Source organism: Colwellia sp. MB3u-41 (genome assembly GCF_014076845.1).
Lineage (GTDB): Bacteria > Pseudomonadota > Gammaproteobacteria > Enterobacterales > Alteromonadaceae > Colwellia_A.
The window spans coordinates 1-115,343 of the sequence record NZ_JACGUT010000084.1; the positions used below are offsets into that span (position 1 = coordinate 1).

Genomic DNA, 115,343 nt, shown 5'->3' on the forward strand with positions numbered 1-115,343 from the left:
GCACATCGTACCCATCAACACACATATAACTATCAGCACACATTTAACCATCACGCCACATATAACCATCTCGCCACATATAACCACTTTCAGAGGCGTAACCACCATCCCAGGTATACTCATTAGTGCCTTCAATGTAGTAGTTACCCGCTTGGTCGCGTCGAGCTGGCCCAGCATAATGCTGCTCTCCTTGAATATCCATCTCAATATCAAGCATACTATTTGCACAATCTGTTTTGGTACTATAGGCAGCTTCATAAGCATTAATCATTCCTGCCCCTTGTTGAAATATACTATAGGCTAACTTTCCTTCAGATGATAACGCAGGTTGTGCTGTTGCCATTAATTTACATTTAATCATGTCCGGTGTTAATGAGGGATCTTGTTGTAATATTAACGCAATAGCACCTGTTACTACTGCTGTTGCTTGCGAAGTGCCTGACATCGCAAAATGATTTTTACTAGAAAAGAAATCGTCATGCGCTTTACCTATTACTGTTTCTTCTTTCATTAAGCCTAATAAACGAGAACCTGGCGCAACAATCTCTGGTTTAACAAACCCCTCAATGGTTGGCCCTGATGAAGAAAATCCGGTAAGAATATCATCAGTGATCAAGCTGGTTTTATTATTGCTCATTGCCCCAACCGTGATGATATAAGGTACATTACCAGGCACGCCGATTGTCATGGCTTCTGGCCCTCTATTTCCAGCAGAAGCAACAACCACAATACCTGACTGCCATGCAACCATCACGGCTTGGTTAATTGGATCGTCCCAATACAATGATTGTGGTTCTGCACTAAATGATAAATTTAATACACGAATATTGTGAGTATCCTTATTGCTAACTACCCAGTCTAATGCTCTAATCACATCTAAATAACGACCTTTACCTTGATCATCAAATGCTTTTACACTGACAATATTGGCATTTGGTGCTATCCCTGTGTAGTTTTCTTCATCTTTTTGCCGCTCGCTGCTAGTAGCAATACTCGCCACATGACTACCATGGCCACTTTGATCAGATGAAGCATTATCTACCTCGTTTTTGATCGCATCAAATTGCACTAATAATCGTATATCTGAGGTGATATTTTCTGCTATATTTTTTAACTTTTTATCAATCCCCGTATCAATAAATGCAATCGTAATTCCACTGCCATTGATATTGCTGTCATGAAGGCGATCTGCTTCAACTCTTGCGGCATAATTTAAATCAGGATTTAAATCGCCAGAATCATCTCCTTTCAAATCATCATTTTCAATGGTGCGATTTTGATAGATAGCGCGAATATTAGCATAGCCTTGTAAGGTTTTTCTTTGTTGCTTTGTAAGATTGACTCCAATAGCTTTGATGATAGGTAATGTATGAGTAATTTGGCCACCGACACGTTCAATTAAACGGGTAACTGATTGGATATCTTTCCCTTGAACGATAAAACTTTGTGTTGGCGCTTTAGCTGTCATCCACAAAACGGTTGTAAAGATAAGAGATAAAATCCCTATTAATAATATTGCTTGTTTTCTGCTAAATGTCATAAATACCATCCTAGTTACTGACCATGTTTTATTTGAGGAAATGTACCAAAGAAAATGCACATTACTTGTTAAAAGATTTATAAACAGCAATGATTGCGCCAATTTATTTTAAATCAATATTATCATATGGTTAAGGTTTTGCAGTAATAATACTTACAACGTGGTGCGCCATAATTTAATTATAAACAAAAAAAATGGCGCACAAAAATTAAATATTCGGCGCGCCATAATTTTAATGATTATTACTTTTTTGCTTTAATTGATATTTGCTAGCTTGAGACTAACTTTCGTAACGTAGGTTCACTTACCGCCATAAGCTGGGCTGTTAAACTAACATTATCAGGGATTCTGAGTTTTATTTGACTCAGTAATTGTATCTTACTCTTTTTAATCATATCGATATCAAGTTTAATAAGTTGCGTCAGTAAAGATGTGAGTTCAGACCAATTTTTTGGACGAGGCGCTAAGCCTGCTTGCTTTTTATTTTCTGCTTTTTGTAATTTCCGACGAAAAGTACTTTCAGGGATACTAAGTAATGATGCCGCTTGGCGCGAAATATGATTAGAAACTTGATACGCGATAAGAATCAGATCATCATTCAGCCAGCTACCTAGCGGAATTGGCACTATAGGAGTATTTTCAGTAATGGCACTTATTTGCTGCGAGAGCTGCTGCTCAAGTTGCTGCCATAGCGTATGAATTGAAATTGTATCACTCAATTGCTCTGTCATTATATTACCTTTTTCACTGCTGACTTTAATATGAGAAGTATCCATATTTTGATCAATCATAGTATTCACATAATTATGATGAGTTTTTGGGGGATTAATGCCGTCAATATCTAACGCTAAGTTATGTGGAGATAGTATATTTCCTTCACTGAAAATTACTGCCTGCATGACTTTATGCTGTAATTCTCGTACATTTCCAGGCCAATGATAAGATAATGCCGCTGTGGCGGCTGACGGGCTCAATTGCAACTTTTCTTTATGATATTGTACACTGAACTTAGTCATAAAATGTTTGATCAAGTATAAAATATCTTGCGATCTTTCTCGCAATGGTGGCACGTGAATCTCAACAGCATTGAGTCGATAATACAGATCGGCTCTAAATCGACCTGCACTAACCTCTTTAGCTAAATTACGATTGGTCGCGGCTATAATTCTGACATCAAGGACTTGGGTCTTACCTCCACCAATAGGGGTTATTTGCTTTTCCTGAACGAAGCGCAATAACTTACTTTGAACATCTAGTGGTATTTCCCCGATTTCATCAAGCACTAAGGTACCGCCAATGGCATCTATAATACGCCCTAAATTCCGCTGTTCCGCACCTGTAAACGCTCCCTTTACATGACCGAACAACTCACTTTCAATTAAAGCATCAGGAATCGCCCCACAATCTATCAACACAAAAGGTTTGTCGGCTCTTGAGCTAAGTTTATGTAACGTATGAGTGAGTAATTCTTTCCCTGTGCCTGTTTCTCCAACAATGAGTACTGTCGCATCGGTTACCGCAACTTTTTGTATTTTATTGACCAGTGCTTCCATCTGTATAGAGCAATAAACCAGATTAGAAAACTGTATTGCCGAACGTAACTCTTTTAACTCTTGCTGCAGACGTAACTGTTCAAGTTCTTGATTACGCTTAAGTGTTGTTTGTAGAAAAAGTCGCTCAAAAGCAGCACTCAACTGACTGGTTAAAGCATCTAAGAGTAAAACTTCACCAATATTAATCAATAAACTGTCTTCGGAACCATCGACATATAAACAACCTATATAGCTACCCTGAGCAATGAATGGAAAAGCATATGCGTATAATGGTGAACTTTGATTATTTTCGTCAAATACGATTTCGACATTGGATATTTTACTTCTACATTTATCAACTAAGGCTAGCTGTGGTTCCGTAATGCTGTGTGAAGGTAACAAATCAACTTTACTTTGTTTTTGTGCTTGCCGCCCAATAATTAAAGCGGCGTTGTCATTTGACGCCTCAAGGAAAAGGTAAATATTTTTAACAGCGAAAGTAGCTAATAGTCTTTCAATAAAATTTGTTGCCAGTACTTTCTGCTCAGTAGCCACAGAGACCATTGACATGACATCCCATAGTAACAACATATTCCGATAATCTTTACTTTCAGAGGTGGTAAAAATCCCCTGTAATTTGTCTACTTTTTCTTTACATTGGCTAACAAGCGCTTTATGCCATACTACCGATATATTTTGACCTTTAAGTTTTGCAACGTCCAGTGCTTGCTCTGCTCGTAACAGTAACGTTTGCAATGTTATATCTGTTGACATAGTATTTAAATTAAGGCTCAGGCCAAAGTTGAATGCAATTGAGCAGGTGTTATTTAAAAAGTTAGCCTGTGATAGATTTATTGTTAATTGTTCCGTATATTTTTGGCATTGTGCCAAATCGTCATTCCTCTCCGTGGCAAAAAAAGGTAACACAACAGCAAATTGTGCTGCACCATAACGGCTTATAAGCGTATGTTCAGCAAAGCTAATTTTTAACCTATTGGCTATTTCAATAAGAATACTATCTCCAGCTTTACGTCCATATTGCTTATTGATTTGTTTAAAGTCATTAGGATTAATTAGGATAACGACAAATTTTTGTTTCCTTTTTTGTAATTTCGCTATTTGTATTTTTAACTCATTACGAGTAAATAATTGCGTTAACGGGTCTAAAAGACTTGACTGCCATTGCTGACAATACGTTGATAAGGAGCCAGCAAAAGCCAGTAGCATTTTGTATAGACTTGTTGGTAGATGATTTTCAGAAAACATATTAAGTTGTTCGTTATTTTCATAACGTAGCCCTAACCAACAATAATTTTTTATTTTAATAGGGTTTGTTTTTAGTTGTAGATCACCTGAATTTTTTAGTGATATCTCAGTGGCTTTGTTTAGGTCTATTCTAAATATTTTAAAATAATTATCGTTTTTTGGAGTTACATTAACAAAAAGTTCATTGGTCGTATTTCTCTCTGATCTTAAATTTTCCTGTACTTGAATAAACTGATGTGCATCTTGTGGGGTGGATAATGGATAAATAGCAAGTTTGGGATTTAACTCAATAAGAATTTCACTATTTCTATGTTCAGTTAGTGCAGGCAAATAAAGTACTGCGTTTACTGTCTGGCAAAATTCTCTAATCATTTGCAAGTAGAGGTTAATTAATTCTTTAGGCTGCAATATCAACTCAAATTTCAACTCATTTTAATAGATTACTATCAACTCATAGCGGGTTTCTGCAGAGCAGTGAATTTATCTTAAAGGCCTTTATATAACGTTTTTTAGATAAACTACCCATTTTTCATAATAGACAATAGTATTGATGGCTGAAAATCCGAAAAAGCCCATCTGGAATATCATACCGACCGATTTGACTGAAAAGGAATTCAATGAAATTGTCTTACCTCTCCTTCATGTACCAAGCCGAGAGCCTTCACCAAATCTATCCATCATACCGTCTTTAATTGCATTCTCAACTTTATGCATACAGGATGTCAATGGAAAAAAGGTTTAGCCACATATTTTAGCATTGATATTATTTCTTTGTGCTTATCTTTATCATAAGGCAAATTAGTTTTCGTTGTATAATTATTTTTTGCAGTGGCTGCAAGTTAAACATCCGTAATTTATAAAAATTATTTCATTAGAACTGTGTATCAGTAGCATGAAGAGATCGTCTGCATCATTGACCTAGCCTAAGTTACACTTGTTGAATGTTAACCTGTTGATATGGAATAATAAGTTATATAAAGACCCCACATGCTAATGATATTTAACAAATGACAGTTGGCTAGATTCCGCTTCACTTTACATTTTAGCCAACAATTAAAAGCTTCTTAATGGGGCTTTGGTATGACTTTTCACGTTAAGTTAAATACACTGATCCTTGTTCATTAATTTAAGGACCTTTTATTCACTTTTTTAATTGAGTGAGTTAACGCATAGAATGAAACAAGTAATTTCGTCGTTTATCATGCCGATATTTGTGGATCACTAACTTGTTAATTAGCAGGGTCTACCTTACTCATTTCGTTGTGGCACCTGTCTTCAGTCTACGTTTTTGGTTCAATAACCATTAGGTTATTGCCGTTCCAACACCGTCGGTGATTGTGCCACACCCGATGCTTGAACCCATGCGCTAACTCAACACTTTTTCTTATAAAATGACTCATGTGGGCACTATTGATAGTCGAAGATTTACGTCAATTTTTGGTAGTACGACCTTTCGAGAAATAGCCCCAATATAAGCGTTCATTTCTTTAGCAATAGCCGTGACGACATCACGGTGTTTGCCTTTTACATCAAACGATTGTATCGTCTGCATAACCTCATTTGTGCTGCCATAGCATACCAACAATTTCTTTGTTTAAGCCTTCCTGCCTAAGTCACATTTCTTTTGATACATTGACGTTTTGTTTGTACGAATGTGCACTTTTGACCAGTAGTCGTCTTGTATGGCTATTACCGCATTTGGTCATAGCCCCTAAGTGATTTTTTGCACCACTTGAATGTTCACTTGGTATCAGACCAAGGTAGCTCATTAATTTTCTGGGGTGGTCGAACCGTGATAAATCGCCTAATTGAGCAATAACGCCAGTTGCGACTAATAATCTATCCCCACGCATAACCTGTATCGCTTTGACTACCGGATAAAACCGCCAACGCTTCATTTGATGGGTTAATTCATAATCCAACGTTTTAAATGTTTTAACCTTTCGGTAATAGTTGAAACGGCTTCTTGTAAAACACTTACCTTGGCAGGGATGAGGTCGTACTAATTCATCCCTGCCAAGGTAAGTGCTGTAATGACCAGTTATCTTTTACTTTGCTGTTGATGTTGTTCGTAACAGCAAAGCTTTTAGTTGGTATTTTGCATCTTTTAAATCTTTGATGCTGGTTTTACGGGCGTGTGATAAATCGCGAACGGTTTCATCTTTGGGCTCAGGGACATAGATAGGGGGTAAGTCTTGAGATTTAAGTAATTTAGCGAGGTTAAGGGCATCACGCTTATCGATTTTTATTTTCTCTCCTGGTTTTTTTAGGGGAAAGCGAAGGAGCGATACCATAACAGCAATGATTAAATCTGGTCAGTAAACGGTAAATCCAATAGCGACAAGGATCTGTTTCGTAAACAAAATTAAGTGTGGCATCTGGGTATTTTGATTGTAATTGTCACGCTAGTTATTTAAAAGCGGCTTTATTACTGAATATTTTACCAAGATGTGTTGATTTAGCGCCACGCTGGTCTTGGATATATGCGACATCCGTGGATGTTTTATGGGTATCTAAGCCAATAAAAAGTATGTTGTGTTTTATTATGCTAGCCCCTGTTTGATAATGTTGACACATATTTTATAGCTCTGGTTTGTAAAACTAACCCACGTTCAGAGGCTCGTGCCTCTTGGGGAGTCACTGTATCTGTGTGTTTTAGGAGTAGTATGCGTAAACAGGACTTTATTAAAAGGCGTAAAGAGTTTGAGGAGCGTTTCAAAAGGAATGATTGGATTTATAGTACTGTCTTTATTTTATTAATTTTCGCAAATTATTTTGTTGTTAGTGTCTGGGATTTGTTACCTGAAGATTGGGTGTGGCTTTATTTAATCATTCTCTTTGCATTTATATTTGGTAATATAATCGTATTAACAAGTTTCATGCTCATCAAATTAAACAATCAGGGCTTAATTGTCGCTCGTGTAAAGAGCCATTAATGGCCTAACAAGCTTATAGCTACGATAATTGTCTTATGTGGTGTGAGTCAGTATTTAGGTAAGCCAATACTTAATAGCCATTCAAGCAGGACAAATAACAGTTGATTATTTGCGCATTCGTCGCTTATTTTAGCCAACTATTATTTTCCTCTTAATGTGGCGTTATAACTCATAATTTCCCATAATTGGTGGTACGGTATGATTTATAGTTTCTAACTTACTTCCCGCCCTGAGCCTGATATCAAGTTAAATTTAACCTGAAATCAATGGAGAACCCCTATATTTTAAAACCCGTAAATATAGTGAGTTATTATAAGGTTTTGCATCTTGCCAGCACTTCTACACAATCCTAATCCATTTGAATGCTAGTGTTTGAAGAGCTGCTTGGTGAGAACTACTTCTCTCTCTTTGTTGTAGATAATACAAATTAGCCCAGTAATATTTTAGGCGAGAATGACTTGCCCATTTTATAAATTTTTGTCGTAAAAATGTTGAGTATTGCCAGCGCCAATGAACCCAAGACTTTTAGCCACTTCTTTCTGTTATAGGCGCAATACCTGCGTATTGTTGCACTTAGTTGGCTGATTTAAACCTATCTCTCTGCTCTTCGAATGCAGCAAGTAACCGCGAGGACAAGGCAGCACCTGCGCCAGGTAAACTATTGAAAATAGGAGCGACAGGAAGTTTTTTCATTAGTTCTGTTATCGCTTTATTATACTCTTGAATGCACTTCATTGAGTTGACAATGCGTTCAACATAGGAAACCACTAACATTGAATGACTGTCAATTATGGCTTTGTCATCCGCGAGAGGATTGGTTTTTTTTATCAGTGACAGTCGATTATCAACAATGGCAGTGTTATGAATACCATGATCATTGAAAAACTTTGTTAAGGTAGATTTATGGGCTTTGTAGCTTGTTGAATGGTTGGTCATCAAGTAATAAAAGCACAAAAAATATGTGTGTCTTTTTTGCAAAACCATTCATTCGCCTGAGGATAATCCTGTTTGATTGCATTAATCATCTGATTAACCACTCGTTGTTTATCATCTACTACCTTTCTCCTATGCTCCACTAAAAAAAACAGTTTACGCATGTTGATGCTTTACTGGTTTACAGGAGGAAAATGATTTGGGTAACGAAGCATAAGCTCTAATGCAAACTCAGCATCAGTGGGAGCATTTTTAGCTTTACTGGTTTTAAAAGCTGTTCGGTATTTTGCAAGTGTTGTTGGGTTTATTGGAACAATTACAAGAAAATCATATTGCTGTAGGGCATAAACGATAGGCCCTCTTCTTAACTCAACGGCAATAGGTGAACCAAATCTTTTATGAAGCCCTTTCACCCATTTATCAATTTCATTTACTTCATGCTTAATAACAGAAACTTACGTTTACCTGTGAGTGGATCCTAAATGTAAATATCGTATTTGTCATTTGCTCAATCAATACCAACAAATACCTTGTAGTTAGTCTTACTTAAATGTGAAGTCATGCCAATCTCTTGTTTCATATATACATGTGTTCCCAAACTCTTCGAAAGCAATATAATAAGTAGTTTAAGCAAGCCCTGAGTATTCGTTTTAAAGCTAGGGCGTACCTATGACATCGAAAGTAAAGCGGTGACCATCAAAATGATATCGTATCAATATTCGTATGAAATAGGCACATGATCTGAACACCCTAATTATAGGTTTATTCAGACCAAAAGGACTATATTCGTATATTAGTGAACATAAACTTACCTAGTTTTGAGGACTAAATCAGGTCAGCAGTGTGCAATAGTGACGGTTAGTACTATCTCGTTCTGAAGGCGAGATCGAAGTACAAATCTGTTATCTTTATAAATGCGCTAAGTTATTAAATGCAATTAAATCATAGCCTTAATTCCATACCAAGAGCTGACTTATAGTGTTAGCTCACAAATTTTAGTAACTGCTTGTTTTCGTTAATGGAAGCAAGCAGTTTTCTAAAATCCTTTCATATCAATCTGTGCAATTCCAAATAATTTTATAGAGTAAGCTACAGGGAACTTAAGGGCTTTCTATGTTCTTTAACTTACATCTCATTTTAGTCTTCGAAATATATGAATACCTATAAATAAGGTAGTAATTGAACGTGTTGAAGTAACCTGTCTTTTTTGATTCTAATGTCATTGGTTGTTGGCTTAATCTTTGTTAATCTTAATCTTATTCTTGTCCCTCAACGCTTGCTATAAATAGCAGGGAGGTTAGATTAAACACCACTAAGGTAATAGTTAACATGCCCAACGAAGCCATTTTGCGATGACAGAAAAACGTAAAGAGCGGAAAGTACCTTCTGGAAGAATTGCTCGTCTCGCTAAATTGGGTGGTTTGGCCTCAGCGGTTGCCGGCAATATTGTTAAAGGTGCGACAAAACAAATGCTCAGTGGTCAGCGTCCATCATTAACTGAGTCCTTACGTAATATCGACAACGCTATATCTATCACCAAGCGTTTAGCACATATGCGTGGCGCAGCGATGAAACTTGGTCAACTACTCTCCATGGATGCCGGTGAATTACTGCCTATCGAATGGGAACCTATTCTTTCACGATTGCGCCAAGAAGCTGATCCTATGCCTAAGGCGCAACTACTGAAAACCTTGGTTGCGTCTTGGTCTAAAGATTGGCATCAACAATTTAGTTCTTTTTCATTTACCCCCATCGCATCGGCAAGTATCGGTCAGGTTCATCGGGCAACACTAAAGGATGGTCGTCAGTTGGCGATTAAGGTCCAGTACCCGGGTGTTAGAGAAAGCATTGACAGTGATATTGATAACGTCATGAATTTACTAAAACTCAGTGGTGTTTTACCTAAACATATTGATTTGACTAGCGTGCTTGCTGAAGCAAAAGCCCAGCTTAAAGCTGAAGCTAATTATTTGCAGGAGGCGGAATTTCTTAACACTTATCGTAAAAAGCTGTCTAACGACCCTCGCTTTATTGTGCCCTTTGTTGTTGACGAGCTAACGGATGAAAATATACTGACGATGGAATATATCGAAGGTTCTCCCATCACTGATATTAGTACGATGAGTGCTGGTATTGTGGATTTAGTCTGTAGCCAATTAATGGATTTAACTTATCAAGAGCTATTTACGCATAAACTTATGCAAAGTGACCCCAACTTTGCTAATTTCTTGTATCAGAGCGACACACAAAAAATAGTGTTACTTGATTTTGGAGCTTGCCGGCAGCTTTCTCAACATACTTCAGTACATTATCTTGCTATGGCTGATGCTATGCAGTGTCAAGATAATAACGACATGCGTTTAGCGCTGTATTCGCTTGGTTTAGTTGACAATAATATGAGTGATACTGCAATAGATACGGTGCTAAAGACTTGTTTTTAAGCTAGTTATTGCTTACAAAGTAATACGGGCTACAACTTAAAAAAACAGCAACTGATTAAGCGAATTAGAGAGGTTAGTATGCCATTAATTACCGATAAAACAGCGATAGCATCTCCGATATTTGAAGTTGCATTAGTCAATCGAAAAATTACTGGTATGATATTGCTAGCCAATAAGTTAGGTGCGACACTCGATTTTAAAAGCGCTCTTGCTCCTTATTTACTGGAAAGCGCAAAGCAATCAAACGATGAAACCTAACACAATCGACTTTTCAAAACAGAAGCTGCTGTTTTAGTCTTTTTAAAATACTTTAAATTATTAATCTCTTTGCTAATCTGACTAAAGGAGTAAGTTAACTAGTATAGTTACTGGGTAATTATTTTAACAAGGCACTTCTTCTTAATAGGCCAGCCATAATAACTGATGCATTTTTTTCACTACACTAGACTTAAGTTATCTTTATTCAGCCGGGTGATTGTTATGTATAAGACTCGCTCACAACAAATTAGTTTATTGGATACACCTATTATCACATTTGCAGTGGTACGGTACGTAAGGCTTTTTTGTGTGGTGTAGGCAAGGATACGGGTGCCAGTTTGGAACATCGACACACATGGATTGAAAAGTGATTATTAACATTATCTCAGGTATTTGCGATAGATATCTGTGCCTAAAAGTCCAACAACGGTTGTCACACCCACTTGGGTTAATTTTGAAAGAGAAACCGGTGGAATCTGTGTTGAAAAACCTGCTTTGCTACCGGTAATATGAGCATGACTGTCAATGAAACCTGGCACTAGGTAAGGGCCATTTAAATCGATGATTTCTACCAGCTAATTATCAGGGATGCTGTGGAGAGCATTATCGGATATATCAAAAATATCAGCGATTTTTACACCAGCAATTAGCACATCTTTAACACCTATAGGGTTATAAAAGGTTTGAGTTTTTTAATTTTTAAATCATGGGTTTACGACAATATTTAATAAATATCAGACGAGTATGTATTATTATATATCTGATCCTAATCATTACGTATACAACTTATCTACAATTTATCAGCCAACTACATTTGTAAACGAAAGGTTTACGAGTGGTGTACGCGTGAAGGGGGTCTAATCTCAATCTAAATAGTGAGCCCCTAACACTATGTCAGAGGCCTATTATTATCAGCAAAAAAAGTGTTAACTAAATACAGTTTTAACTAATGCAAACTGCACTTTTATTCGCTGTAGTGTTCAGTACAAAAGCGCTTAAGGGCGAGTTTGCCCTTGACCTGCGACACGATATTTAAAGATGGTCAGTTGTTCTAAACCAACCGGTCCACGTGCATGAACTTTACCAGTAGCAATACCAATTTCAGCGCCCATGCCAAATTCCCCACCATCAGCAAACTGAGTTGAAGCGTTATGCATCACTACTGCAGAATCAACAGAGCGCATAAAAGTTTCCGCAGTATTGTCATTCTCGGTGATAATAGCATCGGTGTGTTTAGATGAATGCTCTTCAATAAAATTAAGTGCCTCATCTAGGCTCTGTACTATTTTAACCGATATAATGGCGTCAAGGTATTCAGTATCCCAATCTACATCAGTCGCGGCATTAATACGAGGATCACAGGCTTGAGCGGCAATATCGCCACGAATTTCACACCCCTCTAATGTATCAACGAGTTGTGGTAAAAATTCTGTCGCTATTGCTTGGTCTAACACTAAACTTTCAGTGGCACCACAGACACCGGTTCTACGTAATTTAGCATTTTTAATAATGCTTAATGCTTTTGCCACGTCGGCATCTTTATCCACATAAATATGGTTATTGCCATCTAAATGCAACAATGTTGGTACTTGAGCCTCGTTTCTTACCAGCTCAACTAAACCACGACCACCTCGAGGAATAACTAAATCAACATAATCAGCACAGCGCAGTAAAGCGGCAACGGCAGAACGATCATCGGTGTCAACCAATTGTATACAGTTAGCCGGTAAGCCTGCTGCACGTAAACCTGTTGCCATACACTCAACAATAATACGTGTGGAATTTAGGCTTTCGGAGCCACCACGTAAAATTACTGTGTTACCTGATTTAAGACATAACGCGCCAGCATCTGCGCCAACATTAGGACGTGATTCATAAATCATTCCAATAACGCCAATAGGTGTTGCCACACGAGTTATTTTAAGACCATTTGGACGGTCAAATTCGGCTAATACTCGACCCACAGGATCGGCTAATTTGGCAATGTCTTCTAACGCGACAGCCATACCTTCAACTCTTTCTGGGTTAAGCTCTAGTCGGTCTACAAATGAGTCGGCTTTGCCCGCTTTTTTAACGCTTGAAACATCAAGCGCGTTAGCTTTAAGTAATGCACCCATATTTTCGCGTAACGCATTTGCGGCAATCGTTAATGCTTTGTTTTTTTGTTCAGTCGTTGCACAAGCAAGCACTTTTGCAGCAGCTTTTGCTTGTTTACCAAGGGTTGTGATCATTGTTTCGATAGAAATATTCTTAGGGGTATTTGACATTAATGTCTTCCTTTTACTTGTTCATTTAACACTAAACTGTTTGATCAAATTCAAATGACTTAATTGAATGATATGACTTTTATTTTTATCGCTGATATTAATATCAAAAGCAATAGTAAAAGTTCAGTTTAAAGAATTTATAGCTATAGTATTCATCAATAAATGTTCGAGCACGTCATTGCTGACGAGGTAAAAATTAGCGCAAGGCTACTGCTCGTTGATAAGCCGATGAAACGGTTGACTCAAACAAAGATTCTAATTTTTTATCTTGCATAAGCGCATTTAACCCAGCAGCTGTCGTACCATTTTTACTGGTCACTGAATTACGTAAATTTTCGATATCTTCTTTATTGGTTAAAGCCAACTCCATTGAACCAGCGAGTGTGTTTAACACCAACTCTCTAGCGGTTTGGGGAGAAAATCCGAGTTTTATCGCCGACTCTATCCAGCAGCGTGCTATTTCAAATGCATAACCAGGCCCACTTCCTGCAACTGCAGTTACTCGGTCTAGCTCGTCTTCAGTGGCGGCTAAATGGGTATAACCTACCGCATCTGTTAACGCAACAGCGTTGTCAATTTGAACATCACTGCAACGTGAATTTGCGTAAAGTCCACTCACGCTTCGGCCAATTTGAGCGGGTAGGTTTGGCATCACTCGCACAACGGCCTGCTCACCAATCAGTTTTTCTATTGAAGCTACTGAATAACCCGCCGCAATCGAAATAATGCAACCTGAATCAGCAAGGTGTCGACGATACAAGGGTAATATTTGTTCAATAAGCTGCGGTTTAATCGCAATAACGATAATGTCGAAACGCTGGTCAGACAACTCGTCAATCGCTTGCTTGACGATAACACCTTGGGGCGCTTTGACTAATGAAGGATTAATAATAGTGATAGTGTGATTTGCAGAGGTTGCCCAACGAGTCAATAATGAGCCGCCCATTTTACCACAACCAATCATAAGTAATGACATGAAACTCCTGAGTTTTTTAGCTTACATTGAATGAAATGCAGATCGTTTTGCCGGTGTTCAGTATGAACTTTTAAAAGTCCTTAACGATATTTTTCAAAGAGGCGATCTTGAGTTCAATTGAAAAAATATGTTTTTTAGTATATGATCTCTGCACTCATTTGTCGATTGCCGTCAAATTCTAACGTTTTTAACCGACGTTTCAGTAATTTTTTATCTACTACTTTTAATGCGACCTTCGCAAATAAAACTGACTTTATAAGTAGTAAGCATAACTCTAATACGACAATAAAATATCACGGAAATAGCTGCAATTTGTTGAATCAATTTTGTAAACGATTCAAGCCGCTATTTAATTTAATTAATCAGAGTACGGAGTAATTTTGCCCTCATTTGAACAACAAAAAACTGATAAATCTTCTCGAAGCAAGCCACGTATCGTTATTAAAGTGGGTTCGAGTCTCTTAGCAAATGTTAAAAATTTAACGCCTAGTTTTGCTTTTATGCACGGTCTGCTAAGTGACATATCTTTGTTACGAGAACAAGGCTACGAAGTTGTATTGACATCTTCTGGCTCGGTAGCATTAGGTCTAAATACGGTTGGCTGTACTATTGAAAACGCCAGTGTTCAAGATAAGCAAGCCGCAGCGGCTTGTGGACAACCGATATTAATGCATGCCTACAAGCAAATTGCCCTTGAGTATGGTTTTGATATCGCTCAGGTTTTAGTTACCCTAGATGATTTAGAAAACAGACGTCGCTTTCTAAATATCAAAAACACGGTTCATCGTTTGATAAAACAAGGTGTAATGCCTATTGTCAATGAAAATGACACGGTGACCACGGAAGAAATTCGTGTGGGTGATAATGACAGACTTGCAGCTAAAGTTGCTCAGATGATTGGCGCAGAATATTTGTTTATTCTTACCTGTATCGATGGCGTGTATGACCGAGACCCTTCAGAAGAAGGCGCGGTTTTCGTTGAGTCTATCGAAGATGTTAGTAGTTATATGGAAGCGGCAAGTGGTACCAGTTCTTTAGGTACCGGTGGTATGCTGACTAAATTACAAGCCGCTAATATGGCGCAAAATGCTGGTTGTACTACTATAATTTCGAGAGGGACGATGGAAGATCCTGTTACCGGAATATTGCGCGGTGAACGCAGACACACTAAGTGTATCGCTCACTCATCACCTTCATCAGCATGGAATATCTGGTTAACAGACCGATTACAAATGGCCGGTAGTTTAGTGATAAAACAAGAAGTAGCTGATGCCTTATTTGGTGGTGACGAAGGATTTACCTGTCATGATGTTGTTTCAATACATGGCACCTTTGAACGCGCAGATGTGCTTCACGTCTATGATGAAAAAGGCGAAGAAATAGCACGTGGTTTATGTAATTTCTCATCAGATGAAACAGCAATTATTTCAAGCCGTCCAAATGAAACGGTTGAAAATATCCTCGGATATAGTGCTTCACAACGCTTGATCAATAGTGAAAACTTGGTTGTATTAAGTGAACATCATCTTTCTTGGGATGAACCTGTTCAAGATGCTTAACTGATTAAATAACCTCTGTAGCAGCGCAGAGGTTTTTTTATTTATTAAACGCGTTAATAATTCTTATCCGCTTAACGTTAGCCTCAACTAACCGACTATACTATTATTGTCTACAATCTCTTCTTTTTATAATTGAGTGGGCGATAAAGTGCCTCACTTCATCATCTAGCCTCGCCTATAATCACTCAATAGTGTTGATCTAATCGCTGAGTGTATTCGTATATAATTTTTTTAACCATCTGAATTCTATCTATGAAACGTTCTCTATACTGGGTGACCAATGATCTTCGTCTTAATGACAATATTGCACTCAACTTAGCCAGCAAAAGTGAACAATTACTTTGTGTATATGTCGTAGACAAAAGATGGTTCGAGCCTAATAACTATCAATCAAAACCTTTGGGTGATAAGCGATGGCATTTTTTACAAAGCTGTTTAAGTGATTTTAATCAGAGTTTATTAACGTTAGGACAGCAACTTTACATTGTTTACGGCGATACTCTATCGAGCTTAACCACGCTGTGTGAAAAACACCAAATTACTGATGTTATTACTACTCGTCTGCCGGGGACTTACGAAAATAGTTTGATTAATACACTGGCTCAGCATTTGCCTGAAGTAGAAATTAATCAAGTTGATCAATTCACTTTATTTCCACATCGTGCACTACCTTTTGCACTTGACCAGCTACCGGCAAGTTACTCTAAGTTTAGAAAAGTTATGGCTGATGTCACTATTTCAGAGGTTGTTCCAACGACTCAATCCTTGCCGAGTATGTTTGCAAATATGCCATCTCCCACTATCTTTAGGCCACAATGGTTACCTAATATGCCTTATCAAAGAGCTAAGCGTGGTTATAATTTCGATGGCGGTGAACAAAATGGTTTAGCACATCTCACGTACTATTTTTCGTCAAATCTTCCTTCAAAGTACAAAGAGGTTAGAAATAATTTAGATGGCTGGGAAAATAGCAGTAAATTATCTGCTTGGTTAAATTATGGCTGTATTTCTGCTCGACAAGTGATGAGTTCGATTATCCAATACGAAGAGCAACGCGGTAAAAATAGTTCAACAGAATGTCTGTATTTTGAGTTACTTTGGCGTGAGTACTTTCAATGGTTACATTTTAAAGTTGGCGTAAACACCTATAAATTTAAAGGGCTTGCTGAACACCTACCTTTGACCACATTTTATCCTGAACGGTTTAAGAAATGGTGCTCAGGTAATACACCTTATCCTTTAGTAAACGCCTGTATGAATGAATTAAAACATACAGGTTATTTAAGTAACCGATCAAGGCAAATTGTCGCTAGCTGTTTGGTTAATGAGTTGAGTGTTGATTGGCGCTATGGCGCTGCATGGTTTGAGGAACAGTTAATTGATTACGATGCTGCGGTTAATTGGGGAAATTGGCAATATATCGCAGGTGTAGGTGTCGATCCTCGAGGCGGCAGACACTTTAATCTTGAAAAACAATGCGTAATTTATGACCCTGAAGGTCTTTACCAAGCTAAATGGGCAGGGCAAAGTAATCAAATGACGCCACTAGATTCTGTTGATGCTTCAGACTGGCCTGTGCAAACGACAAGCCAGAATGTCTGACAATATTATTGAAGAAGTTGGTGTAGAGACTCGCGTTAATATTGTTTGGCTTAAGCGTGATTTGAGACTGAGTGATCATGAGCCTTTAGCGCAAGCGATTAAATCAGGAATAACCTTGCTTTATTATGCCTTTGAGCCTTTATTGATTAATGATCCACATTATGATGAACGACATTGGCGATTTGTAACCCAATCAATTGAAGATCTGAATGCACAGTTAGCTGTTTTTAATTCGCGTGTGTATGTGTATTTTGGTGATGCAATAGCGGGTCTTAATGAAATTAATAACACTTTTAAAATAGACAAATTATTTAGTCATGAAGAAGTCGGTTTACTGTCAACGTATCAACGTGATAAATCTGTTGAAAAATGGTGCCAAGTACAAGATGTAGTCTGGCATGAAAGTGAGTTTGGTGCGGTAACTCGAGGCAAGAAGAATAGAATTGACTGGGATAAGCACTGGCGCAATGTTATGAAGGCATCATTAATTGAGCCTGAACTATCTTGTGCAGCCTTCGTTAATGTTGAATATATAGATAAATTGCCAGCGTCTATTTTACCTATAGCGTGGTCAATACCTGACGAATTTATGCTTAGAGGTGGGGAAGTCTGGGCACAAAGAACACTGCAATCCTTCTTAAAGGGTCGTGGTAAAGGCTATCACTTTGATATATCTAAGCCACAAGCAAGTCGTAAAAGTTGTTCTCGATTGTCTCCTTATTTAGCATGGGGCAATATAAGTTTAAGAGAGTTCTATCAAACTATTTTGATAACAAGATCAGAGCGGGGTTGGAAACGTCCAATAGATGCGTTGGCTTCTCGGTTACATTGGCATTGTCATTTTATTCAAAAATTTGAAAGTGAACACCAAATGCAATGGCGACCCGTCAATAAAGCCTATGATGACTTAATGTATCCTGATATCCATTGTGGACTGAGTGTTGATGAACGATTAAATAAATGGAAAATGGCGCAAACAGGCTATCCATTAGTCGATGCTTGTATGCGCTGTTTAGAACAAACGGGTTATATAAATTTTCGGATGCGAGCAATGCTGGTAAGTTTTTTGTGTCATCATTTGCTGGTTGATTGGCGTTTAGGTGTTACGCATTTAGCACAATTATTTCTTGATTTCGAACCAGGTATACATTACCCACAATTTCAAATGCAATCAGGTGTTACTGGTACGAATATTATTAGGGTTTATAATCCTGTTAAACAATCGTTAGAGAAAGATTGCGATGGTGAATTTCTTAGAAAATGGTTGCCAGAATTAATTGAATTGCCCAATGAAGTTATTCATACCCCTTGGGCACTTTCGCCAATGGAACAGCAGCTTTATCAATGTCAATTAGGTGAAGATTATCCATCGCCTATGGTTGATATCAATGAAACAGGAAAGATTGCACGGGACCTACTGTGGGGATTTCGTAATCGTTTTACCACTAAAAAAGAAGGTCAACGTATTTTAGCTAAACATGTTAGAAGCAATAAAAAATTAGCGAAAGCTAAAAAGCCTCAACAATTAAAAATTGAAGAAAGTGAATAATCAATTATAAATAGCCAATTATGCATAAAAAATTAATGTTACCTAAGAAAAGTTGCCTGACTTGTAAAAAAGATTTTACTTGGCGTAAAAAATGGCAAGCTTGTTGGGGTAATGTGCTGTATTGCTCAGAGCGATGTCGACGCAATAAAATACCATTATAAGCTAAAATAAATATTGAAAATTTAATTCCCTAATTCCCTAATTCAACTAAACGTAAGGTAAATTAATGAAGGCGAAACATCTTAAGCTTATATTAGGCGATCAGCTTAATCCAATGCACAGCTGGTTTGAACATATCGATGATGATGTTGTTTATGTTATCGCTGAGCTTCATCAAGAAGCAACTTATACCAAACATCATAGTCAAAAAATTACCGCATTTTTTGCTGCTATGAAAAGTTTTGCTGAAACCCTCGAGGGTAAAGGGCATCGCGTCTGTTACTTAACCTTAGATGATACTGAAAAATATCAAGACCTCCCTGAACTAATAAAAACCTTAGTTTCAAGCTATGCCAGTGAATTATTTACTTTTCAGCGTCCTGATGAATATCGATTGCGCGCGCAATTAAGCGAGATGTCAGCTCAATTATCGGTACCTGTCTATGAAGTTGACAGTGAACACTTTTTATTACCCTTTGATGAACTCGCTGATCATTTCAAAGCAGCTAGCCACGTAAGAATGGAAAATTTTTATCGTTTTATGCGCAAGCGTTTTGCTATTTTAATGAATGGCGCTAAGCCTGAAGGTGATGCCTGGAATTTTGATGCGAATAATCGTCAATCCTTTAAAAAAACCGATCTTAAATTTATTCCTAAACCACTGGTCTTTGACAACCCAGCAAGTGATTATTTACAACGGATAAAACATCATAAGATTGACACGATAGGGCGTGAATCTGAGCATGTTGCTTATCCTATTAATCGTCAACAATCGCTAGAATTATTAACGTTCTTTTGTGAACACCAGTTAGAAAATTTTGGCAATTTTCAAGATGCCATGACGGTAGCCTCACCTTATGCTTGGAGTTTATATCACTCGCGGCTCAGCTTTTCATTGAACTGTAAAATGCTTAACCCAATGGAAGTTATTCAAACGGCACTTGCTGCTTATCAATCGTCAGCAGGTAAAATAACACTTCCTCAAATTGAAGGCTTTATTAGACAAATATTAGGCTGGCGAGAATATGTCAGAGGTATGTATTGGGCTAATATGCCAAATTATGCCGAGCAAAACTTTTTAGACGCTAAACGTGATCTACCCGCTTTTTTTTGGAACGCAAACACTAAAATGCAGTGTTTAAGAAGCGCAATATCTCAATCACTTGAATACGCCTATGCGCACCATATTCAACGGTTAATGATCACTGGAAACTTTGCTTTATTGGCCGGTATAGAGCCTCGACAAGTCGATGATTGGTATTTAGGCATTTACATCGACGCGATTGAATGGGTGGAGTTACCCAATACCCGCAGCATGGCACTTTTTGCTGACGGTGGTTGGATAGCGACAAAGCCTTATGCGGCTAGTGGTAATTATGTCAATAAAATGAGTGACTATTGCAAAGGTTGCCATTACAACGTTAAAGAAAAAGTGGGCGCTAATGCTTGTCCATTAAATAGTTTGTATTGGAATTTTATTGATCAAAATTATGATAAGTTTGCCAACAATCATCGAATGAGTTTTCCTGTGCGTAACTGGGATAAAATGGATCCTGCCAAAAAAGTTGAAATTAGAGAGCATGCAACTCAGTTATTAAATAATCTAGATAAGCTATAGGCTCAATTGCTAGCGCTGTCTAGATAAGGTGACGTTCAGTAGATTGATAAAATTTAGGCTTTAATGGTCTTTATCTATTACTGGCGCGTATAAAAGTTATATTTATTAGATTTAGGATCTTTTTTATGCAATTCTCTATGGATGAAGAGTCAAGAATTATAGAAATGGCTTGGGAAGATAGAACGCCATTTGAAGCAATAGACCATCAGTTTAGTTTGCAAGAACCTGATGTTATTAAGTTTATGCGTAGTCACTTAAAACCAAAAAGCTTTAGGTTGTGGCGCACAAGAGTGAGTGGTCGCTCAACCAAGCATGTCAAATTAAGGAGTGCTGACGTATCGAGAGGATACTGCCCAACACAATACAAACAACGTTGATCAGCGCTATACAAAAAAATATCAATAAAAAGGGCATCTTATGATGCCCTTTTTAGTTAGTACTGACCCGTGCTTTTTATCTAATCAGTTGTTAATCGTCTTCAACTAAGGTCATCAGCGATGTATTACCACCTGATGCCGTGGTATCAATGCTAATCGTTTTCTCGGTTAATAGACGCTGAATTAAATTATCGAAATACTCTGAACTGATCACTGGCAATATTGCCCCTTGACGTTCAGCTAATTTCTCACTGATAAAGTGCTTACGGTCACAATGACTGTCGACCACAACACCGGACAAGGCAGGGTGCGCTAACATCGTTGATAAGTGGCGTAAACGTGCAACTTGAAAAACACCTTCATCGGCACCCGTTGAGAGGAACTTGTCTCTAAAGGCGATTGCTTCATCATAATACAAATCAGAAACAACACTAACAACGGTATTACCGGTAGCCAGCGCCGTTACAATAGACAGTACCCAGAAGTGAAAGCTCACCGTCGCATCGGCAAAACAGATAATATTACCGCGGTTTTCCAAATACAACACATTAGACTCACCGGTTGGTCCTGGTAAGAATGTAGGCTTTTTCAAACGCTTTTCAATATCAATCAACTGCGAACGAGCGCCTTTTAAGGTGAGATTTAGATCGTCGGCTAAATCATCAACAATATCAATATGCGCAATTTTGGCTAATAGCTGACGAACACAAGAAAGACGGGTATTTAACTCAGTTAAGCGCCAGCCTTTTTCTGCTGCATTTGCCTTGTCCATAAACAAAGTTGAGGCTTTATCTGATTCTTCATCACCATCTAAAGCTTCGACCTGCGAAGGTAGCAAGTTAAATTGTTCGGCATCTGGCGTAGCTTTTTCAATAACTAAACGTGTTAAGTAATTGGGTCCACCTGCTTTTGGTCCCGTGCCTGAAAGACCACGACCACCAAAAGGTTGTACACCTACAATGGCGCCAATCATATTACGGTTGATATAAACATTACCTGCGCGTGACAGCTTAGCTAAATCTAAGGCACGGTGTTCAATACGCGTATGAATACCCATAGTTAAACCAAAACCTGTACCATTAATTTTATCTATAACCGCTTCTATTTCATTGCCTTTAAAACGTACAACGTGCACACAAGGGCCAAAGACTTCTTTTTTAAGGACGTTAATATCTTTAATTTCATAAAGACGAGGCGCAAAAAAGAAATGCTCGTGACCGGCTACTTCAGCTGATATTTTACACTGATATAACAATTGACCATGGGTTTGCATATAGTCACTGTGCGCATCGAGCGCGCTGAGGGCTTTTTCATCAATTACTGGGCCGATATCAGTGCTTAAGTATTCTGGATTACCCACATGTAGTTCGGCTAAGGCACCCTTAAGCATAGTTATGACATTATCAGCGATGTCTTCTTGTAAAAATAATACACGAAGCGCAGAACAGCGCTGACCTGCCGATTGAAATCCTGAAGAAATTACATCGTCAACAACTTGCTCAGGCAAGGCAGTTGAGTCAACTATCATACAATTTTGTCCACCGGTTTCAGCGATAAAAGGGACTTGATCGCCCCCTCTATCAGCCAATGTTTGTGAAATTATTGTGCCGGTTTCAGTTGACCCCGTAAACATAACGGTTTGAATACGAGCGTCAGGCACAATAACACTGCCTACTTCGCTTCCGCGAGCAATAACCGCTTGAACAACACCTTCTGGTAGTCCAACCGACTCCATCAATTCAATGGTGCGCAAGGCAATTAAACTGGTTTGTTCAGCAGGTTTTGCTAATACGGTATTACCAGTAGCGATTGCCGCAGCAACTTGCCCTAAAAATATCGCTAATGGGAAATTCCATGGGCTGATACAGAGCACTACACCACGAGCTTCTAAGCGTTCATCCTCTTCGAGTTCAATCGCTTGGTTAGCATAATAGCGACAAAAATCAACCGCTTCTCTTACTTCATCAATACCGTCTTGAGCTATTTTACCGGCTTCTTTAATACATAACGCAATGAGTTCGTCCATATGGCGTTCAAGAATATCGGCAACACGGCATAATAGCGCTGCTCGCTCTGCAACGGGGGTTTTTGACCATGAAGCGAATGTTGCTTGCGCGGTATCGATCATCGCCAACATTTCATCTTTAGTATGATGTTGGTGAAAACCGATTATTTCACTATGATTAGCAGGGTTTTTAACCGCAATAGCACTTGCTGGCACATCTTCGATATTAATTAAGTGATCAGTAAACCAGTTATCTAATGACGATTTTAATGGCGTTATAGCAGTAATGTCAGTTAAGTCTAGTCCTTTAGAGTTATCACGACCCAGACCTTTTGCATCATGGTATAAGGCAATAGGTTTAATTATCTGGTTGTTATATTTATCTTTTAAACGCTGTGTTTTTTCAACCGGGTCACCCAGTAAAGACTCCACCGGTTGAGACTCATCGACAATGGCATTAACAAAAGAAGAGTTAGCACCATTTTCTAGCAAACGACGGACTAAATAAGCTAATAGCTCTTCATGATGACCAACGGGAGCGTAAATACGACATTGAATATTTTCACTTGAAACAATTTGGTCATATAAAGAATCTCCCATGCCATGTAAGCACTGAAATTCAAAACCTTCTTTATCGTCACCAGCTAACTCAACAATCGTAGCGGCAGTATAAGCATTATGCGTAGCAAACTGTGGGTAAATAGTATCTCTATATTCTAATAATTTGTTTGCACAGGCATGGTAAGAAACATCAGTAGAAGATTTACGCGTAAATACAGGAAAATGCTGAAGACCATCTTTTTGAGCATTTTTAATTTCAGTATCCCAATAAGCGCCTTTCACTAAGCGGACCATCATTTTTCGGTTGGCACGTAGCGTTAAGTCTCGTAACCAATCCACCACAAAAAGGGCGCGTTTTTGATAAGCTTGTAATGCCATACCAAAGCCTGTCCAGTCGCCTAAATCATTATCACTAAAAACAGCTTCAATAATATCAAGTGATATATCTAAACGTTCAGATTCTTCTGCATCAACCGTTAAACCGATATTGTAGCTTTTTGCTTGTAAACAAAGTGCCTTAAGTTTTGGCACAATTTCAGCCATCACCCGTGCTTTATGGGTAAATTCATAACGCGGATGTATCGCTGAAAGTTTGACTGAAATACCAGGAACTCTGCGAGGGTCACTTTTACCCGAAGCGCGGGCAACGCCGCCAATGGCATCTATTGCTACCTGATAGGCTTTAAAGTAACGGTCAGCATCCCCCATTGTACGGGCGCCTTCACCGAGCATGTCGTATGAATAGACATAACCTTGCTGTTCTTTAGTCGCCGCTCGTTCAGTCGCCGCTTGGATAGTTTCACCCATCACAAACTGCTTGCCCATAATTTTCATGGCGTAGTTCATTGACTTACGAATAACAGGCTCGCCTAAACGACCAATCACTTTTTTCAATAAACCAAAACGATCTTTTTTACGTTTATCGGCATAATTCACCATTGTACCGGTGATTAATAACCCCCATGATGAGGCATTAACGAACAATGAATCACTGCTGCCTAAATGGCTACTCCACTGTCCTTGAGAAATTTTGTCACGTATCAAGGCATCTTGAGTGTGTTTATCTGGCACACGAAGCAAAGCTTCAGCCAAACACATCAATACCACACCTTCTTCACTTGAGAGTGAGTATTCCTTTAATAAGGCATCTATCGCGCCATTTCCTGATTGGTCTTTACGAATTTGTAAAACCATTTTACGAGCTCTTTCCCAAGCTCTACTTCTAGCACTAACATTAACTTCTGCCACAGGTAGAATATGATCTACTGCTATATTTTCATCAATACGATAAAATTCACGAATTTTCTGACGAATTGGGCAGTCTGTGCTAAACGAACCATTAAAAAGCATATACTCTTCCTCAAAATGACTACATACCAGCTTGGTGTTATGTAGCGATAGTTACAATAGAATGTATTCGAGCATTCTAAATAAAAACAAATAGAATTTATGTGTTCAATTCTGATTCACTCAATTATAAATGTCACTAAAGTACAATACCACCATAGAATGTATTTCATGGTTAAATAAAATATAAAATATAAGGTATAAAATATAAAGCTGAGTAAAAACAATTCAACTAGGGGCTAAACTTCATTAATATTGTGCTAAACCTCTGTAAAAAGTGGGTTATTGATATTGATTGTTCTGGGGTAACCCTTCAGGAATTGAGCAAAGAAAGTAATAATATAGAAGGTAATAATATAGACGGTATGCTTAACAACATTCGTAGTATTGCTGATCAAACCTACCTACTTGGTTTCATGCGGCAATAGAAGTAGCTAGAACAGTTGAGCAAGAACGAGGTCGTAGAAGAAATTAATTCAAATTTAATGTCGATAGCTCGAGATACACTATTCTTACTGAAACAAGATCAATCTCTAGTGAGCGATTAAATAACGTATCAGAACAACTCGGAATTCAGGTTATTAAATTAAAACTAACCGGTTAAAAGACGCGATTGATTGACTTCGTATTAATGTTTAAGGAAAAGCCCAGACATGCTGGGCTTTATCAATATTAACGCTGAATTTTTAAAGGTTATTCACCTTTTGGATTATAAATCCAAAGAGCGTTATTAACATGCTTACTGGTGTCTTCACCAATTAAAACACGACCATCGTCCATCACGGCTAAATTATCAGGGTTTGATATACCATTAACATCACACTTGTTGCCATTAGCGTCGCCGTCTGAATTATAAGCTCCACCAACAACTACCGGTTCCATGCGATTAACGTTGAAGTCTGTTTGTACGCCAAAACGATATACCGCGCCACAATAGGCCGATGAATCAAGCTGAATATCACCAATTTCATCAACCATACCTTTACCTACTTCAGACATCGCAACATACATGAAAGGTACGGCACCACTAGCAACGCCATCGTAATTAATGACGACACCTTCCATTTTACGAAATTCAGTTGTTGCGCCTTTGGCTTTAGCTGCACGTAATGTTTCTAAAAATGCGTAGCGGTCATCGCCGGTTCCGTTAGTTGCCCAATCATCGATTTCGGTTTGAGGTATATAGCTGGTTTCACCTTCAATGTAATCAGCTTCCGTAATACCATTGTATGAATTTATCCAGGTTTTTATTTCGGTATTGTTGCTGCTGCCTAATTCTATCCATTGAATATCAAAACCAGCCTTTGCAGGTGACTTTGTCGCATCTTGCGTTAATTTAGCCGCATATAAAGTGCCGGCGCTTAAATCGCCTGCGTTAGTGGCAACAAATTTATAAAAGGCTTTATTTGAACCGTCATCAGTGGTGTAAACTGTTTTCCAATCGGGCATTACCACAGAGTTCTCATGAGCAACACGACCTAAAGTAAAATGTTTCACCGGTGTCGGGCTAGTAGAGGTTGGGTTAGTTATTTCAACAATATAACCGTAATCGTATGGGTTAGGTAATGTCGAGCTTGCCAAATAGGTTTGTAAATTTTTAACATCAGGGTAGCTAGGGTAACCATCTAAGTAAGCGGTGTTATTCCATTGCTCAGTATTTTCAGCTTCGTAGTTTTCTTCTGATGTCAAAGGGGTATTCCATGGTGATAGCGTACCAAAACAATTAATGATTGTGCCTAATACCGCTGAAAAATCAACGTTAATCGCATCACCTATTGTCCAAGTTCCACTGTCTTCTTTAGAGAGTTCTATTCGGCTCATTGCACCCGGACGGTCTTCCCATGCGGTGAATAAAAAACCCGTATCGCCACTAGCAGAAGTTGGCACAAAAGCATTGAAATCAGGATCTTGAGATTGCTTAATTTCAGTTGTTTTATCAGAAGTTGTAATAGCCCCTAAACCATGAGGGAGTTGGTTATTGAAAGTATCACCTGCTTGCCCCAAAACTTGGTAACTACCGGCAACAACACGCACTGCCATTTTTTCATCGTCTGTTAAAGGGACTGATAAACTCTCAGTCATTGGATCAAGCGTACTCCAGTCAAAACCAGTCACTACGCCTACTTTTGCTGGTGTTTCGTTACCTAACAAATCGGAAGGATGCTGAACATTAAAAAAAAGCTCATCGTTATCGGTTAAAAACATACCAGTAATTTCTGCACCAACCGGCACTGTCGCTAAACGGGTTAGCTTAGCTGCAGCGGTGATATTTTGTCCATTCGTACCGTTAGTACCAGCAGTACCATTGGCACCATCACTACCATTGACGCCATTTGTACCGTTTGTACCATCTAGTCCACTTGCACCATTCGCGCCGTTTAAACCATTTGAACCGTCATCACCACCACATGCCGTTAACATTGACGAACCGAGAATCACTGCTATTAACGTGGCTATTTTTCTTTTTCTTAGATTCAGCATTTTTATTTTCCTAGAGTTATGTGTAAAAACGCTATTAAAGTAATATTGGGGTGTGACAGTTAAATGACTTCTTTTTTACTTTATTGTTAAGAAAATATGAAGGCGTGCTTCAAATAACTGTAATAAAGGCCTTGTATGATTTACCCAATATATAAATGAATGGGTTATAAAGGCTTATGAAAAATTACGTTCTATTGTTGTGTTTACTTGTACTGTTTATCTTTATTGGTTTTTCAGGTTTTTCAAAAAGCGATGATATGGATGCAGGTTTATTGCCATCTGTAGCGTTAAATCAAATTATTACACCTACAGCGAATGGTAGCTTGAATGAAGAAGCGCCTATCCCTTCGCAGTGCTATACCAAAACAGCAGGAAGTAATAATCCTTGTTATACCTGCCATCAAACTTACCGCACGACTGAAGATACCCCTTATCGCACAAATTTACGTAATGACGGCGTTAACCAAGGGCTTTATAACTTTTCAGATGAAGGTGAAATTAACAGCTGGAAAAACCTATTTGTTAACCGTGAACCTTGGATAAAAAAAATATCAGATGAACAAATAGCACAATACATAGATGAAGATAATTACAGTAAGTTGCCTAAAAAATTGAAAGAAACTGGCTGGCAAGGCTTTATCCCAGACTTAAAGGATTATCATCTAGCAAGTGAAGCCTTCAACGATAAAGGCATAGCAAAAGATGGCACTGGTTGGGTTGCCTTTAATTATAAACCATTTCCAGGGACGTTCTGGCCAACCAATGGCGCAACTGATGACGTATTAATTCGTTTGTCAGAGGAGTTTAGGGAACTCAATGGTAAATATAATGAAAATGTCTATTTAATCAATCTGTCTTTGGTTGAAATGAGCATTAAATCATTAGCCGAAATAGATATTTTTCCAGCCGATGAAACAAATATCAATAAAGATTTAAATAAAGATGGGCAGTTTACCGCACCGGTCGAATTACTATTGGCTCAAGAGTATTTTGTTGGTGACGCACAACATATTAAAGTGCCCCGTCAGCAATATCCCGTTAATACCGAAATTATGCATTCGGTGCGTTATATTGGTATAGACGAAAAAGGCGAAACTTATATTCCTCAGCGGATGAAAGAATTGCGCTATATGACCAAAACACAGGTATTAACTGACACCGAAATAGACAGTGCCTATCGCCGAGAGCGTAAAGAGAAACTTGATGAACAATTACCCAGTTATATTCGCGTTAAAGACCGTGGTTTTAATAATAAGTTTGGCTGGCTGATTCAAGGTTACATTGAAGATTATAAAGGTGAATTAAGGCCTCAGTCTTACGAAGAAACTTTCTATTGCATGGGGTGTCATTCTGCTATTGGTACAACGATTGATCAAACGTTTGCTTTTCCACGTAAAGTAACGGGTAGGGCAGGCTGGGGTTATATTGATTTGAAAGGCATGAAAGATGTGCCATCAATAGGGCAAAAAGAAGGTGAGATTTTACAATACTTACAAATCAATGGTGGTGGTAATGAGTTCCGTGAAAACATGGAGATGCAAAGCAAGTGGTATAAAAAAGATGGTTCGGTTGATAAAGAAAAAGTCATGCAAGCTGATGTTTATACGTTAATTACCCCTTCAAAACTGCGTGCTTATGCCATGAATAAAGCGTATACCCAAATTGTGAGAACACAGAGTTTTATTTACGGACGCGATGTCAATATTACGCCTGCGATTAATGTTCATAAAACGATAGATGAATCAGTTGCCCCTTTAAGACCAGCACATCGAGTCGAAGGGTGGGACATCCGCTTAGATTGGTCTGATAAAGCGGTCGATTAACGCTACTAAGCCCACTTTTATCGAGTATCACTTGAAGTTTCACTATTATTGACCCGTCAATAATAGTGAAATGCGTTTTTTATATAAAAATCGTACCTCTTTACGTTAGTTTCAGATAGATTAATAAGATGATTATTATGAATAATTCTCTTTATCTCGTCGAAAGGTCATAGACCAAGGAAAGCGTAATGAAAATAAGAAAAATAACTGATTTTATTAAAAGCAACAAAACAGTCGCTATCACCCTTACCGCTACTCTTGTATTGAGTGCCTGTGGTTTGGCTGATTCAGCAAAAAATAATACCAGTAATACGGCTAGCATTGAAAAATCTACTGGGAGTGATTTAAACCTAGCCTATGAGTCTTTTACCCTAAAAAATGGCTTGAAAGTCATTTTACATCAAGATAAGTCAGATCCTATTGTCGCAATATCAACGATTGTGCATGTTGGCTCTAACCGTGAAAAGCCAGGAAGAACTGGTTTTGCTCACTTTTTTGAACACATGTCGTTCAATGACTCGGAGAATGTACCAAAAGGTTCAAATCGTAAGCTCATTCCTGAGCTTGGAGGAAGTCGAAATGGTGGCACATGGAGCGATGGTACTATTTACTATGAAGTGGTGCCAAAAGACGCGTTTGACAAATTGTTGTGGATTGACTCTGACCGTTTAGGTTTTATGATCAATACGGTTGACCAAGGTACGTTAGAGCGTGAAAAACAGGTCGTTAAAAATGAGAAACGTCAACGTGTAGATAATCGACCATACGGGCATACCGGTCATGTCATCAAAAAAGCATTATACCCAGAAGGACATCCTTATAACTGGACAGTTATTGGTGATTTAGCCGATTTACAAGCGGCAACCTTAGACGATGTTCGTGAGTTTTATTCAACATTTTATGTGCCTTCAAATGCAACCATGGTTATTGCTGGTGATTTTGAACTTGAAGAAACGAAAGAGAAAGTAAAACGTTGGTTTGGTGAAATTAAAGCCGGTAAAGCAATGGCTGCAATGTCTCCACAACCGGTGACATTAAAAGAAACTAAAAAACTTTATCATTTAGACAATTTTGCAAAACTTCCTGAGATACGTGTAACATTTCCAACCGTCGAGCAATACCATAAAGACTCTTACGCGTTAGACGCACTTGCTGAAATATTATCGTCAGGTAAACAAGCACCGCTATATAAAACGATTGTTGAAGATAAAAAACTGGCACCGGGTGTTTACGCATGGAATAGTTCAGAAGAAATTGCCGGTACTTTTACCCTTTTGGTACGTGGTAATGTTGGTACTCAGTTAGATGTTATTTACCAAGCGATAGAAGAATCCTTGACCGCTTTTGAAAAAAATGGCTTTACATTACAGCAACTCATTAAGATTAAAGCAGAGCAAGAAACATCGTTTTATTATGAAATTGAAAGCATCTTAGATAAAGCGCAAAAACTGGGTCAATATAATGAATATGCCGGTTCACCTGAATTTATAAAAGCAGATATTGCTAACATTACCGCGGTAAGTATCGCTGATGTTAAACGTGTTTTTCAAACGTACATTAAAAATAAAAACAGTATTATCACCAGTTTTGTACCGAAAGACCAAATTGATCTTATTGTGTCTGGCTCTAAAAAAGCTGATGTGGTTGAAGAAAAAATCGAACAAGGAAAAGAAGAAAAGTTCGCTGAAAATGATGCGATAACGTTTGAAGTAACCCCAACAGTTCATGACAGAAGTGAGCCGGCATTAACCGCATTACCTACACTAAATGTGCCAGATGTGTGGCAAAACGTTCAAAGTAACGGACTAAAAGTCTATGGTATCGAACAAAATGAACTACCCATTGTTAACTTCAGCCTAACGATTCAAGGAGGACAGCAATTAGACCTCGATAATAAGCGAGGTACCGCAGGGTTAATGGCACAATTAATGAACGAAGGAACACTCACTAAAACACCGCAAGAGTTAGAAGAAGCGATTGGTTTATTAGGGGCTAATTTACGTATATCGAGTAATAGGGAATTTGTTACTATTTCAGGTCGCTCATTAGCTAAGAATTTTGATGCGACAGTCGATTTGCTTAGTGAAATGTTGCTAACACCAAGGTGGCAAGAAAGCGAGTTTTCTCGTTTGAAAAGCACACGTTTAACACGTATTAAACAAGCTAAAGGTAATGCGAACACTATTGCAAATAATGTCTTTAATAAACTGCTTTACTCAGAAAAACATGTCGCTGGAAACCCTATAGGAGGTACTGAGCATACGGTTGGGAATATAACGCTTAACGATACAAAACAATATTACCAACATAACATCTCACCAAAAATGGCGAGCTTTCATGTCGTTGGTGCGGTTAACGAAAGCCAAGTCAATAAAGCGTTAACCTCACTGAATAACTGGCAAGGGGATAAGGTTAAATTGCCTAAGCAACCGACGATTACAGAGCGTGACAAACCCCAGTTTTACTTTATCGATGTTGCTGATGCTAAACAATCAGTCATTATGGTTGGTAAGCCCGTTGTCTCTGGTCAAAATGCAGACTTCTATCCTATTCAAGTGGCTAATAATCGTTTAGGTGGTGGTATGAGTGGTCGATTGGCGCAGACGTTACGTATTCAGAAAGGCTACACGTACGGAGCATATTCTTCTATTCGAGGGGCGAGTTATCAGTCACCTTTTATAGCGTCATCGCAAGTGCGAACTAATGTGACTTTAGAATCTCTGGAAATATTTAAATCGCTGATTAGTGAATATAAAAATAGTTTTACAGAAGAAGATCTCGCGGTAACACAGAATATGATTATTAAAGGTAATTCACGTAAGTTTGAAACACTCGATCAGTTACTGGGTATGTTAACTACTATGAGTCAATTTGATTTAGCTGCTAACTATATTGACCAGCAGCAAAATTATGTGACGGGCTTGAAATTAGACAACATCCATAAAAATATTGATCAATACTTTGACGAGCAGTCAATGATTTATTTAGTCGTTGGCGATGCGAAAACTCAATTAGCTCGTATGAAAGACTTTGGTTATGGCGAACCCATCGTGTTAAATACTGATGGTGAACAAATGCATTAATAGCGAGTTAGACATAGTAAGATTTAGATGGGCAGATAACGCATTATTTGCCCAATTAATAATTTTTAATAACCCCTTATTTCAACATTCAACATTCAACTTTAAATATTCCTAACCTTATCGGCATTATCAATGTTTTTATGGAAGGAATTTCTGCTTAGAACCGTCCGAATGCCAACCTAAAACAGGCGCCACAATTTTGCTTATCAATATAATTTAAATCGCCGCCATGCTGAACCATTATTTGCCGAGATAAACTCAAGCCTATGCCTGACCCTTTATTTTTTGTGGTAAAAAACGGCACAAAAATTTGCTCCTTGACGTGGTCTACAATACCCGGACCGGAGTCTTCTATATCTAATAATAATTCTTGGCGGGTACTATTATCGGTTTGATAAAGCGTTAAAGAAATCTCTTTGTGCGCAGACTTTGATAGTGCATCAATAGCATTCTTGATAATATTTATGAGTGCTTGCTCTAGTTGAGCGCTATCTGCCATTAGCAAAGCACTTGACTGAATTGACAAGTTCAGCTTGATATTTTGTTTTTGCATTTCTCCCTTAAATAAACTTAATACGCTTGCCACTAATTCGGCTAAATTAAGCTCAGCTAAGATTGGTTTTGGTAAAGAAGCCATTTTATGAAAACTTTTGATAAAAGCACTCAGGTGCGAAGTTCTGTTGGCCAGCGTGGTCAATGCTTCGGTGAGGTCTTCTTTGTCTTCGCTGTCGATGAATACAAGTTCATCAGGCAATAAATCAACAGCGGTTTGGGCTAATGACGCGAGTGGCGTAATTGAATTGGCGACTTCATGTGTTAACACTCTGGTTAACTGTTTATAAGCTTGTTGTTCTTTGGCAATTAACGCCTGATAGATAGATTGAATACTGACAACTTTTAATGATTTTCCTTGAATTTCACAGCAACTAATATGAACAGAAAGAGTGTCTGAGTGCTCACCATGTTGCCACGAAAGTGTAACTCGCGCACTGGTATGCGTTTGGCTAATTAACTCTCCCAACTTGGCCAATGGGCGAATACTCTTAGTTAAGTGGCCAAGTAATCGTTCACTGGCGGGATTCTTATGCAAGATATTGTCATTGTCATCAACCACTAAAATAGAGATGTCGAGATGAATTAACAGAGCTTGTAAATATTGCGCCTGAACTTCAGCTTCAAGGCGGCTATGTTGTATTTGATCCCGCAGTTGAGTGAGTTTTTCGGATAAGGGGTCTGATTGCGTTAACCCTAAGCTCGGATCATTATTTGCCAGCGCGTTAATCACTTTTATTATTTGATTTTTGCTCTGTTGATGAAAAACCAATACTTTTATCGCGGCAAATAAAGTGGTTATCAGTAAAATGACCACCACAGCAGACAGTCCATATTGTTGATACATAAATTGACTACTGAGCAGCAATAGCGAAAATATGACCAACCAGCTAACTTGTTTTAATCGTTCGTTATTAAAGCTCATACTTGTCTAACCTACGATATAGCGCACCACGCGTTAGCCCTAACGCTTTCGCCGCCTGGCTAACATTGCCTTTAAAATGACTTAAAGCATTGGCAATGGTGAGTTGTTCTACTTGCTCTAAATTGAATATTTCTGGCTTATCATTAGCTATTTTTGGAGTTTGCTTGGTGTTAATAATAGAGCTGATATCAAGACTTTTACCATCCGTTAAAATGACCGCCCGTTCAATGGCATGACATAATTCCCTGACATTACCTGGCCAAGAATAACGACTCAGTCTTTGAATGTCGGAGGCGTTAATCACTAACGCTCGGTTGTATTTATGGCAAAAATGCTTGAGGTAATAACTAATTAACAAGGGAATGTCTTCTTTACGTTCGCGCAATGGCGGCAAACGTATCTCAATGGTATTGACTCGGTAAAGTAAGTCTTGTCTAAAGCGGCCGTTATCGACAGCCTCTAAAAGATTATCGTTGGTGGCACTGATTAACCTAATATCAATAGCAATGGATTTAACGCCACCAACCGGGGTTATTTCTCTGTTTTGTAGCGTGGTTAATAATTTTGCTTGTTGATTTAACGGTAAATTAGCGAGTTCATCAAGAAATATACTGCCGCCTCGGGCGAGTTCAAAGCGACCAATGCGATCAGACTTTGCATCAGTGAACGCGCCTTTTTTATGACCAAAAAGCTCACTTTCAAATAATGTCTCGGTAATTGCGCCCATATCAACATTAATAAAGGTTTTATTGGCTCGCAAACTCGCCTGATGAACAGCTCTAGCGACTAATTCTTTACCGGTACCACTCTCACCAGTGATGAGAATATTTGCATCAGTTTTAGCGGCTTTGTCGATGGTACTAAAGACTTGTTGCATTATTGCGCTTTGGCCGATAAAAGGCTGGCTTTCGCCGTTCATTACCTGACTTAACCCTTGTGTTTGTCTGGTTAGCTGATCAACTTTTTTCTTTGTTTGTGAATGTTGAAATGCCGAAGCCATAGCGGCAAGTAGCTGATCATTTTGCCAAGGTTTAGTAATAAAATCGGAAGCGCCTGCTTTAATAGCATCAACAGCAAGCTTGATATCACCATAGGCGGTCATCATGATCACCACAATACTTGGATTGATCAATAATATGGTTTTTAACCAGTGAAAGCCTTCCTGACCACTCAACGCATCTTGGGTAAAATTCATATCGAGGACAATGACATCAAAATCAAATTGGCCAAGGAGTTCCTCAATTTGGTGCGGATCATCAGCTGTTTTTACTAGGCTATAGTGCTTTTTAAGTAATAAGCGAGCGGAGGTTAAAATGTCGAGATTATCATCTACAACTAAAACACGTCCAGACTGTTTCATGAGGTTTCATTCCGTTAAATAGGCGTTTGTTTAAAAAACTAACGTGGTTAGGCTGCAATTACCCTACCTGACTCCCCTAATAATGAAAAGTAAAACTGTCCATAAATGGACAGCTAGTTGTTCTACTCGTGGACGCTTATTAACGATCTTATATGATTTATTTAGTAAGTAGTTGATATTTATATTTATTAATTGTGGCACGAGACTTGTAGTCATAGTGTTACTTTCGTGAATGATATATACCCAAACCAGCATCTTCAAATAGTTTAGGTATAAACATTCACCGTGAAATATTTATGATAATAGGATGGCAACATGGACCAACAGATTCAACAGCTCAAATATAACAAGTTTGCCAAAATTAGCGTGATGTTGCTTATTGCTTCGATACTTGTAGTTTTCACTTGGATAATAAACGCAAAAAGTGTCGATGGTAAGGTTCAGCATGTCTCGGTAAATACACTAACTTCAGCAAAAGTCTTTTCGGGTGATTTCGCCGACAAACTCAGGTTAAGAGGCAGTATTAGTCCCCAATCAACCATTTACCTTGATGCTATAGCGGGTGGCCGCATTGAAGAAAAATTGGTTGAGCAAGGACAGTATGTTGTTAAAGGCCAGGCCTTAGTGCGTTTGTCGAATGTTTCACTGCAGTTAGATGTAATGAGCCGAGAAGCACAAGTTACCGAGCAGTTAAATTTTTTACGTAATACCCAAATGGCCATGACAACTAATCGACTTAATTTACGTCGAGACTTACTTGAAATTGAGCTGAAAATATCACATCTTAACCGTAAAATTAAACAGTTCGAACCCTTGGTCGAGCAGGGCGTTTTGGCTAAAGATAAACTTGAAAGTCTTGAGTTAGATTTACTTTACTACCAACAACGCCAAAGGTTAACGAGTCAACGACAGCAACAAGAAGAAGAAATACGTCAAGTGCAAGTTGAACAGCTTGAAGAAAGTGCAAAAATGCTTCAAAAAAATCTGATCTTTGCTCGTAGAAACTTAGATAACTTACTGATAAAAGCTCCGGTGTCAGGATATTTAAGTGAATTGAATGTTGAGTTGGGCGAGTCTAAAAGCCGAGGGGCTCGATTGGGACAAATTGATATTCCAAAGCAATTTAAACTGAGGGTAAATGTTGATGAATATTACTTGAACCAAATTACCTTAGCGATGAATGCGCAGTTATTCATAAATGGTGAAAGCCATAATATAAAAGTGACAAAAATAGATAGCCGTGTGAAACAAGCACAATTTAGAATTGAGTTTAACTTACCCGCTAATATCGAGCATATTAAGCGCGGCCAAGGCCTTGAGCTTGATCTAATGCTGAGCAAGGACATAAAAAACTCTTTATTAGTTAAACGTGGTGCTTTTGTTAACAGTACCGGTGGCAACTGGGCCTTTGTGCTAAGTGACGATGGCAGCACAGCACAGCGGCGTTTAATTAAATTAGGTAAAAAAAATCTACATTATTTTCAAATTCTTGAAGGGTTAGTTGCTGGTGAAAGAGTGATCACGTCAAATTATAACGCTTTTAATCAAGCCGATACTATTAAAATTACAGGACAGAAATCATGATAAAATTGATTAACGCATCACAAGTTTTTCGTACACAAGACATTGAAACAACAGCTCTTAATAAAATTAATTTAACCGTAGAACAAGGGGACTTTTTAGCTATTATGGGTCCTTCTGGTTGTGGGAAATCAACTTTGCTCTCAATGTTAGGTATGTTGGACTCGCCAAACAGTGGTGATTATTACTTTGCTGAGCAAAATATTGCTAAATATGGTGAACGTAAACTCTCTAAGTTAAGAAGTTCATCAATTGGTTTTGTTTTCCAAAGTTTTAATTTAATTGACAGTTTAACCGTTTTTGAAAACGTCGAATTACCCTTGCAATATTTGAAAATATCTAAAGCTGAGCGTAAAAAACGTGTCAGCGACATTTTGAAAAAAGTGGCTATTGAACATCGTGCAGATCATTTGCCCCAACAGCTCTCTGGCGGACAACAGCAAAGAGTTGCGGTTGCTAGAGCCTTAGTTATCAAGCCAAAAATAATTCTAGCCGATGAACCGACCGGTAATCTTGACTCAAAAAATGGCGAGGAAGTTATGGCGATGCTGAGAGAGTTAAACGCTGATGGCACTACCGTTATTATGGTTACTCACTCTGAGCATGATGCTAAATATGCCAGTCGAGTAATCCGCCTTTTTGATGGTCAAATTATCGTTGATCAAGCCAGTGATACCGCGCGTGAGGTCCAATATGCTTAAACATTTATTCAGTAGTTCTCTTTTTAGCAATTATATTGTTAGTGCCTTTCGATCGTTAGTACGTCATAAGATGAACCTTGTTTTAACGGTTATTGGTTTATCTATTGGCTTAGCTGCGGCATTGATGATCACGCTTTTTACCCTAAATGAAAATTCTTACGACAATTTTCAACCTGACGCTAGTCGGACTTATCGTGTGGTTATGCATCAAAAACTCAGTGGCAATGAATATCCGATGACATCACCTCATGGCTATCAATTTTTAACCAAAGTGTCTGGTGTTGAAGACGTTTTAAACTTGATTAACGGTAAATTTTTATGGACAGGAAAAGTGAGCATAGGTGCTGACAATTTCAAGTTAGAAAAAATTATTGCTGCCCCGGAAAACTTAACAGATTTCATTGCTATCGATGTATTGCAAGGCGATTTGGCAACGGTTTTAAGTCAGCCCAATAAGATTGCCTTATCGTCTTCTGAAGCGCTGCGTTTATTTGGTAGTGAAAATGCCGTCGGTAAAACATTTTTGTTGCTTGAAAACAACCAGACTATGGAAGTGAGCGCGGTATTTGCAGATTTTAATGATAATAGTCATTATGCAATGAGTTCAATTGTTTCAGCAAAAGCCTTTATGCATATTAGAGGTAAAATATCATACACATACTTGAAGTTGTCACCGGATGCTGATGTTGACAATATAGCCACGCAGACCACTGAAATATTCAATCGCATTTGGCAAGATGAAAGTAATGAACTTCGCTTTGATTTACAACCGCTGCTAGATATTCATCTTGCTCCTAACTTTACGGTTGATATGAAAATAGGGGGGTCAGAAAAAACGGTGTTGATCAGTATCGCGTTGAGCCTTTTATTATTACTGATCTCAAGCTTTAACTATATTAACATGAGTATTGCTCAGGCTGGTGTTAGGGCAAAAGAAGTCGGGGTTCGTAAAGTCCTTGGCGCCAGTAAGTTGCAACTTATTGTGCAGTTTTTAACTGAGTCTGTTGCTATTGCACTTATTTCAGCTTTATTCGCTTGTGGGCTAGTTGAATTGTTATTGCCCGCTTTCAACCAGTTGGTCGGCCGCGAACTTGTGATTGGAAATTGGTCACAATATCTGTTTGAAATTATTGTTACTACGGTGGCTATTGGGATCGCTTCAGGCTTATATCCCGCGGTATTTATTTCTTCTTTTAGTCTTCATCGAGTGCTCAGTGGTGATTTTGGACGAGGAAAAACCGCTATATTAGTGAGAAAGTCATTAATGATTTTACAAGCTGCGTTATCGGTGAGTTTGATCATTGCCGCGGCTAGTCTATATTTTCAATTACATCACTTACAAAATCTAGAAGTGAATTATGAGAAAAACCAACGTCTTCGAGTTCTTGATGTGCCTGCTGATTTGCTTTTTCCAAAAAAAAATCAGTCATTTTATCAAGCGTTATCTACTATTGACGGTGTTATTTCTTCGACACCTATTGATTTTGATTTAACAAAGTCGACCAATGCCGGTGCATTTGTATCATCAATACCAGGTGTAAATGACTTTAGCCAAGGTATGGGCTTGGGTGGAGTGGGTTTTAATGTCGTACAGGCTTTAGGTCTACAACTGATTGCGGGTCGTGACTTCTCAGCTCAATATCAATCAGACTGGTTTAATGAACAACAAAAAACCGTTGCCATTATTATTCCAGAATCAGTGTTAATGGCGGCAGGGTATAAAACTGCTGAACAAGCTATTGGTCAAATCTGGCACTTTGGTGCAGGTGGACATCAAAATCTTCAAGGAAAAATCGTGGGTGTTGTCAAAGATGTCAAGATTGGCTCAGCTCGAAATATCGCTTATCCGGTATTATTTGTTTGTGGTTTAACTATCCCGAGCACCGGTTCAGTCGTTATTGAAGTGAACGACCAGCATTCGTATAAAATTCAAAAAGATATTATTAATCTCGTTGAGCAACGTTTAAAGTTAAATGCGGTAGAAATTGAGTTAGTGGAGCATAATTATCAACAGCTTTATCAAACTGATAATCAGTTGGTCGATATGGTGGCAATATTTTCTGCCTTGGCTGTGTTTCTAACCTGTGTTGGTATGTTTGGTTTAGCATCATTTAGTGCCCAACAGCGCGGTCAAGAAATTGCTATTCGTAAAGTCTTAGGAGCATCGAGACTTTCTTTAATGACATTATTAACCGGAGAATCTATTGTGCTGATTGGTTTGAGTTTATTGATTGCTTTTCCAGTGTCTTATTACTTTATAAATAACTGGTTGAATAATTTTAATGAGCGGATAAATCAGAGTTTTATTATTTACATTGCAGCAGCGATAGTTGTAGGTCTAGTTACTTGGTTTACTGTGGCTGCGATAGCATTAAGAACCGCCAGTGTGAAACCCTCATCGAGTTTGCGATATGAGTAATTTTATTTACGTAAACGACCGTAATCTGAAGATGGTTCAACAATATTTTAACCATTAATGGTTAGTTTATGCTTTGGTGGCTTTCTATAAAGCTATTTAATCAGTAGCTTATCTCTTTTTATTAAATGGCTAAAGAGCCGGGAGAGTATTATTAAAGAGAAAGGGGGAGCGTGACATCAGGGCATTGCCCGTCAAGCTGGATTAACCGTTCTGTTTCCCCACTTTTTTTAAACTGTGCAATAGCAATATTAATATCTTTCATTACCTGCTTTGCTTGTGGTGACTTTTTACTCACAGCAAAATATAAAGGCTTATAATCTAGGCTGGGTTTCACTGATTCAATTTTGTTGAGTAATCGCTGCTTCTGCTTTGGCGTTAATGGAGAATTATTAATCGTAAAGGTAAACACTTTAGGATCGCCAACAATAAACTCGACACGCTTTGAGGTTAATAACTCAATAAGTTGCCATTCATCAACAGCTTCAACCACCGAAAATACTTTGGCATCCATCATACCATCAAACTCAGGGGTATTTTGATAGCCACGCACAACACCGATTATTCTACCTTTAAGTACCGACAAGCCTTTATCTAAATTAAAATCACTGCCTTTACGCTGTAATAACGCTAAACCGCCACCGGGAAATTTATTAGATAAGCTGAGTAATTCTCGGCGAGTTTTTTGGGGGTAATGATCAGAAGGCGCGGTTTCTTCAATAAAGTATTCAGGAAAAAGTACATCAATTCTTCCTTGCTCTACTAGTTTTACTGCTCTTGCCCATGGATAAAAATTAATATTGACCTGGTAGCCTTTACTGGCGAGTAGTGCGACAGTAAATTGAAATACCCAACCCTTATTACAAAGTGTCTCACCAATGTAAGGAGGCCAATTTAAAGTCGCTAAATGAATGATTTTTTTAGCGTGCCCATTAAAGCGATAGCCTTGCGATGTTTTTTTACCAAAAATGGAAAATTCTTGACCATTAGCGTAATAACTAACAACTAACTTTTCGTCTTGTGCTTTTACTTTAGCTTGTGCAATAGAGTTAATGCTGCAATAAATCAGCAAGATAAGGAGTAAAGCGATACTTTTGATAGCACTCAAACAAGAAGCTAACGCATAGTTAAATACTTTAGCTTTTGCAGTAGAGGTACTTTGATTTTTTTTGTCAAAAAGCAGAATAATATTAGTTAGCTCCATCATATAAGGTTTTCGGATGCTGCCTTTGAGTATAGTTGATAGTTATCATTATTTCATAGTGATTAAAAGTGGATATTGACGAGTGCAAGAAAAAACTTACTGTTATTCTCTTATTAAAGCGGTCAAATTATCTTATAGTTGGTTTTAAGGCAAATTTGATCCTAACAAAGAACGAGCCGACAAAAGACCTTAGTATTCTTAAAAATCCAGATGCCATAATGAAAAATGGTCACTGGTTAATACAAGATGCACTTAATCTACTTCGTGAGCACGCCATTGAGCAACAACGTTGGTGGCCAGAGTTAGGCGTGCTAGTGAGTAACTATTAGTTGCTATTTAACTAAGGTTACGGATTGTAATGTGTATTAGGTTATTGATATATAGTATGTTTTTATCTATTCATTCTCTATTATTCTCTGCTCATTCTTTGAAGTCGAAGTAAAATATCAGTATACATTTAATATTCAATAAAATAATATTGACTGTGTTGAGCCGCGTTTAAAGGTCAAAGCCGTTGAAAATAAACCCTTACAGCATAACTATCAGCAGTTTGGTGGTACAAGATAACTCCCCATCAAAGATGGACATCAATAATATTCTCATTGTAAACAAGATGCCAATTTCAATGATTGATAAACTATATTACTCTTAATTCAAACGAATGTTTGAAGCTTGAGCTCTAAAATAGTACTTGGAATCTCGGCTCAGCTGAACTATCTTCTCTTTACAAAATCTGTTTTTTTTGCTATTTTTACATCAATTTTATGATTGGTAAGACCAATTTACCTATTGGTTTTTGAATGATTTTTAGAATGAGTTTACGTACTTTTTTTAAATTAACCTTCTTTGAGCCAATAAAACTATAGGCTGAGCTGCTAGTTATGACATTGTCAGGTATTCAAAAACCAGTTAAACAAGCAAAGTTGTCAGATGTAATATTACGACAATTAGAGGCTTTGATCCTTGAAGGTAGTTTGCAAGCAGGTGAAAAATTACCACCTGAGCGAGAATTAGCGAAGCAATTTGATGTTTCTCGACCGTCATTGCGTGAAGCGATTCAAAAGCTAGAAGCGAAAGGTTTAGTGAATCGTCGCCAAGGTGGTGGAACATTTGTCAGCGACCAGATTTTGTCAGGATTATCTGATCCGTTATTTGAACTTATGTCGCAAAGTAAAGAGTCACAATTTGATCTATTAGAGTTTCGTCATGGTATTGAGGGTATGTCTTCATATTATGCAGCGATGCGTGGTACTGAGAGTGATTTTGCAGCGATACAAAAAAAACATGATGGTATTGGAAATGCTCAACTAGAAAACGATGTACGTTTAGAAGCGGAAGCGGTTTTTGATTTTTATCTCGCTATCTGTGCAGCGTCACACAATGCAGTAACGTTGCATTTAGCACGCAGTATGTCGAGTTTGTTGATTGACAACATAGAACAAAATTTAACAGTTTTAGCCAAGCGCCCTGATATATTTGCGCAAATGGCTGAATTTAGAAAACGTTTGTTAGACGCCATTATTAGCGGGCAACCACAAAAAGCTTGGGGGGCAAGTCATCGTCACCTCGCTTTTATAGAAGAGGTACTGCTAAAAATGTCACAAGAGAATAGCCGCATGGAAAGATCAATGCGCAGAATGCAACGTAGTGAATATTAACGGCTATTACGTTGAAATCATGTTGCAAAATAAAATTTAGACAATAATCGTTTAACGGTAATCAAAGCATGTAAATATGCAAAAGTTGACTATCTTTAAACACAGAAATTTAACTTTACACTAACTATTGGAGACTAAGTAATTATGTCTGAGCTCCCGAAGATTGATTTAGATTCATTGGAAACCCAAGAGTGGTTGGAATCTATGGATTCTATTCTGGAAAATGAAGGTCCGGATCGCGCACATTTCATTTTAGAAAAACTTATTGACCGCGCTCGTCGCAGTGGTACACATTTACCTTTCGAAGCAAAAACGGCTTATGTAAACACTATTCCTCCGGGACAAGAGCCAAATATGCCCGGCGATCAAACCATTGAAGCGCGTATTCGTGCTGCTATCCGTTGGAACGCTTTAGTATTAGTTTTACGTGCATCTAGAAAAGATTTAGATCTTGGCGGACACATTGGCAGTTTCGCCTCTTCTGCGATGCTTTATGATGTGGGTTTTAATCACTTCTTCAGAGCTGCTTCTGAAAAAGATGGTGGCGATTTTATTTTCGCACAAGGACATATCTCTCCAGGTATTTATGCCCGTGCGTTTATGGAAGGTCGTTTAACTGAATCTCAAATGAATAACTTCCGTCAAGAATGTGATGGTAAAGGGTTATCTTCTTATCCTCATCCTCATTTGATGAAAGACTTTTGGCAATTTCCTACTGTTTCAATGGGCTTAGGTCCATTACAAGCCATTTATACTGCACGTTTCCTTAAATATTTAACCGATCGTGGTATTAAAGACTGTTCAGGACAACGTGTCTATTGTTACTTAGGCGATGGTGAAACAGATGAGCCTGAATCATTAGGGGCTATTGGTTTAGCTTCGCGTGAAGATTTAGATAACTTAACCTTTGTTGTTAACTGTAACTTGCAACGCTTAGATGGCCCAGTTCGTGGTAATGGCAAAATTATTCAAGAACTTGAAGGGACCTTTCGTGGCGCTGGCTGGGAAGTTGTTAAAGTTATTTGGGGTTCATACTGGGATGCCCTTATTGCTCGTGATACTTCAGGTAAACTTTTACAACTTATGGAAGAAACCGTTGATGGTGAATACCAAAACTGTAAAGCCAAGGGGGGTAAATATACGCGGGAAAACTTCTTCAATAAGTACCCTGAAACAGCGGCATTGGTTGCCAATATGTCTGATGAAGATATTTATCGTTTAAACCGAGGTGGGCACGACCCGGTTAAAGTTTATGCGGCTTATAAAAAAGCGATAGAAACTAAAGGTCGTCCAACCGTCATTCTAGCGAAAACAGTGAAAGGTTTTGGTTTAGGTGCTTCAGGCGAAGCATTAAATGTTGCTCATAACGTGAAGAAAATGGATGTTGAATCTATTAAGCTTTACCGTGATCGTTTCAATATGCCCATTAGTGATGATGAAATTGCTGATTTACCTTTCTATCGATTCCCTGAAGAAAGCGAAGAGTTTAAGTACATGAAAGCGCGTCGTGAAGCGTTAGGTGGGTCTTTACCTGCTCGTCGTGTGCAAGCAGATGAAACGTTAGAAATTCCACCTCTTAAAGTCTTTGACGCAATATTGAAAGGCTCAGGTGATCGCGAAGTCTCTTCAACAATGACTTTTGTTCGTGTATTAAATGCGTTATTAAAAGATAAAAAAATAGGGAAACGTATTGTGCCTATTATCCCTGATGAAGCACGTACTTTTGGTATGGAAGGTTTATTCCGCCAAGTTGGCATTTATGCTAATGAAGGACAAAAATACGTTCCACAAGATGCTGACCAAGTTGCTTATTATCGCGAAGATAAAAAAGGTCAGGTTCTACAAGAAGGTATTAATGAATTAGGTGCTATGGCGTCTTGGGTAGCTGCAGGTACGTCTTACTCAACTTGTAATGCGACGACTATCCCATTTTACATTTACTATTCAATGTTCGGTTTCCAGCGCGTAGGCGATTTAGCTTGGGCTGCTGGCGATAGCCAAGCTAAAGGGTTCTTATTAGGTGCTACTGCCGGTCGTACAACCTTGAACGGAGAAGGTTTACAACATCAAGATGGCCATTCACATGTGCAAGCGGGTTTAATTCCGAACTGTGTTACTTACGATCCAACATACGGTTATGAAATATCGGTTATTGTGCGTGAAGGTTTACGTCGCATGTACGAAGAAAATGAAAATATTTTCTTTTACATGACGTTAATGAATGAAAACTACAAACATCCGGCAATGCCTGACAGTAAAGATGTAGAAGAGCAAATTATTAAAGGTATTTACAAGCTTGAAACTGTTCCTGCAAAGAAAGTGGCGAAAAAAGCTAAAGTGAATGTTCAGTTGATGGGCTCAGGCACAATTTTGGAAAAAGTACGTGAAGCGGCGCAAATCTTAAGTGCTGACTACGGCGTTTCAAGTGATGTTTACTCGGTAACTTCATTCAATGAATTAGCCCGAGACGGACAAGATGTCGCGCGTTGGAATATGCTTCACCCAGAGAGTAAACAAAAACAAGCGTACATTTCTAACGTTATTACTAAAGAAAATGGTCCGGCTGTTGCCGCAACTGACTATATTAAAAACTACTCAGAACAAGTACGTGCCTACATAGACACCGAATACCGTTGTTTAGGTACTGATGGCTTTGGTCGTAGTGATAGTCGTGCAAATTTACGTACGCACTTTGAAGTAAATGCAGCTTATGTCGTTGTTGCGGCGTTATTTGAATTAGCTAATCGTGGTGATGTTGAACGTTCAGTGGTTAGCGAAGCGATTAAACGTTTTGATATCGACACTGAAAAACTTAACCCACTTTACGCATAAACAGGAACGGAGAGTTATTATGTCAGATAGTCAAAAAATTCTAGTCCCTGATGTTGGTGGCGATGAAGTTGAAATTATTGAAATTTGTTTTGCTGTTGGTGACGACGTAGAAGCAGATGAAGGGATTATTACCGTTGAAACCGATAAAGCCTCAATGGACATTCCTGCACCATTTTCAGGTAAGTTATCGGCATTATTGGTCAACGTTGGTGACAAAATCAAAGAAGGTGACGTTATTGCTGAAATGACATCATCATCAGCAACTTCTGAAGAAGCGCCAGTTGTGGAAGAAGCTCAAGAAGCAACTCCAGTTGCCGAAGAAGCGAAAGAAACTCCAGCACCAGGAAAAGCGACTGAACCGCCTGTTGACTCTGTTTCTACAGAAAGCGAAATCATTGAAATTACTGTGCCAGATATCGGTGAAGACGGTGAAGTAGAAGTGATTGACGTCTTAGTTAATGTCGGTGATGTGATTGAAATTGAAGATGGCTTGATCACCTTAGAGACAGATAAAGCGACTATGGATGTTCCATCATCACATGCGGGTACGGTTAAAGAAGTATTTGTGAGTGTGGGCGGAAAAGTAAAGCAGGGCTCTATTGTCATTAAGCTTGAAACATCAAGCGGATCGCCTATTGAAGCACCAGCGCCAGCACCTGAAAAAGAGGTTGAAGCGCCAAAAGCTAAACCTGCGCCAGCGGTAGCGGCAGTAAAAGCTGCACCAGTGCCACATCACCCGCAAGCGGGTAAAATGGTTTCTTCGGGAAGTATTTATACTTCGCCATCAATTCGTCGTATTGCGCGTGAATTTGGTGTTGATTTAACGTCAGTTAAAGGAATGGGCAGGAAAGGCCGTATTTTAAAAGAAGACGTACAGTCTTACGTGAAATATGAACTTTCTCGTCCAAAAGCTAATGCGGGTAGCTCAGTTGCTGCTGGCGAAGGTGGTTTACAAGTTGTTAGTGCTAAGGCAATCGATTTCTCTAAGTTTGGTGAAATTGAAACAAAAGCACTTACCCGTATTCAGAAAATATCAGGTCCCTTTTTACATCGCAACTGGGTCACTATTCCACATGTTACTCAATTTGATGAAGCTGATATCACTAATGTTGAAGCGTTCCGTAAAGAACAAAACGTAATTTGTGAAAAGAAAAAGCTTGGTTTTAAAATTACACCTTTAGTTTTTATTTTAAAAGCGGCGGCAGATGCTTTACGTGAATTCCCAACGTTTAACTCAAGCTTGAGTGAAGACGGTGAAAGCTTGATTTTGAAAAAATATATTCACATTGGTGTTGCTGTTGATACGCCAAACGGTTTGGTTGTTCCCGTTGTGCGTGATGTTGATCAAAAAGGGATTCACCAGTTATCTCGTGAGCTTTTAGAAATTAGCATGAAAGCACGTGATGGAAAGTTGAAAGCAACTGATATGCAAGGTGGTTGTTTTACGATTTCTAGCCTTGGTGGTATTGGTGGTACAGCATTTACACCAATTGTTAATGCACCAGAGGTCGCTATTTTAGGTGTTTCTAAATCTGAAATGAAACCTAAGTGGAATGGTAAAGACTTTGAGCCTAAACTTATGTTGCCATTGTCAATGTCTTACGACCATCGTGTTATCGACGGTGCATTAGCAGCGCGCTTTACGGTACACTTAGCAAGTGTAATGTCTGACATTCGCCAATTGATCTTATAATTTATAGGGTAATTGACCATGATGTAAAAAATGAGGATGCCCTAAAGCACCTCATTTTAACTACTTTGGTCAAAGAAGGCGCGATTAAAGATGGTACTTTGGTAGGAGTTTAAGTAAAATTCCGCCCAGTAAAGTATAAATAATATTATATTTGTGGCTTTCCATATTGGCAAAGCGATAAATGACAAAACAACAAGTTAATTGAGGTAAACATGAGTAACGATATTAAAACTCAAGTAGTAGTACTAGGTTCAGGCCCCGGTGGTTATTCTGCAGCATTTCGTGCAGCAGATTTAGGTTTAGACGTAGTATTAGTTGAAAGCCGCAAAACATTAGGTGGCGTTTGTTTGAACGTCGGTTGTATACCATCAAAAGCATTACTTCATGTTGCTAAAGTTATTGATGATGCAGCTGCTATGGCTTCTCACGGAGTTACCTTTGGTAAGCCAGAAATTAATTTAGATAAAATTCGTGACTGGAAAGATAGTGTAGTTTCTCAACTTACTGGCGGCTTAGGTGGAATGTCTAAAGCGCGTAAAGTGACTACAGTTTATGGTTACGGCAAGTTTACTTCAGATAAAACGATTGAAGTTGAAGGCAATGACGGCGAGAAAACGACGGTTACTTTTGATAATGCTATTATCGCTGCAGGTTCTTCTGTTATCGATTTACCTTTTATTCCAAATGATGATCCACGCGTTATTGATTCAACAGGCGCCTTAGAACTTCATGATATTCCTGATGAAATGTTAGTATTGGGTGGTGGTATCATCGGTCTAGAAATGGGTACGGTATACAGAGCTTTAGGCGCTAATGTTTCAGTGGTTGAATTTGCTGATCAATTAGTACCAGCTGCAGATAAAGACATTGTTAAAATTTATACTAATTTCAACAAGAAAAACTTCAACATTATGTTATCTACTAAAGTGGTTGCAGTTGAAGCTAAAGTTGACGGTTTGTATGTGACTTTTGAAGGTAAAAAAGCACCAGCAGAACCTGTACGTTACGACAAAATTTTAGTGGCTGTTGGCCGTAAGCCAAATGGTCATTTAGTTGCTGCTGACAAAGCAGGTGTTAACGTTGATGAACGTGGTTTTATCAATGTAACGAATGAACTACGTACTAACGTTCCACATATTTTTGCGATTGGTGATGTTGTTGGTCAACCTATGCTTGCACATAAAGCGGTTCATGAAGCGCATTGTGCAGCAGAAGTTATCTCAGGTAAGAAACATACCTTTGAACCACGTTGTATCCCTTCTGTTGCTTACACTGATCCTGAAATGGCTTGGACTGGCGTAACAGAGACTGAAGCTAAAGAGCAAGGTTTAAACATTGAAGTGGCTAACTTCCCTTGGGCGGCCTCTGGTCGTGCTATCGCCTCTGGCCGTACTGAAGGTAAAACTAAGTTAATCTTTGAAAAAGAAACCGGTCGTATTCTTGGTGGTGCTATTGTTGGTATCAATGCTGGCGAAATGCTGGGTGAAATTTGTTTAGCCGTTGAAATGGGCGCAGATGCTGAAGATATTGGTTTAACGATTCATGCTCACCCAACCTTGAACGAATCCATTGGTTTAGCGGCTGAGATTTTTGAAGGTTCAATTACTGATTTGCCTAATGCAAAAGCAGTAAAGAAAAAGAAGTAATTTAAAAACTCAAGTCGCTTTTTTGATGAAATAGTAAATATTCAAAGCCAGCACACGATTGCTGGTTTTTTTTGCTCAGAAAATATATATCAATTAATGGGTATAAATATGCTTTAACGGGGTTTTTTTACTCAGGAAAAATAGATACTTAAATTAAGTAATTAAAACCATCATGTTTATATGTTACTTCTAGTCCGCCAGCGTGATTGATTATAAAAGATGAAGTAGCATTGCAGCAAAAAGTCTAGCGACAATAGTGATTGCTAAAAAAGTTAATCATCATATTTACACTATTGTTAGCATCTCAGGATAAAACACGAAAAAATCATCAATATTAAAGAAAACACATGCATTAGAAACGATAAATTTAGGCAGTTCGATAACTCTCAGTTATGGTTATAAACAAAGGGCTTGAAGATTATTTCTTAAGCCCTTTCATCTGCCAAAGATCCCAGGTGTGAATGTTAAAGTACTGAGTTACTGGATATATACCTTTAATAACTCAGTAATACAGCTTAGTTATTGAACTCACAGAACGAATAGTAACAGTGTGCATTAATATCTAAAATTGATACTTGTTTGATATACTTTACAGATAGATATCGTTTGTAAATTCTGTTACTTATACATCATATAGGAAGCTAGCTATTAAAATACATCCCAGTGCTCAACAATTTTATTAATGTTGTTGTCAACTCTCCATAAATCAACTACTTGTGCGTCAGATCTAAATGTCCAGACCAAATCATCTTCAGCTAGGGTAACAAAAATGGCTATATTTGATGGTGCTGAACCACTAGATACATAACCTCTCAATCCACTACGACCATCAGGAACAAATGGATTGTGTTGTAAGTAATTCTCATCAACCAGCTCATCGATTAACGTTACATTTTGAGTATTAAAAGCATTGACATAAAAATCAGCAACCATAGTCTTGTTTGCTTCTTCAATGGCGGTATCATTATTTGAGAACGTTGTTTCATAGTCATATAAATCACTAAACACTGAATTTCCACTTTTAGTATTTGCTGTATATGTCATGGAGAAATCCTTATGCTCAGTGATTTGACCTTCTGTTAACTTATATAAGTCAATTTTAGCATTTCCAGTAAATTCGTCTTCGGGCATATTGGAATAGTGCCAATGCACAGCTACGTAATCGCCATCAGCGACGATATGCTTAACAGTAGCAACGTGTTCAGGATTAGATGTTATTAATGTAGAATAAAAATCGATACTCTCCTGACGAACCACTTCATGGAATATAAAGTCCACTGATCCTATATTATTACCATTGATAACATCATTATAAATTTGTTTTACAATAAGTTTATTAACAAATTCACAGCCAACATTGTCACATGCTGTTGTTCCAGCAGCACCCGTTGCACCTGCTTGTCCAGTTTCTCCTCTTTGTCCTATTTCTCCTGTTGCCCCTGCTTGTCCAGTCGCTCCGTCTGCTCCAGTATCCCCTCCACATGCAGAAAGGCTTAATACAGTAATTAAAGTAACCCAAAAGCTCAATTTTCTCATTTCTTTTCCCTTATTATCAATTATTTAACAACGATTTTTATTATGGTTTTATTTTAAAAATAGAATAAATTGGAACTAGATTTAAAACGTTCGAATATTGTGATAAATTACGAAATAGTGGAATATAAAAATTATAAAGAAATAATTATTTTATTATTTACATTAAAAACAAAAGGATAAGGCTTTGTTAATTAGTTTTGAGCATAAAGGATTTACATTCTCAAATTATGTTGTTAATCCACAAGCCAATTTATTGATAAAAAATGGTAGAGAAAAACGTATAGAAGCAAAAGTAATGTCTTTGTTAGTTTTGTTAACAAGTAGTAAGGAGGAGGTAGTAACCAGAAAACAAATATTTACAGCCATTTGGCCGAACGTAGTAGTTGGTGAGGAAGGTATCTCACAACTTATTTATTCATTACGTAATGCATTAGGTGACGATGCTAAAAATCCTCAATATATTGAAACTATTCCTAAAAAAGGCTATAGATTTATCGCTGAAGTGAAAATTATTGAAGCCAAAAAAAACGCTAGTCTTGTACCCGAAGTAATAACACCAAACTCTCAAAAAAATAATGTACTTAATTTAAATAAAAAGTGGTTACTTGCCAGTTGCTTGCTGGGAATTGTGGCACTGACAATCACTTGGTTTACTGAGTATGTATTATTAAAAAATAATCAACAAAAGCTCATTATTGAAAGTATTTTACCAATAACACACAATACCGGTGTCGAAGGCGACTTTTCTTTCTACAAAGATCACAACAAAATGGTATATGTTCATTCTACCGAAGAACGTGTCGACCTCTACTTAAAAACATTAAAAACAAATCAATTGAAGCAATTCACTAATGATCATTGGGTAGAATACTCACCGTTATGGTTAGATGAAAACACGCTTATATATATACGTAAAAAAGCAGAAAAATATCAAATAATTCGTCATAAATTACAACAGAAATCTGAAATTATTTATGAGTCAACATACTATATCGATAGTATAGCAATGAATTCAGTTACACCAAATGAGCTGACTTTTCTTGAAAATGATCATTACCGGCATAATAGATTAAATGAACTAAAGTCACTAAATCTGATTAATGGTAAGGTAACCTATCTGCATGATTCTCAGCTAAATTTACCCACGGAAATTGACAATCCACTATATGCTTTAGACGGTAAAACGATCTACTTTTTTGATTATAGTGATAAAGTAACACAAATAGTTGCGTTGAACTTAAAGAAGAATCGTTATAAAACTATCACTAAAAGATTTACATCAGTTGCCCACATGTCACTAATTGAAGACAAATATTTACTGATCTCAGGTGAGCTATATACTACAAAAGGGATTTGGCGTGTAGACTTAAATGATGGCTCAATTACCAGTATATTACCAAGTACCGGAGGGCAAAATATTGTCCGAGCACTTATGAAAGATGATCAGATATATTACGCCACTTATTCTGCACCTTTAAATCAAAAAATAGCCAATATCAACACACAAACAATTGATCAGTTATCAAAACTCAATAGCAATGCTAATGAATACTTCAGTATTTTTTCAAAAGACAATAGCACTATATATTTTGTTTCTAATCGTACGGGTTACCATGAGCTTTGGGCATATGATGTAAATAAGGAACACGCTAAACAAGTCAGTAAAATCGAAGCCTCATTTATCCATAGGCCTATTTTGTCGCAAGCGGAGGATTATTTGGCAGTAATCTATCAAAAAGAGGAATTAACATTGGCGATAATCTCTGTCACCAGTGGTGAGATAATCAGCAAAACCAGCATTCCGAGTATGAAATATCCTTTAGCTTGGAGCAAAAATGATGAAAGCTTGTACATTAGTGAACATAAAGGGCAAGTAAATATTTACGAATATGATCGAGAAACGTTACAACCAAAATTAATACAAAAAAAAGCGGGGCTTTTTGCCCAACAAAGTTTGGATAGTGAATCATTAACATTAGTTGATTACGAATTTGGTGGCGTAATTAAATTGAATTTAATTACTAAAGAAATAACACCGTTTAATAATTCAATAGAAAACTTAATCAACTTAAAACCCGGTCAACTCAAAGTTGTTAAGCAGTCTATTATGACAGCACAAAGCGATGGTCCCATTAGGAAAATACATAAATACCCTCTAACTAATAATGAGATAGGTAACACTAAAAATAGTGGAAGTACCTTATTAATGACCTTGCCTAATTGGTCTCGTATAACAGATTTTAATACGGATGGCATGAAAGCGTTGTTTACCACTAGTCCCATACCACAAGGTGACATTATGAAAATAGTATTAAGCCAGTAATATATTGATTTATAAAAAATGAAATAATTAATTCACCACTTAACAATAATTTAAAATAATTGCTGTTTATTTTCATTAAAATCAATAATGTAATATGTAGAAAGTGGGTTATGTTAGGGAATTAATATTAAAAATCACAACATCGGATAATTTATCAGATATAGTATATATGTCATTATTCTTTAATTATTAAACGTTGAACTAATATTTATGCTGGTTTTTATAATATAAATTATTATTTGAAAAGGACTTATTATGCGTTTATTTACTTTAGCTATTACCTGTTTTACTCTATCTGCTTGTAGCAATATAGCCACTAAGAATGGTGCTTCACAATGGGATTTTGATCACAATATTCAGTTTAAGCAAACAAAACTGGCTGAAAATAAATATCACTTAGAGGTTAACCCAAAGTCGGACACCCATTTTGATAAACTTGCTACCTTTATGATAAGACAATCTTATGAGATTTGCGGTACTTATGGTTTTACTATTGAAGTGTTAAAAGGTATTGAAAAGTTTGACGACAGAAAATCGTTTCCAAATTTAATTATGCCTTCGTTATCCGCTAATATTGAATGCGCTAGTCAGTAGAGGCATTTTGGTCAATGTAAACTCCTCCCAAATACTCCTTTAATTACGACCCAGTTAAGTGAGTATAATCCTTGCATTGCTAGGCTATTTTTAATAATGAGAAGATTAAAATAAAAAAGGATTACTTATTTTAGTTGGTAGTAAGTTTACCTCACTCAACCAAAATAAATAACCCTGATACTTCTAAGTCTATTTAAAATAGAGTCCCTCATTAAGGACTCTATATAAGTAATTACATTACTGTAATCGGTACTGCTGGTGCAGTGTACTTAGTCGTCATCTCATGCGTAGGAGGAGCGAATCGAGTTAAATCGATACCCTCTACTGCTGACTTGTACTCTTCGATTGAAGGGAAACGACCAAGCATCGTTGAAAGAACAACTAACGGTGTAGAGCCAAGAAGTGATTCACCTTTCTTCTCTGCAGTATCTGCTACGACGCGACCTTGGAACAAACGCGTTGACGTAGCAATAACCGTATCACCGGGTTCAGCTTTTTCTTGGTTACCCATACATAAGTTACAGCCTGGGCGCTCAAGGTACATGATGTTTTCGTACTTAGTACGTGCAGCATTTTTAGGTACAGCATCGTCAAATTCGAAACCAGAATATTTTTGTAAAATATCCCAGTCACCTTCAGCTTTAAGTTCATCAACAATGTTGTATGTTGGTGGTGCAACAACTAATGGTGCTTTAAATTCTATCTTGTTACCTTGCGCTTCCATATTACGGAACATTTGAGCGATGATTTGCATATCACCTTTGTGAACCATACAAGAACCAACAAAACCTAAATCGACTGATTTATCAGCGTAGTATGAAACAGGGCGAATAACATCATGGGTGTAACGTTTAGAAGCATCGTCGTTGTTTACATCTGGATCAGCAATCATTGGCTGGTCGATAATATCTAAATCAATCACCACTTCTGCGTAGTAAGTAGCGTTATCATCTGGTGCTAATGCAGGAGTTTCACCTGATTTAATGCCTTCGATGCGTTTGTCAGCTAATGCGAGTAAACCGTTAAGTGTTTTCGCTTCGTTTTCCATACCCTTGTTGATCATTATTTGGATACGGCTCTTGGCAAGCTCAAGTGATTTAATTAACGTTTCATCTTCAGAAATACAAATTGAGGCTTTTGCCTTCATTTCTGCAGACCAATCAGTAAAGGTAAATGCTTGGTCAGCGAGTAAAGTACCAATATGTACTTCAATGATACGACCTTGGAAGACATTTTCCCCACCAAATTGCTTAAGCATTTGGGCTTGAGTCGCATGAACTACATCACGGAAATCCATGTGGCCTTGCATGTTACCTTTAAAAGTAACTTTTACAGACTCAGGGATCGGCATAGCCGATTCACCGGTGGCTAGTGCGATTGCTACTGTACCCGAGTCAGCTCCAAAGGCGACACCTTTAGACATACGAGTATGTGAGTCACCACCAATGATGATGGCGCGATCGTCTACTGTGATATCGTTTAGTACTTTATGAATAACATCAGTCATTGCATGGTAAACGCCTTTCGGATCACGTGCAGTAATAAGACCAAACTTGTTCATGAATGCCATGAGCTTAGGAATGTTAGCTTTAGCTTTGCTATCCCAAACGGACGCTGTGTGACAACCTGATTGGTATGCACCGTCTACTAGTGGAGAAATAGTCGATGCTGCCATGGCTTCAAGTTCTTGACATGTCATAGGACCTGTCGTGTCTTGAGAGCCAACAATGTTCACTTTAACGCGAACATCTGAGCCTGCATGTAATGGTGTGTTCGATGTTACACCAACAGCATTGTTATTAAAGATTTTTTCAACAGCTGTTAAACCTTGACCTTCATGTGAAATTTCTTTTGAAGTTGCATATACAGGGGGGGTTGCTATGCCAAGTGCTTGTGCAGCGAACGTTTGTAATTTCTTACCAAATGTTACCGCGTAAGAACCGCCTGCTTTCATGAACTCTACTTTCTGTGGTGTAAAGGCGGAAGATATATCCGCAAGTTCTTTATCACCGTTATATAATTTCTTCGCTTTGGTATCAATAGTTAATACGGTACCCGTCGCTACAGAATAAGCTTCCTCTAAAACTGTATCACCATTTGCATCAACAACGGCTTTGCCACTTGCATCTACTTTCTTCACCCAGTTTTTAAGGTCAAGGCCAATACCGCCAGTTACATCAACGGTTGTTAAAAAGATTGGAGAAATACCATTAGTACCCGCAACTACCGGTGCAATGTTAATAAACGGTACGTATGGGCTTGCTTTTTTGCCTGCCAACAGTGCAACGTTGTTAACACCCGACATACGAGATGAACCAACACCCATAGTGCCTTTTTCAGCAATTAACATCACTTTCGCATTAGGATGCTTAACTTGTAATGCGAGTATTTCTGCTTGAGCTTCTGGTGTGCTCATGCATTGGCCATGTAATTCACGGTCAGCACGAGAATGAGCTTGATGACCCGGAGATAATAAATCAGTTGAGATATCACCTTCACCAGCAATATAAGTGACTACTTCAACTTTTGCTTCAACTTCAGGTAACTTAGTGAAGAATTCAGCTTGGGCGTAGCTTTCTAAAATATCTTTCGCAAGTGCGTTGCCTGCTTTAAATGCAGCTTCAAGACGGACTGTATCCGCGTCATATAAAAACACTTGAGTTTTTAAAACTTCTGCCGCTGGTTTTGCTACTGCTGCGTCATCAGATAATGCTAAATCAAGAAGTACCTCAATTGAAGGGCCCCCTTTCATATGAGATAACAATTCAAAAGCAAACGTCGGGGTGATTTCTGCGACAACTGACTGAGCTAGAATAATTTCTTTTAAAAATACAGCTTTTACACCTGCAGCACTCGTTGTGCCCGGTAAAGTGTTATAAATGAAAAAGTTAAGGGAATCTTCGCGATGCTCACTTCCAGAATCTTTAATTTGAGCAATGATTTCTGATAATAGATCGGCAGAATCAATGGGTAGAGGCGCTAATCCTAGCTCATTCTTACGATTTTCAATTTCTTTAATGTACGCTAAATATAGACTCATTTAAAACTCTCTCTAGTTCTAATGTGCTAATAACATTGTCATCATTAGCAAGTAAAAATTTTGCTTATAGTTTACCTGATTTTTGAGCTACTACGAATCATTTGATTAAATAAGTATTATTCACCACAGTGATAACTAATGGAAAGTCTAGTTGTAGTGGTTATGTTGGTATTATTGTGTGTTGATAATATTGTAAAAGTGAGGTGAATTTCACCCTTTAGTCGAAAGGTTTACTTTACGATATACTCATAATTGCTCATATTATAGCCTGAGCATAGATTGGGCATGGTCATTTATCGATGTTTTTTAGCTGCTACGGTTGGTTAATCTGTTATTAATGGCCTAACTTTTTAAGGACATTTTTCATATGACTTTTAAAATTCTTCTCATCTTTTGATAAACCACAGTTAAACCGCGATGTTGTTTTACCTTGAAGGCCGATAACCGATAAATCTTCAGTTAACGTACAGGTACCCTTATCATCTTTTGTGATACTAAAGCCATTCCCTACCTGACTAGCTGTTGAGCCAATTATCTTCTTTTGTGTATCCTCCACAAAAGAGTGCGGAACATAACTCGGTGTACCATGCATTAACGTGCCTGTATTAGATTTAACGAAGTTTTGCATGGCTTGGTCGATGATTTGCTGATTAATTTTATCTTTAAGGCGAGATAAGTTTTGGGAAGTTGTGCGGTGTTTTACCTCATCAGGCTGTTGTTTTTTTAGCGGAGCAGTTATCGCTTTTTTTAAAGGACTTGATGGTTTAATTTCTGTCTTTTTTTGTGCTAATTTTTTCTGTTCACTATCAACGGGAATTACTTTTTCTTGCTTATTTTCAATCGGTTTATAATAGATAAAACTATTAATAGGTACTTTTTTTGGTATTTTGGTAAAATTATCGATCGGTTTGTCTTTCGTATGACTTAACAGTAAAACAACAAGGATATGGAAAATAATAGAGAGAAAAATGGCAAATTTATAACCTTGTATTGTAAAACTCCTTGTAAATACCCTTATTATATATATGTTTACGGTATTGATTTTAATAAAAAACTTATTATTAAACATTCAAGTTGACGACTTGTGACTCAGCTAAATAGACCATAGATAAAAAGGTAAGTTCATCTTCTTGATGGTTTTTTATGGCTAAGTGTTTAAGACCTTTGAAACGATACTATAGATAGTGTATTAGGGATAAATAAGCAATTCTGTCAATTGTTACTTATTTGTAAAGTAAAGTGGCACTTTGTAAATTAGTGATTTTTTTTGTGTTAACAATAATAATGTAAACTAATATTTATATATTGAATTTCTAATGATTTCAGGGCATTATTACTAAAATTAAATTCATATAAAGGACTATACCATTGAATTATAGAAATATAATTTTAGCATTTTCTTGTGTTGCAATATCTGCATGTACCTCTTCAACGAGAAGTACAATAAATAAACCTCTAAATCCACCTTCACAAATAAGTAAAGTCATTGCTCAAGCTCCTGAAAAGTCGCTTAAACGAGTTGTTGCAATAAGTCGTTTTAGTGATGAAACAAAACGTGGAAATAGTTTTTTTGTTGATAAAAATAACAATAGAATAGGAAAACAAGCATCGGATATTCTATCCGCTCGTTTAACTGAAAGTGGCAAGTTTTTAATGCTTGAACGCTCTGATTTAGCTGCCTTAGATAATGAGAATAATCTCAATGGTGATGAATCAAATACTGTCGCCGCAGATTATATGATCATCGGTTCAGTATCTGAATACGGACGTTCAACTACCAGTGAAGTTGGTGTCTTTTCTCGAAATAAAATTCAAAAAGCTAATGTCACAGTCAATATTCGATTAGTGAATACAAAAACTTCCCAAGTTCTTTATTCTGAAGAGGCTACGGGTGAAGCTTTGTCTGAAGCAAACCATGTCTTAGGCGTAGGAGAACGCGCTGGATACAATACTTCTCTAGATGATAAAGCACTTTCGGCGGCTATATCTAAGTTAGTATCTAATGTAATGGAAAATTTATTAGACTCACCTTGGCAGGCATATTTCCTTAGTAATGTGGATAATCAATTATTTATGTCTGGCGGTGAAGAACAAGGAATAAAGCTTAGTGATATGTTTCAGGTTTTACAAAAAGGTAAAAAGGTAAAGAACCCTCAAACGGGACACTTCATTGAGCTTCCAGGTAAAAAAGTGGCGAAAATTAAAGTATTAAATTTCATTGGTAAAGGTCTTAATTCACTTAGTATTACAGAGATAGTTTCTGGAAGTATTGATGAGAGTAAGCTTACAGACTATGTGATTAGAGAATTATAAGGATATCGTCGTGTCAAAAATAATATTTACATTTGTTTTTTCAATGTTAATTGTAGGTTGTAGCAGTCATTTTGAGTCAACGAATCAAGTGAATGATTCAGCATTTCTTCAACTTGAAGGGAATTTCTTAAATACTCAATTAATACTAGATAAAGGGACTCCAATTGATATTTCCAAAATATCAATTGAAACATTCACATTAAATGGAAAGGAAGTTACTCGTTTTCCTATATCAACAGGTAAACATACTATAACAATCAGTCGTGCAGGTACTGTAATTGTTAATCGTGTTATTTATGTATCAAATTCCAATACCTTTGAGGTAGTCGTTCCATGAATAGTAAACATCTATTGATAAGCGTTTTAATTCTTTTTATCACGGGTTGTGCTAACACAACGATTTACCATTGGGGTGATTATTCAGATACCTTGTATTCCTATACAAAAGAGCCAACTAATGAGTCAAAATTAGAACATAAAGCTGAATTGATCAGTATTATCAACCTAGCTAAAAGTAAAAAGAAAATGATCCCCCCTGGCATTAACTTTGAACTTGCTATGTTACTTGTTAAAGAAGGTGATAATGATGGAGCATCCAAATACTTTAACCAAGAAAAGTTACTATTTCCAGAGTCGGAAAAGTATGTTGCTTTAGCATTAAAAGAAATGGAGGTTAACTAATGTATAAAAATATTGCTGCAATATTGTTTTTACTTGTGTTGTCGGGTTGTCAAACTGTTCAAGTTACCAAAGGTGAAGCTTTTCCTAAGATGTATGGTGAAAAACCAGCTTCAATACTTGTAGTACCTGCTATTAATCTAACAACGGCTGCTGATGCCGCAGCCCTGTACTCTACAACAATTGCAATGCCTCTTGCTGAATCAGGCTATTATGTTTTTTCTATTCCATTTATAGAGCAGTTTTTACATCGAGAGGGTATTACAGACGGTGAACAAGTTAGTCGGATACCTTTGATCAAATTCAAAGAAATGTTCGATGCAGATGCCGTTTTATTTGTTACTTTAAATAGTTGGGACACTAATTATTATGTCACCGGTGGTAATGTCACTGTTGGTGCTAAATTTGAATTGAAATCAACAAGTTCAAGTGAAAAATTATGGCAATATGATGATGTTGTTGTTCATAATACTTCAGGAAACTCGGGTAATATAATTGCAGATATGATTGCTACAGCACTCACTACTGCTCTAGTTGATTATGTGCCAATTGCCCATGTCGTTAATCAACGCATAGTCAATAGTATGCCAGTTGGAAAATACCACAAACGACATAATGTTGATGCTAAAGACCCAGGCGTGATTGCAACTAAAGCAGGTGTTGCAAAGTAAATAGATAAAAGGCGAAGAAGTAAAGTCGCAAGATAGAGTTATTTATCTTTGAATAATAAAAAAGCATCAATTAAATTAATTGGTGCTTTTTTATATTTAAGAGCCGAATAAAGCTCTAATAGTCTAGCGTCTAAAGTGCCTATAAAAATTTGATATAATCTTTGCGTTCAATTTCCTACCAGCTTGCTTTTGCGTCGCTTTCGTACAAGCGCCAAACAAAGCCCAAACCAAAACTATAAGTGACATCTTTTTCATAAAGAGGACTTTCTTGGTTCGCTGCACCTTGGTGAAGTTGTGCTGAGCCTGCTAAAAAACCTCGGATATTCTTGCGAATAGGAAATGAAAGACCGAGTGAAAATTCGGCGCCTAAATAGCCACCTTTAGCGTCATACGGTCTGCGATTATTATTGGCGAATTCTGGATCTACCTGATAAAAATAATCTTGTAACGCTTCGGTAGCGAAAGTAAAACTGAGTCCTACTTTTAATCCTGTCTCTTTAAAAATAACCCCGCGTTGTTGATATGAAAGTGTCGGTTCGATAACAAAACCACGGTCGTCTATACGATTAAAATCAGTAGAAAATACCGCCCTGGCTTGCAAGCGAACTTTTAACCTTGCATCACCACTTTGCTCGAAGGTAAAGTCTTTAACTCTGTAAATTAATTGTGGCCCGATTTCAAAAAGAAAATCTAATTCAGGCATGCCAGCCCGTGAAGTATTGTCTTCACTGTCAGCAGAAAATGCACCACCAAAAGATAAGTCGAGTTCAAAGTCGGTTGTTTCAACGACAACCGCTCGCATGCCATTTTCTCCGCCAACACGAAAGACATCACCTCTATAAATAACATAGGGTGCTGCTAATGCAATGAAATTTCGCTCGCTAGATGCCGGATAATTAGCAACGTCGATAGCGCCACCACCCACACCAAATTCCCATAGTGGCTGGCTTTCATTTATATTTTCAAAACCTGTTAAGCCCCGAACAGGCGACTCGCCTTTGTCGTTAGCAGCAACCACTGACACAAAAAATATTGAGGTAAAAATGGCTAAAGACAAAGATTTAATCAAGTACATTCAACAACCTTGGTAAAGATGGAAGAATTTTATTCTTTCATCATAATGCATTAACTGGTGGATATTAACATGACTTTATTTACTTGAAAGGTCGATATACATTTTTATTTTTTAATCGCTGTGTTCGCCTTGTGTTACTTATTCTTTTCATCTGTTTAACGTATCAGTGTCTTCTAGGTTAGAGTAACAGAGAGTCATAAACCTTACTTACGGTGCTAAATATTCAATATATATTGCCAAGATACTTTCTCTAATCACTAATAATCATAACTCGTTACAATTGAATGTTTAATAACCTTCAAAAGCTATTTGTATCTTACTTGTCTATCCGGATAAAATAACCTTAATTATAATTATAAAATCAACGGACAGATATGCGCCTTAATACACTAACTACTTCATTATTATTGTCATTATTTTTTGTGACGGCTTTAAGCGCTTGTAATGAAGAAAGCGTCGAAGAGAAAGAAAAAAAAGTTTATAAGGTGCCAGTCGAAACAACATTCGTTGAGAATAGAACCATTACTAATACTTATCGAACTACAGCGGTACTTGAAGCAAAAGCTGAAAGTAAAGTGACCAATAAAGTCACAGGAATGATTAATAAAATATTAGTTGAAGAGGGAATGTCCGTTACTAAAGGACAAGTGTTAGCTGAAATTGATTCAGAAAATTATTTGTTAGAGCTTGAACGTACCTCTATCGATGTTGATTCAGCTTCTGCTGAATTTAATCGTAGTAAACCCATCGACGGCAAACAGTTAATATCAGCTAAAGACTTAGAAAAACTCGAGTTTTTAGTGAAAACGAGAAAAAACCAACAAAAAGTTGCGGCAATACAAGTACGTGACTCGAAAGTTAGAGCGCCAATAACCGGTGTTATCGCATCAAGAATGGTGAAAGAAGGAAACATGACCGCTAATGCTGGCAGTGAAATGTTTACTATTGTGGCACTCGATACCTTACAAGGTGTTGTTTATTTACCTGAATCAGAAATGAATAATGTTCATGTGGGACAGCAGGCTTATTTAAACTTTCCCGCGAATGCAAAAGCAGTGCCTGCAACCGTTGGTCTGATTTCTCCTATTATTGATACGGAGTCAGGTACTTTTAAAGTAACCTTAAAAGTTAACAATGATGATCACGTTTTAAAGCCGGGTATGTTTGCAAAAGTGTCATTAACACTTGATGTGCATGACAATGCGCAAATAGTGCCACAAAGAGCCTTACTGGTTACTGACACAGAAACGAGTTTATTCGTGATTCAAGACAATAAAGCTAAGAAAATCATGGTTGCTACTGGTTTTGAACAAGATGGTTTTGTTGAAATACTAACGCCATTAAACACTGACGAGCCTATCGTTATTGTTGGTCAACAAGGATTGAAAGTTGATAGTGCTGTAAAAATAATAGGTCAAGCAGAGACGATGGAGCAGAACGCTGAACTAAGTACTGATAATAAGACCGTTAAGGTAAATGCTGATAATCAAGCAGCGCAAGACAAATAAGATTTGAACTTGTTTTTACCTAATCGTTAAATTTAAAGGAATTATTATTTATGAGTATTGTTAGTACGGTGGTTAAACGCCCGGTCACGGTAGCGATGTTTACACTCGCTGTAATGTTATTTGGACTGGTGGGTTTTTCACGCCTTTCTGTTTCATTGTTGCCCGACCTATCTTATCCGACGTTAACCGTAAGAACGGATAATGCTGGTGCCGCTCCTGCTGAAATAGAGCAACTGATCAGCAAACCTATAGAAGAATCTGTCGGTGTTGTTAAAGGCATACGTAAAGTACATTCCATCTCAAAAGCTGGACAGTCTGATGTGGTTATTGAGTTTGAATGGGGCGTAGCAATGAATTTTGCCACGCAAAATGTCCGTGAAAAACTTGATATTATTGCCCTGCCTAAAGATGTTAATAAACCCATTATTCTGCGTTTTAATCCCGCTCTTGACCCTATTATCCGTTTAGGACTGTCAACTGAAAATACCCATCCTCGCGCATTAAAAAAGATACGTACCTTTGCAGAACAAGAAATAAAACGGCAGCTTGAAACTATTTCAGGCGTTGCCGCTGTTCAACTAGGCGGCGGTTTACAGCAAGAAATACAAGTTGTTTTTGATCAAGAAAAAGCAGCACGCCGAGGTATAACGGCACAAAGTATTGTTTCACGTATTCAAAGTGAAAATATTAACATGTCGGCGGGTCGTGTTTACGACGGTCAGCAAGAGTATTTAGTACGTACCGTTAATCAATTTGTTTCACTAGAACAACTCGGCAATATGATTGTTAAACAAGCTGATGGCAAAACCATTTACCTTAAAGATATTGCTCAAGTGATTGATGGTGAAAAAGAACGTACCGATATTACCCGTATCAATAACAATGAAGCGATTGAACTGGCAATCTATAAAGAGGGCGATGCTAATACGGTCACCGTGGCAAAAGCGGTGAATGCCAAATTAGCCAAGCTTGAAGAGACCTTACCTGAAGAGCTCACTTTTACCGTTATTTATGACCAATCTGAATTTATTGTCAATGCGGTAGACGAAGTTAAAAGTGCGGCGCTTATTGGTGGATTACTTGCCATGCTGATTTTATATTTATTCTTGGGTAATTTTTTCAACACGATTATTATCTCGTTAGCGATCCCTATTTCAATTATTGCTACCTTTAATTTAATGTTTGCTAATGATATTAGTCTTAATATTATGTCATTAGGAGGTATTGCCTTAGCGGTTGGCTTATTGGTTGATAATGCGATTGTTGTGCTTGAAAACATTGCTCGATACCGCGAAAAAGGCGCGAGTATTATTGATGCGGCAATTAAGGGTACCGATGAGGTGTCGGGTGCCGTTATTGCCTCGACATTAACCACGTTAGCGGTGTTTTTTCCTTTAGCTTTTGTAACCGGTTTTGCCGGGCAGTTATTCAGTGACCAAGCGATGACCGTTACTTTTGCTTTGCTTGCTTCTTTGGTTGTTGCCTTAACGTTAATTCCAATGCTGGCATCACGCCAATTTAGTCAACATAAACAGACACCAGAAAATGAGAATAACGATAACTCATTAGTCAAAGAAATAGCTAAAACGCCACTGACTAAAAGAAAGAAAACCGTTAAAGTTATGCTTCATATTTTGGGATTTCCCTTCCTATTGATTTTTAATTACTTACCTTTGTTTTTCACCAAGGTATTGTTACTTATTACTAATTTAATCACTAAAGTGCTTAGTTTTATTTTTAAACCCGCGCATAGCGTTTTTAGTTTTTATTTTGAAAAACTCGCCTCCGCTTACAGTCGTTTATTGAAATTGGCTTTAAAAAACAGAGCGGTTTTAGTCGGTCTTAGTTTGTTCTTTGCGATTGCAGTAATGAGCTTATTACCCAAAATTGCTGTTGAATTAGTGCCTGAAGTGGCAAAGTCAGAATTTACCATTGAGTTAACTCTGCCACAAGGCACGCCCATTAATATCACCGATATGCGGTTAAAAGACCTTGCGGCCACTATTGCTAAAGATGAACGGGTAAAACACAGCTACTCATTAGCGGGGAGTGGAAGCTTAATGATGAGTTCAGCCAGTAAAGGTGGCGAAAACTGGGGACAACTTTTAGTGGCACTTTACAGCAGTGACGATCTTGAATCAGTCAAAGCTGTGGTCCGCGCTAAAGTTGCCCAAATGGCAGATGTAAATGCTGAAATAGCACAAACAGAAATGTTTACGACGGAGCGTCCACTGCAAATAATTTTGTCAGGTTATGACCTTGTTGCTCTTAAAAAATACAGCGACCAGCTTATACAAAATATGTCGATGGATAACCAGTTTATTGACTTAAACAATAGTTTGCGTGCGGGTCAACCTGAATTAAAAATTAGCTTTGACAACGAACGCTTAGCAAGTTTAGAGCTAAAAGCGTCGGATATAGCCGATCAGTTAGTGACTAAAATTGCAGGCTCCGTCGCGAGTAAATATAACTTACAAGACAGACAGGTCGATATTCTAGTGCGCGCTGATGAAAACTCAAGAAATTCAGCACAAGCTATTCGTCAATTAACGGTTAATTCGCAGCAAGCAAAATCTTTACCATTGGCTGCGGTAGCCGATATTACAGAAAGTATTGGTCCGAATGAGATTAACCGAATTGATCAAAGCCGTGTTGCTATTATTTCAGCTTCACTCGCTTATGGTGATTTGTCTGAAGCAGCAGCTAAAGTAGAAGAATTGGTTAAAGAGCTCTATTTACCCTTTAATATTAAATCAAGAGTGGCAGGGCAAAATGAAGAAATGGAAAGCTCTTTTTCTTCATTAATGATGGCGTTAGCGTTAGCGGTGTTTTTAGTCTATTTAGTGATGGCTTCACAGTTCGAATCGTTATTAAATCCGTTTATTATTTTATTCTCTATTCCATTAGCCGTGCTAGGTTCGGTACTAGGCTTATATGTTACTGGGACTAATATCAGCGTTATCGTACTCATTGGTATTATCATGCTAACGGGTATTGTGGTGAATAATGCGATTGTCTTAGTGGACCGAATTAATCAACTACGCCATAAAGGTGTGGATAAGATCGCCGCGATTATGGACGCGAGTCGTTCACGTTTTCGCCCAATTATTATGACATCGTTAACCACTATTTTAGGTTTAGCACCATTGGCATTTAGCAGCGGAGAAGGTTCTGAATTAAGAGCGCCTCTTGCCATTACGGTAATGAGCGGTTTACTGGTTGCAACAATGCTAACGTTACTTTTAATTCCTGTTTTGTATAGCTTGTTTGACCGAAAAACCTATATTGTCGAAAGCGATGATCTTGATAAAGATGGCTTTGAAAGCCAGCAAGCTAATAGTACATCGTCTAATAATATAGCCGAGGCGTAAGATGACAAATTTAACGTCTAAAAAGAAAACAGGTAAGCAAAGTATTTTCGACCTACCCGCAACTGTTTGGTTAACTGCTTTAGCAATAAGGCGACCCGTTACTACGGCAATGTTGATGTTGTCGCTTTTTGTTACTGGGCTTATTGCGAGTAAATTATTGCCACAAGAAAGCTGGCCTTCACTGAATATTCCTATGGCCTTCATTAATGTTCCGTATAACGGCGCAACACCTGAAGAAGTGGAACGTTTAATTACCCGGCCTATAGAAGAAGCCGTTTCTACCTTGGGGGGGATCACAGAAATACGTTCTACCAGTCGAGCGGACAGTGTTTCAATTCGGGTCATGATGGATCTTGGCACTGACCTCGATAGTAAAATATTAGAGGTACGTGAAAAAGTTGATATGGTGCGCCATCTTTTACCTGATGATGTTCAGAGAGTTATGGTGCAAAAGTTTTCCACCGAAGACTTACCAGTAATAAGCTTAGTATTATCAGGAGATAAAAATCTTTCTAGCGCTTATGACTTCATTGATAAGAAACTGAAAAATCCACTTGAGCGTCTTCAAGGGGTCGGTAAGGTTGAAATGCGTGGCGTTGTGCAGCCCCATATAGAAATCCACCTCGACAGCATTAAACTGGCAATGAACCGCGTTGATCAAGCCAAGTTATTGCAAGACTTACGCGATAGTAATTTTTTAGTTAAATCAGGTTCAATTCTTAATGGTGGTCGAAAGTTCAGAGTGTCACCAGATGGTGAATATCACAGTTTAGCTGACATCAAAAACTTTCCAGTAAAAGCTGGTGTCAGGTTAAGTGAAGTGGCTACGGTGAGCTTAGTCTCTCCGCCAAAAAATAGTGAAATAAGAACAGATAGAAAAAAATCAGTTGGTTTAGAAGTGTTTAAAGAGTCTGATTCAAATGTTGTTGATGTCACTAATGGTATTGTCGCTTTAATTGAAGAACTTCGCCAAGATGATGACTTTAAAGCGATTACCATTGGTATCAAAGATAATAGTGGTGAAGAAATTCAAGAGTCATTAGGTGATTTATTAAAGGCGGGCGCGTTAGGTATTGTCTTGTCTTTTATTGTTTTATTTATATTTTTACGTAATAGCCATATTACCTTTGTTGTTGTTGCTTCCGTACCTATTTCGTTAAGTTTTGCTTTAGCAGGCATGTATTTTATGGGCTACACCCTAAATATGCTGTCGCTGGCAGGGCTTTTTATTGCGGTTGGTTTATTAATCGATAATTCGGTCGTTATTTGTGAAAGCATTCTTCAACAACAAGACAAAGCATTAACGTCGATAGAAAAAATTCTAAAAGGTGTTGATAACGTGAGTATTGCCATTATCAGTGGCACACTCACCACGACTATTGTTTTTATGCCTTTGCTGATGGGTGAAAAAAACTTTATTACCATCTTAGTTGAGCAAATAGCGGTGGCGATTTGTTTACCTTTATTGGCGTCGTTAATTATTTCAAAAACCGCTATCCCATTAATGCTAAGCCGTGTCGACAAAAAAGCTTTATCGTCAGTGGTGACCCAAGGGAAGTTAGACCGTTGGTATCGCCCCAATTTAAAAAGAGTACTTACTCACCCTAAAATAACCGGCGTTTGCATTTTATTACTCTGTATTAGCGGTGTACTGACCAAGCAAATGGTCAATGTTAATGGCGAGCAGGGTACAACGGTCAAAGAAATTAATATTGTTTATCATATTCAAGGGCAACAACAATTAGCTGATGTCAGTAAATTAGTTGATGAGATGGAAAAGTACCTATACGAGAATCAACAAGCCTTCGAATTTAAACAAGTGAACAGCCGAATTTGGTCGGATTTTGCCATGTCTCGGATAAAACTTAATGATGGCTATTCAAAAACACTTTACGATTTGAAAGCAGAAATAAAAAAAGGCTTTCCTGATACAGCTATCGCTCAACCGTCATTTGACTGGTCAGATCAAAAACAAGATTTAGTCAAACTTACGTTAAACGGTAGTTCGACTAAACGTTTAATCGAAATGAGTGAATCGGTGATTAGTCAGTTAAGCAATGTTGAAGGTTTTGCTGAAGTGGGTATAGACAACGAAGATAAAAATAGAGAGTTAGTGCTACGTATCGATCGCGAGAAGGTGTCGCGTTTAGGTTTAAACACACAAGATATTGCTAGCCGTATTTCTAGTGCACTTCGTGGTACTAACCTGCGTTCATTTCGTGATGCCAAATTAGGTGAAATTGATATTCGCTTAGTCTATCACGCCGAACAAGCCGTCCCGCTTGAGCGTATCAAAGAGCTACCTATTTACGAGAGTAAAGGGAGGGTCATTACCCTGCAGCAATTAGTTGTTTTTGATACGCAACCGATAATGCAACAAATTACACGTTCAGACCGAAGAACTACTTTGGGTATTTCTATCAATTTAGCTGATTTAAGCCGTGTTGAAGCCTCGACGAAAGTTAAAGAAGTAATGGACAATATTGTTTTTCCTTCAGGGTATGATTGGAACTTAGGCCGCCAATTTGCGAAAGATGAAAAAGCTGCAAAAGACATGATGATGAATATGTTTCTTGCGTTAGCCCTTATTTTTATTGTGATGGCAGCGCTTTTTGAATCGCTACTCATGCCAATTGCTATCTTGTCTTCTATTGGTTTAGCGTTTATTGGTGTGTACTGGACTTTTGCTATTTTAGGGATGGGTTTAGGCGAAACAGGCATGATAGGTATGTTAATTTTAATGGGGATCGTGGTGAATAACGGTATTGTGCTCATAGATCAAATTAACAAGTTGAAGATAGAAACAGAAAATATAATGACGCCTATTATCGAAGCTTGTGTCAGCCGTATAAGACCCATTTTTATGACGGTAGCGACCACCGTTATTGGTATGGTGCCCTTAGCTTTTGCATCGAGTGACAGCCAAGCTTACCCGATGGCAGTAGCGATTATTGGTGGTTTGTTATTTTCAACATTTACCAGTTTGTTTTTGGTGCCGTTTTGTTATCTGATGCTTGTAAAACTAGGTGAGCGCTCAAGCAAGCGATTTGCTATGGCCAAGGCCTTTGCAGATAAAAAAATTCCGCTATAGGTTATCGCTAACAGCGTTTTATAAAGGGGGGCGTGAGCAAGAAATGTTAACTCCCCCTTATGCAATAAATATTCTATAATAGAGGTATCGAACACTTTCCGAGTTATTCTATGGAATACGAATTTATAAATGACCCCACCACACGCTATGCGAAAGCAAAATTCTCTTTTGAGCATGAAGTTTTTGGACCATGGTTAGAGGTAGAAGTTGGCAATGATCCTCAAAAATTAACCGCATTATTAAATGTTATTGATAACGCTGAGCACTCAAGCGCACAAGAGCATGAAATAGTTGGTAGTGAGTATACGGTTAGGATTATTGAAAAAGATGTTTCTATTGCCGCTAACGCGAGCTTAAATGGTGTTGAAGCTTTACCTGAAGCACTCAGTGCAGATGATATAGACTTTGACGATCAAGAGTCAGCAAGTTGTGGTCTAGAAGACTTTCGCGAATTATTATTGTCTTGGGCAAGATTCACCACACATTAACTCACGCGGTTAATCTTAAGTCAGTCATTCGTTATTGATAGATGAATAACGTTTTGATCCTATTTACACTTTTATTATTTATACCTTTCTGATAACAATGACTTTTGGCACTGTTGTCTGACTCCACTTTTTCTTATTCTTTTACAAACTTTGTAGGAGAATAAAATGCCGATAACACGTAAAACCCCTTTCGAACTTTCTAAGCTGACTATTGATAGATCTCCGCAAACTAACACTGCGGGGCTATCAGGTAACTATATCGGTATGTTGATTGTTACGTTACTCAGCACAAGTTTATATTTTGTCGGTCAGACACTGTTTTTTCCAACAAGTGCTGCTGAAATTATTAATCACCTTGAAACTGATAAAAAAGGAGTAAATGAGTCAGTTAACGTCGATATTCAGCAACACTCCCCTACAACCCATGATGATAATACAGCAGAAACCATAAATAACAGCGTACTTGACGCAAGCGGCCATGTGGTTGCGAGGCGCATAGCCACAGTATCTTCTCGTGTAACGGGTAAGCTAAACCGTTTGAATATTGAGGAAGGACAAACGGTAAGTAAATTAGAAATACTCGCCGAGCTTGATGATAAGCAAGCATCGATTTCATACCAACTTGCTTTAGCAGAATTATCGGCAAAGCAAGCGGGTTTTGACGAGTTCACTTTACTTTTTAAACAGCAAACTCAGCGATTTAAGCGTAATCAGACGTTGGCCAGCAAAAAGCTGATCAGTGAACAATTACTTGAAGACAGTGCTTTTAGAAATGCACAACTCGCCATCCAAATACGTAATAAACAAGCCATGGTTGATTCGGCAAAGCAACGAGTTGAATTGGCGCAGTATCAGTTAAATCAGCATAAAATTCGCGCGCCATTTAATGGTGTCGTGATCAGTAAAAATGCCCAAGTGGGTGAGCTTATTTCAGCAGGATCTTCTGGTGGTGGTTTTATTCGTACAGGTGTCGGCACTATTGTTGATATGAGTTCGTTAGAAATTGAAGTTGAAGTAGGTGAGAGCTATATCAATCGCGTTTATCCCGGACAAAAAGTATTCGCTAAATTAGATGCATACCCGCAATGGAGTATTAGTAGTGAAGTCGTTGCTGTTATACCTACCGCAGATCGTCAAAAAGCGAGCATTAAAGTCAGGGTGAAATTGTTAACAGCAGATCCTCGGATTTTACCTGATATGGGGGTAAAGGTCAGCTTTATGAAAAAGGATGAACGCTCGTTAGACGCCCCCTGAGCCGCTCAAATAACCACGTAGATATAGCCGCACTTTAATGAAAGCCTCTCTCCATATTTTAGGAAAAAATGATGAAAAATAGCGATAACATTATCTTAAAAAATATTAATAAAAGTTACCAAAAAGGTAAAAACACGGTAGTCGTTCACCGCGACTTTAACTTAACGATTGAATCAGGTGAGTTTGTCACATTAATGGGACCCTCAGGTTTAGGAAAAAGCACCTTACTGCATTTAATGGGCGGGCTTGATCAACCAACATCAGGTGAGGTGATTATTGGTACACAGCGTATTGATGATTTAAAACAAGCGTCATTAACCCAATGGCGTGCTGAAAACATTGGTTTTGTTTTTCAGTCACATCATTTATTACCGGTGTTAAGCGCCCAGGGTAATGTTGAACTGCCACTCGCGTTAACCTCGTTAAATAAAAAGCAACGACAAGAGCATGCTAGTTATGCGCTAGAGCTCGTTGGCATGAGTGATCGTGCTAGTCATTTTCCCAAAGAATTATCTGGCGGGCAAGAGCAGCGAGTTGCTATTGCACGCGCTATTGTCAGTGACCCTCATATATTGTTATGTGATGAGCCAACGGGAAATTTAGATCGACAAACAGCCAATGAAATTCTTGCTTTACTTGACCAACTTAATCGCGACTTTGGTAAAACCATTGTAATGGTCACACATGATAAAAAAGCAGCTAACTACGCCAGTAGAGTGATTAATTTAGAGTCTTATATTGGCGAAGCACATAACTGTCATATGGGTGAAAACAGATGAACCTACTGGTATTAGTTTGGCGGAACAGCTTTCGTAAAAAAGTACGTTTTTGGTTAACTTGTACTTCTGTCATGGTGGCTTTTTTCTTATTGACGACCTTATCTGGAGTGGATCAGGCGCTTACGGCTAATGTAAGCAGTAGCAATCAATACCGCTTAATGACCAGTCATAAAATATCAATGACACAATCTCTCCCCATTAACACTCAACAAAAAATTGCGGCATTACCGGGCGTAAAAAAAGTCAGTTTTGCATCTTGGTTTGGCGGATACTTTCAAAATGAAAAAAATCAGCTGCCCGTAACTGCGGTTGACCATCATCATTACTTCAATTTATTTGATGAATATATCATCCCTGGTGAGCAACTAGCGCAATGGAAAAAAACGCGCACAGGCATTGTTATTGGCCAGGGACTTGCTGATAAATATGGTTGGAAAATCGGTGATACCGTGCCATTAAGCTCTTCTATTTGGATGAATAAAAGTGGTTCATTTAATTGGTCGTTTACCGTTTCTGCCATTTACCAAACGGCTCAGCATTCATCTGCTGATAATAAAGTGTTTTTCCAACATGCTTATTTTGATAAAGGGCGTGCTTATGCTAATGATTCTTTGGGGTGGTTATCGACTGAAATAACTGAAAATGCCAACGTAGATGACGTTATTACTGCTATCGACTTATTGTTCTCGCATACCAACAATCCAACCCGTACCACGACTGAACAGGTTTTTATTAAAGAACAAGCGCAACAGTTTGTTGATATGGCTATGGTCATTAATCTTGTGGTTGTTGCCGTATTTTCTACTTTATTGCTGATTGTTTGTAATACCATGATCCAAACCATTCGTGAGCGTAATAATGAAAGCGCGATGATGAAAGCTTTAGGGTTTTCAGCGACACGTTTAATTCAAGGAATTTACCTAGAGGCGCTGTTATTAATTGGCTTAGGCGCTTTAGTGGGCAGTATTCTTGCCTCTTTATCTCTCGCATTGGTTGGCCAGAGTTTTAATGATTTTTTACCGGGTATATCGATTAAGCCAAGTCATTATTTAACCGTATTTGCCTGGGTAAATATTGCTGCGGCTTTTTGCACCGTATTTCCGGCGGTAGCGATTAAACAACTTGTTATCAGCAAAACGTTAGGAGACAAGGCATGAATATTTCATTAAAGGGGCTGCATTCATTGTTTATCAATGTAAAACAAGCAAAAGCGTTAACGGTTATTAATTTTAAAAGTTTTCCGCAGCGTGTTATTGCATCCACAGTTAGTATCTTGAGTATTGCTTGCGTTGCAGGCGTTATTTTAAGTGTTTTGGCAATGACAGAGGGAATGATGAAAACACTGGAACGTACCGGTTTAGACAATACCGTATTAGTGATGCGTGCGGGAGCCTCTTCAGAATTGCAAAGCGTGATGTTTCCAATAGAGGTTAATATTTTAGCAAATAATCAAAAAATCATTAAAGATGAACAAGGGCTGGCGCAAGTATCGGCTGAAATGTTTGTTGATGCTGAAGTGACTTATATTTCTAATGTAGATACCGTCGCTCAAGAAACAGAAACGAAAAGTTTAGCGTTGCGAGGTATCAGTAAATCGACTCAACAATTTCGCCCTAATTTTCGCTTAGTCAAAGGTGAAATGTTTGCTACGGGTGTGCGTCAGCTCATTGTTGGTCAGGCAATAACGCGTAGAATGCCAGGGTTAATTATTGGCAAAGTTATCACCTTAGGTGGAGCAGAGTGGACAGTCAGTGGGATTTTTTCTGACGGAAATAGTGTTTTTGAATCAGAATTGTGGGCTGATATTGGCATGGTACAGAGTGATTATCGTCGAGGAAATACGCTACAGTCTATCCGCTTAGCATTAAAAGATATTAGCGATTTACCACAATTAGAAAAAGAGTGGCAGGACGACCCTAGGTTAAACATTAGAGTGTTAACAGAAAAACAATTTTTTGCTGATCAAGCCAGTAACTTAACACGCTTAATTCGTTGGTTAGGTTTTCCTATTGCTATTGTTATGGCGTTAGGCGCAATAGTGGCTGCACTTAATACCATGTATGCCGCCATAGCAAGTCGCTCTAAGGAAATAGCTACGCATAAAGCGATAGGTTTTAGTCCCTTTGCAATTTCAATGTCTATTCTTTGTGAAGCCTTGCTCATTGCTTTTGTTGGTGGGTTGTTAGGCATACTACCTTTATATTGTGTCTTTGATGGTTGGACAGCCGCCACGCAAAATGCCAGTAATTTGAGTCAAATGATGTTCAATTTTGATATTACGGTTTTGTTGATGATTAAAACAATGTCGTTAGCGTTATTTATTGGTTTATTAGGCGGGCTATTACCCGCAATAAAGGCGATGCGCTTACCTGTTACCGAAGCTTTACGTGACTAATTCCCCCTCAGGCACACATTAGCTGTGTTGTTGATTAATGTGTTTTGTATCGGCGCTGATACTTTCTCTCTTCTGCCAAAAGTCATTTGTTTTTATAACAAACCATGACTTTTGGCACCTTTGTTTTAGCTTGTGAAACGTTATTATTTAAAGCAAGTAAATAGTTAATCACTCAAACACAAGGCAGCCCGTATGTTAAATAAACTCAGTGCTTTATTACAATTTCTCCCGCTTTCACTTTTTTCAATGATTGGTTTTTGGCAAGCTGAAACATCAAATGAAAGCTGGTTATTGGCGTTTCAAGTCGCCGCATTAGTGGGGATTTGTCAGTTAGTGTTAATCAGTAAACTTAAAATAGTGATGAGCCGTTTAATACTCTCAGCGAATATTTATCTAATTTTAGGTGGTTTAGCAGCATTTTTTCAACAATGGTGGTATTTAGCGTTTTATAGCATGTTGCAAGAGTCGGCTATTTTTATTGTGATGATTGTTGTTGGTATGACTACCATGCTCTTTTCAAATAATGGTTTTGTGGGAATCAACAAAACACGGATTAAAGAAACTAAACATCGGATAAACATTAATAAAAAATCAGCTTACTTATTTATCGCCGTACTGATATCGCTCGCTGTATCTTGGCTGTTTAAAGGTGATATCGCACTCTCTGTTATAGCACCTATTGTGGTTCTCGCACTCTTGCAACGTTACCTTGTTCATCTTCATAACCAACAATATTCTTATAGTACCCTTTAACATTTAGGTGCCATAAGTCATGTTTAACTGCTGCAAAAATGATGACTTTTGGCACCTGTTTAACAAAAGCTTTAGTTTTACACTGGTCATGAATTAATAAACAAGTTTACTTATCCTCTTTCAATTTACATAAATAAAGGAATCATTATGATTTTTAAAAAAATAATCTCTTTTTCTGTCAACAGTTTAGCGCTTTCTGCAATAAGTGCATTGTCGATGATTTTATTATTAAACCAGCATGCCGTTGCTGCTGATTTAACGGTCAATATCAGTGATATTGAGCAAGGAAAAGGTCATGTTTTGGTTGGCTTATATGCTTCACAAAAAGAGTACGAAAGTGGTAAAGCCAGCTTTCACTCAAAAGTAAAAGCGATGAATGGTAAAGAAGTCACGGTATTTGAAAATTTACCTGATGGTGAATATGCGATAAAAATTTATCAAGATGAAAACGACAATAACAAAATGGATTTCAATATGATGGGGATCCCAAAAGAAGGCTATGGCTTTAGTAATAATGTCGGTATGTTTGGTGCGCCGAAATATGAAGAAGCTAAGTTTTTGGTGAAAGAAAATACAGCAATTGATATTGATTTATTTTAAAATCAATTGATTAGTTATGATTTTTATAAATATGCACGCTAACACCTTAGTGTGTATATTTTTCATTTGAGTATTCATTTATGTTGATTTCGCCACTTCCTGAACATTTACGCAAAAATTGGTTGTTACATTTTTCAGGCTTTATTACTTGGTCAGTAATTTGCTATTTATCATTGGTTAATCTTAATCTAGGGATAGCGTTTTTTTTAAAACTGTCAGGTTTTATTGTTTTCTATCTTTCATTCGCTTGTATTATTTTTTCTGACAAAAAGGTGCCATCTACTTTAAATAAGATATTACTTGGGGTCGAAATTATTACGGTATTGCTATTAATAACATTCGACAAACATAATGTTGCTCCAATATTGTCAGTATTAATTGCGACACAGCTACCTTCAATGTTTACAAGAAGGCAAGCTATTTTAGTCATGGTCTTGATAACATTTTGCCATTTTATTATCGCTTATGATGGATATTTTGTTTCAAGTTTCTTTCATGTCATCATTTACTTTATGCTTCAAATTTTTGGATTTTCTGCCATAGAAACAATCTTACGTGAAGAGCGGGCGAAAGAAGAATTAGCGGCTATTAATCAAGAGCTATTAGCGACACGTTTTATGTTAAAAGCGTCATCACAAAAGCAAGAAAGATTACGAATATCTAGAGACTTACATGATGCTATTGGTCATCAGTTAACGGCGTTGTCTTTGAATTTAGAGGTCGCTAAACATAAAGTTTCCGAAGAATTTAAACCTTTACTGCAAGAAAACTTACAACTGGCTAAAACACTGCTAAGCAACGTTCGACAAGTGGTAAAAGAAATGCGTGAAGAAGAACAAATAGATCTTGTTTCGTCGCTTCAAAATTTAATTAATCAGTTACCTAATTGTCAGTTGCAGGTAATTTCATCTCCTGATATTAATTCACTGCAGCTAAAGCAACAGTTAATGTTTTGTCTGCAAGAGGGCGTCAGTAACGCACTTCGACATGGCAAAGCTAATCTATTTACTTTAGCCTGTGAAAAAATGAGCAATAGCTTAGTCATTAATTTGTCTGACAATGGCACGGTTACCACCAAGAATAACGAAAACTTTGGCAGTGGTTTAGCTGGCATGAACGAACGACTGATTGATTTTTCTGGCAAGGTAGCGCTTATTGATAATGAAAGTGGTTGCACCTTAAAAATACAGGTAGAGGATTGTTATGATTAATGTAGCTTTGGTTGATGACCAACAGTTGGTACGTCAGGGAATTGCAGGATTACTCTCGTTAAGTGACGATATAAGCATTATTTGGCAAGCTGAAAACGGTGAACATGCTCAAGAAATGTTAGCGAGTGAGATGATACCTGATGTGCTATTACTTGATATCAGAATGCCTAAGGTCAATGGTATTGAATTAGTAAAAATATTAAGAAGCCAAGGAAGTACTTTACCTATTCTTATGCTAACAACTTTTGATGACAGTGAGCTTTTTATGCAAAGTTTACAAGCTGGAGCGAATGGTTTTTTATTAAAAGACGTATCGTTAGAAAAGCTGGTTAATGCGGTTAAAACACTCGCTGATGGTGGTTTTGTTGCTGAACCGGTGGTTATAAAGCAATTGAACCAAGGTCTCAATGACGCACCCATGATTGATAATTTGACTGAAAAAGAGCAACAAATTTTAAAGTTGGTGGCAGGGGGATTTTCTAATAAAGAAATTGCCCGTAGTATATTTCTTGCAGAGGGGACAGTTAAAAATCATGTTTCTACTATTTTATCAAAACTTAATACTCGCGACAGAACTCGGGCGGTATTAATCGCGCTTAATCAGGGTCTTATATAGTATTATTGAAGGTGTTGGTAGACTGGTATTTACAAATATTAATGATCATTGAGTAAATCATAACCAACCTTTCTGTTTAGCAATTCGAGCAGCTTCAATTCTATTTTTAGCGCCTAATTTTGAAGTCACTTCAGAGAGATAATTTCGCACCGTCCCAGCAGATAAGCAGATCAATTCAGCGATCTCTTTTGTTGAGTGACCTTCTAATGAAAAACGTAATATTTTACGTTCATTGTCGCCCAATGGATCCTCTGCAGCCCAAGCTTCAGTTACTAACTCAGGCGCAACAATGACTTTACCCGCATGAATTTTTCTCACTGCATCAGCTAGCGAATCAGAAGGCGCATCTTTGAGTAAGTAGCCTTTTACACCAGCAGCCATAGCACGGCGAAGATATCCACCTCGAGCGAATGTCGTTAAAATCATGACCTTGGCGGGGTGGTTTTTTTTCTGTAATTCTTGTGCTAATTCTATACCTGTCATGCACGGCATTTCGATATCGGTCAAAATTATGTCAATGGGTTGCTGCTGAGATTTCGCAAGCGCATCCTTGCCGTTTTTAGCTTTTTCGACGACTTCAAAATCGTCTTCCATATCTAGTAAAGCAGATAAGGCACCAAGCACCATCGATTGATCTTCTGCAATGAGTATTTTAATCATTTATTTTATCCATTAGCTACAGTGTGCAGGGTTGATATGACTTTGTTATTCTGGCTTTTAGCTGTTATGGGTAGTGTAAATTTAAGTTGTGTATTCGGGACGCTGGCGACATTCATTTCACCACCCATTTTATTAATTCGTGTGCGCATATTTTGCATACCCGATTGCTCTTTTATCGCGGTTATTTGTCCTTGGTCACTTATGGTCAATGTTAAATGTGTGGCAACTTGTTTTAAAACTATCCAGACTTTTTCTGTTTCAGCATGACGAATGACATTGGTGATGGCTTCACGAATAATTAATGCTAATTCTGATTCAATACCTGTCGGTAATGACTCCAACTCAATATTTTCGATCAATTCTATTTTAGCGGCTTCAGTGGCAACTCTTACTTGCAGTAGTTCTCCTTTAATCGTTGCGATGTTATAACCTTTAACCGCGTCTCTAACTTGCGCTAACGTTTTACGTGATAACTCTTCCACCGCTTTAATTTCTATTTTTATTTTTTCAGACGGAAGTCCTTTATCAATCATTTTACCAGCCAGTTCAGACTTTAACGTTATGACTGACAAACTATGACCCAGTAAATCATGCAAGTCTCGACTAATGCGTTCACGTTCTGCTATTTTCGCTAAGTGTTTGGTTTCTTGCTGTGATTGTTTTAATGCTTTATTCTTTTTTAAAACCTCAGTACGATTGATATTTAATAACCCTAATGTAATAGACATAAATATTGCGGGCAACCAAAAGTAACTTGATTTATCCGTTATAACGGAATAAAAAATAATGAAGGCTAACACTAACAAAAGCGTTATAAACGCTTTCCTCTTATTATAAATTTCCCCACTAAATGCAGCGGCATAAATGAAAAAAATATTTGCCCCTATATTAATTTCTGACAAAGCAACGCCAATAAAACACATAGCAGCGATATAATAAATTAAATCATTTTTATGAGCTGCAAATGCTCGAAAATAAAGGACTAAGAAGGTCATCAGTCCGGCAATGATTATTACCATATCAAAACCGTGTACCGGTCTAAAATACAAGTTACCAAAAAATAAACTCAAGAAAAGTAAGTTGCTATAAACCGCATAACCAATATCTTCATCTTGTGGTAGTAAGAAATAATGTATTTTAAGTAATAAGCTCATTTGACTCCTGACGCTATATTTTTTCGGTTATAAGTACTAAGTATATCATCTGCAAAAAGGCTGTTAACGTACAGTTAATTTTGTAGAAGTTACCTATTTACCTTTGACCTCAAAGAACGGTTAATTTATTCATTGCTATGCGGCCAGATAAAATAACCATTTCAACATTTTTTAGTTCGGTAATATCTTGCCAAGGCTGCCCATCAATTAATAATATGTCTGCGAACTTACCCACTTCAATAGTGCCTAATTCTTTTGATTTCCCTAAAGCAATTGCACCATTTCGTGTTGCAGCAATGAGTGCTTCAACATCAGAAAGACCGGCATTAACCATGCGAGATAACTCATTACGATAGCTGTTACCATCGTTCATTTCGACAGGTGAATCAGTTCCGACTCCAAACATCACCCCTGACTGATTTAATGCCGCAATATTCAAATGACCTTGTGGCTCTCTGCCCAATGTTGGCACGTAGACAATATTATTATCTATAATTTTTTGCATTGTCTTTGCTTCAATAAGATTTCCATGACGTATGCCATGTTCAATAGTCGTTATACCTGCGGAAATAGCTTCATCAGTTTCTTCTGGTGTGCCTGTATGTACCGCGATCCAAAGGCCGTGTTCACGTGCTGCACTGGTTATAGCTTGTAACGTTTCATTGGAAATACGTGGCATGGTAATGATGCCTTCACTATTAGTATGGCTCTGATAGACAACCTTTACGCCATCTATTCCCTGTTTTGCTAAAGTAGCAATTTTTTGTTTTACATAAACAGGATCATCAGATTGTACGGTCATGCTTTCAAGCACCCAGTTTGGAATGCCTTTTTTTTGGGTTGGATGCCCGCCTTTGACTGTAAATATTGGTCCCGAAACGAACAGCCTTGGTCCTGCAATGTTTTGTTTATTAAGCTCTTCTTTCAGTGTGAAAATAGCTGGCATAACATCGCCAAGAGAACGATAGCTGGTAATGCCTGCGGCAATAAGCTCACGTCTAACACGGGGTAAAAAACGAAATTGATCCCAGATCATTGCCGGTAAACTTTGTTCATTATCCTTTGATTTGCCACTAAAAAAATGACTATGTAGATCAATTAACCCAGGAACAATACTTTTGCCTGTGGCATCAATCTGAATAACATCTGCGGGGATTTTACAGGTTTTACCCATACAAGATATTTTACCGTTTTCAACTAAAATGCCAGTATTTTTAATCGCTTTTTCACTGGTGCTATCAAATAGCTGTCCTTTAATGATCCACATGTTTTGCTGCGGATTTTCCCACACATACAAGTCATTCTAATATGAAATCATAAAACTGGCGGTGATTAAAATTATTAATAGGGTGAAATAGACAAAGAATTTTTTCATGGTAATACTCATTTTTGATGGTTAATTGGGTTACTTAAAAGCAAGGGGCGGTATTATTCTGAATAAGCTAAGTTACTGTTAGATAAGGTACCTCGTGAAGTATTTGAACGAATATTTTGTCGCTTGGTAACGCCTTGAATACTTAAATCGCCCGCATCATTCATCTCAATTTCTATATCGTTCACGTTAACGTCCAAGTGGGCATTACCTGAATCGTTAATACTCACTTTTAAACTGTCAGCCTTGACCGTTAAGTCTTTAATGTCTCCTGCTCCATTTGTCGTAATGTTCATATGTTGGGTGTTCAGAGTATTAGTGCTGGTTAATTCAGCCGAGCCTGAGGTACTTATGCTATTAAGTTGATTGTAATGAACAAAAACCTGCACTGACTCACCTTGATGAAAACCTTTAGTCGTGATAATTAACGTTTCATTTTCTACGGTGGTAACGACATCAGCTATTGGCATACCGGATACTTGAACGACCAGTTTTTGTTCGTTAGCTTGGGTGATAATAACTTCAGCAAGTCCAGATATTTTTAATGCTGTAAATTTTTCTACTTCGCGTGATTCAGTTTGAGATTCAAATACTGAACAAGCTGTTTGTATCAGTACGAAAGACAGAACGATTGATTTGATAATATGTTTCATGAGTGACTTTATGGCTAATTGGACAATGAGCTTAGTTTGCCGAATATAAAGTTTAAGTGTAAGAGATATTTGTCAGGAGTTGATATGACAAATGTCATATCAGTAAAGCTTAATAGGGATAGGGTAAACACATTACGATTGATTGATGAAAGGACTCCTAATTAAGGAATAACTCATAGCATTTTTAGGGAAGGTACCGTGAAATCTATGTGTCAAATATACTGCCAAAACTTAACACCCTTAATGTAATTTTTTATTATTAAATCAAGGGCTTACTTGGTATGGTAAATATTAGTCTTCTTCTAAATGGCATGATTCAGTGTCTTCAAGATAATCTTGATAGTTGTCTTCATCAATATCGAGTAAGGTGAAAATCATCTCTTGTACATAAGGCCAGTCTGCAGAATTTTGACTGTGTCTATGGTTGTGTACAAGGTTTTCTGCCAGCTTTAATATCGCATAGTAAATTTCTTGTGGACGTGAATTTTTCATCTTGAGAAAATCACGGTCGTGATGCACTAAAATTAATGTGCAAATATCTTTGGGTAATCGCCAAGATGATGCTACGTAATAGCCAATAGTTGCGTGGCTTACCCCATAAAACTCGTCTTCAATAAGGGGTAAAGTTTTACTGGCTGTGTTATAAGCAAGCTCATAAGTCTCTGTATAATTGCTATATTTCATCGCCATGATGGGAATACCACAATCATGAAATAAACCAAGAGAAAAGAGCTTATCTTTTGAGGTGCCTTCTTTGAGCTTTTTGCCAATATGAACACAAGTATGGGCAATATGTGTTGCGCTATCCCAAAAATCTTCTAAAGCGATACTGCAATCTTTTTGGTCAAAACTACTTTTTATTAGCGTGTTAGTTACTAATGAGTTTATGCCATTTAAACCGATATAGTGCACTGATTTATGAATATCGGATATGGAACGCGATAACCCATAATGTGGCGAGTTTATCGTTTTTAAGATAATTGAAGCCACGGCGACATCTTGTGAAATAATGTCAGCTAATACATTTAAGTCAGGCTCATCTTCCGCCATTATTTTTTGTAATTTACGTAATAAACTTGGCTGAGCAGGAATCGAAAATCCACGGCGTATATCAGCAAGTACTTTGTCATCAATTTCTAGCATAAGCATTTATCATTTTATTGATTAAGTTAATATTATAACTAGTGTTTTTATTGAACTACTATCGCCGAAATTGACTGTATTTACAACTTTATAGCTAAGAATTATATTGCTATGTACTATTGTGAGTGTTTGATGTTTATCGCTTGTTAAATATTTGGAAATACTTAATAGTATTGTTATGTTCACTTAAAATGATAATTATAATGCCGTCTATTCTCTCAATATTACCCGCACCTAAAATAAGTTATACGTTAATTAAAGCAATTAAAACGATCAGTGTAGTCTCTTTCTTTTATTCCACTCTTGTCAGTAGTACCACGATGGTTGATTTGCCGTCATGGCAACATAGTGTTTTACCTCATTCACCTTCTTTACGAGGAAGCGCGATTATTGATGATTCTTTGTGGGTAAGTGGCAGTAATAATGCTGTTTTTGTCAGCCATGATGCGGGCAAAACATGGGTTGATAAATCGGTAAATAGCCCTTTAAAAACAGGTTTTCGTGATATTGCCTTATTCGATAAGCACACTGCGATTGTGATGGGGGTTGGCAGTGGTGAGCAATCAGTACTGTATAAAACAACTAATGGTGGGGATAGCTGGCAGTTACTTTATCAGAATAAAGATAAAACCGGTTTTTTTGACGCTATTGCTTTTTGGGATCGTGAAAAGGGTTTGCTGATGGGGGATCCTGTTGGTGGTTTTTACATGATCAAAAAAACCAGTGACGGCGGGAAAACGTGGCGAAGAATAAGTATTGATAAAATACCACCATTAGTTGAAAAAGAAGCTGCTTTTGCTGCAAGTGGAAATACGCTAATTGTTGGCAAGCAAGGCAAGGCTTGGTTAACAACCGGCGGATTTTCAGCGTCGGTTTATAGCAGCGAGGACTTTGGTGAAACATGGCAACGACATGCGGTGCCGTTATTTTCTGAAACACAAACAGCAGGTGGCTACGGTTTAGCATTAAATTCACACCAACAAATATTTGTCGTGGGTGGAGACTACGAGCAACGCCCAGCAAGTTATTCTAATATAGCAACATTTACTAATAATCAATGGCGTTCAGTCACTACAGGGCAGCATGGATTACGTTCAGCAATGAGCTGCCAAGGTGATGTTTGCATTGCTACCGGAAAAACCAGTAGTGATATTTCATATGATTCAGGAAAAACCTGGCAAGTATTAGCAAACCCTGAGGGAGAAAAAGACGATAAAGGGTTCTATAGCTTAGCGAGTAGTAATATGATGTTTTTAGCCGCAGGCTCTGAGGGGAAAGTGGCTGTTTATTCGTTAAGGCCAAAATAATTTTATGAGACAAAAGCTTTATCTTTAGAGAATTGAAATCAAAGATAAAGCTTGAATTTTTTATTCATAAGCCGTTAGTGACTTTTACCCGTAGAGTCACGAACAATCAGTTGTGGCGTGTAATGACGAACACTGTTTTGAGCGGTTTGTTTACGCGACTTTGCAATTAATAAGTTGGCTGCATCTTCAGCTATTTTTTGGTTTGGTTGATTTGCTGTCGTTAAACGTGGCCATGTTTGTCGAGAAAAAGGTGAGTTTTCAAAACCGGCAATAGAGAGTTGATCAGGAATGGAAATCCCCATTAAACGTGCGGCAAATAAAGATCCTGCGGCAATTTCATCGTTACATGAAAAAATAGCCGTTGGGCGAACATCTTCAGACATTACTTGTTTTGCGCCATGCACACCCGATTCAAACGAATACTCACCATCAATAATTAACCGTTCATCAATAGCGATATCATTATCAGTTAAAGCTTGTTTATAACCTCGCAAACGCTCAACCGTTGACATATGGGCAGCCTCACCACCAATAAAAGCAATATTCTTATGGCCTAAATCAATTAAATGTTGGGTAATACTCACCGAAGCAGCATGGTCATTAACCATTATGCAGGGGGCTAATTCGTCGGGGGCAACATCGCCTGACATTATTCGCACAACATCAACATCTAAATCAATAATTTTTTGTACAAATTCAGGCATTTCAGAGAAAGGTGGGGTAAGCACTAAACCAGCAACACGTGTCTTTCTGACCATGTCGGCAATTTCATCAAGTACATGTTCAGATTTTGCTTGGCATGGATGAATAAGCAACTCAAAACCTTGTTGTTTACAAGCAGCCAAAATACCATTTTGCATGTCTATTACATAATATGCGTTGGGGTTATCGTATATAAAAGCAATACTGTACGCTTTAGTGCCCGCTAAATTACGTGCGGCTAAGTTGGGTTGATAATGTAACGCATTTACCGCTTCCATGACTTTTTCACGGGTCAATTGTCGGACTGATGACTCATTGTTCATTACTCTTGAAACGGTTTTTATTGAAACACCCGCTTGTTTGGCGACATCATTTATTGTAGCTTTCATCTGTTAAAACAGCCTTGTGTATTATTCTTGTTCTGCTGCGCAACAGAGTATTGTTTCTTTCGCATTGCGGCAACTACTTATTGAAAAATAACTGAACCTATGACTTAATCTAGAGGTTAAATTATAATGAAATGAAATTGACAGCGTTGTCATTATCAAATATGGTACACCATCGAAGGGTTAAATTAATGCACTATAGGAATACTTATGTCAAGTCGCCAAACACTAAATAGTTGGAAAAAGCTTACGCAGCTTGCTCAAGAGAAGAAGTCTCAGCATATGAATGATCTGTTTGCTCAAGACAGTGAACGCTTCGACAAGTTTTCTATAGAGCTACCTAAGCTATTGTTAGATTACTCAAAGAACCTCATTGATAGTGAAACAATGAAGACACTTTTTGAGCTCGCAACTGAATGTAAAGTACTTGAATGGCGTGAAAAAATGTTTATTGGTGCAAAAATCAATAAAACAGAAGATCGTGCTGTTTTACATACGGCCTTACGGCGTAAGAGTAAAGAACCTTTAATTGTTGATGGTGAGAATGTCACTACCAGCGTACAAGTACAACTAGAAAAAATGGAAGGCTTTGTTAACCATGTTCGTGAAGGAAAATGGTTAGGGTATTCTGGTAAACGTATTACTGATGTCGTTAACATTGGCGTAGGTGGCTCGAACCTTGGCCCACAAATGGTCACTGAGGCCTTAAAACACTACAGCGACAACAGCATCAATGTGCATTATGTTTCCAATGTAGATGGCGCACAAATAGTACAAATACTGCGTCCGCTTGACCCTGAAAGGGTTTTATTTATTGTTTCCAGTAAAACTTTTACCACGACAGAAACAATGACCAATGCTAAAACGGCAATTAGATGGCTTACCGCCTCGTCGTTTGATGATAATGCTGTCGGCAAGCACTTTGTCGCGGTAACGGCAAACAAAGAAAATGCCATGGGTTTTGGTATTAAAGAAGAAAATATCTTTGGAATGTGGGACTGGGTAGGTGGTCGCTTTTCATTATGGTCAGCCATTGGTTTAGCTATAGCGCTTGATTTGGGCTTTGATAAATTCATGGAATTGCTTGATGGCGCTAATGAAATGGATGAACATTTTCAAAATGCGCCAATAGAGCAGAATATGCCAGCAATAATGGCCTTACTCAGCGTTTGGAACACTACTTTTTTAGGGGCTAGATCTCAAGCGATCCTCCCATATGATCAAACCTTACATATGCTTTCTGCTTATTTACAACAAGCCGAAATGGAGAGTAATGGTAAATCAGTTTCGTGGAATGGTGATGAAGTTGACTATGCCACCGTACCCTCAATATGGGGCGAACTCGGTATTAATGGCCAGCATGCTTTTTATCAGTACTTACACCAAAGTAATAATGTGGTACCTGCTGATTTTATTGGTTCGGTTGCCAGTGTTACGCCAGTATCTGGTCATCACGAAACGTTAATGTCGAATTTTTTTGCACAGACACAAGCATTAATGACCGGCGTCAATGAAAAACAAGTACGTGCTGATTTGAAAGCAAAAGGGCGGATACCTGATTACATCGATAAGGTGGCTCCTCATAAAGTGCACAAAGGGAATCGTCCAACCAACACGATTCTTTTAAAACGCATAGATCCTAAGACGTTAGGCAATCTTATTGCTCTCTACGAGCATAAAATATTTGTTCAGGGGATCGTGCTACAAATCTGTTCGTTTGACCAATGGGGCGTAGAATTAGGAAAAGGGTTAGCTGAAAGTATTCACAAAGAGCTTGAAAGTGGTATCGTTTCACAAAACCATGATTGCTCAACCCTCAATTTAATGAATTATTATAATAAGGCAAAATAGTCTTTTATGTTAATTTAATAGCTAAAACGCTAACAAATTGTTAGCGTTTTTTATTATCTGAACTGCAAAAACAAACAATAATAACTCCCTTCATAGCAATAATTAATAGCGTAACTCCCTAGTATTCAATAAAGTAAATTTTTATTCATCAAACACTTGTTTAAATGAATGAAATAGCGATTTATTTGCATATAAAATATTTAAATGTACAAAATAAATACGACTTTTTTGTAAAAACATTAAAATAAAACTCTTTTGTTTACAGTTTGTTGCATTAAGTCGTGGTATTAAATGCTAATCAAGTGTAGCCAGATGGTGATTTTTTGTGTAATGTTTTGTTCAGCCTATGACAACGCTGTCATGAATTAAAAAGACAGCGCTGTCTTCATCAGGTTATTAAAACATAACTAATTATATCTATAAAAAACGTGTGTAAGGGAAAGTCAATGTCATCTAAAAAATTTAAAAAAGGCATGTTAGCAAGTTCAATTGCTTTAGTGCTAGCGGGCGGTGCTACACCATTCGCAATGGCTGCTGAAGAAGTTAAAGCGGCCGATCAAGAAACAGAGGTAATTGAAGTTCGCGGTATCCGTGGTTCTTTGAAGCAAGCATTAAATCAAAAAAGATTTTCTAACGCGGTTGTTGATTCAATTTCTGCAGAAGATATTGGTAAATTCCCCGATAGAAACATTGCAGAGTCACTACAAAGAATACCTGGCGTAACGATTGGCAGAAGTTTTGCTGGTGAAGGTGGGGATGTTTCTATCCGCGGTACTAACTCAGAATTAACACAAGTTAGTATGAATGGTAACTATGTTGCTTCAACCGGATGGTTTTCACAAGCAGCAGCAAAGCGTTCTTTTGATATGGATTTATTACCACCAGAACTTGTCGCTGGTGTTGATGTTTATAAATCGCCAACAGCAAGCCTTGATGAAGGTGGTGTTGGTGGTACTGTCGTTGTGCGCACTCGTAAGCCGTTAGAACTAGACTCTAACACCCTGTTTTTGTCTGCTGAATACCAAGACAACAGCCTTTCTGACGAAAATGGTCAAGGCCTAACTGGCATGTATAGCTGGAAAAATGATCAAGAAAACTTCGGTGTTTTAGCGAGTTTATCTACACTAGAAACTGTTGGGCGTGCACACAAAGCAGAAAACTACATGGATGATGGTTGGGCGGGTGCAGGTATTTCAGAATTCGCGCAAACTCGTGAACGTGAAGCGGTTGATTTAACTGTTCAGTATTCACCCTCTGACGATTTATCAATGAATGTGCATTACTTTCAAGTTGATCTAGATTCTGCTAACAGTAACCAAAACTATTTAATTATTGCGGGTACAGATCCAACTGCCTTTAATGACCAAGTTACTGGAGCGACTAAATTCTCTCCGACTAATGGTTTTGCGCTAAGTGGTAACTATTCTGGTGCTCCACTTGATGATCAGAATACCCGTAATGCTGAAATGGATACCGAAGTCATCGCATTTGAAGTTAATTATACGGCTGATACCTATTCAATCAATGCCAAAGTTGGTTCTACTGAAGCGACAGGTGGTGACGGCGGTAACTACAACGCTGGTTGGGTTTCAAGTAACAGTAATACCTCTATTGATTTCGATATGAGTGGCGATAATGCCATGTTGCTTTCTCCTAATGGTACAGATCCAAGTAACCATGCTGAATACATTTTAAGTAGTGGTGCTGTTACTGCCGGCTATCGTAAAGATGAAGAGACTTTCGCACAGTTTGATGTTGATTTTAACGTTGAGTGGGGCCCAATTTCTAACTTTAAAACCGGTGTTAAGTTACGAGATCATGAATTTACAAGTTACTCAGATGCATGGACGTTTGATGATAGCTTGACTACAGGTATCACTAAAGCAACATTTGCTGATGGCCATTTTAATCACTCTGGTGCAGGGTTACTTTCGGGTACTCCAACAAATATTGCGCGTGCAGATGGTGCACAATTAAGAGCGCATTATGATGCTCACAAAACGGGTTCATCATTAAACACAAACAGTTACGGTGTTATTAAAGAAGATATTTTTGCTTTATACGGACAAGCTGATTTTAGTGGCGATAACTATCGTGGTAATTTCGGTTTACGCTATGTTGCTACTGATACCTCTGCTGATTATTACGGTTATGTAGACACCGCTAAAATAGTTACAGAAGACAGTGATTACTCAGATTGGTTACCTAGCTTTAACTTAGCATTAAATCTTCATGAAAATGTAATACTACGTTTGTCTGCTGCTAAAGTAATGAGTCGTCCTAATTATTCGTTCTTAAATCCAGCGGCTAGCGTTAACGAGACTACTCGAAGCATTGCTCGCGGTAGTATTGCGCTTGACCCATATCGTGCAAACCAATATGACATTGGTTTAGAGTGGTACTTTAATGAAGAGTCTTTATTATCAGCAACATTGTTCTCTAAAGATATTCGTTCTTTTATTATTAATGGTGCCAACGAAAGTAAAGTCGATGTGAATGGTGATGAATATATTTTGCGTGAACCCGGTCAGGGTTTAGGGGGCGAACTTCAAGGTATAGAAGGTCAATATCAACAGCAAATGGGTCAATTCGGCTGGTCAGCTAACATTACTTATACTGAAGGGTTTGGCTTACAAGATTTAGGCGCTGATGGCGGAGGCATTGTTGAAAGACCATTACCGGGTATGTCTAAACTTAGTTACAACTTAAGTGCTTACTATGAAACTGACCTTATTTCAGCTCGAGTTGCTTACACCTACCGTGATGATTTTATCGCTCCATCTACTGGTATCGGTGGTAACACTGCGTGGGATGCTCATGGTTTTGTTGACGCGAATGTTACTTGGCATGCCACTGAAAACTTAGATGTAAGCGTTGAAGGTTCTAACTTATTCGAAGAAACGACTACGCAACGATTTGGTGAGGGTTTCACTGCTATGCGTTTAGCGGCAGATAATGGTCGCAACGTATTCTTAAAAGTATCTTACCGCTTATAACGGGTAATTTGTTTCGATGAAAGGATAGGTTTTACTTCCTTTCATCGTTATTCTAGGCTTAGTATATATTTTTTCCTAAATATCTATTGAGCCTCAATTTTTACATGAACTCCTTTCAACCCTTCATTACATGATGAGCCTTCATAATGACTACAGTTAATAATGATATTTTAATTATTGGTGGCGGAACCGCTGGTTGGTTAAGTGCTGCTATTTTGGCTAAAAGCTTAAATTGCAAAGCAGAAAATGGCATAAAGGTTACTGTCGTTGAATCACCAAATATTCCTATTATTGGTGTTGGAGAGGGGACATGGCCTAATTTAAGAGCTACGTTACATAAAATAGGCGTGAGTGAAACTGACTTTATTCGTGAGTGTGATGCTACCTTCAAGCAAGGAGCTGAATTTATAAATTGGGCTAAAACGCCTAAACAGAATGAAAAATCAAGTTATTACCATCCACTTGGCACGGTAAGCCACTCTTCTTATGACTTTAATTTAGCTCCCTATTGGCTGTTAAAAAATAAAACAACTAGATTACCTTATGACCAAGCCGTAGCTTCTCAGGCAAGAATTTGTGACCAAGGTTTAGCGCCTAAGCAAATCGTTATGCCCGAATACAGTGCAGCTCAAGAGTACGCATATCATTTAAATGCTAATAAATTTTCTAACTTCTTAAAAAAACATTGTATTGATAATTTAGGGGTGAAATTTGTCAGTGCTAATGTGACGAACATCGTGTTGGATGAAAATGACTTCATCACACATGTTGAAACAGATCGTCATGAAGAAAAGCAAATATCCGCAGATTTTTTTATAGATTGCAGTGGGTCTAAAGGGCTTATTATTAAGCAAACTTATAATATTGAATGGCATGATATTAGCGATGTTCTTTTTAATGATACCGCTTTTGCTGTTCAAGTTCCCTATGCCGATAAAAAGCAACCAATCAAAACACACACCTTATCGACAGCACAAGAGGCTGGATGGATTTGGGATATTGGCCTACAAGAAAGGCGCGGCGTAGGTCATGTTTTTAGTAGTAAATATATTAGTGATGAAAAAGCTAAACAACAACTCATCGACTATATTGGCGACGATTATACGGATGATCTGGTTATTCGAAAAATCCCAATAAAGCTCGGTTACCACCAGAAATTTTGGCATAAAAATAGTGTTGCCATTGGCATGTCTGCTGGTTTTGTTGAACCACTAGAAGCTTCCGCTATTTATTTGTTTGATGCGGCTGCTACCATGATTGCGGCGCAATTTCCTCGTGAAAAAAAGCAAATGCTTTATGCAGAGCAACAGTTTAATCAAAACTTTAAAATTCGCATGGAACGAACAGTAGAATTTATTAAATTACATTATTGCATTTCAGCGCGCAGAGATTCGCAATATTGGATTGATAATTGTGAGCCGACCACAATACCAAATAAGTTAAAACAAAGACTCGAATTCTGGAAGAGTCAACCACCGACAAAGTTCGATTTTGACCATGCTTGGGAACCCTTTAACTTAGACAGTTATTTGTATGTATTGTATGGCATGCATTATCAAACAGATTTATCAGGTAATACTTCGGCTTATCCTGATGTTAAAAAGGCTGAAAAATTATTTTCAAATGTTGATCGACAAAGTGAATTATTAAAAAATCAATTACCCAAACAGCGCGATCTCATTGAGAAAGTAAAAGAATTTGGATTTAACAAAGTATAAAGGTGCTATTGAATGAATGATGGAATGATTAATCAAGTTGTTATTGTTGGTGGAGGTACTGCTGGCTGGCTAACAGCAGCTAAACTTGCGAAGCATCTTGGCTCGAATAAGTCAGATTCAGTGCAGGTTACTCTTATTGAATCACCTGATATTCCAACCGTGGGCGTCGGCGAAGGTACGTGGCCAACTATGCGAAAAACATTGGCTGATTTAGATATCGAAGAACATGACTTTATTAATTATTGTAATGCTTCTTTTAAGCAGGCAACAAAATTTGTTAATTGGCGAACGCCTGCTAAAAATGGTCAAGACTCTGTTTATTATCATTTGTTTAGTTCTGTTGCTCATGCAGATGAATTTAATCTCAGTCCTTATTGGTCTTTGTCAGATCAGCAAATAGATTACGCTAATTTTGTTAGCCCACAGGCGCTTATTTGTGAAGGTGGTTTAGCACCAAAAACAATAGCTAATAGAGGATACGATGGCTTATTAAATTATGCTTATCATTTAGATGCAGGAAAATTTGCTGATTTTTTAAAAAAGATAAGCTGCGAACGTTTCGGTGTTAAGCATCTAGCAGCAAACGTATTATCAGCAAATTTGAATGCTTTAGGTGAAATTTCCTCTATTGACACAAAAGAGTTAGGCCGTATTGACGGTGATTTTTTTGTAGATTGTACGGGTGGTCGCTGTTTGTTGTTAGGTGAAGCTTTAGGGGTCGGGTTTACGCCTATTAACGACGTTTTGTTTACCGATAATGCTTTAGCGATACAAGTGCCTTATCAAAATGAAGAGGATGCTATAAGCAGTTCAACTATTTCAACAGCACATTCTGCGGGTTGGACATGGGACATAGGGTTGTCAAATCGACGTGGCACTGGCTATGTTTATTGTTCTGATTTTGTTAGTCATGATCAAGCAGAGCAAACATTACGTGATTATATTGGTCCACAAGCAGAACAACTGTCGGCGCGAAGGTTAAAAATTTCATCAGGGTATAGAAATAAATTTTGGGAAAAAAATTGTGTGGCAATAGGTATGTCTGCCGCTTTTGTCGAGCCCTTAGAGGCTTCAGCTATTTTTCTCATAGAGGCTTCAGTCAATATGCTGTGTGAATTATTTCCTCGTAATAAGCGACAATTACCCGCAGTTGAAAAAACATTCAACGACTCATTTCACTACCGTTGGAAAAGGACGATAGACTTTATTAAGTTACATTATTTTTTATCTCAACGACAAGAAAGTTTTTGGTTAGAAAATAAGTCTCTAAACTCTGTACCAGAGAGTTTATTAGAGCAACTCGATAATTGGAAACATCGTCCGGTGAGTAAATATGATTTTCAAAATACCTTTGAACCTTTTATTCAAGACAGCTACCAATATGTTTTGCACGGCATGGGCTACGCACAAGCATTAGAATATAACGCTTCAACGTTTAATGAACATCGTATGCTTGAAAGCATTTTAAAGAAAAATGCTAAATTAAAACAACACCTACAAAATAATCTGCCAACCAATAGAGACTTACTGAATAAGGTAAGGGCTTTTGGTTTTCAAAAAATATAAAAATATAAAAATAAATATTACTGGAGAAATACATGGCTAAGTTATCGCCACTCAATAAAAGTCAGCATCAAGCACTGAAAGTAAAAGTAGACCCTAGTTATGCACATAGTGCTAATAGCCATGTTACACCGATTTCCGTTTTTGAATTACCGCAAGTCCAGGCGGAATATCCTATTGTTTTTATAAAAGATGCAGAAACAGGACGTTTCCATTTAGTTGCGTTACTTGGTTTAAGGCCGCAGGAAAATTTGTTTCATAAAAAAGAGGGCTGGAATGCTTTATATGTTCCTCAGCACCTAACTAACTTTCCTTTCGTATTATCGTCGTCTGTTGAACAACCTAATAATTTTGTTGTGGGTATTGATTTAGACAGTAAAAGGGTATCAGAGAGCGATGGTGAAGCATTGTTTACTGATACAGGTGAGCAAACAAAGTATTTAGTGCAAGTCACAGAAAATCTTGCTCGAGCTAATTCACAACTGAATGCAACTCAACTTTTTATCAATACAATGGTAGATAAAAGTTTACTCTCTTCTCAATCATTAACGATTAAACCTAGTAACGGTAAAGAGTTTACGGTAACGGGGTTATATTCCATCGATGAAGAAGCCTTTAAAGATTTAAATGATGCAGACTACCAAGAATTAAAAGACAAAGGGTTTCTTGCTGCGATATATAGTTGTTTGTTTTCTACACAGCGTATAGCGAAGTTGATTAGCCTTAGCGAAAACTAAACATCAACTAATTTATAATGGAACCTCAACCCCCGAAGCAGTTTTGGCATTCTATTGATTAACGTAAACTTGTGAGTAAGAAAAACATGAACAGACAACTCCTCGTCTTATTTTTGGTAACGAGCATAAATTTATTCGGCTGTGAAAATTCAACAATTCATTCCGCTACAACCAATGACAAGACCCAGCAAGATGTATTACTTAAGCGCTTAGTTAAAGCTTCTCAAACTGATATTGATAATATTGCTGCTACGCTCAATGTTAAGTATAAAGTAATAACAAATATACCTAGTGATAAGTGTGATAAAAACATCGCTGACGGTAATTGCTTTGAAGTTGAACTAAGCTTTACAGCCTCTCAAGCGATTAAAAGTAATGATTGGCATATTCACTTTAGTCAAATTGCGCCTATTCAATCCTTTGAGAGTGAAGAATTCAACGTTGTTCATATTAATGGCGATTTACATAAAATATCGTTGAATGATAAATTTAAAGGTTTTACTGCGGGCGAAACCAAAACCTTATTATTTAGAGCTATGTTTTGGTCGTTGTCTGAAACCGATGCTTTACCTAACTATATTGTCAGTGTAAACAATTTACAACCTCGTGTAATAGCCAGTACCAAGCCATATACAAACAGTGAAACAGGATTAGAAGTACTGCCTTATGTTGTGCCGTTCACTGATGTTGAAAAGCAGTTTAAACGCACCGCCCAAGATTCTACTCAGTGGCTCAATGCGGCAAGTTTATATCAAAGAAATACTCAATTAGGTGAGCAAAAGCTCGATGTGAGCAAGGTGATTATACCTACGCCGAAGTCGGTTATTTATAGTAAGAATAATGCTCAGCTTAGTCTTACTTCTGGTATTAATGTTGATTATGGCAATGTCGAAAAAGATGATGTTATGGTAGCAATTACTCGCTTAGACACCTTAGGTATTGCTAATAATACTCAAGGCAAGCCTGTCACGTTAAGACTTGTTGAAGACAACAGCAAAATGATTGGCAGTTACCAATTAGACATCACCACAACAGATATTAAGATAACAGGTGTTGACGGCGCTGGTGTTTTTAATGGCTTGCAATCACTATCAAGCTTAATCACCTTAGGTTCAACGCAAGTACCTGTGTTAACGGTTAATGATGAACCTCATTATGAGTTTCGCGGTCTGTTAATTGATGTTGCGCGTAACTTTCACGATAAGACGTTAATTTTAACGCTGCTTGATCAAATGGCGGCTTATAAACTTAATAAGCTACATTTACACTTAGGTGATGATGAAGGCTGGCGATTAGAGATCCCTTCATTACCGGAATTAACCGAAATTAGCAGTAGACGTTGTTTTGATTTAAACGACCAAAATTGTTTGTCACCACAACTCGGTGCTGGCGTTGATGCTAAAAGTGAAGTAAATGGCTATTATTCTGTGGCTGACTATCAAGAAATATTGCAAGCGGCAACGGCCCGTCATATTCAAGTGATCCCCTCTTTAGATATGCCAGGGCATTCGCGTGCCGCGATTAAAGCGATGGCAGCGCGTACTAAAAAATACGCTATAGCCGAACAAGGTGGCAAAGCGCAACAGTTTATTCTCCATGAGGTTAATGACCCAACGGTCTACTCCTCGGTGCAATTTTATAATGATAATACCATTAACGTTTGTTTAGAGTCTTCCTACGACTTTGTTACTGAAGTGATGACTCAAGTTAAAAAAATTCATGCTGATGGCGGTCAACCACTAACGCGTTACCATATTGGTGCAGATGAAACTGCTGGGGCTTGGATAGAGTCGCAAGCTTGTATAGATTTTGTTACCAATAATGATAAAGGCGTGAAGGAAATGAGTGAGCTTGGTGCTTATTTTATTGAGCGTGTTGCGAATATATTATCTGATTTGGATATAGAAACTGCAGGTTGGAGTGATGGTATGGAGCATACTCGCAAAGAAAATATGCCTGCTATTGTTCAGTCCAATGCCTGGGATACTTTAGCTTGGGGAGGTCATAATAAAACCCATCAATTGGTCAATAGAGATTGGCAAGTTGTGTTGTCATCACCCGATGTATTGTATTTTGATTTTCCTTATGAAGCGGATCCTAAAGAACATGGTTACTATTGGGCTTCTCGACATACGAATACTGAAAAAGTTTTCCAATTTATACCCGACAATCTACCTATTCATGCTGAGTTTTGGTTAGACCGTCAAGACAACCCTTATCAAGCCGATGATAGCCAAACACCGATGAAGTTAGGTAATCGTTTCTTGGGTATCCAAGGGCAATTGTGGAGTGAAAACACTCGCACTGACCATACGGCGCAATATAAATTATTTCCACGACTTTTTGCTTTAGCCGAGCGTGCATGGCATTTAGCTGATTGGGCGGTTCCGTATAATTATCAAGGAGCTAAATACAGTCAAGCAACCAAAGTTTTTACGGCACAGAAAAAAGCACAACGTAATCAACAATGGCAATTATTTGCAAATACTATTGGTCAAAAAGCGTTAGTTAAATTAGAAAATGATAACATTTTTTATCGATTACCTACTGTGGGGGCGATTGTGAAAGAGGGGAAGCTTTATACCAATATCGCCTTTCCGGGCATTGCTATTGAGTATAAAGAACAAGCGGGCAACTGGACGCTTTATGAAGTCCCCGTTGCTATTAAAGGAGACGTGAGCGTTAGGAGTATTAGTTTTGACAGGCAGCGTAAAGGTCGTTCTGTTACGGTTAAAAGCAACTAATTCACAGTTGACCCTATGGGCTGTTTAGCTAATAATTTTAGTTTAACCAGCCTATTGTGTTTTTATTTGTTGAATATAAATAAAAATAATTGATTTTTACTTAAAAAGTAAATGACAACGCTGTCATTAGTGGTTAAGATGAAATCAGAATATATTTTAGTCACTGATTGTTTATCAGTTTGAGTGACAAAATAATAAATATACAGACATGAGGTCAACATGCTGAGCAGCAGTGACAATAAAGAAATATTTTTAGGCATTGATGGCGGTGGTAGTAAGTGTAAAGCTATCGTAATGTCGGGTGATAACAAAATATTAGGAACCGGTATTGCAGGTCCTGCTAACCCATTACATGGATATGAACAAGCAATTAACTCGATTGCTGAATCAGCTAAATTAGCACTTAAAGATGCTGAAATTGATGAAAGTGAATTGGGTCATATCGTTGCTGGTGTTGGCCTTGCTGGGGTTAATTTACCCGCTTTATTTAAACAAATGTCAAATTGGCAACATCCGTTTAAAAAAATGTACCTGACCACTGATCTCCTCGTTGCCTGTCTTGGTGCCCACAACGGAAAAGACGGTGCGGTTATTATCACAGGTACGGGGTCGTGTGGTTTCTCTTATGTAGAGGGACATTCATATATTGTTGGCGCGCACGGTTTTCCTCATGGTGATAAAGGCAGTGGCGCGTGGTTTGGTTTGCAGGCAGCGAAACAATCTTTATTGTCACTCGATGGACTTATTCCCCCGTCATCAATTAATGACAAGATATTAGCGTTATTAAAGGTAAAAGATGATGTTGAACTCGTTGAAGTTATTGCTGGAAAACCCGCCGCATTTTATGCTCGTATGGCGAATTTGGTTTTTGACTCAGCTGAAGAAGGTGACAAACTTGCCTTAGCAATTGTTAATGAAGGCGCCGAGTATATTAGTCATGTTGCTAAGCAGCTATTAAAGCAACATCCTCCTGAAATATCATTAATTGGTGGTTTAACACCAAGAATAAAACCTTGGTTAGATATAGATCTTCAAGCGAAACTTATTGAACCGTTATATCCTCCTGAGGTGGGTTCTATCATTTTTGCTAAGCAACAGCTTGCTTTACAGTAAGCCTATCTCATTTATTGAAATAACTTAAGGAACAACCATTGCTATGACTATATTTCGTCTCTACGTTAAAAAATTATTTGATGGTCAAAACTATATTGACGATCAAGTGTTAACGATCGCCGATGGAAAAATCATAGCATTCGACAACAACACAGCAAGCGTAGATGAAGTACTAGAAGGTTTGGTTGTTCCTGGCTTTATTGATCTACAGGTCAACGGAGGTGGAGGCGCATTATTTAACGACTCACCTTCATTGAATAATATTAAAACGATTATGGCGGCTCATGCCAAATTTGGCACTACCGCTATGCTACCGACTCTTATTACCGATAAAATATCTGTAATGGAGCAAGCTGCTGACGCAATAGCTAAAGCTATCGCAGAAAAAGTGCCTGGTATTATTGGTATTCATTTTGAAGGTCCTCATTTATCTGTGGCGAAAAAAGGTGCTCATATTGAAGAGCACATTCGCCCAATTTCATTGCAAGAGTGGCAAGTACTTGAACGCAAAGATATGGGGAGAATATTAGTAACACTTGCACCAGAAACAGTAAGTACTGACGATATTACGCGTATGGTTTCTTTAGGTATTAAGGTGTGCTTAGGACATAGCAATGCTGATTTTAATACGGCGCAAAAAGCGTTAGTTGCCGGGGCTGATGGTTTTACGCATTTATATAATGCGATGTCGCCCATACAAGGTAGAGAGCCGGGTGTTACAGGATGCGCATTGTTAAACGATCAAGCCAGTTGTGGCTTAATTGTTGATGGTCATCATGTTAACTACGACAGCTGTAAATTAGCCCTTAAAGCCAAGCCCGCAGGAACCATTTTTTTAGTCACAGATGCAATGCCACCAGTAGGAACCAATAGTATTGAGTTTGATTTAGTCGGTAAGACAGTCTTATTGAACAAGGGGAAATTAACCTCAACAACAGGCGAGTTAGCAGGTTCGGTGTTAGACATGGCACAAGCGGTAGAAAATACCCATTTAGGTTTGAAATTACCTCTAGATGAAGCGTTGAGAATGGCCTCGAGTTATCCGGCAAATTATATCAACCAACGTGATATTCGAGGAGGGTTAGTCATAGGAAGCCAAGCTGATTTTGTTGAGCTTGACGATAAATTTAAAGTGAAGTCTACCTGGATTGCAGGAAATAGAGTTTACAAAAAAGCATGTTAGTTATAACTATCGTAAAACAATAATAATAAGATAAATATTGAGGAATATATGGAAATGACAATAACAAACGATAAACCAAAGAGTAATGCACTACCGATGGCCATTGTCGCGGTACTCTTTTTTATACTCGGTTTTGCCACATGGCTTAACGGGTCACTAATGCCGTACTTGAAACAGATCTTACAATTGTCACCGTTCCAAGCTTCATTAATACTATTCTCATTTTATATCGCTGTTACTTTTACAGCCTTACCGTCAGCAACCATTATTCGTAAAATTGGTTATAAAAATGGTATGGCTTTAGGTATGGCGACGATGATGATTGCTGGACTGCTGTTTATTCCTGCTGCCCAAACACAAATATTTGCTTTGTTTTTGTTTGCTCAGTTAGTGATGGGATCAGGTATTACTTTGTTACAGACTGCTGTTAATCCTTATGTTGTGCGTTTAGGGCCTGAAGAATCGGCGGCTGCGCGTATCAGCATCATGGGCATTTTGAATAAAGGTGCGGGTGTTATTGCGCCTGTAGTTTTTACGGCATTAATTTTAAGTGGCTTTCAAGAGCATTCAGCTGAAGTACTTACACAAACCCGTATTGACGAAATGGCTAGTTCACTTGTTATGCCTTACCTAGGTATGGCAATTTTTATTGGTTTATTGGGTTTTGCCGTAAAAAAATCATCACTACCTGAGTTACCCAGTGAAGATGATTCAGAAGAAGCGAATAGCAAAGGACATATAAAAGAAGCATTATCCCACCCTAGTTTAGCGTTGGGTGTCTTGACCATATTTTTCTATGTTGCCGTCGAAGTCATTGCTGGCGATACCATAGGCACGTTTGCTTTGTCTTTAGGTGTTGAAAACTACAGTGTTATGACTTCATACACCATGATATGCATGGTGGTAGGTTATATTTTAGGGATTTTCTTCATTCCTCGTTTTATTTCGCAACAAAAAGCGTTAACTGTTTCGGCTATTTTAGGCTTACTGCTTAGTTTAGGTGTGGTTTTTGGTGACAATAATTCATATGCAATTGCCAATGCGGTACTTGTTCCTTTTGGTGGTGGGCAATTGCCCGACACTTTACTGCTTATTGCTTTCCTTGGCTTAGCAAATGCGATTGTTTGGCCAGCAGTCTTCCCATTGGCACTTTCAGGCATGGGTAAATTAACCAGCGTAGGTTCGGCATTACTCGTCATGGGAATTTCAGGTGGCGCTTTTGGTCCACTATTTTGGGGCTTAGCAAGCGGTTCATCATTTGGTCAACAAGGGGGATATATCGTGATGTTACCTTGTTATGCCTTTATTTTATTTTATGCGCTTAAAGGCCATAAAATGAAGAGTTGGAAGTAGTTTACATCTGTGGACAATGTGTAAACGTAAATGTTTTATAGACATATTTTATAAATTTATCCGTATGGATATCCGATCTCACTAGTTGAGGGTGCGTTAAACGATCTGATTTGATCGACCCTGAGTTTATACTCAGGGTTTTTTTTGCTTTAAGTTTATGGCAGTATAAAGATATAAACAGCCATAGCTTAGTCGGAATATCAGTTTAACGGGCTGGTTTTAGAAGATGTGGTTTTGTATTATTGAGTTTTGATCTTTAGCGGTTATAGAAGGAGATAATAATTATAGGAGGCAATGATTCAATTTATATATAACAATAAAATTATGAGTGAACCATGGAAGGTTTCCAAAGAAAGAGAGTAACAGTGATTTATTTCAGCGATACATCTCTTGAACTTTTACATAAAATTGAATTATTCTTACAATCGCCGGAAGGTCGAGTGGTTATTCCTAAAAGTTTTAAACAAGGTAAGTTGATAATTGCTGTTTCTGAAGGTAAGGTTAACATTCTCAATAAAATCGATGACCGCATTATATTGGCTTATGATGTTGCCTAGTTAAACGAGTAAATTTACAATAAAAAACGCTACACAAAGGCAAATATAATATTTACCTTTGTGTAGCGTTTTTTTTACTAGTATTGTTGGTTTTCTATCTGTTCTTTTGTATAGCTTGGCTTTACGTGTTTCTCACCCATGTCATCAGCTAATTCTTTAGGTATGTAGTTTTCGTCATGTTTAGCTAATACTTCAGAGGCTTCAATGAAATTACCATTAACCAACATTCCGTTAGCCACAATACCTTGTCCTTCACGAAATAAATCAGGCAATATGCCATCATAATGCACTTTAATGACAGGGTCTGTATCATTAAAGACAATAGGCATTCTCATATCAACGAGTTCAAAAGTAACATCTAAGCTCGATGGATCACGTTTTACACTCCCAGGAACAACTAAACCACCAATACGTAAACGCTGGCCGTTAATCGGTTTAATGCCCGTATCGTCTTTACCCTGATATATTTCAGAAGGTTTAAAGAATAAGTCTATGTTTTGGCTTAGGGCATAAAGCACCATTCCTGCAACAATACTTAGGCCAACTAAAATTGAAATAACTATGGTTAAACGTTTTTTACGACGAGGATTCATGGAACAACCTTATTAGATTTTTTTGATAGATCTTGTACAACTGACATCTTATCATCAGTTTGCTTCGCTTCAGCTAAAGACTTTTCAGCTGCTTTACGTAATTTTATTTCTCGCTGTAAACGTTGAGCGATTTTATTTTTAACATTCTTATGATTATTATGGCTGCTATATACGAGTGCTGCTAAGAGAAAAGCACTTACGCCGTATGATAACCAAACGAAAAATGCGTAGCCACCCATATCAAAAAATGCAGAAATACTATCAAATTGCATTATTTAACTCCTTCTTCGGTAATTAATGCTCGTACCCAAGGACGCATACCGTTACGCGATAATATTTCAGTACGAAAACGGATACAAATCACAAAGGCAACAAGCATTGCTATACCTAAAAAGCAGATCACGAAAGGCCAAAACATATTCATACTCATTGATGGAGCGCTCATTTTACTAACCGTTGCACCTTGGTGAAGCGTGTTCCACCACTCAACTGAATATTTAATAATAGGAATATTTACGACGCCTACTAGCGATAAAATTCCGGCTGCTTTTCCGGCAAGATTTTTATCTTCAAAAGCATTGTGTAAAGCAATTACCCCTAAATAGAGGAAAAGTAGAACGAGTTCAGAGGTTAAACGTGCATCCCAAATCCACCAAGTTCCCCACATAGGTTTACCCCAAGCGGCACCGGTAAATAATGCGATTGCGGTAATAACTGCACCCACTGGAGCCATTGCTGCAGCGGATGCGTCAGCAAGTCTAAACTGCCATACCAAGCTACAGAAAGCTGCTGTTGCCATTGCCATATAAATGCTCATCGATAAAATAGCAGTAGGGACATGAATATAGAATATTCTAAAACTGTCACCTTGTTGGTAATCTGCAGGAGCAAAAACCAGTGCCCACACAATGCCTATAAAAAGCAGGACAAAAGTGATTTTTGAAATCCAAGGTAATAATTTACCCACAAAGTGATACGACACTTCAGGATTTGCATAAGGATGTAGCCATTTCCACATTAGTTAGTACTCACTTTTAATGCTGCACTTACAGCAAATGGGGCTAAGGTTAACGAGCCAAAAAACAGTGCGGCAATTATAGCAAGTTGTCCGCTGTAGGGTAAGTTCATTGCCGCAGTATCTATGGCGCTAGTCGCAAATATCAATACAGGAATATAAAGGGGCAATACTAATAAGCTGAGTAATACGCCACCTTTCTTTATACCTACCGTTAGCGCGACACCTATAGCCCCAAGTAAACTTAATGTGGGCGTGCCTAACAATAACGTTAGCATTAATGCACTGTAACTATTTTCATTCAAATGTAACAGTACGGCAAGAAGTGGGGCAATAAAAATAAGGGGTAAGCCGGTCACCAACCAATGAGCGGTTATTTTTGCTATTACTAATATAAAAATGGGATGAGGGCTCAGCATCATTTGTTCTAACGAACCGTCGTCATGATCAGATTTAAATAACCGGTCGAGCGATAATAGTGTAGAAAGTAAAGCGGCTACCCAAATAATGCCTGGGGCGATACGCGATAAAGTCGTGGATTCAGGGCCAATACCAAGAGGAAATAACGTCACAACAATAATAAAAAATAATAATGGGTTAATAATATCGTCACGATGACGAAAGGCAATAGTGAGATCTCGTTTAATAATTAAATTGAATGCGGCTTTATACGATAAATTATGTTCGGGTGTCATGCTAAGTTATCTCTAATAAAAGCGGTAATCTAAAGTGATTTTTTTCACCTTATCTTCAGGAAATGACAAGTCTTGGTGAGTCGTTAATATAACACAACCACCGCGTTGAGCATGTGCTAGAAATAATTGCTCTAATTTTTCGACGCCGCGCTTATCTATAGCGGTGAAAGGTTCATCGAGTATCCAAATAGGGGCTGTACTTTGCCATAAGCGTGCAAGAGAAATTCGACGATGCTGTCCGGCACTTAAATGTGATGCGAGGGCATTTTCGAACCCTAATAAATTCACTTTTTCTAACGTTTCTTCCGCTGTCGATACATCGTTGCCATGTAAGGCGAGCGTAAACTCTAAATTTTCTTGAGCGGTAATTTCACCTTTTACACCAGGTAAGTGCCCTATATATAAGAGGTTTTGGTGAAATTCATCAGACTGTTCAGTAATGTTTTGTTCTCTAAATAATACCGTGCCGTCATAAGGTTGCGATAATCCCGCTAAAATACGTAATAAACTCGTTTTACCTGATCCATTTGGACCTTCCACCTGTATAATATTACCACTAAACACTGAAAAATTAAGTGCTTCAAATAATACTCTGTCTTCACGAATACAAGTCAATCCGTTTGCCGATAGCAGTACTTGATTATTTGATGATTGAATATTTAGAGAGTTGGCCAATATAGTCACTTTTTGAATAATTATTATACGTTAGTTTCACATCAAGTTTATAAGCTGAATGTTATCGTGATTTGTGGCATAACGAATCGATTTAAATCGTATTATCTAATTGGGTAATATCATACTATATCGCACAGTAAAGGCTAGCATTAGACGTGAGAAAATTAATCATTTATTTTCGTGTTACATTGATGATATTAAACATCATATAGTGCTAGAATTACCGAAATTTTTAGTTTGAAATTTTTTATTTATTTGTTTATGGGCAAATAATTTAAACAATAACTGACTATAAAATTATTTTAATGATGTCTTTTATCGATAAATTTTTGTATTTAGTGTGTGCACTGAATCGGAGAAAGTAATGATCCCTGAAGTAATGCTCCCTGAGTTAGGACATTTCGCCCTTATTATAGGTTTGGCTTTTGCTATATGTTTAAGCATTATCCCATTAGTAGGTTTGGCAACTAATCAACAACGTTTAGTTGGTTATGCTAAACCTTTAACCTTTGGCATGTTTGCCTTTACAACCATCAGTCTCATTATTCTCGGCTGGAGTTTTGTTATCGACGATTTTTCCGTTAAATATATTGCGGGTCATTCTAATTCTTATTTACCTTACTACTTTAAAATCAGCGCGGTATGGGGTGGACACGAAGGTTCTCTTTTGTTGTGGGTTTTCTCATTAACTGCTTGGACTGCCGCTGTCGCTAAATTCAGTAAAGGTATTGATGAAGCTTTTGTTGCTCGAGTTTTAGCGGTTCTCGGCATGATAGCCATCGGATTTATGCTCTTTACGCTATTAACGTCTAATCCATTTGAGCGACTATGGCCGATGGTGCCAACCGAAGGCCGCGATTTAAATCCACTGCTACAAGATATTGGCTTAATTATTCACCCACCGATGCTTTATTTAGGTTATGTCGGCTTTTCTGTTGCTTTTGCTTTCGCTGTTGCGGCGTTAATGTGTGGCAAGTTAGATGCTGCTTGGGCTCGCTGGGCAAGACCTTGGACCGTCGCTGCATGGATATTCTTAACATTAGGTATCGCTTTAGGGAGTTGGTGGGCTTATTACGAGCTTGGCTGGGGCGGATGGTGGTTCTGGGATCCTGTAGAAAACGCTTCCTTTATGCCATGGCTTGTTGGAACGGCACTTATTCATTCATTAGCGGTTACTGAAAAACGTGGCACATTCAGAAACTGGACCGTGTTACTGGCAATATTTGCTTTTAGCTTGAGTTTATTAGGCACATTTTTAGTACGTTCGGGTGTTATTACGTCGGTGCATTCATTTGCAGCTGATCCCGGTCGTGGCATGTTTATTTTATTATTGCTGGCAATAGCGGTTGGCGGTTCATTAACACTTTACGCTTTTAGAGCCAGTACCGTTCAAACGTTTAGCCGTTTTGCTTTGTACTCTCGAGAAACTGCGCTACTTATTTGTAATATTATTCTAGTGGTTGCAACTGTTACTGTTATGTTAGGAACTTTATACCCATTGTTAGTTGACTCAATGGGCTTAGGAAAAATATCGGTAGGACCTCCGTATTTCAATGCGGTATTTGTGCCGATAATGAGTTTACTTTTTGTCGTCATGGGTATTGGTCCGTTAATTCGCTGGAAAAAAGCCAAACAAGGTGAGTTACGTAAACAAATGTTCAGTCCACTCGTGATAAGTCTTGCCGTGGGTATTTCATTTCCATTTTTATACGGTGGTGAATTCGTACCCTTGGTTACTATGGGGGTAGGTTTAGCCTGTTGGGTTTTCCTTGTTGTTTTAAAAGAGTTAATTAATCAAATAAACTCGGGTAATGACAAATGGAAATTCTCTAAGCTAACGTTAAGCCAATGGGGCATGACCTGTGCTCATATGGGCATAGCGATCACTATTGTTGGGGTAACTATCGTCTCAGTATATGAAAGTGAAACGAACGTAAAAATGTACGTTAATGACAAAGTTCAAATTGACGATACCGATTACGAAATTGCTTTTAAAGGTATTAAACAGGTAAAAGGCGCCAATTATAGTGCTGAACAAGGCCAGATTGAAGTTTATAATAATGGTGAGTTTGTTACGCTTTTAAAACCTGAACGGCGCACGTACCTAGTACAAACCATGGGAATGACTGAAGCGGGTATTGATCCAGGTCTATTCCGTGATATTTATGTGGCATTAGGTGATCCCTTAGAAGGAAATGCTTGGGCAGTTCGTGTCCATTATAAACCTTTTGTTCGTTGGATATGGTTGGGCGCAATATTTATGTCATTTGGTGGGTTTTTAGCAATATTAGATAAACGCTACCGTCGTAAAAATATCATTAATAACGTACAGACAACCTTTTTAGTAACACCTGCTGCTGACAAACTAGCAACAAGCAAAGAGGGACATGCTTAATGGGTAAACTGATTCGTCTTATTCCTCTCATTTTATTTATTGCACTAGGCGCTATATTATTCAGAGGGTTATCACTTAACCCGACTGAGTTACCTTCTGCGCTGATCGGTAAAAAATTTCCTGAATTTGCTTTAACGTCAGTGTTAAGTCAATCACAGATTATGACAACAGCTGACTTTAAACCGGGTATTAAACTGGTTAATGTTTGGGGGACTTGGTGTCCTTCATGTCGTTATGAACATGAATATTTAAACAAACTGTCAAAAACAAATCGTTTTACTATTTATGGTTTAAATTATGATGATGAGCGAGAAGATGCAGCTCAGTGGTTAACTAAACTCGGTAATCCTTATCAATTTTCAGCTTTTGATGAAGAAGGGAAACTCAGCGTGAATTTAGGCGTTTATGCAGCACCTGAAACCTTCGTTGTTGATCACAGTAATATTATTCGTAAGCGTTATGCCGGGCCACTAACACCAGAAATTTGGCAAAGTGAATTCGAACCACTGATTACACAAATTGAAGCTGATTTTTTAGCCTCAACTCGCCATAAAGGGAATCAGTAATAATGTTCAGTAAATACGCAGTTATAGCACTTATAGCAACGGTTACTATATTCAGTTCATCTATTTTAGCAGCGCCGGTTGATACTTATGTTTTTAAGGATAAAGTCACAGAGAATCGTTTTAATTCACTTAACAAAGAATTACGTTGCCCTAAATGTCAAAATCAAAATTTAGCTGATTCAAACTCACCCATTGCTGGTGATTTACGTCGAGAAGTTTACGATATGCTTCAAGCTGGTAAAGCAGATATGGAGATTGTTGACTTTATGGTCTCTCGTTATGGGGAGTTTGTTTTATATCGTCCACGAGTTAATAGCTTAACTTATATTTTGTGGTACGGTCCCGCAGGGCTGCTCTTCATTGGTGCTATCGTTGTTGTGCTTATTCTGCGAAGGAAGCCGGTAAAAAATGCCCAAAAACCATTAAGTACTGATCAGAAAGACAAACTTGATCAAATTCTAAAAAATAAATAAGGCTGTCTCATGGAATTAATTTTTATCATTATCGCCTTTTTATTACTGATATTAGTAGTAGTGTGGGCACCTTTTATAAAACAACAACAAAGTACCGTTACCATTGATGATACGCAACGCGATGAAACAAACGTGCGTTTATATCATGAGCATAAAGCTGAAATAGAAAAAGATTTTCAGCAAAATAATATTGATGATGAAAACTATCAGTATTTATTAACAGAGCTTGATAATACGTTATTACAAGATATGGAAAATCAAGATATTGAAAGTAATACTCCACAAGAAGTTAAGGTATTAGGTTTTGTTTGGCCAGTCGGTTTATCGCTTTTTATTTTGGGTTTTAGCTTTTATTTATATGCTGAAATAGGTACTTATGAAAAGTTAACTACAATGACGCCACAAGCGCCAATGCAACAATTGGTGAATCCCGAACAACAAGTGGTTAACGAACTTAAACGTTTGATGGAAGTCACTAAAACTGAACCTGAAAACTCAGACGCTTGGTATAGTTTAGGGCAGTCATTAGTTAACGTTGGTGAATTTGATGGCGCGTTAAAAGCATATGATCAAGTGCTACGTATTGAGGGCCCACAAGCGGATATATTCGGTGCTAAAGCGCAAACAGTCTACTATAAGAATGAGCAAAAAATTGATAGTACAGTTCAAGGGTTTATCGACCAAGCGTTAACGATTGATCCTAATGATCCCTCTACTAATATATTATTGGGCATGCATAATTTTATTGCTGGTAACTTTCAAATCGCTATTTCTCACTGGCAACGTGTTGTTGATTCAGATAAAAAAAATGTTAACAAGCAAGCGTTATTAGAAGTGATTGAAGAAGCGAAAACTCGCATGGCCAATCGTGATAGTAAGGGGGGTAATCTCAGTGAAGCTGATGAAAGCACCACAGGACCTCAGTTAACGGTAAGTGTTTCGTTAAGTGATGAAATATTAGCTACATTGTCGCAGGAAGACGACAGAACTGTCTTCATTTATGCGATACCTGCTGATACTTCGCTCGGACGTATGCCACTAGCTGCCATTAAGTTATTAGCGAGTGATTTACCTATCACCATTATTTTGAATGATTCTCGTGCAATGACACCACAAGCGAAGTTGAGTGATGTTGATACCGTGCATATTTATGCAGTAGTTTCCGCTTTAGGTGGCGCAGGTATCAAATCAGGCGATTTTAAAGCAGAACTTAATGATGTAGCTACAAGTACAACAGAGCCACTAAATTTAGTGGTTAGCAATATTGTCCCATAAGATAAGCGATATTATTTTTTGAAACCTTTCATCATCATACTGAATTCTTTCAGTATGATGATGTATAAATAGGGTATATTAATGAATCGTATTTTTGTCGACATTTAAATAATAGAGTATCTAATTCATGCCTAAATTTTCTGGACGTTTTCACGGCCGCACAAAAGAAATTCATAACAAAAAAGCAAAAATTGGTGTATTACTCACTAATCTTGGCACGCCTGAAGCGCCAACTCCTTCAGCTTTACGACGCTATTTAGGCGAGTTTCTCTCTGACTCTCGTGTGGTCGAAATACCTCGACTTATTTGGTTAATGATATTGCACGGTATTATTTTACGGGTTAGACCAAAAAAATCAGCTAAGTTATATGAGAGTATTTGGACACCTTCAGGCTCACCATTGTTGGTGATCAGCAAACAGCAAAAAGATGAAGTCGCCAAAGTACTTGCCGAAAAATATGGTGAAGATGTAAAGGTTGAATTAGCAATGCGCTATGGCAAGCCTACAATCAATGATGCTTTAGATAGATTACAACTTGCCGGTGTTAGTAAAATAATCACCCTACCGCTTTACCCTCAATATGCTGGACCTACAGTCGGTTCAACGTTTGACGCCGTTGTTAATAAAATTAAGTCGTGGCGCTGGATACCTAGCTTAAGTTTTATTAGCGGTTATCATGATAACCCTAAATATATAGCTGCACTTGCGCAAAGTGTAAATAAGCATATTGCAGAACATGGTAAGCCGGATAAGTTAGTATTATCTTTTCATGGTATGCCTAAGTATTTCTTAGAGCAGGGTGACCCTTATTATTGTTGTTGTGCAAAGACAACGCGTTTATTAATGGAAGCGTTAGCCTTTACTGAGGATGATTTTGTGATGACCTTTCAGTCACGCTTTGGTAAAGCAGAGTGGTTACAACCTTATACCGATGTAACGCTTGTTGATCTTGCCGCTGATAATAAGCATGTCGCTATTATTAGCCCTGCATTTAGTGCTGATTGTTTAGAAACTTTAGAAGAGTTAGTGCACGAAAACCGAGATATGTTTATTGGTGCTGGTGGCGAAACGTATCATTATATTCCAGCTTTAAATACCGATGAAATGCATATTGATGCGATTGTAGATATCATTTCTACAGAGATAACCCACTAACTAAAATAAGGCACCGTATTTTATAGCCTTGCTGATACCTTTTACGGGTGTTTCCGCTGCGCTATTTAATACCGGTGTCACTATTGTAAACCTCCCTTCATTAGCTCACTTCTTTTTATTAATTAACAAATACTATGGCTGCGCCAATAAGTTCTTTTAAAACGCGATTCATCGGCCCAGCCGTACAAATAAACTCATAGCGATAAGAACACATACTCTTGTTCAATCACTGATGCGTTTTTGATGATCTTTAGTGATGACTTTGTTAATGGGTTCGATAGCAACGGGGTGTTTGAAGGTATGTGCGTTCTTTAAAAAACGTGGTGTGTTGAATTTTAGTATAAAAAAAAGCGCAACAATTTTCATTGTTCCGCTTTTTTTATTCGGATCCTAAGATCCTTTAATAACTACAATAAGTCGTTATTAAGAAGCAATTACGTTTTCAGCTTCAGGACCTTTTTGTCCTTGCTTGATAGTAAAAGTAACAGCTTGGCCGTCAGTTAGTGTACGGAAACCGTCACCAGAGATAGCGCTGAAGTGAACAAAAACGTCAGGACCGTTATCTTGCTCGATGAAACCGAATCCTTTAGATTCGTTAAAAAATTTTACTTTACCAGTTACTGAATCAGACATGTGAACATTTCCCGTAGGTTTAATAATTAAAAAATAGTAATAAGTGGATTATCCACTTTGATATATACGGAGTAAATGCTCTCTACCTATAAAAGTACAGACAGAGAAAGGTTTCCAATAACACAAACTAGTAGCGTCTGAGGTTAATCAATAATCACCTTTATAAATAAAGGTTAATAGTTGAAATATCCTTCTCCCGAAACGCAAAAACTCAACGCAAAAGTATGTTAGCACAATATTTTATTGAGATCCTATAAAATCTTTAAGATTTAGTGACTTTTTTATGACATAAAAAAGCCAGCTAAGGTGCTGGCTTTATTGAATATTTATAACTGAGAATCATTATTATTTATCAATGACACATAAATGACGACTACAACGCTGAAATTTGTGTCATTTGTTCAGCAAGCTTTGTTAACGCAGATTCTGCATCGGCTAACTTAGCTTTTTCTTTGTTAATAACCGCCTCTGGAGCTTTACCAACAAACTTTTCATTACTTAGCTTGCCACGTGTTCTATCAGCGTCTTTTTCTAACTTATCAATGGCTTTAGCTAATCGAGCGAGTTCCGCTTCTTTATCGATTAAGCCTGCCATTGGTATTAAGACTGATAAATCTCCAACAACGGCTGTTGCTGAAAGTGGACCGTTATCATCATCCGCTAAGACCGTTATGCTTTCAAGTTTTGCTAAAGCACTTAAAAACTGTTGATTTTCATCTAAACGACGTTGATCATTTTCGTTAACATTTCTAAGTAATACCGGTAACTCTTTACTTGGAGAGATATCCATTTCACCGCGAATATTACGAATAGCAACAATAAATTGTTTTACCCACTCTAAGTCGTCAATCGCTGTTTGATCACATTGGCTTTCATCAAATTGAGGGAAACTTTGCACCATAATACTGGCAGTTTCATTACCTTTGAAATCAGTAACGAAATTACTCAATGGCACAACACGCTGCCAAATCGTTTCAGTAATGAATGGCATGATGGGATGCATTAAACGTAATAAACTTTCTAGAACAGTTACTAAAGTATGACGCGTACCACGTTGTTGTGCTTCACTACCTTTAAATAACACTGGTTTGGTTAACTCTAAGTACCAATCACAAAACTGGTTCCAAGTGAATTCGTAAAGTGCTTGTGAAGCTAGGTCAAAGCGGAATGCATCAAAAGATTCATGAACAGTTTTAACGGTTTGCTGAAACTGGCCTAGTATCCAACGGTCAGCTAATGAAAATTCCATTTCACCTTGTTTAGCGTTAACCAGTTTTCCACAGTCTTGCTCTTCGGTATTCATTAAGACGTAACGACTTGCATTCCATAATTTATTACAGAAGTTGCGGTAACCGTCTAAGCGTTTCATATCCCACGTAATGTCACGACCTGTTGAAGCAACAGAGGTTAAGGTGAAACGTAAGGCATCCGTTCCATGCGCTTCAATACCTTCTGGGTATTCTTTTTTAGTTAATTTGTTTATTTTTGCGGCCAACTTTGGCTGCATCATATTACCCGTTCGCTTTTCCAACAAGTCTTCAAGGGCAATGCCGTCAATCATATCTAGCGGATCAACAACATTACCTTTTGACTTACTCATTTTATCGCCATTTTCATCGCGAATAAGCCCTGTCACATAGACTTTTTTGAACGGAACTTGTGGCTTACCATTTTCGTCTTTAATGAAATGCATGGTCATCATGATCATGCGTGCAACCCAGAAGAAAATAATATCAAAGCCAGTAACGAGCACATCAGTTGAATGGAATTTCTTAAGATCTTCCATACTACTTGGCCAACCTAAGGTTGAAAATGTCCACAAGGCTGATGAGAACCACGTATCAAGTACGTCATCGTCTTGTTTTAAGTTAACATCAGCACTTAATGAATACTTAGTGCGAACTTCTTCTTCGGTTCTACCCACATAGACACCACCATTGTCGTCGTACCAAGCTGGAATTCTATGACCCCACCAAAGCTGACGAGAAATACACCAATCTTGAATATCACGCATCCAAGCGTTGTACATGTTTTCATATTGTTTAGGCACAATTTCAATTTCGCCATTTGCTACTGCGTCAATGGCAGGTCCAGCGAGAGGTGCCGTGCGAACATACCATTGATCAGTCAATAATGGCTCAATGATCACACCAGAACGATCACCATAGGGTGCAACTAAATCATGTTCTTTTACTTCAACTAAAAAGCCTAAGTCTTCAAACGCGGCAACAATGGCTTTGCGGGCAACAAAACGGTCTAAGCCAGCAAATTCAGCCGGTAATTCAGTGCTATATGCATCTGAAGGCTCGCCATTGTTCTTATAAACTTCGGCGACGGCTAAAATAGCGGCGTTTTTATCTAAGATATTGATTAAGGGTAAATCATGACGTTTACCCACTTCGTTATCATTAAAGTCATGGGCTGGTGTGATTTTTACACAACCAGTACCCTTGGCCATATCGGCATGGTCGTCGCCAACAATTGGAATTAAACGATTAACTAAGGGTAATAAAACATTTTGACCAATCAGGTCTTTATAACGAGGGTCTTCAGGGTTAACTGCTACACCCGTATCACCTAAGACGGTTTCTGGTCGAGTTGTTGCTACGACTAAGTAGTCATGACCTTCAGCCGTTTTTGCGCCGTCAGCTAAAGGATAGCGCAAGTACCACATGTGGCCTTTTTTATCTTTGTTTTCAACTTCTAAATCAGAAATAGCGGTATGGAATTTTGGATCCCAGTTAACTAAACGTTTACCACGATAGATTAAGTCGTCTTCAAATAAGCGCACAAAAACTTCTTGCACGGCTTCAGACATGCCGTCGTCCATCGTGAAACGCTCGCGAGTCCAGTCAATTGAGTTCCCTAAACGGCGCATTTGTTTGCCGATAGTGCCACCTGACTCGTTCTTCCATTCCCACACTTTATCAATGAATGCATCACGACCGTAATCATGACGTGTTTTATCTTCTTCAGCGGCAATTTTTCGTTCTACGACCATCTGTGTTGCTATGCCGGCATGATCCATTCCGGTCTGCCATAAGGTATTTTTACCCTGCATACGTTGATAGCGAATTAAGGTATCCATAATAGTCTGTTGGAACGCGTGTCCCATATGCAAGCTACCGGTAACGTTAGGTGGTGGTATAGCGATGCTATAGCCATCTCCTTCGCCAGTTGGGCTAAAATAACCTTGCTCTTCCCAACTTTGATAAAGAGACTGTTCTATTTCTGAAGGATTGAATGTTTTTTCCATGGGAATGACTACTTAACTTGATTGATGTGCATTAATTGAATTTGACTGTTGTGGCGCGGTTTGATTATCCACTTGAAACCCCCATTGACGATAGCCCTTATAACGCTCTCGAGCCTGCTGTTTTAGGGTTTCATCACTGGGTACAAAATCAACAATGTGTGAAAACTGATTAGCAAAGTTTGGCACTGTGCTGGTTAAATTTATTAAAATAGCGCGACGATTAGTGGGCGGCTGCCAACTAATTTCAACGGCTGCGCCATTTTTAGGGCCTTCGCCCGGTAAATTGTGAGGAACAAAACTGTCAGGTTCAAATGCCCAAAGCAGTTCATCTAATTGATGAGCCGTTTGCTGATCAGCGCAGTAAATAAATATACGTTGATTTTGACGGTAAAAATTAGCAGCCTGCAAACAAGCATGGGCATGGGGCTGTTCAGCCACATGGTCATACTTTGCATTATCGTCAAGCAAATAAAACATTACTTGTGTTTGCATGTTCGCATTGTTCCTTTTATTGCTTTCTTTTAGTTTAAAGCTATTCGCTTTGCTCTGCGCCAGCACGATTCAATAAAAATTGAGTCAACAAACTTACAGGGCGGCCAGTCGACCCTTTTTCTTTACCACCACGCCAAGCTGTACCGGCAATATCAAGATGTGCCCAATGATACTTTTTAGTAAAACGCGCCAAGAAACAGGCAGCAGTTATAGTACCTGCACCTTTACCACCTAAATTGGTAAAGTCGGCAAATGGACTTTCTAGCTGTTCTTGGTACTCTTCCCATAACGGTAAACGCCATGCGCGGTCGCCACTTTGTTCAGAAGCATTCAATAACTCATGTGCTAATGGATTGTGTGTGCTTAATAAACCAGAAGCATGTTTACCTAAAGCAACAACACACGCGCCGGTAAGTGTTGCTACATCAATAACAAGTTCTGGATCAAAACGTTCAACGTAAGTAAGCGCATCACACAACACTAAACGGCCTTCAGCATCAGTATTTAATACCTCAACTGTTTGACCTGACATCGTCGTTAAAATATCGCCAGGACGATAAGCGTCGCCACCGGGCATATTTTCACAACCGGCTAACACACCAATAACGTTAATCGGTAGTTGTAATTCGGCTAAGGCATGCATAGCACCTAAAACACCCGCTGCTCCACCCATGTCATATTTCATTTCATCCATAGCTTCGCCAGGCTTTAATGAAATGCCACCTGAATCAAAAGTAACACCTTTACCGACTAAAACAATGGGGTTAACGTCAGCAGCAGCGCCATTATATTTAATGACACTCATGATCGATTCATTGCGAGAGCCACGACCAACGGCAAGATATGAACTCATGCCCAATGCTTCCATTTCTTTCTCACCAACAATCTCGGTACTGACATTGTCGTAATCGTGTTCTAAAATTTTAGCCTGTTCAGCTAAATAAGCTGGGTTACAAATATTTGGCGGCATATTAGCCACATTTTTACAGGTAGTTATGCCTTCCGAAACAGCAAGCGCATGAGAAATTGCACGTTCGCCCAAGGGTAACTCTCTACGTGTTGGCACATTGAAAACCATTTTACGTAACGGACGGCGAGCTTCAACTTTGCGCGTTTTTAATCCGTGGAAGTTATATAAGCAATCTTGGGTCGCTTCAACGGCTTGGCGCACTTTCCAATAAGTATCTCGACCTTTAACGTGTAATTCTGATAAAAAGCATACTGCTTCCATTGAACCCGTTTCATTTAAGGTACTAATGGTTTTACTGATAATTTGGCGGTATTGGCGTTCATCAAGTTCACGCTCTTTACCACAACCAACCAGTAAAACACGTTCGCTTAAGATATTAGGGACGTGATGAAGCAGTAACATTTGCCCTGATTTACCTTCTAAATCGCCACGACGTAATAAGTTACTGATGTAACCTTCACTAATTTCGTCAAGTTGTTCAGCAATCGCTGAAAGACGGCGAGGTTCAAAAACGCCAACGACTATACAGGCGCTACGTTGCTTTTCGGGACTACCACTTTTTACATTGAACTCCATGAGCTCTCCTAATTCGTACAAAAACAAGCTGTTTTTAAATGAAATTTACGAGTAAACTTGTTTAAATCTATAAATAATCGATATGCTTACTTTTAAAAGTATTCAGCGACAGGCTATAATTATAGCCTGATGCAAGCGAATTCCCTTCAGAGCAAAAATTAATATTACTTATGAAAACGACAAGTTTACTTAAAAATAGAGCAA

Annotated in this window: 83 protein-coding genes and 2 pseudogenes; 53 read left to right on the plus strand and 32 right to left on the minus strand. The window is 38.0% G+C overall.

Features of this window, described 5'->3' with window-relative positions:
- Positions 1-43: 43 nt before the first annotated feature.
- The 3 genes and pseudogenes from H4J73_RS16755 to H4J73_RS16765 form a co-directional block, all read right to left on the minus strand.
- Entirely contained in the window at positions 44-1,540 is a 1,497-nt protein-coding gene (locus H4J73_RS16755) for a S8 family peptidase (protein ID WP_182250274.1), read from the minus strand.
- A gap of 269 nt (positions 1,541-1,809) precedes the next feature.
- Positions 1,810-4,668 carry a sigma 54-interacting transcriptional regulator gene (locus H4J73_RS16760; RefSeq protein WP_182179243.1) on the minus strand — a complete coding sequence of 953 codons (2,859 nt, stop codon included), beginning with the start codon at positions 4,666-4,668 and terminating at the stop codon, positions 1,810-1,812.
- Between the two features lie 1,066 nt (positions 4,669-5,734).
- A pseudogene (locus tag H4J73_RS16765) lies at positions 5,735-6,885 on the minus strand (IS110 family transposase).
- 119 nt (positions 6,886-7,004) lie between these two features.
- Here H4J73_RS16765 and H4J73_RS16770 point away from each other — a divergent pair.
- On the plus strand, positions 7,005-7,274 hold the full coding sequence (locus H4J73_RS16770) for a hypothetical protein (RefSeq protein WP_182172741.1): 270 nt from the start codon (positions 7,005-7,007) through the stop codon (positions 7,272-7,274).
- A gap of 573 nt (positions 7,275-7,847) precedes the next feature.
- Here H4J73_RS16770 and H4J73_RS16775 read toward each other — a convergent pair.
- The gene (locus H4J73_RS16775; protein WP_182172738.1) at positions 7,848-8,252 is read right to left on the minus strand and encodes a hypothetical protein; all 405 of its coding nucleotides are present in this window, start codon (positions 8,250-8,252) and stop codon (positions 7,848-7,850) included.
- Positions 8,253-8,380: 128 nt separating this feature from the next.
- Positions 8,381-8,620, minus strand: coding sequence for a hypothetical protein (locus H4J73_RS16780; RefSeq protein ID WP_182172735.1), 240 nt, complete (start codon positions 8,618-8,620; stop codon positions 8,381-8,383).
- A gap of 939 nt (positions 8,621-9,559) precedes the next feature.
- Here H4J73_RS16780 and H4J73_RS16785 point away from each other — a divergent pair.
- Positions 9,560-10,648: an AarF/ABC1/UbiB kinase family protein gene (locus tag H4J73_RS16785; protein ID WP_259367949.1), complete on the plus strand. Its 1,089-nt coding sequence runs from the start codon at positions 9,560-9,562 to the stop codon at positions 10,646-10,648.
- A gap of 78 nt (positions 10,649-10,726) precedes the next feature.
- Entirely contained in the window at positions 10,727-10,906 is a 180-nt protein-coding gene (locus H4J73_RS20680) for a hypothetical protein (RefSeq protein ID WP_259367950.1), read from the plus strand.
- A 380-nt stretch (positions 10,907-11,286) separates the two neighbouring features.
- On the opposite strand, the gene H4J73_RS16790 is transcribed toward H4J73_RS20680, so the two are convergent.
- The 3 genes from H4J73_RS16790 to H4J73_RS16800 form a co-directional block, all read right to left on the minus strand.
- Positions 11,287-11,481, minus strand: a complete 195-nt coding sequence (locus tag H4J73_RS16790) for an amidohydrolase family protein (RefSeq protein ID WP_182223401.1) — start codon at positions 11,479-11,481, stop codon at positions 11,287-11,289.
- A 420-nt stretch (positions 11,482-11,901) separates the two neighbouring features.
- Positions 11,902-13,173: a glutamate-5-semialdehyde dehydrogenase gene (locus H4J73_RS16795; protein WP_182179247.1), complete on the minus strand. Its 1,272-nt coding sequence runs from the start codon at positions 13,171-13,173 to the stop codon at positions 11,902-11,904.
- A 196-nt stretch (positions 13,174-13,369) separates the two neighbouring features.
- Positions 13,370-14,149: a pyrroline-5-carboxylate reductase gene (locus H4J73_RS16800; RefSeq protein WP_182179249.1), complete on the minus strand. Its 780-nt coding sequence runs from the start codon at positions 14,147-14,149 to the stop codon at positions 13,370-13,372.
- 380 nt (positions 14,150-14,529) lie between these two features.
- Here H4J73_RS16800 and proB point away from each other — a divergent pair, with 380 nt between their 5' ends.
- The 6 genes from proB (at position 14,530) to H4J73_RS16830 (ending at position 21,013) form a co-directional block, all read left to right on the plus strand.
- Positions 14,530-15,708, plus strand: a complete 1,179-nt coding sequence (proB, locus tag H4J73_RS16805; RefSeq protein WP_182172711.1) for a glutamate 5-kinase — start codon at positions 14,530-14,532, stop codon at positions 15,706-15,708.
- A gap of 252 nt (positions 15,709-15,960) precedes the next feature.
- Positions 15,961-17,310 carry a DASH family cryptochrome gene (locus H4J73_RS16810; protein WP_182179251.1) on the plus strand — a complete coding sequence of 450 codons (1,350 nt, stop codon included), beginning with the start codon at positions 15,961-15,963 and terminating at the stop codon, positions 17,308-17,310.
- A complete protein-coding gene (locus H4J73_RS16815; RefSeq protein WP_182223292.1) occupies positions 17,303-18,859 on the plus strand; it encodes a cryptochrome/deoxyribodipyrimidine photo-lyase family protein in 1,557 nt (518 codons plus the stop codon). Before H4J73_RS16810 ends, H4J73_RS16815 begins: the two co-directional genes overlap by 8 nt.
- A gap of 35 nt (positions 18,860-18,894) precedes the next feature.
- The gene (locus H4J73_RS16820) at positions 18,895-19,020 is read left to right on the plus strand and encodes a DUF2256 domain-containing protein (RefSeq protein WP_404851842.1); all 126 of its coding nucleotides are present in this window, start codon (positions 18,895-18,897) and stop codon (positions 19,018-19,020) included.
- A 65-nt stretch (positions 19,021-19,085) separates the two neighbouring features.
- Positions 19,086-20,636 (plus strand): cryptochrome/photolyase family protein, encoded by a 1,551-nt coding sequence (locus H4J73_RS16825; protein ID WP_182179257.1) that lies wholly within the window; start codon positions 19,086-19,088, stop codon positions 20,634-20,636.
- 125 nt (positions 20,637-20,761) lie between these two features.
- Positions 20,762-21,013, plus strand: coding sequence for a TIGR03643 family protein (locus tag H4J73_RS16830; protein WP_182179259.1), 252 nt, complete (start codon positions 20,762-20,764; stop codon positions 21,011-21,013).
- A 91-nt stretch (positions 21,014-21,104) separates the two neighbouring features.
- On the opposite strand, the gene putA is transcribed toward H4J73_RS16830, so the two are convergent.
- Positions 21,105-24,929 carry a bifunctional proline dehydrogenase/L-glutamate gamma-semialdehyde dehydrogenase PutA gene (gene putA / locus H4J73_RS16835; RefSeq protein ID WP_182179261.1) on the minus strand — a complete coding sequence of 1,275 codons (3,825 nt, stop codon included), beginning with the start codon at positions 24,927-24,929 and terminating at the stop codon, positions 21,105-21,107.
- 690 nt (positions 24,930-25,619) lie between these two features.
- The gene (locus H4J73_RS16840) at positions 25,620-27,407 is read right to left on the minus strand and encodes a PhoX family phosphatase (RefSeq protein ID WP_182179263.1); all 1,788 of its coding nucleotides are present in this window, start codon (positions 27,405-27,407) and stop codon (positions 25,620-25,622) included.
- 176 nt (positions 27,408-27,583) lie between these two features.
- Between H4J73_RS16840 and H4J73_RS16845 the strand changes: the two genes are divergently transcribed.
- Both H4J73_RS16845 and H4J73_RS16850 read left to right on the plus strand, forming a co-directional pair.
- Entirely contained in the window at positions 27,584-29,230 is a 1,647-nt protein-coding gene (locus H4J73_RS16845; RefSeq protein WP_182179265.1) for a hypothetical protein, read from the plus strand.
- Positions 29,231-29,418: 188 nt separating this feature from the next.
- Positions 29,419-32,313 (plus strand): pitrilysin family protein, encoded by a 2,895-nt coding sequence (locus tag H4J73_RS16850; protein WP_182179267.1) that lies wholly within the window; start codon positions 29,419-29,421, stop codon positions 32,311-32,313.
- Positions 32,314-32,470: 157 nt separating this feature from the next.
- Here H4J73_RS16850 and H4J73_RS16855 read toward each other — a convergent pair whose 3' ends face one another.
- Both H4J73_RS16855 and H4J73_RS16860 read right to left on the minus strand, forming a co-directional pair.
- A complete protein-coding gene (locus tag H4J73_RS16855; protein WP_182179269.1) occupies positions 32,471-33,790 on the minus strand; it encodes a PAS domain-containing sensor histidine kinase in 1,320 nt (439 codons plus the stop codon).
- On the minus strand, positions 33,780-35,150 hold the full coding sequence (locus H4J73_RS16860) for a sigma-54 dependent transcriptional regulator (protein ID WP_182179271.1): 1,371 nt from the start codon (positions 35,148-35,150) through the stop codon (positions 33,780-33,782). The genes H4J73_RS16855 and H4J73_RS16860 overlap by 11 nt, the downstream gene beginning before the upstream one ends.
- Before the next feature lie 315 nt (positions 35,151-35,465).
- Between H4J73_RS16860 and H4J73_RS16865 the strand changes: the two genes are divergently transcribed.
- From H4J73_RS16865 to H4J73_RS16875, 3 genes are read left to right on the plus strand one after another with little or no spacing between them, the layout of a single operon-like run.
- Positions 35,466-36,734 carry an efflux RND transporter periplasmic adaptor subunit gene (locus H4J73_RS16865; protein WP_182179273.1) on the plus strand — a complete coding sequence of 423 codons (1,269 nt, stop codon included), beginning with the start codon at positions 35,466-35,468 and terminating at the stop codon, positions 36,732-36,734.
- Complete coding sequence (locus H4J73_RS16870; protein WP_182179275.1) at positions 36,731-37,432, plus strand: ABC transporter ATP-binding protein; 702 nt, start codon at positions 36,731-36,733, stop codon at positions 37,430-37,432. The genes H4J73_RS16865 and H4J73_RS16870 overlap by 4 nt, the downstream gene beginning before the upstream one ends.
- Positions 37,425-39,851, plus strand: a complete 2,427-nt coding sequence (locus tag H4J73_RS16875) for an ABC transporter permease (RefSeq protein ID WP_182179277.1) — start codon at positions 37,425-37,427, stop codon at positions 39,849-39,851. Before H4J73_RS16870 ends, H4J73_RS16875 begins: the two co-directional genes overlap by 8 nt.
- Before the next feature lie 151 nt (positions 39,852-40,002).
- Here the strand turns inward: H4J73_RS16875 and H4J73_RS16880 are convergent, their stop codons facing one another.
- Positions 40,003-41,055: an ABC transporter substrate-binding protein gene (locus tag H4J73_RS16880; RefSeq protein WP_259366711.1), complete on the minus strand. Its 1,053-nt coding sequence runs from the start codon at positions 41,053-41,055 to the stop codon at positions 40,003-40,005.
- 152 nt (positions 41,056-41,207) lie between these two features.
- Between H4J73_RS16880 and H4J73_RS16885 the strand changes: the two genes are divergently transcribed.
- The 5 genes from H4J73_RS16885 to lpdA all read left to right on the plus strand — a co-directional run bounded on the left by H4J73_RS16885 (position 41,208) and on the right by lpdA (position 48,881).
- Positions 41,208-41,381, plus strand: coding sequence for a hypothetical protein (locus H4J73_RS16885; RefSeq protein WP_182179534.1), 174 nt, complete (start codon positions 41,208-41,210; stop codon positions 41,379-41,381).
- A 567-nt stretch (positions 41,382-41,948) separates the two neighbouring features.
- Positions 41,949-42,710, plus strand: a complete 762-nt coding sequence (gene pdhR / locus H4J73_RS16890; protein WP_182179587.1) for a pyruvate dehydrogenase complex transcriptional repressor PdhR — start codon at positions 41,949-41,951, stop codon at positions 42,708-42,710.
- A gap of 144 nt (positions 42,711-42,854) precedes the next feature.
- Entirely contained in the window at positions 42,855-45,542 is a 2,688-nt protein-coding gene (gene aceE / locus H4J73_RS16895) for a pyruvate dehydrogenase (acetyl-transferring), homodimeric type (RefSeq protein ID WP_182223293.1), read from the plus strand.
- A 19-nt stretch (positions 45,543-45,561) separates the two neighbouring features.
- Positions 45,562-47,235 (plus strand): dihydrolipoyllysine-residue acetyltransferase, encoded by a 1,674-nt coding sequence (aceF, locus tag H4J73_RS16900; protein ID WP_182223294.1) that lies wholly within the window; start codon positions 45,562-45,564, stop codon positions 47,233-47,235.
- A gap of 212 nt (positions 47,236-47,447) precedes the next feature.
- A complete protein-coding gene (gene lpdA / locus H4J73_RS16905; protein ID WP_182179540.1) occupies positions 47,448-48,881 on the plus strand; it encodes a dihydrolipoyl dehydrogenase in 1,434 nt (477 codons plus the stop codon).
- Positions 48,882-49,529: 648 nt separating this feature from the next.
- Here the strand turns inward: lpdA and H4J73_RS16910 are convergent.
- Entirely contained in the window at positions 49,530-50,417 is an 888-nt protein-coding gene (locus tag H4J73_RS16910; RefSeq protein WP_182179542.1) for a nuclear transport factor 2 family protein, read from the minus strand.
- 184 nt (positions 50,418-50,601) lie between these two features.
- On the opposite strand from H4J73_RS16910, the gene H4J73_RS16915 reads away from it, so the two are divergent.
- Positions 50,602-52,740, plus strand: a complete 2,139-nt coding sequence (locus H4J73_RS16915; RefSeq protein WP_182179544.1) for a winged helix-turn-helix domain-containing protein — start codon at positions 50,602-50,604, stop codon at positions 52,738-52,740.
- A 255-nt stretch (positions 52,741-52,995) separates the two neighbouring features.
- Entirely contained in the window at positions 52,996-53,334 is a 339-nt protein-coding gene (locus H4J73_RS16920) for a hypothetical protein (RefSeq protein WP_182179546.1), read from the plus strand.
- A 232-nt stretch (positions 53,335-53,566) separates the two neighbouring features.
- Here the strand turns inward: H4J73_RS16920 and H4J73_RS16925 are convergent, their stop codons facing one another.
- On the minus strand, positions 53,567-56,374 hold the full coding sequence (locus H4J73_RS16925; protein WP_182223295.1) for a bifunctional aconitate hydratase 2/2-methylisocitrate dehydratase: 2,808 nt from the start codon (positions 56,372-56,374) through the stop codon (positions 53,567-53,569).
- A gap of 334 nt (positions 56,375-56,708) precedes the next feature.
- Positions 56,709-57,443: a cell envelope integrity protein TolA gene (locus H4J73_RS16930; RefSeq protein ID WP_182179550.1), complete on the minus strand. Its 735-nt coding sequence runs from the start codon at positions 57,441-57,443 to the stop codon at positions 56,709-56,711.
- 299 nt (positions 57,444-57,742) lie between these two features.
- Here H4J73_RS16930 and H4J73_RS16935 point away from each other — a divergent pair, with 299 nt between their 5' ends.
- Genes H4J73_RS16935 through H4J73_RS16950 form a run of 4 tightly spaced genes read left to right on the plus strand, consistent with a single transcriptional unit; the run spans position 57,743 to position 60,036 of the window.
- Positions 57,743-58,687, plus strand: a complete 945-nt coding sequence (locus tag H4J73_RS16935) for a CsgG/HfaB family protein (protein WP_182179552.1) — start codon at positions 57,743-57,745, stop codon at positions 58,685-58,687.
- Positions 58,688-58,697: 10 nt separating this feature from the next.
- Positions 58,698-59,024 (plus strand): hypothetical protein, encoded by a 327-nt coding sequence (locus H4J73_RS16940; protein ID WP_182179554.1) that lies wholly within the window; start codon positions 58,698-58,700, stop codon positions 59,022-59,024.
- A complete protein-coding gene (locus H4J73_RS16945; RefSeq protein WP_259366710.1) occupies positions 59,021-59,368 on the plus strand; it encodes a DUF4810 domain-containing protein in 348 nt (115 codons plus the stop codon). The genes H4J73_RS16940 and H4J73_RS16945 overlap by 4 nt, the downstream gene beginning before the upstream one ends.
- Positions 59,368-60,036, plus strand: coding sequence for a GNA1162 family protein (locus tag H4J73_RS16950; protein WP_182179556.1), 669 nt, complete (start codon positions 59,368-59,370; stop codon positions 60,034-60,036). The genes H4J73_RS16945 and H4J73_RS16950 overlap by 1 nt, the downstream gene beginning before the upstream one ends.
- Before the next feature lie 175 nt (positions 60,037-60,211).
- Here H4J73_RS16950 and H4J73_RS16955 read toward each other — a convergent pair whose 3' ends face one another.
- Positions 60,212-61,111, minus strand: coding sequence for a MipA/OmpV family protein (locus tag H4J73_RS16955; RefSeq protein ID WP_182179558.1), 900 nt, complete (start codon positions 61,109-61,111; stop codon positions 60,212-60,214).
- Between the two features lie 374 nt (positions 61,112-61,485).
- Here H4J73_RS16955 and H4J73_RS16960 point away from each other — a divergent pair, with 374 nt between their 5' ends.
- The 12 genes from H4J73_RS16960 to H4J73_RS17015 all read left to right on the plus strand — a co-directional run bounded on the left by H4J73_RS16960 (position 61,486) and on the right by H4J73_RS17015 (position 77,177).
- Positions 61,486-62,619 carry an efflux RND transporter periplasmic adaptor subunit gene (locus H4J73_RS16960; protein WP_182179560.1) on the plus strand — a complete coding sequence of 378 codons (1,134 nt, stop codon included), beginning with the start codon at positions 61,486-61,488 and terminating at the stop codon, positions 62,617-62,619.
- A gap of 50 nt (positions 62,620-62,669) precedes the next feature.
- Positions 62,670-65,990 (plus strand): efflux RND transporter permease subunit, encoded by a 3,321-nt coding sequence (locus tag H4J73_RS16965; protein ID WP_182179562.1) that lies wholly within the window; start codon positions 62,670-62,672, stop codon positions 65,988-65,990.
- 1 nt (position 65,991) lies between these two features.
- Positions 65,992-69,081: an efflux RND transporter permease subunit gene (locus H4J73_RS16970; protein ID WP_182179564.1), complete on the plus strand. Its 3,090-nt coding sequence runs from the start codon at positions 65,992-65,994 to the stop codon at positions 69,079-69,081.
- Positions 69,082-69,191: 110 nt separating this feature from the next.
- Positions 69,192-69,569: a YacL family protein gene (locus tag H4J73_RS16975; RefSeq protein ID WP_182179566.1), complete on the plus strand. Its 378-nt coding sequence runs from the start codon at positions 69,192-69,194 to the stop codon at positions 69,567-69,569.
- A gap of 165 nt (positions 69,570-69,734) precedes the next feature.
- The gene (locus tag H4J73_RS16980) at positions 69,735-70,823 is read left to right on the plus strand and encodes an efflux RND transporter periplasmic adaptor subunit (protein WP_182223296.1); all 1,089 of its coding nucleotides are present in this window, start codon (positions 69,735-69,737) and stop codon (positions 70,821-70,823) included.
- A gap of 68 nt (positions 70,824-70,891) precedes the next feature.
- Positions 70,892-71,602: an ABC transporter ATP-binding protein gene (locus tag H4J73_RS16985; protein ID WP_259367951.1), complete on the plus strand. Its 711-nt coding sequence runs from the start codon at positions 70,892-70,894 to the stop codon at positions 71,600-71,602.
- Complete coding sequence (locus H4J73_RS16990; RefSeq protein ID WP_182179570.1) at positions 71,599-72,759, plus strand: ABC transporter permease; 1,161 nt, start codon at positions 71,599-71,601, stop codon at positions 72,757-72,759. The genes H4J73_RS16985 and H4J73_RS16990 overlap by 4 nt, the downstream gene beginning before the upstream one ends.
- Positions 72,756-73,997 carry an ABC transporter permease gene (locus tag H4J73_RS16995; protein WP_182223297.1) on the plus strand — a complete coding sequence of 414 codons (1,242 nt, stop codon included), beginning with the start codon at positions 72,756-72,758 and terminating at the stop codon, positions 73,995-73,997. The genes H4J73_RS16990 and H4J73_RS16995 overlap by 4 nt, the downstream gene beginning before the upstream one ends.
- 192 nt (positions 73,998-74,189) lie before the next feature.
- The gene (locus tag H4J73_RS17000) at positions 74,190-74,750 is read left to right on the plus strand and encodes a hypothetical protein (protein ID WP_182179574.1); all 561 of its coding nucleotides are present in this window, start codon (positions 74,190-74,192) and stop codon (positions 74,748-74,750) included.
- Between the two features lie 147 nt (positions 74,751-74,897).
- On the plus strand, positions 74,898-75,350 hold the full coding sequence (locus H4J73_RS17005; protein WP_182179576.1) for a DUF2141 domain-containing protein: 453 nt from the start codon (positions 74,898-74,900) through the stop codon (positions 75,348-75,350).
- A gap of 80 nt (positions 75,351-75,430) precedes the next feature.
- On the plus strand, positions 75,431-76,561 hold the full coding sequence (locus H4J73_RS17010; RefSeq protein WP_182179578.1) for a sensor histidine kinase: 1,131 nt from the start codon (positions 75,431-75,433) through the stop codon (positions 76,559-76,561).
- Complete coding sequence (locus H4J73_RS17015) at positions 76,554-77,177, plus strand: response regulator transcription factor (protein WP_182179579.1); 624 nt, start codon at positions 76,554-76,556, stop codon at positions 77,175-77,177. Before H4J73_RS17010 ends, H4J73_RS17015 begins: the two co-directional genes overlap by 8 nt.
- A 57-nt stretch (positions 77,178-77,234) precedes the next feature.
- Here the strand turns inward: H4J73_RS17015 and H4J73_RS17020 are convergent, their stop codons facing one another.
- From H4J73_RS17020 to H4J73_RS17040, 5 genes are all read right to left on the minus strand, one after another.
- On the minus strand, positions 77,235-77,837 hold the full coding sequence (locus H4J73_RS17020) for a response regulator transcription factor (RefSeq protein WP_182172649.1): 603 nt from the start codon (positions 77,835-77,837) through the stop codon (positions 77,235-77,237).
- Between the two features lie 5 nt (positions 77,838-77,842).
- Positions 77,843-78,991: a sensor histidine kinase gene (locus tag H4J73_RS17025; RefSeq protein ID WP_182179581.1), complete on the minus strand. Its 1,149-nt coding sequence runs from the start codon at positions 78,989-78,991 to the stop codon at positions 77,843-77,845.
- A 109-nt stretch (positions 78,992-79,100) separates the two neighbouring features.
- Positions 79,101-80,282, minus strand: a complete 1,182-nt coding sequence (locus H4J73_RS17030) for an amidohydrolase family protein (protein WP_182223298.1) — start codon at positions 80,280-80,282, stop codon at positions 79,101-79,103.
- A gap of 137 nt (positions 80,283-80,419) precedes the next feature.
- Complete coding sequence (locus H4J73_RS17035; protein WP_182181695.1) at positions 80,420-81,016, minus strand: GIN domain-containing protein; 597 nt, start codon at positions 81,014-81,016, stop codon at positions 80,420-80,422.
- A gap of 291 nt (positions 81,017-81,307) precedes the next feature.
- Complete coding sequence (locus H4J73_RS17040) at positions 81,308-82,159, minus strand: HDOD domain-containing protein (protein WP_182181696.1); 852 nt, start codon at positions 82,157-82,159, stop codon at positions 81,308-81,310.
- A 203-nt stretch (positions 82,160-82,362) separates the two neighbouring features.
- On the opposite strand from H4J73_RS17040, the gene H4J73_RS17045 reads away from it, so the two are divergent.
- A complete protein-coding gene (locus tag H4J73_RS17045; protein ID WP_182223299.1) occupies positions 82,363-83,466 on the plus strand; it encodes a YCF48-related protein in 1,104 nt (367 codons plus the stop codon).
- Between the two features lie 74 nt (positions 83,467-83,540).
- Here H4J73_RS17045 and H4J73_RS17050 read toward each other — a convergent pair whose 3' ends face one another.
- Complete coding sequence (locus tag H4J73_RS17050; protein WP_182181698.1) at positions 83,541-84,557, minus strand: LacI family DNA-binding transcriptional regulator; 1,017 nt, start codon at positions 84,555-84,557, stop codon at positions 83,541-83,543.
- Positions 84,558-84,764: 207 nt separating this feature from the next.
- On the opposite strand from H4J73_RS17050, the gene pgi reads away from it, so the two are divergent.
- The 10 genes from pgi to H4J73_RS17100 all read left to right on the plus strand — a co-directional run bounded on the left by pgi (position 84,765) and on the right by H4J73_RS17100 (position 100,369).
- Positions 84,765-86,405 carry a glucose-6-phosphate isomerase gene (gene pgi / locus H4J73_RS17055; protein WP_182181699.1) on the plus strand — a complete coding sequence of 547 codons (1,641 nt, stop codon included), beginning with the start codon at positions 84,765-84,767 and terminating at the stop codon, positions 86,403-86,405.
- 446 nt (positions 86,406-86,851) lie between these two features.
- Positions 86,852-89,401: a TonB-dependent receptor gene (locus H4J73_RS17060; protein ID WP_182223300.1), complete on the plus strand. Its 2,550-nt coding sequence runs from the start codon at positions 86,852-86,854 to the stop codon at positions 89,399-89,401.
- Positions 89,402-89,547: 146 nt separating this feature from the next.
- The gene (locus tag H4J73_RS17065; protein WP_182181701.1) at positions 89,548-91,119 is read left to right on the plus strand and encodes a tryptophan halogenase family protein; all 1,572 of its coding nucleotides are present in this window, start codon (positions 89,548-89,550) and stop codon (positions 91,117-91,119) included.
- 12 nt (positions 91,120-91,131) lie between these two features.
- On the plus strand, positions 91,132-92,685 hold the full coding sequence (locus tag H4J73_RS17070; RefSeq protein ID WP_182181702.1) for a tryptophan halogenase family protein: 1,554 nt from the start codon (positions 91,132-91,134) through the stop codon (positions 92,683-92,685).
- A gap of 32 nt (positions 92,686-92,717) precedes the next feature.
- The gene (locus H4J73_RS17075; RefSeq protein WP_182181703.1) at positions 92,718-93,419 is read left to right on the plus strand and encodes a SapC family protein; all 702 of its coding nucleotides are present in this window, start codon (positions 92,718-92,720) and stop codon (positions 93,417-93,419) included.
- Between the two features lie 86 nt (positions 93,420-93,505).
- Positions 93,506-96,163 (plus strand): family 20 glycosylhydrolase, encoded by a 2,658-nt coding sequence (locus tag H4J73_RS17080; protein WP_182223301.1) that lies wholly within the window; start codon positions 93,506-93,508, stop codon positions 96,161-96,163.
- A gap of 219 nt (positions 96,164-96,382) precedes the next feature.
- Positions 96,383-97,276 carry an N-acetylglucosamine kinase gene (gene nagK / locus H4J73_RS17085; protein WP_182181705.1) on the plus strand — a complete coding sequence of 298 codons (894 nt, stop codon included), beginning with the start codon at positions 96,383-96,385 and terminating at the stop codon, positions 97,274-97,276.
- A 43-nt stretch (positions 97,277-97,319) separates the two neighbouring features.
- Positions 97,320-98,459, plus strand: coding sequence for an N-acetylglucosamine-6-phosphate deacetylase (gene nagA / locus H4J73_RS17090; protein WP_182181706.1), 1,140 nt, complete (start codon positions 97,320-97,322; stop codon positions 98,457-98,459).
- A 48-nt stretch (positions 98,460-98,507) separates the two neighbouring features.
- A complete protein-coding gene (gene nagP, locus H4J73_RS17095; RefSeq protein WP_404851861.1) occupies positions 98,508-99,812 on the plus strand; it encodes an N-acetylglucosamine MFS transporter NagP in 1,305 nt (434 codons plus the stop codon).
- A 335-nt stretch (positions 99,813-100,147) separates the two neighbouring features.
- On the plus strand, positions 100,148-100,369 hold the full coding sequence (locus tag H4J73_RS17100; RefSeq protein WP_182181708.1) for a TIGR02922 family protein: 222 nt from the start codon (positions 100,148-100,150) through the stop codon (positions 100,367-100,369).
- 77 nt (positions 100,370-100,446) lie between these two features.
- Here the strand turns inward: H4J73_RS17100 and ccmE are convergent, their stop codons facing one another.
- From ccmE to ccmA, 5 genes and pseudogenes are all read right to left on the minus strand, one after another.
- Positions 100,447-100,962, minus strand: coding sequence for a cytochrome c maturation protein CcmE (gene ccmE, locus H4J73_RS17105; RefSeq protein WP_182181709.1), 516 nt, complete (start codon positions 100,960-100,962; stop codon positions 100,447-100,449).
- Between the two features lie 160 nt (positions 100,963-101,122).
- A pseudogene (gene ccmD, locus H4J73_RS21085) lies at positions 101,123-101,234 on the minus strand (heme exporter protein CcmD); the annotation flags it as partial.
- The gene (locus tag H4J73_RS17115; protein ID WP_182181711.1) at positions 101,234-101,980 is read right to left on the minus strand and encodes a heme ABC transporter permease; all 747 of its coding nucleotides are present in this window, start codon (positions 101,978-101,980) and stop codon (positions 101,234-101,236) included. The gene H4J73_RS17115 and the pseudogene ccmD, both read right to left, overlap by 1 nt.
- Positions 101,980-102,672 carry a heme exporter protein CcmB gene (gene ccmB, locus H4J73_RS17120; protein WP_182181712.1) on the minus strand — a complete coding sequence of 231 codons (693 nt, stop codon included), beginning with the start codon at positions 102,670-102,672 and terminating at the stop codon, positions 101,980-101,982. The genes H4J73_RS17115 and ccmB overlap by 1 nt, the downstream gene beginning before the upstream one ends.
- A gap of 12 nt (positions 102,673-102,684) precedes the next feature.
- Positions 102,685-103,347: a cytochrome c biogenesis heme-transporting ATPase CcmA gene (ccmA, locus tag H4J73_RS17125; RefSeq protein WP_220460685.1), complete on the minus strand. Its 663-nt coding sequence runs from the start codon at positions 103,345-103,347 to the stop codon at positions 102,685-102,687.
- A gap of 379 nt (positions 103,348-103,726) precedes the next feature.
- Here ccmA and H4J73_RS17130 point away from each other — a divergent pair, with 379 nt between their 5' ends.
- The 5 genes from H4J73_RS17130 (at position 103,727) to hemH (ending at position 109,212) form a co-directional block, all read left to right on the plus strand.
- Positions 103,727-105,742 (plus strand): heme lyase CcmF/NrfE family subunit, encoded by a 2,016-nt coding sequence (locus H4J73_RS17130; RefSeq protein WP_182182103.1) that lies wholly within the window; start codon positions 103,727-103,729, stop codon positions 105,740-105,742.
- Positions 105,742-106,308 (plus strand): DsbE family thiol:disulfide interchange protein, encoded by a 567-nt coding sequence (locus H4J73_RS17135; RefSeq protein ID WP_182181713.1) that lies wholly within the window; start codon positions 105,742-105,744, stop codon positions 106,306-106,308. Before H4J73_RS17130 ends, H4J73_RS17135 begins: the two co-directional genes overlap by 1 nt.
- 2 nt (positions 106,309-106,310) lie before the next feature.
- Positions 106,311-106,781: a cytochrome c-type biogenesis protein gene (locus H4J73_RS17140; RefSeq protein WP_182223302.1), complete on the plus strand. Its 471-nt coding sequence runs from the start codon at positions 106,311-106,313 to the stop codon at positions 106,779-106,781.
- A gap of 9 nt (positions 106,782-106,790) precedes the next feature.
- Complete coding sequence (gene ccmI / locus H4J73_RS17145; RefSeq protein WP_182181715.1) at positions 106,791-108,056, plus strand: c-type cytochrome biogenesis protein CcmI; 1,266 nt, start codon at positions 106,791-106,793, stop codon at positions 108,054-108,056.
- A gap of 127 nt (positions 108,057-108,183) precedes the next feature.
- Positions 108,184-109,212, plus strand: coding sequence for a ferrochelatase (gene hemH, locus H4J73_RS17150; RefSeq protein WP_182181716.1), 1,029 nt, complete (start codon positions 108,184-108,186; stop codon positions 109,210-109,212).
- Positions 109,213-109,635: 423 nt separating this feature from the next.
- Here the strand turns inward: hemH and H4J73_RS17155 are convergent, their stop codons facing one another.
- From H4J73_RS17155 to pepA, 4 genes are all read right to left on the minus strand, one after another.
- Positions 109,636-109,845, minus strand: coding sequence for a cold-shock protein (locus H4J73_RS17155; RefSeq protein WP_070375833.1), 210 nt, complete (start codon positions 109,843-109,845; stop codon positions 109,636-109,638).
- 373 nt (positions 109,846-110,218) lie between these two features.
- Positions 110,219-113,101, minus strand: a complete 2,883-nt coding sequence (locus H4J73_RS17160; RefSeq protein WP_182181717.1) for a valine--tRNA ligase — start codon at positions 113,099-113,101, stop codon at positions 110,219-110,221.
- A gap of 12 nt (positions 113,102-113,113) precedes the next feature.
- Positions 113,114-113,593 (minus strand): DNA polymerase III subunit chi, encoded by a 480-nt coding sequence (locus H4J73_RS17165; protein ID WP_182181718.1) that lies wholly within the window; start codon positions 113,591-113,593, stop codon positions 113,114-113,116.
- Positions 113,594-113,633: 40 nt separating this feature from the next.
- A complete protein-coding gene (gene pepA / locus H4J73_RS17170; protein ID WP_182181719.1) occupies positions 113,634-115,139 on the minus strand; it encodes a leucyl aminopeptidase in 1,506 nt (501 codons plus the stop codon).
- Positions 115,140-115,343 lie beyond the last annotated feature (204 nt).

Coding starts and splice junctions, on each gene's coding strand:
- H4J73_RS16755 (WP_182250274.1), bottom strand. CDS start 1,540: ATGACATTTAGCAGAAAACAAGCAATATTATTAATAGGGATTTTATCT.
- H4J73_RS16770 (WP_182172741.1), top strand. CDS start 7,005: ATGCGTAAACAGGACTTTATTAAAAGGCGTAAAGAGTTTGAGGAGCGT.
- H4J73_RS16785 (WP_259367949.1), top strand. CDS start 9,560: ATGACAGAAAAACGTAAAGAGCGGAAAGTACCTTCTGGAAGAATTGCT.
- H4J73_RS20680 (WP_259367950.1), top strand. CDS start 10,727: ATGCCATTAATTACCGATAAAACAGCGATAGCATCTCCGATATTTGAA.
- H4J73_RS16795 (WP_182179247.1), bottom strand. CDS start 13,173: ATGTCAAATACCCCTAAGAATATTTCTATCGAAACAATGATCACAACC.
- H4J73_RS16800 (WP_182179249.1), bottom strand. CDS start 14,149: ATGTCATTACTTATGATTGGTTGTGGTAAAATGGGCGGCTCATTATTG.
- H4J73_RS16810 (WP_182179251.1), top strand. CDS start 15,961: ATGAAACGTTCTCTATACTGGGTGACCAATGATCTTCGTCTTAATGAC.
- H4J73_RS16815 (WP_182223292.1), top strand. CDS start 17,303: ATGTCTGACAATATTATTGAAGAAGTTGGTGTAGAGACTCGCGTTAAT.
- H4J73_RS16820 (WP_404851842.1), top strand. CDS start 18,895: ATGTTACCTAAGAAAAGTTGCCTGACTTGTAAAAAAGATTTTACTTGG.
- H4J73_RS16825 (WP_182179257.1), top strand. CDS start 19,086: ATGAAGGCGAAACATCTTAAGCTTATATTAGGCGATCAGCTTAATCCA.
- H4J73_RS16830 (WP_182179259.1), top strand. CDS start 20,762: ATGCAATTCTCTATGGATGAAGAGTCAAGAATTATAGAAATGGCTTGG.
- putA (WP_182179261.1), bottom strand. CDS start 24,929: ATGCTTTTTAATGGTTCGTTTAGCACAGACTGCCCAATTCGTCAGAAA.
- H4J73_RS16840 (WP_182179263.1), bottom strand. CDS start 27,407: ATGCTGAATCTAAGAAAAAGAAAAATAGCCACGTTAATAGCAGTGATT.
- H4J73_RS16845 (WP_182179265.1), top strand. CDS start 27,584: ATGAAAAATTACGTTCTATTGTTGTGTTTACTTGTACTGTTTATCTTT.
- H4J73_RS16850 (WP_182179267.1), top strand. CDS start 29,419: ATGAAAATAAGAAAAATAACTGATTTTATTAAAAGCAACAAAACAGTC.
- H4J73_RS16855 (WP_182179269.1), bottom strand. CDS start 33,790: ATGAGCTTTAATAACGAACGATTAAAACAAGTTAGCTGGTTGGTCATA.
- H4J73_RS16860 (WP_182179271.1), bottom strand. CDS start 35,150: ATGAAACAGTCTGGACGTGTTTTAGTTGTAGATGATAATCTCGACATT.
- H4J73_RS16865 (WP_182179273.1), top strand. CDS start 35,466: ATGGACCAACAGATTCAACAGCTCAAATATAACAAGTTTGCCAAAATT.
- H4J73_RS16870 (WP_182179275.1), top strand. CDS start 36,731: ATGATAAAATTGATTAACGCATCACAAGTTTTTCGTACACAAGACATT.
- H4J73_RS16875 (WP_182179277.1), top strand. CDS start 37,425: ATGCTTAAACATTTATTCAGTAGTTCTCTTTTTAGCAATTATATTGTT.
- H4J73_RS16880 (WP_259366711.1), bottom strand. CDS start 41,055: ATGATGGAGCTAACTAATATTATTCTGCTTTTTGACAAAAAAAATCAA.
- aceE (WP_182223293.1), top strand. CDS start 42,855: ATGTCTGAGCTCCCGAAGATTGATTTAGATTCATTGGAAACCCAAGAG.
- aceF (WP_182223294.1), top strand. CDS start 45,562: ATGTCAGATAGTCAAAAAATTCTAGTCCCTGATGTTGGTGGCGATGAA.
- lpdA (WP_182179540.1), top strand. CDS start 47,448: ATGAGTAACGATATTAAAACTCAAGTAGTAGTACTAGGTTCAGGCCCC.
- H4J73_RS16910 (WP_182179542.1), bottom strand. CDS start 50,417: ATGAGAAAATTGAGCTTTTGGGTTACTTTAATTACTGTATTAAGCCTT.
- H4J73_RS16920 (WP_182179546.1), top strand. CDS start 52,996: ATGCGTTTATTTACTTTAGCTATTACCTGTTTTACTCTATCTGCTTGT.
- H4J73_RS16925 (WP_182223295.1), bottom strand. CDS start 56,374: ATGAGTCTATATTTAGCGTACATTAAAGAAATTGAAAATCGTAAGAAT.
- H4J73_RS16930 (WP_182179550.1), bottom strand. CDS start 57,443: ATGTTTAATAATAAGTTTTTTATTAAAATCAATACCGTAAACATATAT.
- H4J73_RS16945 (WP_259366710.1), top strand. CDS start 59,021: ATGAATAGTAAACATCTATTGATAAGCGTTTTAATTCTTTTTATCACG.
- H4J73_RS16950 (WP_182179556.1), top strand. CDS start 59,368: ATGTATAAAAATATTGCTGCAATATTGTTTTTACTTGTGTTGTCGGGT.
- H4J73_RS16955 (WP_182179558.1), bottom strand. CDS start 61,111: ATGTACTTGATTAAATCTTTGTCTTTAGCCATTTTTACCTCAATATTT.
- H4J73_RS16960 (WP_182179560.1), top strand. CDS start 61,486: ATGCGCCTTAATACACTAACTACTTCATTATTATTGTCATTATTTTTT.
- H4J73_RS16965 (WP_182179562.1), top strand. CDS start 62,670: ATGAGTATTGTTAGTACGGTGGTTAAACGCCCGGTCACGGTAGCGATG.
- H4J73_RS16970 (WP_182179564.1), top strand. CDS start 65,992: ATGACAAATTTAACGTCTAAAAAGAAAACAGGTAAGCAAAGTATTTTC.
- H4J73_RS16975 (WP_182179566.1), top strand. CDS start 69,192: ATGGAATACGAATTTATAAATGACCCCACCACACGCTATGCGAAAGCA.
- H4J73_RS16980 (WP_182223296.1), top strand. CDS start 69,735: ATGCCGATAACACGTAAAACCCCTTTCGAACTTTCTAAGCTGACTATT.
- H4J73_RS16985 (WP_259367951.1), top strand. CDS start 70,892: ATGATGAAAAATAGCGATAACATTATCTTAAAAAATATTAATAAAAGT.
- H4J73_RS16990 (WP_182179570.1), top strand. CDS start 71,599: ATGAACCTACTGGTATTAGTTTGGCGGAACAGCTTTCGTAAAAAAGTA.
- H4J73_RS16995 (WP_182223297.1), top strand. CDS start 72,756: ATGAATATTTCATTAAAGGGGCTGCATTCATTGTTTATCAATGTAAAA.
- H4J73_RS17000 (WP_182179574.1), top strand. CDS start 74,190: ATGTTAAATAAACTCAGTGCTTTATTACAATTTCTCCCGCTTTCACTT.
- H4J73_RS17005 (WP_182179576.1), top strand. CDS start 74,898: ATGATTTTTAAAAAAATAATCTCTTTTTCTGTCAACAGTTTAGCGCTT.
- H4J73_RS17010 (WP_182179578.1), top strand. CDS start 75,431: ATGTTGATTTCGCCACTTCCTGAACATTTACGCAAAAATTGGTTGTTA.
- H4J73_RS17015 (WP_182179579.1), top strand. CDS start 76,554: ATGATTAATGTAGCTTTGGTTGATGACCAACAGTTGGTACGTCAGGGA.
- H4J73_RS17020 (WP_182172649.1), bottom strand. CDS start 77,837: ATGATTAAAATACTCATTGCAGAAGATCAATCGATGGTGCTTGGTGCC.
- H4J73_RS17025 (WP_182179581.1), bottom strand. CDS start 78,991: ATGAGCTTATTACTTAAAATACATTATTTCTTACTACCACAAGATGAA.
- H4J73_RS17035 (WP_182181695.1), bottom strand. CDS start 81,016: ATGAAACATATTATCAAATCAATCGTTCTGTCTTTCGTACTGATACAA.
- H4J73_RS17040 (WP_182181696.1), bottom strand. CDS start 82,159: ATGCTAGAAATTGATGACAAAGTACTTGCTGATATACGCCGTGGATTT.
- H4J73_RS17045 (WP_182223299.1), top strand. CDS start 82,363: ATGCCGTCTATTCTCTCAATATTACCCGCACCTAAAATAAGTTATACG.
- H4J73_RS17050 (WP_182181698.1), bottom strand. CDS start 84,557: ATGAAAGCTACAATAAATGATGTCGCCAAACAAGCGGGTGTTTCAATA.
- pgi (WP_182181699.1), top strand. CDS start 84,765: ATGTCAAGTCGCCAAACACTAAATAGTTGGAAAAAGCTTACGCAGCTT.
- H4J73_RS17060 (WP_182223300.1), top strand. CDS start 86,852: ATGTCATCTAAAAAATTTAAAAAAGGCATGTTAGCAAGTTCAATTGCT.
- H4J73_RS17065 (WP_182181701.1), top strand. CDS start 89,548: ATGACTACAGTTAATAATGATATTTTAATTATTGGTGGCGGAACCGCT.
- H4J73_RS17070 (WP_182181702.1), top strand. CDS start 91,132: ATGAATGATGGAATGATTAATCAAGTTGTTATTGTTGGTGGAGGTACT.
- H4J73_RS17075 (WP_182181703.1), top strand. CDS start 92,718: ATGGCTAAGTTATCGCCACTCAATAAAAGTCAGCATCAAGCACTGAAA.
- H4J73_RS17080 (WP_182223301.1), top strand. CDS start 93,506: ATGAACAGACAACTCCTCGTCTTATTTTTGGTAACGAGCATAAATTTA.
- nagK (WP_182181705.1), top strand. CDS start 96,383: ATGCTGAGCAGCAGTGACAATAAAGAAATATTTTTAGGCATTGATGGC.
- nagA (WP_182181706.1), top strand. CDS start 97,320: ATGACTATATTTCGTCTCTACGTTAAAAAATTATTTGATGGTCAAAAC.
- nagP (WP_404851861.1), top strand. CDS start 98,508: ATGGAAATGACAATAACAAACGATAAACCAAAGAGTAATGCACTACCG.
- H4J73_RS17100 (WP_182181708.1), top strand. CDS start 100,148: ATGGAAGGTTTCCAAAGAAAGAGAGTAACAGTGATTTATTTCAGCGAT.
- ccmE (WP_182181709.1), bottom strand. CDS start 100,962: ATGAATCCTCGTCGTAAAAAACGTTTAACCATAGTTATTTCAATTTTA.
- H4J73_RS17115 (WP_182181711.1), bottom strand. CDS start 101,980: ATGTGGAAATGGCTACATCCTTATGCAAATCCTGAAGTGTCGTATCAC.
- ccmB (WP_182181712.1), bottom strand. CDS start 102,672: ATGACACCCGAACATAATTTATCGTATAAAGCCGCATTCAATTTAATT.
- H4J73_RS17130 (WP_182182103.1), top strand. CDS start 103,727: ATGCTCCCTGAGTTAGGACATTTCGCCCTTATTATAGGTTTGGCTTTT.
- H4J73_RS17135 (WP_182181713.1), top strand. CDS start 105,742: ATGGGTAAACTGATTCGTCTTATTCCTCTCATTTTATTTATTGCACTA.
- H4J73_RS17140 (WP_182223302.1), top strand. CDS start 106,311: ATGTTCAGTAAATACGCAGTTATAGCACTTATAGCAACGGTTACTATA.
- ccmI (WP_182181715.1), top strand. CDS start 106,791: ATGGAATTAATTTTTATCATTATCGCCTTTTTATTACTGATATTAGTA.
- hemH (WP_182181716.1), top strand. CDS start 108,184: ATGCCTAAATTTTCTGGACGTTTTCACGGCCGCACAAAAGAAATTCAT.
- H4J73_RS17155 (WP_070375833.1), bottom strand. CDS start 109,845: ATGTCTGATTCAGTAACTGGTAAAGTAAAATTTTTTAACGAATCTAAA.
- H4J73_RS17160 (WP_182181717.1), bottom strand. CDS start 113,101: ATGGAAAAAACATTCAATCCTTCAGAAATAGAACAGTCTCTTTATCAA.
- H4J73_RS17165 (WP_182181718.1), bottom strand. CDS start 113,593: ATGCAAACACAAGTAATGTTTTATTTGCTTGACGATAATGCAAAGTAT.
- pepA (WP_182181719.1), bottom strand. CDS start 115,139: ATGGAGTTCAATGTAAAAAGTGGTAGTCCCGAAAAGCAACGTAGCGCC.